Annotated in this window: 114 protein-coding genes and 3 pseudogenes (1 of these 117 only partly in view); 63 read left to right on the top strand and 54 right to left on the bottom strand. The window is 73.6% G+C overall.

The window, feature by feature from the left end:
• The 5 genes from KPL57_RS56485 to KPL57_RS56465 all read left to right on the top strand — a co-directional run.
• Window positions 1–403: the end of a fumarylacetoacetate hydrolase family protein gene (locus KPL57_RS56485; RefSeq protein WP_075310862.1), read on the top strand. The gene continues 464 nt to the left of window position 1, outside the view; the window shows 403 of its 867 coding nt (coding positions 465–867); the start codon falls outside the window, past its left edge; its stop codon occupies window positions 401–403.
• Window positions 404–807: 404 nt separating this feature from the next.
• Window positions 808–2,319 carry an MmgE/PrpD family protein gene (locus KPL57_RS56480; RefSeq protein ID WP_226358410.1) on the top strand — a complete coding sequence of 504 codons (1,512 nt, stop codon included), beginning with the start codon at window positions 808–810 and terminating at the stop codon, window positions 2,317–2,319.
• Window positions 2,320–2,427: 108 nt separating this feature from the next.
• Window positions 2,428–3,228: a methylisocitrate lyase gene (gene prpB / locus KPL57_RS56475; protein ID WP_308253159.1), complete on the top strand. Its 801-nt coding sequence runs from the start codon at window positions 2,428–2,430 to the stop codon at window positions 3,226–3,228.
• Window positions 3,225–4,352 (top strand): bifunctional 2-methylcitrate synthase/citrate synthase, encoded by a 1,128-nt coding sequence (locus tag KPL57_RS56470; RefSeq protein WP_226358409.1) that lies wholly within the window; start codon window positions 3,225–3,227, stop codon window positions 4,350–4,352. The genes prpB and KPL57_RS56470 overlap by 4 nt, the downstream gene beginning before the upstream one ends.
• Before the next feature lie 97 nt (window positions 4,353–4,449).
• Window positions 4,450–5,256 (top strand): enoyl-CoA hydratase/isomerase family protein, encoded by an 807-nt coding sequence (locus KPL57_RS56465; protein ID WP_226358408.1) that lies wholly within the window; start codon window positions 4,450–4,452, stop codon window positions 5,254–5,256.
• 44 nt (window positions 5,257–5,300) lie between these two features.
• Here the strand turns inward: KPL57_RS56465 and KPL57_RS56460 are convergent, their stop codons facing one another.
• Entirely contained in the window at window positions 5,301–6,749 is a 1,449-nt protein-coding gene (locus tag KPL57_RS56460; RefSeq protein WP_226358407.1) for a short-chain fatty acyl-CoA regulator family protein, read from the bottom strand.
• Between the two features lie 208 nt (window positions 6,750–6,957).
• Between KPL57_RS56460 and aceA the strand changes: the two genes are divergently transcribed.
• The 4 genes from aceA (at window position 6,958) to KPL57_RS56440 (ending at window position 11,175) form a co-directional block, all read left to right on the top strand.
• Window positions 6,958–8,262, top strand: a complete 1,305-nt coding sequence (gene aceA, locus KPL57_RS56455; protein ID WP_226358406.1) for an isocitrate lyase — start codon at window positions 6,958–6,960, stop codon at window positions 8,260–8,262.
• Window positions 8,263–8,341: 79 nt separating this feature from the next.
• Window positions 8,342–9,223, top strand: coding sequence for a 3-hydroxybutyryl-CoA dehydrogenase (locus tag KPL57_RS56450; RefSeq protein ID WP_226358405.1), 882 nt, complete (start codon window positions 8,342–8,344; stop codon window positions 9,221–9,223).
• Window positions 9,223–10,008: an isocitrate lyase/phosphoenolpyruvate mutase family protein gene (locus tag KPL57_RS56445; protein ID WP_226358404.1), complete on the top strand. Its 786-nt coding sequence runs from the start codon at window positions 9,223–9,225 to the stop codon at window positions 10,006–10,008. The genes KPL57_RS56450 and KPL57_RS56445 overlap by 1 nt, the downstream gene beginning before the upstream one ends.
• 33 nt (window positions 10,009–10,041) lie before the next feature.
• On the top strand, window positions 10,042–11,175 hold the full coding sequence (locus KPL57_RS56440; RefSeq protein ID WP_226358403.1) for a bifunctional 2-methylcitrate synthase/citrate synthase: 1,134 nt from the start codon (window positions 10,042–10,044) through the stop codon (window positions 11,173–11,175).
• 90 nt (window positions 11,176–11,265) lie between these two features.
• Here the strand turns inward: KPL57_RS56440 and KPL57_RS56435 are convergent, their stop codons facing one another.
• From KPL57_RS56435 to KPL57_RS71070, 7 genes are all read right to left on the bottom strand, one after another.
• Window positions 11,266–11,571, bottom strand: a complete 306-nt coding sequence (locus KPL57_RS56435; protein WP_020621521.1) for a helix-turn-helix transcriptional regulator — start codon at window positions 11,569–11,571, stop codon at window positions 11,266–11,268.
• 11 nt (window positions 11,572–11,582) lie between these two features.
• Complete coding sequence (locus KPL57_RS56430) at window positions 11,583–12,812, bottom strand: GTP-binding protein (RefSeq protein ID WP_226358402.1); 1,230 nt, start codon at window positions 12,810–12,812, stop codon at window positions 11,583–11,585.
• Between the two features lie 97 nt (window positions 12,813–12,909).
• Complete coding sequence (gene nthB, locus KPL57_RS56425) at window positions 12,910–13,545, bottom strand: nitrile hydratase subunit beta (RefSeq protein WP_020621519.1); 636 nt, start codon at window positions 13,543–13,545, stop codon at window positions 12,910–12,912.
• An 18-nt stretch (window positions 13,546–13,563) separates the two neighbouring features.
• Window positions 13,564–14,202 carry a nitrile hydratase subunit alpha gene (gene nthA / locus KPL57_RS56420; RefSeq protein ID WP_020621518.1) on the bottom strand — a complete coding sequence of 213 codons (639 nt, stop codon included), beginning with the start codon at window positions 14,200–14,202 and terminating at the stop codon, window positions 13,564–13,566.
• 85 nt (window positions 14,203–14,287) lie between these two features.
• Window positions 14,288–15,859 (bottom strand): amidase, encoded by a 1,572-nt coding sequence (locus tag KPL57_RS56415; RefSeq protein ID WP_226358401.1) that lies wholly within the window; start codon window positions 15,857–15,859, stop codon window positions 14,288–14,290.
• 108 nt (window positions 15,860–15,967) lie between these two features.
• Window positions 15,968–17,971: a molybdopterin-dependent oxidoreductase gene (locus KPL57_RS56410; protein WP_226358400.1), complete on the bottom strand. Its 2,004-nt coding sequence runs from the start codon at window positions 17,969–17,971 to the stop codon at window positions 15,968–15,970.
• A gap of 151 nt (window positions 17,972–18,122) precedes the next feature.
• On the bottom strand, window positions 18,123–18,281 hold the full coding sequence (locus KPL57_RS71070) for a hypothetical protein (RefSeq protein WP_020622828.1): 159 nt from the start codon (window positions 18,279–18,281) through the stop codon (window positions 18,123–18,125).
• A gap of 139 nt (window positions 18,282–18,420) precedes the next feature.
• Between KPL57_RS71070 and whiA the strand changes: the two genes are divergently transcribed.
• The gene (gene whiA, locus KPL57_RS56400; protein WP_226358399.1) at window positions 18,421–19,326 is read left to right on the top strand and encodes a DNA-binding protein WhiA; all 906 of its coding nucleotides are present in this window, start codon (window positions 18,421–18,423) and stop codon (window positions 19,324–19,326) included.
• A gap of 57 nt (window positions 19,327–19,383) precedes the next feature.
• Here the strand turns inward: whiA and KPL57_RS56395 are convergent, their stop codons facing one another.
• Genes KPL57_RS56395 through KPL57_RS56385 form a run of 3 tightly spaced genes read right to left on the bottom strand, consistent with a single transcriptional unit; the run spans window position 19,384 to window position 21,586 of the window.
• Window positions 19,384–20,397 carry a phosphotransferase family protein gene (locus KPL57_RS56395; RefSeq protein WP_226358398.1) on the bottom strand — a complete coding sequence of 338 codons (1,014 nt, stop codon included), beginning with the start codon at window positions 20,395–20,397 and terminating at the stop codon, window positions 19,384–19,386.
• Window positions 20,394–21,281, bottom strand: coding sequence for an acyl-CoA dehydrogenase family protein (locus KPL57_RS56390; protein WP_226358440.1), 888 nt, complete (start codon window positions 21,279–21,281; stop codon window positions 20,394–20,396). Before KPL57_RS56390 ends, KPL57_RS56395 begins: the two co-directional genes overlap by 4 nt.
• Window positions 21,194–21,586 (bottom strand): acyl-CoA dehydrogenase family protein, encoded by a 393-nt coding sequence (locus KPL57_RS56385; RefSeq protein ID WP_226358397.1) that lies wholly within the window; start codon window positions 21,584–21,586, stop codon window positions 21,194–21,196. Before KPL57_RS56385 ends, KPL57_RS56390 begins: the two co-directional genes overlap by 88 nt.
• A gap of 106 nt (window positions 21,587–21,692) precedes the next feature.
• On the opposite strand from KPL57_RS56385, the gene KPL57_RS56380 reads away from it, so the two are divergent.
• Complete coding sequence (locus KPL57_RS56380) at window positions 21,693–22,277, top strand: TetR/AcrR family transcriptional regulator (protein ID WP_226358396.1); 585 nt, start codon at window positions 21,693–21,695, stop codon at window positions 22,275–22,277.
• Here KPL57_RS56380 and KPL57_RS56375 read toward each other — a convergent pair.
• Together KPL57_RS56375 and KPL57_RS56370 are read right to left on the bottom strand one after the other, a co-directional pair.
• A complete protein-coding gene (locus KPL57_RS56375; protein ID WP_226358395.1) occupies window positions 22,264–23,511 on the bottom strand; it encodes an enoyl-CoA hydratase-related protein in 1,248 nt (415 codons plus the stop codon). The genes KPL57_RS56380 and KPL57_RS56375 overlap by 14 nt on opposite strands.
• 14 nt (window positions 23,512–23,525) lie before the next feature.
• Window positions 23,526–24,179 (bottom strand): annotated as a pseudogene (locus KPL57_RS56370) (enoyl-CoA hydratase-related protein); the annotation flags it as partial.
• A gap of 242 nt (window positions 24,180–24,421) precedes the next feature.
• Between KPL57_RS56370 and KPL57_RS56365 the strand changes: the two are divergent.
• From KPL57_RS56365 to KPL57_RS56355, 3 genes are read left to right on the top strand one after another with little or no spacing between them, the layout of a single operon-like run.
• Window positions 24,422–25,663 carry an NAD(P)/FAD-dependent oxidoreductase gene (locus tag KPL57_RS56365; protein ID WP_226358393.1) on the top strand — a complete coding sequence of 414 codons (1,242 nt, stop codon included), beginning with the start codon at window positions 24,422–24,424 and terminating at the stop codon, window positions 25,661–25,663.
• Window positions 25,664–25,687: 24 nt separating this feature from the next.
• Complete coding sequence (locus KPL57_RS56360) at window positions 25,688–26,839, top strand: acetyl-CoA C-acetyltransferase (protein ID WP_020623741.1); 1,152 nt, start codon at window positions 25,688–25,690, stop codon at window positions 26,837–26,839.
• Window positions 26,839–28,005, top strand: coding sequence for a thiolase family protein (locus tag KPL57_RS56355; protein ID WP_226358392.1), 1,167 nt, complete (start codon window positions 26,839–26,841; stop codon window positions 28,003–28,005). Before KPL57_RS56360 ends, KPL57_RS56355 begins: the two co-directional genes overlap by 1 nt.
• Window positions 28,006–28,029: 24 nt before the next feature.
• On the opposite strand, the gene KPL57_RS56350 is transcribed toward KPL57_RS56355, so the two are convergent.
• Entirely contained in the window at window positions 28,030–28,827 is a 798-nt protein-coding gene (locus KPL57_RS56350) for an enoyl-CoA hydratase/isomerase family protein (protein ID WP_226358391.1), read from the bottom strand.
• A gap of 48 nt (window positions 28,828–28,875) precedes the next feature.
• Between KPL57_RS56350 and KPL57_RS56345 the strand changes: the two genes are divergently transcribed.
• Window positions 28,876–29,913, top strand: coding sequence for an MBL fold metallo-hydrolase (locus KPL57_RS56345; RefSeq protein WP_226358390.1), 1,038 nt, complete (start codon window positions 28,876–28,878; stop codon window positions 29,911–29,913).
• Between the two features lie 113 nt (window positions 29,914–30,026).
• Here KPL57_RS56345 and KPL57_RS56340 read toward each other — a convergent pair whose 3' ends face one another.
• Window positions 30,027–31,346, bottom strand: a complete 1,320-nt coding sequence (locus tag KPL57_RS56340) for an NAD(P)/FAD-dependent oxidoreductase (protein ID WP_226358389.1) — start codon at window positions 31,344–31,346, stop codon at window positions 30,027–30,029.
• Window positions 31,347–31,402: 56 nt separating this feature from the next.
• On the bottom strand, window positions 31,403–32,050 hold the full coding sequence (locus tag KPL57_RS56335) for a TetR/AcrR family transcriptional regulator (protein WP_075310931.1): 648 nt from the start codon (window positions 32,048–32,050) through the stop codon (window positions 31,403–31,405).
• A gap of 54 nt (window positions 32,051–32,104) precedes the next feature.
• Here KPL57_RS56335 and KPL57_RS56330 point away from each other — a divergent pair, with 54 nt between their 5' ends.
• Window positions 32,105–33,262: a CaiB/BaiF CoA-transferase family protein gene (locus tag KPL57_RS56330; RefSeq protein WP_226358388.1), complete on the top strand. Its 1,158-nt coding sequence runs from the start codon at window positions 32,105–32,107 to the stop codon at window positions 33,260–33,262.
• Between the two features lie 83 nt (window positions 33,263–33,345).
• Window positions 33,346–35,037 carry a class I adenylate-forming enzyme family protein gene (locus KPL57_RS56325; protein WP_226358387.1) on the top strand — a complete coding sequence of 564 codons (1,692 nt, stop codon included), beginning with the start codon at window positions 33,346–33,348 and terminating at the stop codon, window positions 35,035–35,037.
• A 54-nt stretch (window positions 35,038–35,091) separates the two neighbouring features.
• Here KPL57_RS56325 and KPL57_RS56320 read toward each other — a convergent pair whose 3' ends face one another.
• Window positions 35,092–35,751, bottom strand: coding sequence for a class I adenylate-forming enzyme family protein (locus tag KPL57_RS56320; protein WP_226358386.1), 660 nt, complete (start codon window positions 35,749–35,751; stop codon window positions 35,092–35,094).
• On the opposite strand from KPL57_RS56320, the pseudogene KPL57_RS56315 reads away from it, so the two are divergent.
• Window positions 35,696–36,605: pseudogene (locus KPL57_RS56315) on the top strand (IS5 family transposase); the annotation flags it as partial. The gene KPL57_RS56320 and the pseudogene KPL57_RS56315 overlap by 56 nt on opposite strands.
• On the opposite strand, the gene KPL57_RS56310 reads toward KPL57_RS56315, so the two are convergent.
• The 4 genes from KPL57_RS56310 to KPL57_RS56295 all read right to left on the bottom strand — a co-directional run bounded on the left by KPL57_RS56310 (window position 36,578) and on the right by KPL57_RS56295 (window position 40,405).
• Window positions 36,578–37,642: a long-chain fatty acid--CoA ligase gene (locus KPL57_RS56310; protein ID WP_226358385.1), complete on the bottom strand. Its 1,065-nt coding sequence runs from the start codon at window positions 37,640–37,642 to the stop codon at window positions 36,578–36,580. The pseudogene KPL57_RS56315 and the gene KPL57_RS56310 overlap by 28 nt on opposite strands.
• 59 nt (window positions 37,643–37,701) lie before the next feature.
• Entirely contained in the window at window positions 37,702–38,358 is a 657-nt protein-coding gene (locus tag KPL57_RS56305; RefSeq protein ID WP_020622786.1) for a TetR/AcrR family transcriptional regulator, read from the bottom strand.
• 4 nt (window positions 38,359–38,362) lie between these two features.
• Window positions 38,363–39,529, bottom strand: a complete 1,167-nt coding sequence (locus KPL57_RS56300) for an acyl-CoA dehydrogenase family protein (RefSeq protein ID WP_226358384.1) — start codon at window positions 39,527–39,529, stop codon at window positions 38,363–38,365.
• Between the two features lie 78 nt (window positions 39,530–39,607).
• Window positions 39,608–40,405, bottom strand: a complete 798-nt coding sequence (locus KPL57_RS56295; RefSeq protein ID WP_226358383.1) for an SDR family NAD(P)-dependent oxidoreductase — start codon at window positions 40,403–40,405, stop codon at window positions 39,608–39,610.
• A 151-nt stretch (window positions 40,406–40,556) separates the two neighbouring features.
• Here KPL57_RS56295 and KPL57_RS56290 point away from each other — a divergent pair, with 151 nt between their 5' ends.
• The 12 genes from KPL57_RS56290 to KPL57_RS56235 all read left to right on the top strand — a co-directional run bounded on the left by KPL57_RS56290 (window position 40,557) and on the right by KPL57_RS56235 (window position 49,256).
• Window positions 40,557–41,810: a cytochrome P450 gene (locus tag KPL57_RS56290; protein ID WP_226358382.1), complete on the top strand. Its 1,254-nt coding sequence runs from the start codon at window positions 40,557–40,559 to the stop codon at window positions 41,808–41,810.
• Window positions 41,807–42,016, top strand: a complete 210-nt coding sequence (locus KPL57_RS56285; RefSeq protein WP_308187841.1) for a ferredoxin — start codon at window positions 41,807–41,809, stop codon at window positions 42,014–42,016. The genes KPL57_RS56290 and KPL57_RS56285 overlap by 4 nt, the downstream gene beginning before the upstream one ends.
• Before the next feature lie 3 nt (window positions 42,017–42,019).
• The gene (locus KPL57_RS56280; RefSeq protein ID WP_226358381.1) at window positions 42,020–42,475 is read left to right on the top strand and encodes a MaoC family dehydratase; all 456 of its coding nucleotides are present in this window, start codon (window positions 42,020–42,022) and stop codon (window positions 42,473–42,475) included.
• A 28-nt stretch (window positions 42,476–42,503) separates the two neighbouring features.
• On the top strand, window positions 42,504–43,772 hold the full coding sequence (locus tag KPL57_RS56275) for a Rieske 2Fe-2S domain-containing protein (RefSeq protein WP_226358380.1): 1,269 nt from the start codon (window positions 42,504–42,506) through the stop codon (window positions 43,770–43,772).
• A 13-nt stretch (window positions 43,773–43,785) separates the two neighbouring features.
• On the top strand, window positions 43,786–44,286 hold the full coding sequence (locus tag KPL57_RS56270) for an aromatic-ring-hydroxylating dioxygenase subunit beta (RefSeq protein WP_226358379.1): 501 nt from the start codon (window positions 43,786–43,788) through the stop codon (window positions 44,284–44,286).
• Window positions 44,286–44,504, top strand: a complete 219-nt coding sequence (locus KPL57_RS56265; RefSeq protein ID WP_226358378.1) for a hypothetical protein — start codon at window positions 44,286–44,288, stop codon at window positions 44,502–44,504. The genes KPL57_RS56270 and KPL57_RS56265 overlap by 1 nt, the downstream gene beginning before the upstream one ends.
• A complete protein-coding gene (locus KPL57_RS56260) occupies window positions 44,501–44,824 on the top strand; it encodes a hypothetical protein (RefSeq protein WP_226358377.1) in 324 nt (107 codons plus the stop codon). Before KPL57_RS56265 ends, KPL57_RS56260 begins: the two co-directional genes overlap by 4 nt.
• Window positions 44,758–45,315: an enoyl-CoA hydratase/isomerase family protein gene (locus KPL57_RS56255; RefSeq protein WP_226358438.1), complete on the top strand. Its 558-nt coding sequence runs from the start codon at window positions 44,758–44,760 to the stop codon at window positions 45,313–45,315. Before KPL57_RS56260 ends, KPL57_RS56255 begins: the two co-directional genes overlap by 67 nt.
• On the top strand, window positions 45,312–46,112 hold the full coding sequence (locus KPL57_RS56250) for an enoyl-CoA hydratase/isomerase family protein (protein WP_060710854.1): 801 nt from the start codon (window positions 45,312–45,314) through the stop codon (window positions 46,110–46,112). Before KPL57_RS56255 ends, KPL57_RS56250 begins: the two co-directional genes overlap by 4 nt.
• A 110-nt stretch (window positions 46,113–46,222) precedes the next feature.
• Window positions 46,223–47,014, top strand: a complete 792-nt coding sequence (locus KPL57_RS56245) for an SDR family NAD(P)-dependent oxidoreductase (RefSeq protein ID WP_374203939.1) — start codon at window positions 46,223–46,225, stop codon at window positions 47,012–47,014.
• A gap of 8 nt (window positions 47,015–47,022) precedes the next feature.
• Window positions 47,023–48,435: an aldehyde dehydrogenase family protein gene (locus KPL57_RS56240; protein ID WP_226358376.1), complete on the top strand. Its 1,413-nt coding sequence runs from the start codon at window positions 47,023–47,025 to the stop codon at window positions 48,433–48,435.
• Between the two features lie 20 nt (window positions 48,436–48,455).
• Window positions 48,456–49,256, top strand: a complete 801-nt coding sequence (locus KPL57_RS56235; protein ID WP_226358375.1) for an alpha/beta fold hydrolase — start codon at window positions 48,456–48,458, stop codon at window positions 49,254–49,256.
• A 66-nt stretch (window positions 49,257–49,322) separates the two neighbouring features.
• Here KPL57_RS56235 and KPL57_RS56230 read toward each other — a convergent pair whose 3' ends face one another.
• Complete coding sequence (locus tag KPL57_RS56230; RefSeq protein WP_075310953.1) at window positions 49,323–50,114, bottom strand: coniferyl-alcohol dehydrogenase; 792 nt, start codon at window positions 50,112–50,114, stop codon at window positions 49,323–49,325.
• Window positions 50,115–50,215: 101 nt separating this feature from the next.
• Here KPL57_RS56230 and KPL57_RS56225 point away from each other — a divergent pair.
• A pseudogene (locus tag KPL57_RS56225) lies at window positions 50,216–51,189 on the top strand (NAD(P)H-dependent flavin oxidoreductase).
• A 56-nt stretch (window positions 51,190–51,245) separates the two neighbouring features.
• Here KPL57_RS56225 and KPL57_RS56220 read toward each other — a convergent pair.
• The 6 genes from KPL57_RS56220 to KPL57_RS56195 all read right to left on the bottom strand — a co-directional run bounded on the left by KPL57_RS56220 (window position 51,246) and on the right by KPL57_RS56195 (window position 56,565).
• On the bottom strand, window positions 51,246–51,728 hold the full coding sequence (locus KPL57_RS56220) for a nuclear transport factor 2 family protein (protein WP_226358374.1): 483 nt from the start codon (window positions 51,726–51,728) through the stop codon (window positions 51,246–51,248).
• Between the two features lie 37 nt (window positions 51,729–51,765).
• Window positions 51,766–52,563: an enoyl-CoA hydratase/isomerase family protein gene (locus KPL57_RS56215; protein ID WP_226358373.1), complete on the bottom strand. Its 798-nt coding sequence runs from the start codon at window positions 52,561–52,563 to the stop codon at window positions 51,766–51,768.
• Between the two features lie 30 nt (window positions 52,564–52,593).
• Window positions 52,594–53,538 carry an SDR family NAD(P)-dependent oxidoreductase gene (locus KPL57_RS56210; RefSeq protein WP_226358372.1) on the bottom strand — a complete coding sequence of 315 codons (945 nt, stop codon included), beginning with the start codon at window positions 53,536–53,538 and terminating at the stop codon, window positions 52,594–52,596.
• A complete protein-coding gene (locus KPL57_RS56205; RefSeq protein WP_226358371.1) occupies window positions 53,508–55,184 on the bottom strand; it encodes a class I adenylate-forming enzyme family protein in 1,677 nt (558 codons plus the stop codon). The genes KPL57_RS56210 and KPL57_RS56205 overlap by 31 nt, the downstream gene beginning before the upstream one ends.
• A gap of 83 nt (window positions 55,185–55,267) precedes the next feature.
• Window positions 55,268–56,029 (bottom strand): enoyl-CoA hydratase/isomerase family protein, encoded by a 762-nt coding sequence (locus KPL57_RS56200; RefSeq protein WP_226358370.1) that lies wholly within the window; start codon window positions 56,027–56,029, stop codon window positions 55,268–55,270.
• Between the two features lie 41 nt (window positions 56,030–56,070).
• Window positions 56,071–56,565 carry a nuclear transport factor 2 family protein gene (locus KPL57_RS56195; protein WP_020628020.1) on the bottom strand — a complete coding sequence of 165 codons (495 nt, stop codon included), beginning with the start codon at window positions 56,563–56,565 and terminating at the stop codon, window positions 56,071–56,073.
• Between the two features lie 59 nt (window positions 56,566–56,624).
• Here KPL57_RS56195 and KPL57_RS56190 point away from each other — a divergent pair, with 59 nt between their 5' ends.
• On the top strand, window positions 56,625–57,524 hold the full coding sequence (locus tag KPL57_RS56190) for a PaaI family thioesterase (protein WP_226358369.1): 900 nt from the start codon (window positions 56,625–56,627) through the stop codon (window positions 57,522–57,524).
• On the opposite strand, the gene KPL57_RS56185 is transcribed toward KPL57_RS56190, so the two are convergent.
• Entirely contained in the window at window positions 57,484–58,032 is a 549-nt protein-coding gene (locus tag KPL57_RS56185; protein WP_226358368.1) for a TetR/AcrR family transcriptional regulator, read from the bottom strand. The two genes, KPL57_RS56190 and KPL57_RS56185, sit on opposite strands and share 41 nt — an antisense overlap.
• Window positions 58,033–58,218: 186 nt before the next feature.
• Between KPL57_RS56185 and KPL57_RS56180 the strand changes: the two genes are divergently transcribed.
• A complete protein-coding gene (locus KPL57_RS56180; protein ID WP_226358367.1) occupies window positions 58,219–58,632 on the top strand; it encodes an SCP2 sterol-binding domain-containing protein in 414 nt (137 codons plus the stop codon).
• 5 nt (window positions 58,633–58,637) lie between these two features.
• Window positions 58,638–59,912 carry a cytochrome P450 gene (locus tag KPL57_RS56175; RefSeq protein WP_226358366.1) on the top strand — a complete coding sequence of 425 codons (1,275 nt, stop codon included), beginning with the start codon at window positions 58,638–58,640 and terminating at the stop codon, window positions 59,910–59,912.
• Window positions 59,913–59,929: 17 nt separating this feature from the next.
• Here the strand turns inward: KPL57_RS56175 and KPL57_RS56170 are convergent, their stop codons facing one another.
• Window positions 59,930–61,114: a TetR/AcrR family transcriptional regulator gene (locus KPL57_RS56170; protein ID WP_226358365.1), complete on the bottom strand. Its 1,185-nt coding sequence runs from the start codon at window positions 61,112–61,114 to the stop codon at window positions 59,930–59,932.
• Between the two features lie 136 nt (window positions 61,115–61,250).
• Here KPL57_RS56170 and KPL57_RS56165 point away from each other — a divergent pair, with 136 nt between their 5' ends.
• The gene (locus KPL57_RS56165; RefSeq protein WP_226358364.1) at window positions 61,251–62,783 is read left to right on the top strand and encodes an acyl-CoA synthetase; all 1,533 of its coding nucleotides are present in this window, start codon (window positions 61,251–61,253) and stop codon (window positions 62,781–62,783) included.
• 52 nt (window positions 62,784–62,835) lie between these two features.
• On the opposite strand, the gene KPL57_RS56160 is transcribed toward KPL57_RS56165, so the two are convergent.
• From KPL57_RS56160 to KPL57_RS56150, 3 genes are all read right to left on the bottom strand, one after another.
• Window positions 62,836–63,477 carry a TetR/AcrR family transcriptional regulator gene (locus KPL57_RS56160; protein ID WP_226358363.1) on the bottom strand — a complete coding sequence of 214 codons (642 nt, stop codon included), beginning with the start codon at window positions 63,475–63,477 and terminating at the stop codon, window positions 62,836–62,838.
• A 92-nt stretch (window positions 63,478–63,569) separates the two neighbouring features.
• Complete coding sequence (locus KPL57_RS56155) at window positions 63,570–64,730, bottom strand: acyl-CoA dehydrogenase family protein (protein WP_075310969.1); 1,161 nt, start codon at window positions 64,728–64,730, stop codon at window positions 63,570–63,572.
• Between the two features lie 28 nt (window positions 64,731–64,758).
• A complete protein-coding gene (locus KPL57_RS56150) occupies window positions 64,759–65,496 on the bottom strand; it encodes a hypothetical protein (RefSeq protein ID WP_226358362.1) in 738 nt (245 codons plus the stop codon).
• A gap of 144 nt (window positions 65,497–65,640) precedes the next feature.
• On the opposite strand from KPL57_RS56150, the gene KPL57_RS56145 reads away from it, so the two are divergent.
• From KPL57_RS56145 to KPL57_RS56075, 15 genes are all read left to right on the top strand, one after another.
• Complete coding sequence (locus KPL57_RS56145) at window positions 65,641–66,249, top strand: cytochrome c oxidase subunit 3 (RefSeq protein ID WP_226358361.1); 609 nt, start codon at window positions 65,641–65,643, stop codon at window positions 66,247–66,249.
• 3 nt (window positions 66,250–66,252) lie between these two features.
• Entirely contained in the window at window positions 66,253–66,534 is a 282-nt protein-coding gene (locus KPL57_RS56140; protein WP_226358360.1) for a cytochrome C oxidase subunit IV family protein, read from the top strand.
• 484 nt (window positions 66,535–67,018) lie between these two features.
• On the top strand, window positions 67,019–67,801 hold the full coding sequence (locus KPL57_RS56135; RefSeq protein WP_198932213.1) for an ABC transporter permease: 783 nt from the start codon (window positions 67,019–67,021) through the stop codon (window positions 67,799–67,801).
• A 10-nt stretch (window positions 67,802–67,811) separates the two neighbouring features.
• Window positions 67,812–68,654, top strand: a complete 843-nt coding sequence (locus KPL57_RS56130; RefSeq protein WP_020628033.1) for an ABC transporter permease — start codon at window positions 67,812–67,814, stop codon at window positions 68,652–68,654.
• Between the two features lie 11 nt (window positions 68,655–68,665).
• Window positions 68,666–69,907, top strand: coding sequence for an MCE family protein (locus tag KPL57_RS56125; RefSeq protein WP_226358359.1), 1,242 nt, complete (start codon window positions 68,666–68,668; stop codon window positions 69,905–69,907).
• The gene (locus KPL57_RS56120) at window positions 69,904–70,923 is read left to right on the top strand and encodes an MCE family protein (protein ID WP_226358358.1); all 1,020 of its coding nucleotides are present in this window, start codon (window positions 69,904–69,906) and stop codon (window positions 70,921–70,923) included. Before KPL57_RS56125 ends, KPL57_RS56120 begins: the two co-directional genes overlap by 4 nt.
• A gap of 18 nt (window positions 70,924–70,941) precedes the next feature.
• Entirely contained in the window at window positions 70,942–71,979 is a 1,038-nt protein-coding gene (locus KPL57_RS56115) for an MCE family protein (RefSeq protein WP_308253163.1), read from the top strand.
• On the top strand, window positions 71,976–73,142 hold the full coding sequence (locus tag KPL57_RS56110) for an MCE family protein (RefSeq protein ID WP_226358356.1): 1,167 nt from the start codon (window positions 71,976–71,978) through the stop codon (window positions 73,140–73,142). Before KPL57_RS56115 ends, KPL57_RS56110 begins: the two co-directional genes overlap by 4 nt.
• Window positions 73,139–74,386: an MCE family protein gene (locus KPL57_RS56105; RefSeq protein ID WP_226358355.1), complete on the top strand. Its 1,248-nt coding sequence runs from the start codon at window positions 73,139–73,141 to the stop codon at window positions 74,384–74,386. The genes KPL57_RS56110 and KPL57_RS56105 overlap by 4 nt, the downstream gene beginning before the upstream one ends.
• The gene (locus KPL57_RS56100; RefSeq protein WP_226358354.1) at window positions 74,383–75,903 is read left to right on the top strand and encodes an MCE family protein; all 1,521 of its coding nucleotides are present in this window, start codon (window positions 74,383–74,385) and stop codon (window positions 75,901–75,903) included. The genes KPL57_RS56105 and KPL57_RS56100 overlap by 4 nt, the downstream gene beginning before the upstream one ends.
• The gene (locus KPL57_RS56095) at window positions 75,900–76,454 is read left to right on the top strand and encodes a hypothetical protein (RefSeq protein ID WP_226358353.1); all 555 of its coding nucleotides are present in this window, start codon (window positions 75,900–75,902) and stop codon (window positions 76,452–76,454) included. Before KPL57_RS56100 ends, KPL57_RS56095 begins: the two co-directional genes overlap by 4 nt.
• On the top strand, window positions 76,451–77,038 hold the full coding sequence (locus KPL57_RS56090; protein ID WP_226358352.1) for a hypothetical protein: 588 nt from the start codon (window positions 76,451–76,453) through the stop codon (window positions 77,036–77,038). Before KPL57_RS56095 ends, KPL57_RS56090 begins: the two co-directional genes overlap by 4 nt.
• Window positions 77,035–77,598, top strand: coding sequence for a hypothetical protein (locus tag KPL57_RS56085; RefSeq protein WP_226358351.1), 564 nt, complete (start codon window positions 77,035–77,037; stop codon window positions 77,596–77,598). The genes KPL57_RS56090 and KPL57_RS56085 overlap by 4 nt, the downstream gene beginning before the upstream one ends.
• Window positions 77,595–78,086 (top strand): hypothetical protein, encoded by a 492-nt coding sequence (locus KPL57_RS56080; protein WP_226358350.1) that lies wholly within the window; start codon window positions 77,595–77,597, stop codon window positions 78,084–78,086. Before KPL57_RS56085 ends, KPL57_RS56080 begins: the two co-directional genes overlap by 4 nt.
• Window positions 78,087–78,116: 30 nt before the next feature.
• Complete coding sequence (locus KPL57_RS56075) at window positions 78,117–79,196, top strand: ABC transporter ATP-binding protein (protein ID WP_226358349.1); 1,080 nt, start codon at window positions 78,117–78,119, stop codon at window positions 79,194–79,196.
• 72 nt (window positions 79,197–79,268) lie between these two features.
• Here KPL57_RS56075 and KPL57_RS68355 read toward each other — a convergent pair whose 3' ends face one another.
• The 4 genes from KPL57_RS68355 to KPL57_RS56060 are packed head-to-tail and all read right to left on the bottom strand — an operon-like array spanning window position 79,269 to window position 82,153.
• Window positions 79,269–79,655: an ABC transporter ATP-binding protein gene (locus tag KPL57_RS68355; protein ID WP_308253162.1), complete on the bottom strand. Its 387-nt coding sequence runs from the start codon at window positions 79,653–79,655 to the stop codon at window positions 79,269–79,271.
• Window positions 79,547–80,038, bottom strand: coding sequence for an ABC transporter ATP-binding protein (locus KPL57_RS71065; RefSeq protein WP_308253158.1), 492 nt, complete (start codon window positions 80,036–80,038; stop codon window positions 79,547–79,549). The genes KPL57_RS68355 and KPL57_RS71065 overlap by 109 nt, the downstream gene beginning before the upstream one ends.
• On the bottom strand, window positions 80,028–81,176 hold the full coding sequence (locus tag KPL57_RS56065; RefSeq protein WP_226358348.1) for an iron ABC transporter permease: 1,149 nt from the start codon (window positions 81,174–81,176) through the stop codon (window positions 80,028–80,030). The genes KPL57_RS71065 and KPL57_RS56065 overlap by 11 nt, the downstream gene beginning before the upstream one ends.
• A complete protein-coding gene (locus KPL57_RS56060; RefSeq protein ID WP_226358347.1) occupies window positions 81,173–82,153 on the bottom strand; it encodes an ABC transporter substrate-binding protein in 981 nt (326 codons plus the stop codon). Before KPL57_RS56060 ends, KPL57_RS56065 begins: the two co-directional genes overlap by 4 nt.
• Window positions 82,154–82,198: 45 nt before the next feature.
• On the opposite strand from KPL57_RS56060, the gene KPL57_RS56055 reads away from it, so the two are divergent.
• Complete coding sequence (locus KPL57_RS56055) at window positions 82,199–83,182, top strand: LLM class flavin-dependent oxidoreductase (protein WP_226358346.1); 984 nt, start codon at window positions 82,199–82,201, stop codon at window positions 83,180–83,182.
• Here the strand turns inward: KPL57_RS56055 and eutC are convergent.
• From eutC to KPL57_RS56035, 4 genes are all read right to left on the bottom strand, one after another.
• Window positions 83,151–83,870 carry an ethanolamine ammonia-lyase subunit EutC gene (eutC, locus tag KPL57_RS56050; RefSeq protein ID WP_226358345.1) on the bottom strand — a complete coding sequence of 240 codons (720 nt, stop codon included), beginning with the start codon at window positions 83,868–83,870 and terminating at the stop codon, window positions 83,151–83,153. The genes KPL57_RS56055 and eutC overlap by 32 nt on opposite strands.
• Window positions 83,867–85,243 (bottom strand): ethanolamine ammonia-lyase subunit EutB, encoded by a 1,377-nt coding sequence (locus KPL57_RS56045; RefSeq protein ID WP_226358344.1) that lies wholly within the window; start codon window positions 85,241–85,243, stop codon window positions 83,867–83,869. The genes eutC and KPL57_RS56045 overlap by 4 nt, the downstream gene beginning before the upstream one ends.
• Window positions 85,240–86,634, bottom strand: coding sequence for an ethanolamine permease (gene eat, locus KPL57_RS56040; RefSeq protein ID WP_226358343.1), 1,395 nt, complete (start codon window positions 86,632–86,634; stop codon window positions 85,240–85,242). The genes KPL57_RS56045 and eat overlap by 4 nt, the downstream gene beginning before the upstream one ends.
• A 186-nt stretch (window positions 86,635–86,820) precedes the next feature.
• Complete coding sequence (locus KPL57_RS56035; protein WP_226358342.1) at window positions 86,821–87,399, bottom strand: TetR/AcrR family transcriptional regulator; 579 nt, start codon at window positions 87,397–87,399, stop codon at window positions 86,821–86,823.
• A 78-nt stretch (window positions 87,400–87,477) separates the two neighbouring features.
• On the opposite strand from KPL57_RS56035, the gene KPL57_RS56030 reads away from it, so the two are divergent.
• Window positions 87,478–89,037, top strand: a complete 1,560-nt coding sequence (locus KPL57_RS56030; protein ID WP_226358341.1) for an MFS transporter — start codon at window positions 87,478–87,480, stop codon at window positions 89,035–89,037.
• Between the two features lie 13 nt (window positions 89,038–89,050).
• On the opposite strand, the gene KPL57_RS56025 is transcribed toward KPL57_RS56030, so the two are convergent.
• From KPL57_RS56025 to KPL57_RS56015, 3 genes are read right to left on the bottom strand one after another with little or no spacing between them, the layout of a single operon-like run.
• On the bottom strand, window positions 89,051–90,730 hold the full coding sequence (locus KPL57_RS56025; protein ID WP_226358340.1) for an HlyD family efflux transporter periplasmic adaptor subunit: 1,680 nt from the start codon (window positions 90,728–90,730) through the stop codon (window positions 89,051–89,053).
• Between the two features lie 20 nt (window positions 90,731–90,750).
• Window positions 90,751–91,971: an ABC transporter permease gene (locus tag KPL57_RS56020; RefSeq protein WP_226358339.1), complete on the bottom strand. Its 1,221-nt coding sequence runs from the start codon at window positions 91,969–91,971 to the stop codon at window positions 90,751–90,753.
• On the bottom strand, window positions 91,968–92,663 hold the full coding sequence (locus tag KPL57_RS56015; protein ID WP_043276963.1) for an ABC transporter ATP-binding protein: 696 nt from the start codon (window positions 92,661–92,663) through the stop codon (window positions 91,968–91,970). Before KPL57_RS56015 ends, KPL57_RS56020 begins: the two co-directional genes overlap by 4 nt.
• 364 nt (window positions 92,664–93,027) lie before the next feature.
• Here KPL57_RS56015 and KPL57_RS56010 point away from each other — a divergent pair, with 364 nt between their 5' ends.
• Window positions 93,028–94,251 (top strand): ISAs1 family transposase, encoded by a 1,224-nt coding sequence (locus KPL57_RS56010; protein ID WP_226351754.1) that lies wholly within the window; start codon window positions 93,028–93,030, stop codon window positions 94,249–94,251.
• Window positions 94,252–94,315: 64 nt separating this feature from the next.
• Window positions 94,316–94,771, top strand: coding sequence for a MarR family winged helix-turn-helix transcriptional regulator (locus KPL57_RS56005; protein ID WP_075311011.1), 456 nt, complete (start codon window positions 94,316–94,318; stop codon window positions 94,769–94,771).
• On the opposite strand, the gene KPL57_RS56000 is transcribed toward KPL57_RS56005, so the two are convergent.
• Window positions 94,723–95,976: an FAD-dependent monooxygenase gene (locus KPL57_RS56000; RefSeq protein ID WP_226358338.1), complete on the bottom strand. Its 1,254-nt coding sequence runs from the start codon at window positions 95,974–95,976 to the stop codon at window positions 94,723–94,725. The two genes, KPL57_RS56005 and KPL57_RS56000, sit on opposite strands and share 49 nt — an antisense overlap.
• Window positions 95,977–96,101: 125 nt before the next feature.
• Between KPL57_RS56000 and KPL57_RS55995 the strand changes: the two genes are divergently transcribed.
• The 4 genes from KPL57_RS55995 (at window position 96,102) to KPL57_RS55980 (ending at window position 100,463) form a co-directional block, all read left to right on the top strand.
• The gene (locus tag KPL57_RS55995; protein ID WP_226358337.1) at window positions 96,102–96,683 is read left to right on the top strand and encodes a TetR/AcrR family transcriptional regulator; all 582 of its coding nucleotides are present in this window, start codon (window positions 96,102–96,104) and stop codon (window positions 96,681–96,683) included.
• Window positions 96,684–96,763: 80 nt separating this feature from the next.
• On the top strand, window positions 96,764–97,345 hold the full coding sequence (locus KPL57_RS55990) for a 2Fe-2S iron-sulfur cluster-binding protein (RefSeq protein ID WP_226358336.1): 582 nt from the start codon (window positions 96,764–96,766) through the stop codon (window positions 97,343–97,345).
• Window positions 97,342–98,358, top strand: coding sequence for a xanthine dehydrogenase family protein subunit M (locus KPL57_RS55985; RefSeq protein ID WP_226358335.1), 1,017 nt, complete (start codon window positions 97,342–97,344; stop codon window positions 98,356–98,358). The genes KPL57_RS55990 and KPL57_RS55985 overlap by 4 nt, the downstream gene beginning before the upstream one ends.
• Window positions 98,355–100,463, top strand: a complete 2,109-nt coding sequence (locus KPL57_RS55980) for a xanthine dehydrogenase family protein molybdopterin-binding subunit (protein WP_226358334.1) — start codon at window positions 98,355–98,357, stop codon at window positions 100,461–100,463. Before KPL57_RS55985 ends, KPL57_RS55980 begins: the two co-directional genes overlap by 4 nt.
• Here the strand turns inward: KPL57_RS55980 and KPL57_RS55975 are convergent.
• Window positions 100,435–101,121, bottom strand: a complete 687-nt coding sequence (locus KPL57_RS55975; RefSeq protein ID WP_226358333.1) for a type 1 glutamine amidotransferase — start codon at window positions 101,119–101,121, stop codon at window positions 100,435–100,437. The two genes, KPL57_RS55980 and KPL57_RS55975, sit on opposite strands and share 29 nt — an antisense overlap.
• A gap of 252 nt (window positions 101,122–101,373) precedes the next feature.
• On the opposite strand from KPL57_RS55975, the gene KPL57_RS55970 reads away from it, so the two are divergent.
• From KPL57_RS55970 to KPL57_RS55960, 3 genes are all read left to right on the top strand, one after another.
• Window positions 101,374–102,231, top strand: coding sequence for an aromatic acid exporter family protein (locus KPL57_RS55970; RefSeq protein WP_226358332.1), 858 nt, complete (start codon window positions 101,374–101,376; stop codon window positions 102,229–102,231).
• Window positions 102,183–102,452: a hypothetical protein gene (locus KPL57_RS55965; RefSeq protein ID WP_226358331.1), complete on the top strand. Its 270-nt coding sequence runs from the start codon at window positions 102,183–102,185 to the stop codon at window positions 102,450–102,452. The genes KPL57_RS55970 and KPL57_RS55965 overlap by 49 nt, the downstream gene beginning before the upstream one ends.
• A gap of 133 nt (window positions 102,453–102,585) precedes the next feature.
• Window positions 102,586–103,386 carry a GAF and ANTAR domain-containing protein gene (locus KPL57_RS55960; RefSeq protein WP_226358330.1) on the top strand — a complete coding sequence of 267 codons (801 nt, stop codon included), beginning with the start codon at window positions 102,586–102,588 and terminating at the stop codon, window positions 103,384–103,386.
• On the opposite strand, the gene KPL57_RS55955 is transcribed toward KPL57_RS55960, so the two are convergent.
• The 3 genes from KPL57_RS55955 to KPL57_RS55945 form a co-directional block, all read right to left on the bottom strand.
• Window positions 103,343–105,535, bottom strand: coding sequence for a cation-translocating P-type ATPase (locus KPL57_RS55955; protein ID WP_226358436.1), 2,193 nt, complete (start codon window positions 105,533–105,535; stop codon window positions 103,343–103,345). The two genes, KPL57_RS55960 and KPL57_RS55955, sit on opposite strands and share 44 nt — an antisense overlap.
• A gap of 232 nt (window positions 105,536–105,767) precedes the next feature.
• Window positions 105,768–105,971, bottom strand: a complete 204-nt coding sequence (locus KPL57_RS55950) for a heavy-metal-associated domain-containing protein (protein WP_020623949.1) — start codon at window positions 105,969–105,971, stop codon at window positions 105,768–105,770.
• Window positions 105,972–106,024: 53 nt separating this feature from the next.
• On the bottom strand, window positions 106,025–106,306 hold the full coding sequence (locus KPL57_RS55945) for a metal-sensitive transcriptional regulator (RefSeq protein WP_043278418.1): 282 nt from the start codon (window positions 106,304–106,306) through the stop codon (window positions 106,025–106,027).
• A gap of 75 nt (window positions 106,307–106,381) precedes the next feature.
• Between KPL57_RS55945 and KPL57_RS55940 the strand changes: the two genes are divergently transcribed.
• Both KPL57_RS55940 and KPL57_RS55935 read left to right on the top strand, forming a co-directional pair.
• A complete protein-coding gene (locus KPL57_RS55940; protein ID WP_226358329.1) occupies window positions 106,382–106,951 on the top strand; it encodes a hypothetical protein in 570 nt (189 codons plus the stop codon).
• Window positions 106,952–107,014: 63 nt separating this feature from the next.
• A complete protein-coding gene (locus KPL57_RS55935; protein ID WP_226358328.1) occupies window positions 107,015–107,572 on the top strand; it encodes a DUF305 domain-containing protein in 558 nt (185 codons plus the stop codon).
• Between the two features lie 79 nt (window positions 107,573–107,651).
• Here the strand turns inward: KPL57_RS55935 and KPL57_RS55930 are convergent, their stop codons facing one another.
• From KPL57_RS55930 to KPL57_RS55910, 5 genes are all read right to left on the bottom strand, one after another.
• On the bottom strand, window positions 107,652–108,536 hold the full coding sequence (locus tag KPL57_RS55930; protein WP_226358327.1) for a hypothetical protein: 885 nt from the start codon (window positions 108,534–108,536) through the stop codon (window positions 107,652–107,654).
• Between the two features lie 221 nt (window positions 108,537–108,757).
• Window positions 108,758–109,963: an alpha-amylase family glycosyl hydrolase gene (locus tag KPL57_RS55925; protein WP_226358326.1), complete on the bottom strand. Its 1,206-nt coding sequence runs from the start codon at window positions 109,961–109,963 to the stop codon at window positions 108,758–108,760.
• Between the two features lie 10 nt (window positions 109,964–109,973).
• Window positions 109,974–111,152 carry a CaiB/BaiF CoA-transferase family protein gene (locus KPL57_RS55920; protein ID WP_226358325.1) on the bottom strand — a complete coding sequence of 393 codons (1,179 nt, stop codon included), beginning with the start codon at window positions 111,150–111,152 and terminating at the stop codon, window positions 109,974–109,976.
• Window positions 111,153–111,248: 96 nt separating this feature from the next.
• Entirely contained in the window at window positions 111,249–111,863 is a 615-nt protein-coding gene (locus KPL57_RS55915) for a phosphoribosylanthranilate isomerase (protein ID WP_226358324.1), read from the bottom strand.
• Window positions 111,864–111,927: 64 nt separating this feature from the next.
• On the bottom strand, window positions 111,928–112,131 hold a 204-nt coding region (locus KPL57_RS55910), incomplete at its 5' end, for a 2Fe-2S iron-sulfur cluster binding domain-containing protein (RefSeq protein WP_226358323.1).

Genomic DNA, 112,131 nt, shown 5'->3' with positions numbered 1-112,131 from the left:
GGTGGCCGGCTACTCCTGCTACGACGATCTCAGCGTCCGCGACTGGCAGCGCCACACCAGCCAGTTCCTTCCCGGCAAGAACTTCCGGGCCACCGGTGGCTTCGGCCCCTGGCTGGTCACGGCGGACGAGATCGACGACATCTCCGCCGCCACGTTGCGGACCCGGGTCAACGGCGAGCTGCGCCAGGAGGCCTCGATCAGCCAGCTGATCTTCGGCATTCCGGAGCTGATCGCCTATATCACCACGTTCACCGTGCTGGCTCCCGGGGACGTCATCGTCACCGGCACGCCGGGCGGCGTCGGCCTGTTCCGGGACCCGCCGGTCTTCCTGACCGACGGGGACCTCGTCGAGGTCGAGATCACCGGGATCGGCCGGCTCGTGAACCCGGTGGTGGCGGGCTGAGTCCCGGACGGCCACGGCAGGTGCGCTGACCGGCATCGCGGTCGGGGTGGAACCCCGACCGCGAATCGGTGGTTCGCACCATTCACAAGAACGGGCCGGATCTGCGCACGAATTTGCATCCATCGCAGTCTGGAGTTGCTCTCGGTCCGTGCGCGAGTATCGGAACCGTCGCCAGGCGCGGCCGGTCGGGACTCCGGCCCGACCCGCTCGGGCCAGCGGATCAGGGCGGTCTCGCGTGCTCGTCACCGTTGTGACGGCATGTGCATCGAACACGGGGAACCGCAGTTCTCCCCACCGGTGCCAGTGCGACGAATAGTCGAGGCAGGGATGCGTGGCCGGAGAGTCGGCCGCGGATTCCGTCGCCATGCCTCGACGTCGTGCCTGTTCATGATGGAGGAGAACGTATGACCGTCGAGCACAAGGTGCGCGTGTACCGCAGCGAGGAGAACCTCGCCCGCGCCGACCAGCTGGCCTGGAAGATCGCCGAGGTGGCCGCCGACCAGGTACCACCGCCGGCCGAGGTGGCCGACATGGTCGTGAACCGGGTGGTCGACAACGCGGGTGTGGCGACGGCGTCGGTGAACCGTCGTCCGGTCGTGGCCGCACGGGCGCAGGCGCTGCGCCACGCGGCCCCGCAGGACCGGGCCGGGGCGGTCGTGTTCGGCACCCGTGAGCGGGTGTCGCCGGAGTGGGCGGCGTGGGCCAACGGTGTCGCGGTGCGGGAGCTGGACTTCCACGACACGTTCCTGGCGGCGGACTACTCCCATCCCGGCGACAACATCCCGCCGCTGCTCGCGGTCGCCCAGCACACGGGTGCGGACGGCGCCGCGCTGACCCGGGCGATCGCGGTCGCCTACGAGGTCCAGGTCGCGCTGGTCACCGGGATCTGCCTGCACCAGCACAAGATCGACCACGTCGCGCACCTCGGTCCGTCGGTCGCCGCCGGGATCGGTGCCCTGCTGGACCTGCCGGCCGAGGTCACCTACCAGGCCGTGCAGCAGGCCCTGCACACGACGACCGCGACCCGGCAGTCGCGCAAGGGCGAGATCTCGTCGTGGAAGGCGTTCGCCCCCGCGTTCGCGGGGAAGGTCGCGATCGAGGCCGCCGACCGCGCGATGCTCGGCGAGGGCGCGCCGTCGCCGATCTACGAGGGTGAGGACGGTGTCATCGCCTGGCTGCTCGACGGCCCGGACGCCGCGTACACCGTTCCGCTGCCGGAGCGCGGGGAGGCACCCCGCGCGATCCTGCAGACCTACACCAAGGAGCACTCCGCGGAGTACCAGAGCCAGGCGCTGATCGACCTCGCGCGCCGGCTCGGCCCCCGGATCCGGGAGGCGGGCGGCGCGGAGCGGGTGCGCAGCATCGTCATCCACACCAGCCACCACACCCACTACGTGATCGGGTCCGGGTCCGGGGACCCGCAGAAGTACGACCCGACGGCGTCGCGGGAGACCCTGGACCACTCGATCCCCTACATCGTCGCCGTCGCGCTGCTCGACGGCGGCTTCCACCACGAGCGCTCCTACCCGCCGCACCGCGCGGCCGACGCGGAGCTCGTCCAGCTGTGGCACGCGATCTCCACCGTCGAGGACCCGGAGTGGACGCGCCGCTACCACTCCCACGACCCCGCGGAGAAGGCGTTCGGTGGTCGGGTCGAGGTCACCTTCACCGACGGCACGGCCCTGGTCGACGAGATCGCCGTCGCCGACGCGCACCCGTTCGGCGCCCGCCCGTTCGGTCGTGACGAGTACGTCGGCAAGTTCCGCGACCTGGCGCGCGACGTCGTCGACCGCGTCGAACAGGACCGGTTCCTCGACCACGCCCTGCGTCTGCCCGAGCTGAGCGCCGCCGAGCTGGGCGAGCTGACGATCGTCCCGGCGTCGCTCGCGACCGCACCGGGTCGCGGGGTGTTCTGATGCTCGGCGCGACCAGCACCCCCCACGCGCGCAGGGTGGCGTTCCGCGAGGCGCTGGCGAGCGGCCGGCTGCTGCCAGTTCCCCGGCGCGTTCGACGCGCTGTCGGCGATGCTGATCGCCGAGCAGGGATTCGACGGCGTGTACGTCTCCGGTGCCGTCCTCTCCGCGGAGCTGGGGCTGCCCGACGTCGGGCTCACGACCTCCACCGAGGTCGCGGCCCGCGCCGCGACGATCGCCCGGCAGACCGACCTGCCCGTCCTGGTCGATGCCGACACCGGGTGGGGCGGTCCGGCGAACGTGGCCCGCACGGTCCAGACCTTCGAGGACGCCGGGCTGGCCGGGTGCCACCTGGAGGACCAGGTCGACCCGAAGCGCTGCGGGCACCTGGCAGGCAAGGCGCTGGTGCCGACCGAGGACATGTGCACCCGCGTGCGGGCGGCGGTGCGCGGGCGCCGCGACGACGCGTTCGTGCTGTGCGCCCGGACCGACGCCCGCGCCGTCGACGGGCTGGACGCCGCGATCGACCGCGCCCGCGCCTACGTGGCCGCCGGTGCCGACATGATCTTCGCGGAGGCGCTGACCGGGGAGGACGAGTACGCCGCGTTCCGCGACGCCCTCGACGTCCCGCTGCTGGCGAACATGACCGAGTTCGGGAAGAGCCCCCTGCTGACCGCGGACACCCTCGAGAAGCTCGGCGTCAACGTCGTCATCTACCCGGTGACCCTGCTCCGGCTCGCCATGGGTGCCGCGGAGGCCGGGCTCGCCGAGATCCGCCGCACCGGCACCCAGGCCGGAGTGGTCGACCGGATGCAGAACCGCGCCCGGCTCTACGAACTCCTGCACTACGACGAGTACGGCGCCTTCGACGCCGGGCTCGCCGGCTATCTCGACGAGGAGGACCCCTCATGACCGTGGCCGACGCACCCCCGCAGATCCACAAGGGGCTGGCCGGAGTGGTCGCCGACACCACGGCCATCTCCAAGGTCGACGCCGACACCAACTCCCTGCTGTACCGCGGCTACCCGGTGCAGGACCTGTGCGCGCACTCCGGCTTCCTCCAGGTCGCGCACCTGCTCTGGCACGGCGAGCTGCCCGCCGCCGACGCCCTGGCCCGGCTGGAGGCACAGGAACGCGCGCTCCGCCCGATCGACCGCAGCCTGCAGGCTCTGCTGCTCGGCACGCCCACCACCTGCCACCCGATGGACACCCTGCGCACCGCCGTGAGCTGGCTCGGCTCCGAGGACGCCCAGGAGGACGACCCGGCCGCCGACACGCAGAAGTCGCTGCGGCTGCTCGCCGCGCTGCCGACCGTCGTGGCGATCGACCAGCGCCGCCGACGGGGGCTCGACCCGATCGCGCCCGACCCGGACCTGGGCTACGCGGCGAACTTCTTCCACATGACCTTCGGCGCGGTGCCCGAGCCCGAGGTGGTGCGTGCGTTCGAGGTCTCGATGATCCTCTACGCCGAGCACAGCTTCAACGCCTCGACCTTCACCGCCCGGGTCGTGACCTCGACCCTGTCGGACCTCTACAGCGCCGTCGTCGCGGGGATCGGCGCGTTGAAGGGGCCGCTGCACGGCGGGGCCAACGAGGCCGTCATGCACATGCTCGCCGAGATCGACGGGCCCGACGCCGCCGATGCGTGGCTCGCCGACGCGCTCGCGCACAAGAAGAAGATCATGGGATTCGGGCACCGCGTCTACAAGCGCGGCGACTCCCGGGTCCCGACCCTGCAGGCCGCGCTCGAACGGATCGTGGAGCTGCGCGGGGCCCACGAGCTGCTGGCCACCCACACCGCGCTGGCCGAGGCGATGCACCGGGCGAAGGGGCTGCACCCCAACCTCGACTACCCGGCGGGCCCGCTCTACCACCTCATGGGCTTCGACATCCCGATGTTCACCCCGCTGTTCGTGATGGCGCGGATCACCGGTTGGACGGCCCACATCGCCGAGCAGCTCGCGGCGAACTCCCTCATCCGGCCGCTCGCGGCCTACGAGGGCTCGGCCCGCCGTGAGGTCCCGGCCGGACGCTGACCGTTCCGGCCTCGCCCACCGGCCGACCGCCGGTTCTCCCGCGGGCGGCCCGCCCGTCGATCACGGGCGGGCCGCCCGCCCACATCCGGAGGTATCCATGACCGCGACCGTGGTGGCGAGCTCCGGCAGGCCGTCCGGCACCGCCGGCGTCCGGCTGAGCCGCGACGGGCAGCACGTCGCCGTCCTCACGCTGGACGCCCCGCCCGCCAACGCGCTGTCCCGCCCCGTGCGTGCGGCACTGCGCCACGCCCTCGACGAGGTGGACCGTGACACCCGGTTCCGCGCCGCCGTCCTCACCGGCGTCGGACACTTCAGCGCCGGTGGCCATCTCGTCGAGGAGCAGCACGCCCGCGACGACGGCGACGCCGCGGCCTTCCTGACCGAGATCGTCGAGCTCACCGACCGGGTCGAGGAGCTCCGCGTCCCGGTGGTCGCCGCGGTCGCCGGAGGCGCCGTCGGCGCCGGGCTCGAACTCGCCCTGGCCTGCGACCTGCGGGTCGCCGCCGAGGACGGCTTCTTCGTGGCTGCCGGGGTCAACGTCGGCCTGATCATGAGCGCCTGGCGGCTGCCGCGGCTGCTCGGGCTCGGCCCGGCCAAGGACATGCTGCTCACCGGTGACCGGTGTGACGCGGCTACGGCCCTGCGGACCGGCCTGGCGAGCGCCGTCGTGCCGACCGACGCGGTGGTCGATGCCGCCCTGGAACGGGCGCACCGGATCGTGGGGCGGTCGCCGCTGTCGGTCGAGGCGACGAAGGCCGCCGCCAACCGGGCACATCAGCTCGACGCGGCCGGCGGTCGGGCCGTGCAGGCGGAACGGTTCGCCGACCTGGTCCGCACCCGCGACCACGTCGAGGCAGTGCGCAGCATCCTCGATCGGACCCGGCCGGCCTACGGCCGGCACTGACAGCTCGTGCTCCGGCTCCCGGTCGATGGGGCCCGCCGGGCCCCTCAGCCGCCCGGAGCGACCGGGTAGGGGACGAAGGTGCTGCGGTCCTCCAGGATCAGTGTCGTGTGGGCAAGGCGTGGGAACGCCCGCTGCGGGCACTGCGCCCGGCTGCACACCCGGCAGCCGGCGCCGATCGGTGTCGCGGCCGAAGGGGTGTCGAGGTTGAGCCCGTCGGAGTAGACCAACCGGTGTGCATGGCGGATCTCGCAGCCGAGTGCGATCGCGAACGTCTTGCCCGGTCGTCCCCATCGGCGCTGGGAGCCGGTGACCGTGCGCGCGACCCACAGGTAGCGGGCGTCGTCGGGCATGGCCGCGATCTGTACGTCGATCTCGCCGGGGGAGGCGAAGGCGCGGTAGACGTTCCACAGTGGACAGGTCCCGCCGCCGCGGGAGAAGTGGAACCCGGTCGCGGACTGGCGCTTGGACATGTTCCCGGCCCGGTCGACGCGGACGAAGGAGAACGGCACCCCCGGCTCGGACGGGCGCTGCAGTGTCGAGAGCCGGTGCGCGATCGTCTCGAACCCGAGTCCGAAGTGGTCGGACAGGCGCTCGATGTCGTAGCGGAACCGCTCGGCGGTGGCCCGGAACTCGCCGTAGGGCAGCGTCAGCGCCGCCGCGAAGTACCGGGCCAGGCCGATCCGGGTCAGGGTGTGGGTGTCGTCGTCCGCCGGGTCCTCGGCCGCCAAGCGCTCGATCACCGCGTCGTGTTCCAGCAGCGCGAGCTGGGTCGCCATCCGGAACGCCTGCTGGCCGGCGCGCAGTGCGGGGGACAGCCGCAGCACCCGTTCGACCCGATCGTAGCGGTGCATCTCGCCGGAGCCGGTCGTGTCGTCCTCCAGCCCGGCGATGCTGACGCCGTGCACCGTCCGCAGGCGCTCGGCGAGGGCGCGGCGCACCTCGCCCCGGCGCAGCCCGATCTCCGACGCCAGCGCCTCGGCCGCGTCGTCGAGCTCGGCCACGTGGTTGCGACGGCGGTAGAAGTAGTCGCGGACCTGCTCGTGCGGCGACGCCGACCGGATCCGGTCGGTGCCGTCGTTGCCGACCGGACGGCCGTCCCGGGTGTGGTCCGACGCGGCGGCCAGGTGCTCGTCCGCCCGGCGCCACCGCCGGTACAGCTCCAGCACCGCGTCCGCGGCCGCGGGCAGCTCGCCGGCGAGCCGCTCGATCTGTCCCGGCGGGACCGGTCCGGCCGCCGACGTGGTCTCGGCGAACACCTCGTGCAGCTCGGCGACCAGCCGCTCGGGTCGTCGGGCCGCGAAGAACGCCGCGTCGACACCGAACACCTCGGTGATCCGCAGCAGCACCGGCACGGTCAGGGGGCGGGAGCCGTGCTCGATCTGGTTCAGGTAGCTGGGCGAGATCTCCAGGGCCCTGGCCAGCTCCGCCTGGGTCATCGAGCGGGTCTCGCGCAGCGCGCGTAGCCGGGTGCCCGGGATGCCGGAGGTCGCCATGGCGGGACTGTAGCCGAGACCACCATTCGCAAGATTCGCAGAATCCGGCCGGAAGATGCGCAGGAGTTGGCAGGCGGCCACCGTCGCCTCACCTCTGTTGCAGCTCCGATGCTGGTCGCACCCCGTTCGAGAGATCGCCACGGCCCCCGGCCACCGCCGGGAGACCGTGAGCGCGGACACGGACGCGAACTTCGCAAAGGAGCAGGACATGACCGGGACGAACCGGCAGCAGCGGGTCGACGAGCTGAAGCAGGAATGGGCGACCGACCCGCGCTGGGCAGGGATCACCCGCGGTCACAGCGCGGAGGAGGTCGTGGCGCTGTCGGGCAGCGTGCGCGAGGAGCACACGCTGGCCCGCCTCGGCGCCGAGCGGCTGTGGTCGCTGCTGCACGAGCGCGACTACGTGCACGCCCTCGGGGCGCTGACCGGCAACCAGGCCGTGCAGAGCGTGCGCGCCGGGCTGGAGGCCATCTACCTGTCCGGCTGGCAGGTCGCCGCGGACGCCAACCTCGCGGGCCAGACCTACCCCGACCAGAGCCTCTATCCGGCCAACTCGGTGCCGGCGGTGGTCCGCCGCATCAACAACGCGCTGCTGCGTGCCGACGAGATCAGCACCCTGGAGGGCCGCTCGGCCGCCGAGGGCGGCGACGACCCGCACTGGCTGGTCCCGATCGTCGCCGACGCCGAGGCCGGCTTCGGCGGCCCGCTCAACGCGTTCGAGCTGATGAAGGCCATGATCGCCGCGGGCGCGGCCGGTGTGCACTGGGAGGACCAGCTCGCCTCGGAGAAGAAGTGCGGCCACCTCGGCGGCAAGGTGCTGGTCCCGACCTCCCAGCACGTCCGCACCCTCAACGCGGCGCGGCTCGCGGCCGACATCTCCGGCGTCCCGTCGGTGATCGTCGCCCGGACCGACGCCCAGGCCGCGAACCTGATCACCTCCGACGTCGACGAGCGGGACCGCCCGTATCTCACCGGTGAGCGCACCGCGGAGGGCTTCCACCGGGTCACCGGCGGCATCGAGCCCTGCATCACCCGCGGTCTCGCCTACGCGCCGTACTCCGACCTGCTGTGGATGGAGACCTCGGTGCCGGACCTGGAGCTGGCCCGCAAGTACGCCGAGGCGATCAAGGGCGAGTTCCCCGACCAGATGCTGGCCTACAACTGCTCGCCGTCGTTCAACTGGCGCAAGCACCTCGACGACGACACGATCGCCCGCTTCCAGCGCGAGCTCGGTGCGATGGGCTACGCCTTCCAGTTCATCACCCTCGCCGGCTTCCACGCGCTCAACCACTCCATGTTCGACCTGGCCAAGGGCTACGCGGCGAACGGCATGACCGCCTACGTCGCCCTGCAGGAGCGCGAGTTCGCCGCCGAGGCCGACGGCTACACCGCCATCAAGCACCAGCGCGAGGTCGGCACCGGCTGGTTCGACGCCGTCTCCACCGCGGTCAACCCGGAGTCGTCCACCACTGCGCTCGCCGGGTCGACCGAGGCCGAGCAGTTCCACGGCTGAGCGAGTTCCCGCGGTGGGTGGCCGGGTGCGTCCGCGCATCCGGCCACCCGTGCCGCACCCCGTCGTAGGAGGAGAACAGGTGAGCGGGATCGAGCGGGTCGGCGTCGTCGGCGCCGGACAGATGGGCGCGGGCATCGCCGAGGTGTGTGCGCGGGCGGGGAACGACGTCCACGTCGTCGAACAGCACCACGCAGCGCTGGACCGGGGCCGGGAACGCATCCTGGCCTCGATGGACCGGGCGGTGGACCGCGGGCGGCTCTCCGTGCCCGACCGGGACGCGGCAGCGAGCCGGCTGACGTTCTCGACCGACCTCGGCGACCTCGCCGACCGCCAGCTCGTCGTCGAGGCGGTCGTCGAGAACGAGATCGTCAAGTCCGACTTGGTCGCGGGCCTGGACAAGGTGCTCGCCGACCCGGGCGCGGTCATCGCCTCCAACACCAGCTCGATCCCGATCATGAAGCTGGCGCACGGCACCGGGCGGCCGGGACAGGTCGTGGGGCTGCACTTCTTCAACCCCGTGCCGGTGCTGCCCCTGGTCGAGGTCGTCGGTTCGCTCACGACCTCGGCGCAGACCCTCGCCCGGGTCGAGGAATGGGTGACCGGGGCGCTGGGCAAGCAGACGATCCGAGCCGCCGACCGGGCCGGGTTCGTCGTCAACGCGCTGCTGGTGCCCTACCTGCTCGGCGCCGTCCGCATGGTGGAGACCGGTCGGGCCACACCGGCCGACGTCGACGCCGGGATGAGGCTCGGGTGCGCCCACCCGATGGGGCCGCTGGAGCTCGCCGACCTGATCGGGCTCGACACCGTCGCCGCGATCGCCGAGACGATGTACGCCGAGGAGCACGAACCGCTCTACGCACCGCCGCCGCTGCTGCGGCGGATGGTCCAGGCGGGCCTGCTGGGACGCAAGACCGGCCGCGGTTTCCACTCCTACCCGGCCACGACGGCAGGGGCGCGCTGATGCTGCAGACCGACGTCCCACCCACCCGCCGACGCGTCGTGCTCCGGGCAGCGCTCGACCGGCCCCGTGCGGGCCGCCGCCCGCTGCGCTTCCACACCGTCACCACCGCCGCGTCCGCGCGCCAGATCGCGGCCATGGGGCTCGACGGCGTGCACGTGGCGGCGGCCGACACGGGCGGGCAGGACGCCGCGGAGCTGGTTGCACGGATCGTCCGGGCCACCCCGCTGCCGGTCCTGGTCGACCTCGGCCCGACCCGCGACGCCGACACGGTGGCGCACATCGCGGCGGCGGGCGCGTCCGGCGTGCTCCTCGACGACACCTCGCCCGACGACGGGGCGGCCGGGGACGTCGAGACCCGTGTCCGCACCGCTGTCCGCGCCCGTCACGACCCCGCCCTGCTGATCGGGGTCCGCACGACCACCGACCGGGCCCGCGGCCTGGTCGACACCATCGACCGGGCCCGCGCCCGTCTCGCCGCGGGCGCGGATCTCGTCGTCGTCGAGGCGCCTGCGTCGCGGGCCACCTACCCGGTCCTGCGCGAGGCCCTCACCGCGCCGCTGTTCGTGACCGCCACCCCGGTCACCGGCGGCGACCCGACCTCCGTCCTGCTGCCCACCGTCACGCAGCTCGCCGCCTTCGGCATGGACGCCGTGATCCACCCCGTCACCGGGCCGCGGTCCCCGGCAGCCACCGACCGTGGCAGCCGGATCCCGCGCGACACAGGAACACCACGAGGTCTCGCCGACGCGCTCCTGGCCGGAGCACGTCGCGACGCCGTCCGGTAGCGGGCCACCGGCCCGCCGCAGAAGGAGACACCCATGACCGACGACCAACGCGACACCCCCGTCCGACGTGGCCTGGTGGGAGTCGTCGCCGACACGACGTCGATCTCCGACGTCGACCCCTGTCACAACGTCCTGCTCTACCGGGGCTACCCGGCGCCGGCGCTCGCCGAGCGGCACGGCTTCCTCGACGTCGCGCACCTGCTCTGGACCGGGGAGCTCCCGGACCCGGCCGAGCTCGCGGCGCTGGAGCGGCGCGAGCGGTCCCTGCGCCGGCTGGACCCCGCGTGCGAGGCGATGCTGCTGTCCCTGCCGACCGACTGCCATCCGATGGACGTGCTCCGCACCGCGGTGAGCTGGATCGGCGCCCACGACCCGGCGACCACCGACCACTCGGCCGAGGCCAGCGCGGAGAAGGCGGTGCAGCTGCTCGCGGTGCTGCCCACGATCGTGGCGCTCGACCAGCGGCGCCGCCGCGGGCAGCGTCCGATCGCGCCGCGGGAGGACCTCGGGCACGCCGAGAACGTGTTCCACATGACCTTCGGTGAGATCCCCGAACCCGAGGTGATGCGGGCCTTCGAGGTCGCGATGATCCTCTACGCCGAGCACAGCTTCAGTGCGTCCACGTTCGCCGCGCGCACCGTCACCTCGACCCGCTCGGACCTCTACAGCGCCGTCGTCGCCGCCCTCGGGGCGCTGAAGGGCGAGCTGCACGGCGGTGCGAACGAGGCCGTGATGAACCAGTTCGACGAGATCGGCGACCCCGACCTGGTCGACGAGTGGCTGGAGGCCCGGTTCGCCGCCGGCAAGAAGGTCATGGGGTTCGGTCACCGGGTCTACAAGCGTGGCGACTCCCGGGTCCCCGCCCTGCACTCCCGGATGCGACAGGTCGCCGACCTGCGAGGCGGCCGTGCACTGATGGCGCACTACGAGGTGCTCGCCGGCGCGATGCTGCGGGAGAAGGGGTTGCGGCCCAACCTCGACTACGCCGCGGGCCCGCTGTTCCACCTCATGGGTTTCGACACCCCGATGTTCACCGCGCTCTTCGCGATGTCGCGGATCAGCGGCTGGACCGCGCACGTGATCGAACAGGCTTCCCACGACGTCCTGATCCGCCCCGTCGCGCGTTACGACGGAAAGGCGCGCCGGGAGGTGAGTGCCGTTCGATGACATCCTGAATCCGCGTCGGAGAACCGGACGGGTCCGATGCCCCGTCTGGTTCTCGGCATGTCCGGAACCGGTGGACCTCCCTGCCCGCGGTCATCGACCATCGGGTGTCCGGAAGATCGTCTGCAACGTCGTCAGCACGTGTCTCGCCGGCCCGTTCTGGTCGACGGAGTAGAAGCGGTGCCGGCCGGACCGCCGCTCGTGGACGAGTCCTGCCGTGCGCAGGATGCGCAGGTGGGTGGAGACCGTGTTGCGCGCGACGGTGGTGGTGCGCAGCGCGATCTCGCCGGCGGTGCACTCCTCGCCGTCGGCGATCAGGATCAGGATGCTGCGCCGGGTGGGGTCGGCGAGTGCCTCGAATGCGGACCCCACGAGCCCGTCCTCCCTGACCACGGTCATCTCCGCCTCCGTCAGAGTCCGGCGGGGAGCCGGCCACCTACCGCGGCGGAGGCGACGTCGATCTGTCCGGTGCCGAGCGGGTCGGGGAGCGCGTCCCAGCCGTCGGGCCCGAGCCCGATCTCGGCGTCGGTGAGCAGGCACGCGTCCAGGTCGGCGAACAGGCGGTCGCGGTCGATTCCCTGCCCGATGAACACCAGCTCCTGCCTGCAGTCGCCGACGGCGTCGTCCCAGTTGTCGGTGATCGCGTCGCGTCGGTAGTCCTGCGGCCAGATCTCCTGCGGGAGGAAGCGCCACCAGTGCCCGATGTAGCCGTGCCGGATGAGGTGTCCGGCCTGGGAGATGCTGCCGATCTCGGTGATCCTGGCGGCGTTCCAGAAGTAGCCCTTCGCCCGCAGGAGCCGGCCGTTGGTCCAGTCACGGGTGAGGAAGTGGTGCAGGCGCTCCGGGTGGAACGGTGCCCGCGCCCGGTACAGGCACGAGGCGACGCCGTACTCCTCGGTCTCCGGGATGTGCTCGCCGTTGATCTCCTGGAGCCAGCCGGATGCCGTGGCGGCGCGTGCGAGGGAGAACAGGCCGGTGTCCAGGATGCGGTCGAGCGGTGCCCGTCCCTCGGACACGGGGAGGATCTCGGCGACGGCGTTGAGCCGGCGCAGGATCTCCGTGAGCTCGGCGACCTGGGTGTCGTGCATCAGGTCGGTCTTGCTGATGAGGATGACATCGGCGAACTCGACCTGGTCGACCAGCAGGTCGGAGAGGTCACGGCGGTCGTCGGGAGCATCGGCGTCCACCGGGCGCCCTGCCCGGAAGTCCCGGAGGAAGTTCACGCCGTCGACGACGGTGACCATGGTGTCGAGCCGCGCGATGTCGTCGAGCGCCCCACCTGCGGGGTCGACGAAGGTGAAGGTCTCGGCCACCGGGAGGGGCTCGGAGATGCCGGAGGACTCGATGAGCAGGTAGTCGAACCGGTCCTCGCGGGCGAGGCGGGTGATCTCGCCGAGCAGGTCGTCGCGCAGGGTGCAGCAGATGCAGCCGTTGGTCATCTCGACCAGGCGTTCCTCGGAGCGGCTGAGCTCGACCTCGCGGGCGATCTCCGAGCCGTCGATGTTGATCTCGCTCATGTCGTTGACGATGACCGCGACCCGGCGGCCGTCGCGGTTGTTCAGCACGTGGTTGAGCAGCGTGGTCTTGCCTGCTCCGAGGAAGCCCGACAGGACGGTGACGGGGAGGCGGGTGTCGGTCATCGTCGTTCCTCTCGTCGCCGGCGGAGGCGACCGTGGTGGGAGGTCGGGCGGACCGGGCGGGCCCGTCGGAACGGGCCCGCCCGGACGGTGCGGTGGGTCAGGCGGCGCGCTCGAGGTAGCCCTCGAACAGGTCGACGACGACGGCACCGGCATCGGTGTCGTCGCCGAACAGCTCGGCGGCGTCGAACTCGACGTGGTAGCTCGGCTCCGAGCCGCCGTCGCTGCGGCCGTGTCCCGCGGCGTCGGGGAAGGGCCAGGTCATCCCGGTGCGATGCTGCACCGTGCCGACCTTGCCCCGGCAGAACGCGGGGTAGCGGACGTGCCCGGCGAAGTGGTCGTCGGTGACCCGGACCTTGTCGCCGACCTCGAACGTCTCGCGGTTCTCCCTCGCGGGACGCCCGGGGGAGGTGGCGGGGAGGGCCAGCGGGAAGGGCCCGCCGGCCGCGGCCTCCAGCTCGTCGTGGGTGAGCACGCCCTTCTCGACCATGAGCGTCGCGGCGCCGATGATGTAGCGCTCGTAGTACGGGGTGCTCAGGTAGTGCACCGGCTCGAGCCGTTCGACCGCGTGGCGCACCTCGTCGAGGGTGAAGTTGCCGTTGGTCACGCCGAGGAACAGCAGGCTGTAGCCCAGGTGCTCCCAGTCGTACTTGAAGGTGTCACCGATCGGGCCGTTGGCGGTGTGCGGGACCGGGCCGAAGCCCTGCCGGCCCGCGAGGTCGTGGACGCCGTCCATGGGGTGTGCTCCGTTCGCTCAGGTGTTGGGGTGCTCGACGACGACGTCGGCCGAGGGCAGGGCGACGCCGATGAGACAGTCCTTGGTGACGATGGACGCGAGTCGTTCGGCGTCCCAGCCCTCGGTCCCCGCCGGGCGCATGGGGAGAACCATGTAGCGGGTCTCGGCGGTGGTGTCGTAGACCTTGATCTCGACGTCCTCGGGGATCGTGGTCCCCAGCTCCGCCAGGACCTTGCGGGGCTCACGCACCACACGGGCGCGGTACTCGAAGCCCTTGTACCAGGTGGGCGGCAGACCCAGGATCGGCCAGGCGGTGCAGGAGCACAGCGAACAGACGATGACGTTCTTGACCGTCGGGGTGTCGGCGAGCGCTCGGATGTACTCGCCCTGGGCGCCGAGGTAGCCGTACTGGGCGACGGCCGCGGTCCCGTCGGAGAGCAGCAGCTCGCGGAACTCCGGGTCGGTCCAGGCCCGTGCGACGAGCTCGGCCCCGCGCCGCGGGCTGTACTCCTCCTCGAAGGTCGTCTTCCATCCTTCGTTGAAGCCGGTGGGGATGAGCCCCTTGGCGTCCAGGGCGTTCTTCAGTGCCCAGGCGCGGTCCTCGACGGGGGCCTGCTCGGGCAGGCCGGTGCGGTTCTGGTGGGCGGCGAGCGTCACCTGTGCTCCTTCGGGATGGTGGTGGTGCGTTCGGTTCGTGTGTGGCAGGTGCTGCGAGACCTGCGCGCGAGTGGCGGGGGCGGCGTCACCCCCGGACGCCGGAGACGAGCGGCGACGCTGCTCCGACCGAGCCGGCGAGGGCCGGTGGGGCGGGGAAGCCGCCGACGGCCTGCTCGAAGGTGTGCGCGACCCGAAGGACGGTCGCGTCGTCGAAACGCCGGCCGACGATCATCAGACCGACCGGGAGCCCGTCGACCAGCCCGGCCGGCACCGAGACGGCGGGGTGACCGGACACGTCGAACGGGGCACAGTTGCCGACCATCCCCAACGCGGTCGGCAGGTAGGTGTCCAACCCGGCATCGAGCCCGATCAGCTCCGGCGCGGTGTAGGGCAGGGTCGGCATGACCAGCACGTCACAACCACTCAACGCCTGGTCGTAGGCCGCACGCAGCTCGAACGCGAGGTTGCGGGCCATGCCGTAGTAGACGCCGCCGCCGTGGCCGAAGGTGTAGCCGCCCGAGAGCCCGACCAGCTTGACCGTCTTGGACAACTCCGCCCCCCGGGCGAGGCGCTGACGGTGGTAGTGCGCGATCAGCTCCGGATCGTAGAGACCCGGATAGTTCATGCCGTAGGCGTTACCGTCGACCATCTGGTAGGCCGCACCCTCGGTCGCGATGACGTTCCACACCGCCATCCCGTCCAGATGCCACGGGATCGACACCTCCTCCGCCACCAACCCGGCCCCGGCCAGAGCGCCGACCGCGGCACGCACGGCCTCGTCGACGGCCGGGTCGCTCTCCGGGCGACCGAAACCCTCGACCACGATCCCGACCCGCAGGCCGGCGGCCGACTGCTCCAGTGCGGCGAGGTAGTCGACCGGGTCCAGGACAGTGGGCTGACGGGCATCGAACCCGTCGACACCCGCCAGGACCGTCAGCATCAGCGCGGCGTCGGACACCGTGCGGGTGATCGGCCCGAGGTGATCGATCGTGGCCTCGATCGGGAACGCCCCGGTGTAGGGGACCAGCCCGTGAGTGGGCTTGTGCCCCACCGTCCCGCAGAACGCACTCGGGATCCGGATCGAACCACCCTGATCCCCACCCACGGCCAGATCCACCGCACCCGAGGCCACCAGTGCCGCGCTCCCACTCGACGAACCACCGGCATTACGGCCGGTGTCCCACGGATTGCGCACCGGCCACGGCCGCGAGGTGAAACTCGCACCCGAGAAACACAGGTCCTCACACACCGACTTCCCGGTGATCGTCGCCCCCGCCGCCAGCAGCCGGGTCGCCACCGTCGCATCCCGCGACGGGACGAAACCCTCGACCGTCGCCGACCCATTGGTCATCGGCACCCCGGCCAGACAGATGTTGTCCTTCAGCGCCACCGTGCGCCCAGCCAACAGACCCTCAGCAGCACCCGGCACCGACGTCGTCACATACCAGCCGCCGAGAGGGTTGTCCGCAGGCTCGGACCAGGCCCGCTCCGGCGTCTGCGGTGCCGAGGCCCGGTAGAGCTCCTCGACCCGGTCGGAGGCGGCCAGCGTCGCCGTGACCGCCGGGCCGAACTCCGCCAGCTCGGCGTCCGACAGGCCGAACGCGTAATGCTCGTTCAACGCTGCCAACCGGGCGGCGTCGGGAGGTGGTAGCGCCACGGGCACTCCTTCGATCCAGGTATCAAGGAGGCTGGCCCGTACACACTCTCATGTCAACAGATTCTGACGCGTTGACATGATCGTAACGACGCCGAGTACGAGCCGGCGTCAGTCGTGGCGGGGCCGTTGCCAGGCCAGCAACCGTGCGGTGGTGGTCTGCCGCACCGCGTCGTGCTGGTTGAGCGTCCGCTGCTCGACGACGACCCACGCCTGGTCCGGCCGCGACCGGGACCGGCGGATCTCCCGGAGCACGATCTCCACCCGCAGGACGTCCCCGGCCCGGGCCGCGCTGGGCCAGGCCACGTCGGCGCCCCCGCCGACGATGCCCGTCGCGATGGGCGGACCGCTGGTGACCACGAGCCGCATGGTGACCGCCGCGGTGTGCCAGCCGCTGGCCACGAGACCGTCGAAGAACGTTCCCGCGGCCGCGTCGGCGTCGGTGTGGAAGGGCTGCGGGTCGAAGTCGCGGGCGAAGGCGACGATCTCCTCGGCGGTCAGCTCGTGGGTGCCGGTGGTGAAGGTGGCGCCCTCGACGAGGTCGTCGAGCCAGAGGCCGTCGCGGGTCGGGTTCGGTGTGGTCATGGTGAGCCTCCGCTCGGTCGTCGGACGGGGATGTTCGGGGTCAGGTCGCCGGTGTCGACGCCGGGCGGTCGGCCGCTGTGTCCCGCCGCCGCTCGACGACCGTGAGGGCCGTGGCGAAGACCGCCGCGACCAGGGCGGAGGCCACCAGCCGAACACCTTCACCCGGCCGTCGCGCATCGCCCGGATGCTGTCGACGGTGTCGAAGCCGTGCTCGCGGGGCGGGTCGAACGCGAACTCGCGCTCCAGGGCGTCGAGGAAGGAGTCCGGGACGCGCTCCCAGATGCCCATGGTGCGGTCGCCCTGGACGTTGGAGTGGCCGCGGACCGGGAACAGCCCGGAACCGGGGCGGCCGATGTTGCCCTGGGCCAGCGCGACGTTGACGACCTCCTTGATCGTCGCGACGCCGTTGCGGTGCTGGGTCAGCCCCATCGCCCAGCAGAAGACCGTCTTGCGCGAGTCCCGCAGCAAGGCCGCGGCCCGGGTGATCTCGGCCCAGGACAGGCCGGTGGACCGGGTGACTGCGTCGCGGTCGATCCCGGAGACGTGCTCGCGCCAGGCATCGAACCCGGTGGTGTACCGGTCGAGGAACTCGTGGTCCAGGGCGTCCCACTCGACCAGCAGCGAACCGATGGCCTGGAACAGCGCCAGGTCGCCGTTGACCCGGACCGGCAGGTGCAGGTCGGAGATGTCGGTGCCGCGTCCGAGGACGCCCTTCGGGGTCTGCGGGTTCTTGAACCGCATCAGCCCGGCCTCGCGCAGCGGGTTGATCGTGAGGATGGTGGCGCCGTTGCGCTTGGCGTGCTCGAGCTGGGTCAGCATCCGCGGGTGGTTGGTGCCCGGGTTCTGCCCGGCGATGACGATCACGTCCGCCTCGAGCAGGTCGGGCAGCGTGACGCTGGCCTTGCCGATGCCGATCGACTCCTGCAGCGCGATGGAGGTCGACTCGTGGCACATGTTCGAGCAGTCGGGCAGGTTGTTCGTCCCGAACGCCCTGGCGAAGAGCTGGTAGACGAACGCGGCCTCGTTGGACGCCCGGCCGGAGGTGTAGAAGGTCGCCTCACCGGGGTCGTCCAGGGCGTTCAGCTCGTCGCCGATCAGCCGGAACGCCTCGTCCCAGCCGAGGGGCTCGTAGTGGGTGCCGTCCGGGCGCCGGACCATCGGGTGGGTGATGCGGCCCTGTCGGCCCAGCCAGAGCTCGGAGTGGGCGTCCAGGTCGGCGACGCTGTGCCGGGCGAAGAACTCCGGGGTCGCGCGGCGGGTGGTGGCCTCCTCGGCCACGGCCTTCGCGCCGTTCTCGCAGAACTCGGCGACCGAGCGGTGCCCGGGGTCGGGATCCGGCCAGGCGCAGCTCATGCAGTCGAAGCCCTCGGCCTGGTTCAGCTTCAGCAGCGTGCGGGCGGTCCGGGCCGGCCCCATGTGCTCCAGCGACCGCTTCATCGACACCGCGACGGCGGTCGCCCCGACGGCGTGGTCCTCGGGGGAGCCGACGTCGAGATCGGCCTCGGAGTACTCCTCGTCGTGCCTGCTCACCGGTCCACCTCCGTGCTCGACGGCTGCCGGGCGGCGCCGTGCCGGCGTCGTGCCCGCTCCGGAGCGCTACCCGGCGGGAGCGATCCCAATCCCCCGCGGACCCGATCGGACCCTGCCGGCATCCCGTGCCCTGGTCGTGCGGCGGAGTTCATCACACAGGGTGGTCGACCGACCACCGGTCGTCCCGGATGCCGCGCCGGGCGTACCGGGTCGCCCGGTCGCCGTGGCGGGCGGGCGCGTCCGCCTCGTCCCCGGCGACCGGTCGTTGTCCGGGTGTGGCGTCGTCGATCGGGAGCCCGGCGTGCGCCACCGGTCGGTCCGAGGCGTGTCGCCCCCGCCAGGGCGGTCCGTCCCGGGCCGGCCGACCCCCGGTCCGGACGCCGTCCGCCGGCTCCGGGGCCCGAGCCGGCACCGGCGGAGCACGCCGGTCGGATCCGAAGGAGCTGCAGGTGGACACCCCCGACGTCCGGTACGAGCTGTTCCGGCACCGCCCCGCGCGAGCCGACATCGGTCGTGCGGAGGTGGCGACGACACTCCGGTTCGCCTGCGCCGGGACGCTCGGCCAGACCGTCGGGGCGGCATCGGTCCCGGTGCTGGAGGTCCCCACCGGGTGCGCACGCTCCGCCGAGCGCCTGGCCCGGCAGATCACCGACCTGTTCGAGATCCCCGTCGTCCGGCCGTCGTCCGAGTCGCTCCGCATCGTCGCGCGCGTCCCGGAGCTGGCCCGCCGCACCCGGCTGTGCGACGGCACCGGCCGCTGGGTGCGCGGGCTGCCGCCGTCGGTCGTCGCGGGCGACGACGCGGTCCTGGCCGGGGCCTGGCGCGCCGCGTTCCTGGCCGCCGGGGCACTCGGCGGCCGGGGCCGGGCCGGGCTGGAGCTGACCTGCCCGTCCCCGGAGACGGCGATGGCGCTCACCGGCGCGGCCCGCCGCCTCGGCGTCGCCGCGCTGACCCGCCCCGGCACCCACGGCGACCGGGTGGTCGTCCGCGACCACGCCGACGTGCGGGCGGTGCTCGGCCTGATCGGCGCGCCGCGCGCGGCGCAGGCGTGGACCCCCGACCTCCGACGCGGGACCGGCGAGGCGCCGGTGAGCGGCGCGCTGCACGACGCCAACCGGGAGCGCGCCTCCCAGGCCGCGGCGACGACGACCCGGCGTGTCCAGGCACTGCTGGCGGACCCGCCTGCCGGGGTGCCCGACCGTCTGCTGGCCACCGGCCTGCTGCGGGCCCGGAACCCGGAGCTGTCGTTGCAGGAGCTGGGCCGTCTCGCCAACCCGCCGATGACCAAGGACGCGATCGCCGGACGGCTCCGTCGGCTGCTCGAGTACGCCGACCGCGCGCACCCCGGCGGCTGAGGGCGGACCCGCTGACGGCCGCGCGCCGGGTCGCGGTGCCCGGCACGCCCCGGCCGGTCAGGCGTGGACGGCGACCACCCCGGCCGCGGCCAGCGGTGCGGTCGCCTCGCCGACCGTCGCGAACCCCTCCCCGCGGGTGTCCCCGCGCAGGTGCCGGGCGTGGATGCCCTCGGCGATGACCGCGGCCTTGAGGTAGGCCAGCCCCCGGTGGAACGCCCAGTGGCGCACCGTCCGCCCGGACGCGACGGTGTAGCGCTCCACCAGCTCCGCGGTCGACGGCATGCGGGAGCTGGTCGAGGCCGCGGACCCGGCCAGCACCGGTGCGAACGTCGGGTCGCCGTAGACGGTGTGCAGCGCCAGGTCCGCCAGGGGGTCGCCGAGCGTGGCCATCTCCCAGTCGACGAGCGCGCGGATCGTGGCCGGGTGCCCGGCGTCGAGGATGGCGTTGTCGATGCGGAAGTCCCCGTGCACGACGGCGTGGTCGCTCTCGGCCGGGCAGGTGTCGTCGAGCAGGCGGTACAGGGTGTCGACGTCGGGGATCTCGCGGGTGGCGACGCGCTGCCACTGGCCGTACCAGCGCTCGACCTGGCGGCGCAGGTACCCGGCGGGGCGGCCCAGCTCGGCGAGCGGACCGGCGGTGACGTCCACGGCGTGCAGTGCGGCGAGGGTGTCGACCAGGGAGAACGCCACCGCGTGCACGGTGGGGTCGTCGAGGGCGGCGAGGTCGTCCTCGCTGCGCACGACGACCCCGTCGACGAACCCGGTGAGCGCGAACGGCACCCCGAGCACGCTGTCGTCGGCCAGCGCGACGGCCGGGGCGACCGGTACGCCGGTGCCCGCCAGGGCGGCGGTGACCCGGAACTCGCGGCCCATGTCGTGTGCCGACGGGGTCAGCGTGCCCAGCGGGGGTCGCCGCAGGATCCACACGTGGGTGCCGTCGGTGACCCGGTAGGTGAGGTTCGAGCGGCCGCCGGAGACCAGCTCGGCGGTGACCCCGCCGCGGTACCCGTCGACGTTCGCCGTCAGGAAGGTGTCGAGGGCGGCCAGGTCCAGGCCGTCGGGACCGCTCATCGGGCCTGTTCCCTGCGGTAACGGCCCACGGTGCGCTTGGCGATCGACCAGCGGTGGGTCTCCGACGGGCCGTCGTAGATCCGGAACGGGCGCACCTCGCGCAGGAAGCGGCCCAGCAGCACGTCGCCGGACACCCCGCGTCCGCCGTTGAGCTGCAGTGACCGGTCCACGACGCGCCAGACGGCCTCGGCGGTGAAGGTCTTGGCGATCGACACCTGGCTGCCCGCCGGGTTGCCGCGGTCGAGCTCCCAGCAGGCCTGCAGGATCAGCCCGCGCGAGGCGGCGATGTCGATCTCGTTGTCGGCGATCATGGCCTGGGCCATGCCGAGGTCGGCCAGCCGGGACCCGAACACCTCGCGCTCCGAGGCCCACGCCACCGCGATGTCCTGCGCGCGCCGGGCGATCCCCAGCCAGCGCATGCAGTGGGTGAGCCGCGCCGGGCCGAGCCGCACCTGGGCGTAGCGGTAGCCCTGGTCGACCTCGCCGAGCACCGCGTCGTCCGGGACGCGGCAGTCGGAGAACTCGACCTCCAGGTGTCCGCCGAACAGCGACTCGTCGAGCGTCGGGATGTGCCGGCCGACCTTCATCCCGGGGTTGTCGGCGTCGACCAGGAACATCGTCGCGCCGCCGCGGTCACCGGGCTCGCCGGTGGTGCGGGCCATGACGATGGCGAACGCGGCGCCGTCCGCGCCGGTGGTGAACCACTTGCGGCCGTCGATGCGCCAGCCGCCGTCGGCCCGGGTGGCCGTGGTGGACAGGGCGTCGGGGTCCGAGCCCGCGCCGGGGGCGTGCTCGGTCATCGCGAAGCAGGACCGGACGTCGCCGGCGGCCAGCGGGGCGAGGTAGCGCTCCTTCTGCTCCTCGCTCGCGATCCGCTCCAGCATGTGCACGTTGCCCTCGTCGGGGCGGCGATGTTGAGCGCGATCGGTCCGAGCAGCGAGTACCCGGCCTCCTCGAACACCGCGGCGCGGGCGCGCATGTCCAGGCCGTGCCCGCCGAGCTCCGGCGACGCGTGCGGGGCGAACACCCCCGCGGCGCGGGCGGCGTCCTGTAGCTGTACCCGGGCCTCCTCGGAGGGCAGGACACCGCCGTGGGTCTCCTCGACCGGGATCACCACCTCCCGGATGAAGCGTGCGGTGCGCTCCGCGAGGTCGCGGACGTCCGCGTCCTGGGCGAGGTCGACGGCCATGTCTCCTCCATCGGCTAATGAGTGTTAGCCACCTTCTAGCAGGTTCGAGGCAGGTGAGTACAGCGCAGGGAGCCTCATGTCACAGGTCGGCTATAGACTGCTAGCCGTGCGGGGCGACGAGATCCGGTCGGCGGCGCTGGCGGAGTTCGCCCGTCGCGGCTACGAGGCGACGCCGATGGCCGACATCGGCGCGGCGGTCGGCATCCGCGGCCCGAGTCTCTACAAGCACGTCCGCTCCAAGCAGGAGCTGCTCGCCTCGGTCATCGACGCGACCATGCGCGCCCTGCTGGCCGAGCACGACGCCGCGGTCGCCGGGGTCGCCGACCCGGCCGAGCGGCTGCGCCGCGCGGTCGAGGCCCACGTGCGGTTCCACGCCCGCAACCGCCTGGAGGCCTTCGTCGGCAACCGGGAGCTGCGCAGCCTGACCGAGCCGCACCGGTCCGAGGTGCTCGGGCTGCGTGCCGACTACGAGCAGCGCTTCCGCCGCCTGATCACCGACGGGGTCGAGGCCGGCGTGTTCTCGGTGGCCTCGCCGCAGCTGGCCTCGTACGCGATCCTGGACCAGGGGATGGGCGTCGCGGTGTGGTTCCGCGACGACGCGGGCCCGGCCGAGAACGAGGTCGCCTGGCAGCTCGCGGAGTTCGCGCTGCGCCTCGTCGGAGCCGGGCCCGGGCCGGTCAGGAGCCCGTGAAACGGGGGCGCCTGCGCTCGGCGAGGGCCCGCGTCCCCTCGACCAGGTCGTGGCTGCGCCCGGCCTCGACCACCGAGCGCTGCTCGTCGGCGAGATGGGTGTGCAGGTCGGACTCGCTGCTGCGGCGCAGCAGCCGGCGCACCGCGCCGAACGCCTGTGTCGGGCCGTCCGCGATCGTCGTCGCGTACTCCCGCGCCACCGCGTCGACCTCGGCGGCGGGCACCACCCGGGTCACCAGGCCCCACTCCAGGGCCTCGGTCGCGGTGAGCCGGCGCCCGGTCAGGAACAGCTCCTGGGCGCGGCGCAGCCCGACCAGCCGCGGCAGGGTCCAGGAGAGTCCGCCGTCGGCGGTGAGCCCGATGCCGCCGTAGGCGGTGGTGAACACGGCGTCCTCGGCGGCGACGACGACGTCCGCGGCGCACACCAGTGCCAGGCCCATCCCGGCGGCGGCGCCGTGTACCGCCGCGACCACCGGGGCGTCCATCGTGGACAGGCGTTCGACGGTGGGGTGGAACAGGTCGGTGACCTCGCGCAGGACCCGGGGGAGTTCCTCGGGGGCGCAGCCGGTGAACAGCTCGACGTCGCCGCCGACGCAGAACACCCGGTCCCCGCCGGTGAGCACCACGGCCCGCACCGCGGGGTCGGCGGCAACGGCGTCCACGGCCCGGGCGAACTCGGCTCCCAGTGTCCGGTCGACCGCGTTGTGCCGGTCCGGACGGTTCAGTCGCAGGGTGCCGACGCCGTCGGCGACCCGCACGTCGAGGGTGGTGTACGGCGGCGCGGCGGCGGCCCAGCGGGCGGTGTCGGTGAGCTGTTCGAGCCGGGTCAGTCGGCCGCCGGCGACGGTGACGACGTGGGTGAACGCCGCCTCCAGCTCGGCGCCGCCGCGCCGCCCGCGCCCCGGTAGTGCCCGGAGCCCAGGAGCCAGCAGCCGGCCGGCGGCGTCGGCGAGCGCGTCGATCCGGTCGGGCTCGGCGCGGGCGGCGAAGTGTCGTCCGATGCCGCCCCGGCCGTCGCGCCGCATCGCCTCGGCGCCGCGGTGCTCGCCGCCCACGCCGCCCGGCATCCCCGCGGCGAGCACGCCGACGAAGTCGGGATCGAGGATCGCGTCCAGGGTGTCCCGGTCGCCGTCGGCGAGCTCGGTGTAGAGGCGCCGGACCACGGCCTCGGCGTCGGTCCCGGTCCCGGTGCCGCTGTCGGTGCCGGCCCCGGTGGTGATGGTGGTGGTGTCCACGGTGTGCTCCTGGGTCATCGGCCGTCGAACTTCGGGGCGCGGCGCGCGGTGAACGCGATGACGCCCTCGCGGACGTCGGCCCGCCCCGCGCCGGCCGTCATCAGCCGGTACTCGGCGAGCAGGCCGTCGGCGTGGGTGCGGTCGTCGCCGTCGCGCAGCAGCTGCTTGATCCCGCCGTAGGCCCAGGTCGGGCCGTCGGCGAACTCCTCGGCGATGGTCCGGGCGACGGCCTCGACCTCGTCGCCGGGCACGACCTGCGACACCAGCCCCCACTCCAGCGCCTGCTCGGCGCCGACCGGCGTGGAGCGCAGCATGAGCTGCTGGGCGCGGCGCATCCCGACCAGTCGCGGCAGGTACCAGGTGCTGCCGCCGTCGCCGGTCATGCCGAGCTTGGTGAACCCCGTGGCGAGCTTCACGTCGTCGGCGGCGACGACCACGTCGGCACCCCACACCAGCCCCAGCCCGCCGCCGCCGACGCCGCCGCGCACGGCCGCGACGACCGGGACCGGCAGCGCGGAGAGCCTGCGCAGCGTCGAGCCGTGCCACGTGTCGATCATCGAGTCCAGCTGGGCGGGCAGGTCGTCCACCCGGCTGCGAAAGAACCCCAGGTCGCCGCCGACGCAGAAGGCCGGACCGGCGGCGGTGAGCAGCACGCTGCGCACGGCCTCGCGGCCTCGCGCGACGGCGTCGACGCCGCGCGCGGCGCGGACGTCGCGGTCGCCTCACCTCGCGGGGTCGATCGCGTTGCCCCGGTCCCGGGTCAGCCTGATCTCGGCGAGTCCTCCGGTGACCCGGTGGATGGCCCTGTCCTCGTGCATCGCGTCCTCCCGAACGGCGGCCCCGGCGTTGACGTCGAATCTGGCATAAGTTTATTCTCGATTCAAATCTGGTCGACGAAAGGGTGCCTGCGATGTCACCGAGTCCCGGTCCCCGCCTCGTGGTCGTCGGGGCGTCCCTGGCCGGTCTGCGGGCCGCCGAGGCCGCCCGCGACGCCGGGCACACCGGCCCGGTGACCCTCGTCGGTGCCGAGGCGCACCTGCCCTACGACCGGCCCCCGCTGTCGAAGGCGTTCCTGGACGACCCCGAGGCGCCGGACGTGCGGTTCCGGACCGAGGAGCACCTGCATGACGAGCTCGGCGTGGACCTCGTCCTCGGCGAGCCGGCGACCGGCCTGGACGCCGACGCCCGCGAGGTCGTCGTCGGCGACCGCCGGATCGGCTACGACGCACTCGTCGTCGCCACCGGGGCCCGCGCCCGCACGCTGCCCGGGGACCTGGCCGGGGTGCACACGCTGCGCACCCTCGACGACGCGCGGGCCGTGCGCGCCGCGCTGGACGCGGGCGCCCACACCGTGGTCGTCGGGGCCGGGTTCATCGGGTCCGAGGTCGCGTCCGGTGCCCGCAAGCGCGGCCTGCCCGCCACCATCGTCGAGGCGCTGCCGGTCCCGCTGGTCCGCGCGGTCGGCGAGCAGATGGGCGCGGCGCTGTCACGGCTGCACGAGACCAACGGCACCGACCTGCGCTGCGGCGTCGGCGTCGACGGGCTGGAGGGCGGCGGCCGGGTCACCGGTGTCCGGCTCGCCGACGGCACCGTGCTGCCCGCCGACCTCGTGGTCGCCGGGATCGGCGCCACCCCCGACACCGGCTGGCTGGAGGGCTCCGGGGTCGGCCTGGACAACGGGATCCTCGCCGACGAGACCCTGCGGACCGACCTGCCGGGGGTGTACGCCGCCGGCGACGTCGTGAACTGGGTCAACCCGCTGTTCTCCGAGCTGCCGACCGGCGGCCGCATGCGGATCGAGCACTGGACCAGCGCCGCGGAGCAGGGCGCCCGCGCCGCCCGCAACGCCCTCGACCCGGACGCGGCCCGGCCCTACGAGACCGTGCCCTACTTCTGGTCGGACTGGTACGGCAGCCGCATCCAGTTCGTCGGCGTCCCGCGCGCGGACGAGATCCGGGTCGTCTCCGGCTCCCCGGAGGACGGCCGGTTCGTGGCGCTCTACCGGACCGGCGACCGGCTGACCGGCGCGCTGACGCTCGAGCGCCGCGCCGACGTCATGAAGTACCGCGTCCGCATCGGACGCCGCACGAGCTGGACGGACGCACTCGCGTTCGCCGAGGAACGCAACGCCGCGGCCGTCGCCGCGCGCTGAGACGCGACGCAGGAAGAGGAACTCATGGGCGAGGCCTACATCGTCGACGCCGTCCGGGCCCCGGTCGGCCGCCGCAAGGGCGGACTGGCCGCCGTGCACCCCGCTGACCTCGGGGCGCACCCGATCCGGGCCCTGGTGGAGCGCACCGGGGTCGACCCGGCGGCGATCGACGACGTCGTCTACGGCTGCATCGACGCCATCGGCGCCCAGGCCGGGGACATCGCGCGCACCGCGGCGCTGGTCGCCGGGCTGCCGGAGTCGGTGCCGGGCACGACCGTGGACCGCCAGTGCGGCTCCAGCCAGCAGGCAGTGTCCTTCGCCGCGCAGGCGGTCATGGCGGGCACCCAGGACCTGGTGATCGCCGGCGGCGTGCAGATCATGTCGCAGTACCCGATCCTGTGCTCGTTCTCCGTCGGCGAGCCGTTCGGCGCGACCGACCCGTGGACCGGCAGCGTCGGCTGGGAGAAGCGCTACGGCACCCAGGAGATCAGCCAGTTCCGCAGCGCGGAGATGATCGCCGAGAAGTGGAACCTGTCCCGCGAGGACATGGAGGTCTTCGCGCTGGAGAGCCACCACCGCGCGCTGCGCGCCATCTCCGAGGGCCGCTTCGAGCGGGAGATCGTGCCGTTCGGCGAGGTCGGCACGGACGAGGGCCCGCGCGCGGACACCTCGCTGGAGAAGCTCGCCGGCCTCAAGACCCTCACCGAGGGCGGTCGGCTGACCGCCGGCGTGTCCAGCCAGGTCTCCGACGGCACCGCGGCACTGCTCATCGCGTCGGAGTCGGCGGTGCGCGACCACGGGCTGACCCCGCGGGCGCGGATCCACCACGTGTCGGTGCGCGGTGCCGACCCGGTCTGGATGCTCACCGCGCCGATCCCGGCGACCGAGTACGCGCTGCAGAAGACCGGCCTGACCATCGGCGACATCGACACCGTCGAGATCAACGAGGCGTTCGCCTCGGTCGTGCAGGCCTGGCTGGCCGAGACCGGCGCCGACCCGGAGAAGGTCAACCCCAACGGCGGCGCCATCGCGCTCGGCCACCCGCTCGGCGCCACCGGCGCCCGGCTGATGACGACCATGCTGCACGAGCTGGAGCGCACCGGCGGCCGCTACGGCCTGCAGACCATGTGCGAGGGCGGCGGCCAGGCCAACGTCACGATCATCGAGCGGCTCTGATGCGCACCGCCGTCGTCGTCGAGGCGATCCGCACCCCGGTCGGGAGGGGCAAGCCCGGCGGTGGGCTGTCGGGTGTGCACCCGGCCGACCTGCTCGCCGGTCAGCTCGCCGCGCTCGTCGAGCGGGCCGGGATCGACCCGGCGCTGGTCGAGGACGTGATCGTCGGCTGCGCCCAGCAGGTGGGGGAGCAGGCTGGCAACATCGGGCGCAACGCGGTGCTCGGCGCCGGGTTCCCCGAGTCCGTGCCCAGCACGACGCTCAACCGGCAGTGCGGGTCGAGCCAGCAGGCCGCGGCGTTCGCCGCCCAGGCCGTGCTGGCCGGCGTGCACGACGTGGTGATCGCCGCGGGCGTCGAGTCGATGAGCGCGGTGCCGATCGGCAGCGCCCGCGCCGGGATGGGGGAGCGGGCGTCCGCCCGGTACCCCGACGGTCTGGTCAACCAGGGCATCTCCGCCGAGCTGGTGGCGCAGCGCTGGAAGCTCGAGCGCGACGAGCTCGACGCCTACTCCGCCGAGTCGCACCGCCGCGCCGCGCGGACCTGGGCCGACGGCGGGTTCGACGCCGAGGTCGTCGCGGTGCCGGAGGCGGCCGGGCTGACCACCGACGAGACCGTCCGCGGCACCACCACCGCCGAGGGGCTGGCCGGGCTGCGACCGTCGTTCCGCACCGACGAGATGTCGGCGCGGTTCCCCGAGATCGACTGGCGGATCACGCCGGGCAACTCCTCCCCGCTGACCGACGGCGCGTCCGCCGTGCTGGTCATGAGCGAGGAGCGGGCGACGGCGCTCGGGCTGCGTCCGCGGGCCCGGTTCCACGCGTTCTCCGTCGTCGGCGACGACCCGCTGATGATGCTGACCGGCCCCATCCCGGCCACCCACGCGGTGCTGGCCCGCGCCGGTCTGTCCCTCGACGAGATCGACGCCTACGAGGTCAACGAGGCGTTCGCCCCGGTCCCGCTGGCCTGGGCACGCGAGTTCGGCGCGGACCCGGCCCGGCTCAACCCGCGGGGCGGGGCGATCGCGCTCGGGCACGCGCTCGGCTCCTCGGGCACCCGGCTCCTGGTGACGATGCTGCACCACCTGGAGGCCACCGGCGGCCGCTACGGGCTGCAGACGATGTGCGAGGCCGGAGGGATGGCCAACGCCACCGTCATCGAACGGCTGTGAGCTGCGGCGGGCCGTGTCCGGGGATCAGCACCCCCGGAACACGGCCTGCCGCTTCTGCGCGAACGCGGACTTCCCCTCGGCGTAGTCGTGGGTGGTGGCGTGCCGCTGCTGCAGGGTCGCCTCCAGCTCCAGCTGGTCGGCCAGGCGCCGCTGGGCGGCCGCCCCGAGGGCCTGTTTGGTGCTGGCCAGCGCGACGGTCGGCGCCTGGGCGAGGCGCCGGGCGAGTGCCTCGGCCTCGGCGTGCAGGCGCTCGCCGGGGTGCACCGCGTTCACCAGTCCCCAGCGGTGTGCGGTCTCGGCGGGCAGCCGGTCGCCGAGCATGCAGAGCTCCGCGGCGCGGGCGAGCCCGACCCGCTCGGCCAGGAACGCCGTGGTCCCGCCGTCGGGCATCACCCCGATCCGGACGAAGGCGAGCAGCAGGTAGGCGTCCTCGGCGGCCAGCAGCAGGTCGCAGGACAGGGCGAGGGACACCCCGAGTCCGGCGCAGGCGCCCTGCACCGCCCCGACGAACGGCTTCGGTGCCGCCCGCACCGCCAGCACGATGGGGTTGTAGATCTCGCGCAGCCGGGTCGACAGGTCCGGATCGCCCTCGGGGGTCGTCTCGCGCGGGTTCTTCACGTCGGCACCGGCGCAGAACGCCCGGTCGGCCCCGGTGACGAGCACCGCGCGGACCGCGTCGTCGGCCGACGCCCGACGCACGGCGTCGAGCAGCTCGGTGCCCATGGCGGGGGTCCAGGCGTTCAGGGCGTCCGGGCGGTGCAGCTCGATCCGGGCCAGTCCGTCGCCGGTCTCGTACCGCAGGTCCTCGTAGCGCGGGGTCACGTCCGCGAAACTACATTGAATCAGGATTAGAAAGAAGGAGGGGTCGATGTGACCGTGGAGCTCGCCGAGCAGGTGCAGGACTGGACCGAACCGGGGGCGCACCCCGTGCTGCCGGGGGTGCACCGGATCCCGCTGCCGTTGCCGCTGGACGGGCTGCGGGCGGTCAACGTCTACGTGCTCGACGGGCCGGACGGGCCGACCCTGGTCGACTCCGGCTGGGTCGACGCCGACGGCGACGCGCTGGAGGTCGGCCTGCGCGCCCTGGGGTACGCCCCGGCCGACGTCGCCCAGGTCGTGGTCACCCACGCCCACCACGACCACTACACCCAGGCCCTCGCGCTGCGCTCCGCCCACGGCACCCGGGTCGTGCTCGGCCGCGGGGAGGAGCCCTCGGTGGCGGCGCAGAGCGACCGCGCGGCCCACCCCGCGCCGCAGCCGGCCATGGTGGCCGCGGCGGGTGCGGCCGACCTGGCCCGGGACCTGGCCCGGCACGTCGCCGAGGTCGAGCGCGTCGACCTGGCGCCGTGGAGCATGCCCGACGCCTGGCTCGACGACGGCGACCTGGTCGCCGCCGGCGAGGGCGAGCTGGAGGTGCGGGCGACCCCGGGGCACACCCGCGGGCACGTCGTGCTGCGCGACACCGCGCGCGGCGCGCTGTTCTCCGGGGACCACGTGCTGCCGCACATCACGCCGTCGATCGGCTACGAACGCGCCCCCGAGCCGATGCCGCTGCGCAGCTACCTGGACTCGCTGCGGCTGGTCCGCGACCTGCCCGACTCCCTTCTGCTGCCGGCCCACGGGCCGGTCACCCGCAGCGTGCACACCCGTGTCGACGAGCTGCTGGCCCACCACGAGCAGCGGCTGGCCGCCGCCGCGGCGCGAGTCGGGGCCGGGGACACGACGGCCTGGGCGGTCGCGTCCGCCCTGCCGTGGACCCGGCGGGAGCGGCACCTGTCGCAGCTGGAGACCGAGCACGCCGCGCTCGCGGTGCTGGAGATCGCCGCCCACCTCGACGTGCTGGTCGACGCGGGCGTGCTCGTCGCACACGATGGCGAGGACGGGCTGCGCCGCTACGCCCCGTCCTGAGCGCCCCGTCCCGGCTGCCCCGTCCCGAACGTGCTGTCCTGAACGCACTGCGCGCCGCCACCCGGGGAGCAGGTGGCGGCGCGCCGGTGGGGGAGTGGCCGGGAGCGGCGGGGTCAGACCGCCGCGGTCAGCGGGTACTCCGCGAGGATCTTCTCGGTGACGAGCTTGGCGGTCTCGGCGCAGGCGGTGGTGCCGCCGTTGGCGTACTCCTTGACCCCGTCGCCGACGTTCCACAGGTTCGCGATCGGGGTGTCGTGGCCCAGGTCGTAGCCCGCGACCGCGCGCTGCGGGGGCCACCCGTCGCGCATGACCGCGACCGACAGGGTGCGCGCCCGGTCGAAGCCGGGGATCTGCTCGCGCAGGTCCGTGCGCAGCAGCTCGACCTCGGCGTCGGCGTCGAAGTCGCCGACCGAGGGCTTGGGCACCGAGGCCGCGACGTAGAGGTTCCAGCCCTCCGGCGCCATCTCCGGGCAGGTGTCGGTGAAGTTGGCGACGTAGCAGAGCCGCTCGGACGTGGAGAACAGCAGCATGCCGGGCACGTCGACCAGGCGCTCGCGGCTGGCGAAGTTGAGCGCGATCATCGAGCACGGCCGGTCCTTGACCGCGACCTGCTCGCGGTAGTCCGCGGGGAGGTTCTCCGCGCCGACCAGGCCCACGGTCGCGGCGGGCCCGGTGTCGCTCACGGCCACCCGGCAGGTGACCTCGACGCGCTCGCCGTCGCGCACGATGGTGGCACCGGTGACCCGGCCGTCGGCGAGGTGCAGCCGCTCGACCTCCGACGACAGCCACACCTGGCCGCCGTTGCCGATCACCGAGTTCGCCAGCGACTGCCAGACCCCGATCGTGCCGGCCGGGCAGAACCCGAACTTCTTGAACGCCGACTTGCGGGTGAAGTAGGTCAGGAACACCCGCGCGGGCAGCTCCTCGGACCCGACGGCGAACACCGAGGCGCACATGTTGCGGAACACGCCCTGCACGGCCGCGTTCTTCGAGTACCTGCCGACCCACTCCGCGGTGGACAGCTCGCTGCCGGGCAGCGCGTCGTCGTTCGTGCGGGCGGCGCCGATGCCCGAGAGCAGCTTCGCGCCCTGCCGGGTGAGCTGGGACAGCAGCATGCCCCAGCCGCCGCGGGTGACGTCGAGGTTCTTGCCGCCCACCCGGTAGAGCACCGGGACCTCCGGGGTGCGGATGTCGAACTCGGCGCCGACCTCGGCGAAGGTCTCCTCGGTGATGCCACCGACCTCGATGACGATCGCGCCGTCGTTGACGAGGAACCCGTCGATCTCGGTGGTGGACGCCCGCCCACCCACCTTGTCGAGCCGCTCCACGACGAGGGTGCGGTAGCCGGCATGGGCCAGCCGGGCGGCGGCGAACAGGCCACCGGCGCCGGCGCCCACCACGAGCGCGTCGAACGCGGTGTCGGACGTCTGCACGGGTCATCTCCTTCGATCGACTCTTTAATCGAGAGTAAATTAATCCGAAGCACGGGTCAACGGTCCGGCGAGAGCCCCTCGCGCACGATGGTCTGCGCGGTCGCCACGGTCCCGGCGAGGTCGCCGCGCTCGGGGCGCCACCACTCCGGGGCCCAGTTCAGCGCCCCCATCACCAGCATCCGGGCCGCCTGCGCGTCCAGGTCCGGATCCACCTCGCCGGCCTCGCGCGCGGAGTCCACCAGGCCCCGCCACAGCGCGCCGTAGCGGCGCTGGTCGCGGAGTTGGACGTCGCGGATGCCCGGCGGGAGCTGGGCGGCGTGCCGGATCGCGGCCGAGGCGTACTCCGAGTCCCGCAGCACGATCTCCAGGTGCGCGCGCACGGCGGTGGTGATGCGGTCCATCGGCGAGCTGTCCGGCGGCAGTGCGTCGAGCTCGCCGTGCACGTGCGCCATCACCCGGCGCAGTCCGACCTGCACCACCTCGGCGATGAGCTCGTCCCGCGAGGCGAAGTGGTAGTAGATCGCCGGGGCCTGCAGGCCGGCGATGGTGGCGATGTCGAGCAGCCGGGTCCCGGCGTAGCCGTTGCGGTTGAGCACCACCGCCGCCGCGTCCAGGATCCGCTCCCGGGTGGGCGCCGGGCGCGGGGCGGGGAGCTCCGCGGCGTCGCCCACCGTGGCTGGGTCCCGCTCCGGCGCGTCGGTCACGGTCGTCAGGCTACTGTTTAATCGTAGTAAGAAAAAGTATCGGGAGGGTGCGGCATGGGTGGGACGCAGCGGGGGCCGCTGGCCGGGCGGACGGTCGTGGAGCTGGCCGGGATCGGGCCGGGACCGTTCGCCGGCATGGAGCTGGCCGACCTCGGGGCCGACGTGATCCGGGTCGACCGGCCGTCGGCCGGGCCACTGCCGACCGCGCCGCCGGCCGCCGACGTGCTGGGGCGCGGCAAGCGTTCGGTGGTGCTCGACCTCAAGCGGCCCGAGGCGGTCGAGGCGGTGCTCGCCCTCGCCGCCGGTGCGGACGTGCTGATCGAGGGCAACCGGCCCGGGGTCGCCGAACGTCTGGGGGTCGGACCGGAGGCGGTGTGGGAGCGCAACCCGCGGCTGGTCTACGGGCGGATGACCGGCTGGGGGCAGGACGGGCCGCTGGCGCACACCGCCGGGCACGACGTCGGCTACATCGCCCTGACCGGGGCGCTGGGTGCCATCGGCCCGGCCGACGGACCCCCGCAGATCCCGCTCAACCTGCTCGGCGACTTCGGCGGCGGGGCGACCTACCTCGTGATCGGTGTGCTCGCGGCGCTGCTGGAGGCCGAACGCACCGGGCGCGGGCAGGTCGTCGACGCGGCGATCGTCGACGGCACCTCGCACCTGCTCGCCGTGATCCACACCCTGCTCGGCTCCGGCCGCTGGGAGGACCGGCGCGGGGTCAACCTGCTCGACGGCGGCACGCCGTTCTACGCCGTCTACGCCACCTCCGACGGTGGTCACATGGCGGTCGGTGCGCTCGAACCGCAGTTCTACGCCGAGCTGCTGCGCCTGCTGGAGATCCCGTGCGAGGTCGCGGACCCGCGGGACCAGCACGACCGCAGCCGCTGGCCGGCCCTGCGCGCCACGCTCGCCGGACGGTTCGCCACCCGGACCCGCGCGGAGTGGACGGCGGTGTTCGACGGCACCGACGCCTGCGTCGCGCCGGTCCTGGGCCTGCGCGAGGCGGCGGCCCACCCGCACCTCGCGGCCCGGGGGAGCGTGGTCGAGGTCGACGGGGTGCTGCAGCCCGGACCCGCGCCGCGCCTGTCCGGGCATCCCGTCGCCGCGCCCGGCCCCGCGCCGGTGCGGGGCGGTCACACCCGCGAGGTGCTCGCCGCCGCCGGGCTGGACGTCGACGCCCTGCTCGCCTCGGGGGCGGCCCGGCAGGCCTGACCCGGTGCGCCGGACGGTCCATTGTCCGCCGCGGCCGACTTCTCTAATCTACGACAGATTAAACACTGACGTGGAGGTCGACGATGCCCGCCCCGATCACGGACCGCCGAGCGGCCCTGGAGGCCCGCCACCCGGTCTGGCGCCCCCGGACCCTCGACGGTTTCCTGGACGACTGCGCCGCCGAGTTCGGCGACCGCCCGCTGGTCGTCACCGACGACCGCACACTGACCTACGCCGAGGCCGTCGCCTGGTCCGACCGGCTCGCGGGCGGCCTGGCCGCGCTCGGCGTGCGGCCCGGGGACCGGGTCGGCCTGCTCATGGCCAACCACCTGGAGTTCGTGCCGCTGAAGTTCGCGGTCGCGCGGGCCGGGGCGGTGGCGATCCCGTTCAACTTCCTCTACCGGCGCGACGAGCTGGCCTACGTGCTGCGTCAGTCGCGGTGCACGGTGCTCGTCACCATGACCGGCTACGGCGACCTGGACCACCTGGCCCTGCTCGACGACGTCGCGCCCGGCTGGGAGCAGGGCCCCACCGCGGAGCTGCCGGACCTGCGCGCGGTCGTCGCGCTGCCCACCGTGCACCCGGCGCGGCCCGGGGTCACGACCGTCGATGAGCTGGGCGCGCTCGGATCCCCGGTCGCGGCCGGCACGACAGGCACCACACCCGGCGATCTGGGCGACATCCTCTACACCTCGGGCACCACCGGCGCGCCCAAGGGCGTCATGGTCACCCACGACGGGGTGCTGCGGACGGGGTACGCCTCCGCGCTGACCCGCGCGTTCGAGGACGGGCGGCGGATCCTGTTCTCACTGCCCTGCTACCACATGTTCGGCTACGTGGAGGGCCTGGTCGCGGCCATGTTCGTCGGCGGGGCGATCGTGCCGCGCCTGGCGTTCTCCGCGGCCGACTACGTCGAGGGCATCGAGCGGCACCGGGCCACCGAGATCCTCTGCGTGCCCACGATGACCGTCGCCCTGCTCGAGTCCCCCGCCCGGGCCGGGCGCGACCTGTCCTCGGTGTTCGCGCTGCTCTCCGGCGCCGCGCCCGCGCCGGTGTGGCTGTGGGAGAAGGTGCGGGCCGAGCTGGGCATCGCCGAGGTCACCACCGGCTACGGGATGACCGAGTGCGGCGGCGCGATGACGATGACGCTGCCCGAGGACCCGCTGGAGCGGCACGCGACGACGGTCGGCCGGGTCAAGCGGGCCGGCGTCGCCGGGCTGCCCGATCGCGACGGCGACCTGTGCGCGTACACGACCTGCGACCCGCTCACCGGTGAGGAGCTGCCCGCCGGGGCGGAGGGCGAGCTCGTCTCGTCCGGACCCACCCACATGCTCGGGTTCTGGGACAAGCCCGAGGAGACCGCGGCCGCGCTGCGCGGCGGCCGGGTGTTCTCCGGTGACCTGGGCCGGGTCCGCGACGACGGCTACCTGGAGATCACCGGCCGCAGCAAGGAGCTCTACAAGAGCGGCGGCGAGCTGGTGATGCCGAAGGAGATCGAGGAGCTGCTGACCCGTGAGCCGGGGATCAGCCAGGCCTTCGCCGTCGGCGTCCCGGACGACCGCTGGGGCGAGGTCGGCTGCGTCTGGATCGTCCCGGAGCCGGGCGCGACCGTCGACCCGGACGCGGTGCTCGCCCTGTGCCGGGAGAAGCTCGCGCGGTTCAAGGTGCCCCGGCACGTCCTGGTGACCACCGCCGGGGAGCTCCCGACCACGCCCACCGGCAAGATCCAGAAGTTCCGGCTCGCCCGGCGCGCCGCCGAGGTGCTGGGCGGATGAGTGCCGGGTCCCGGGCGCACCGCCCGGGACCCGGCCGCTCGTCCGGTGCGGGGCTCAGCCGCCCAGCTCGTCGCGGAGCAGGAACTTCTGCACCTTGCCCGACGGGGTCATCGGCAGCTCGTCGACCAGGAACCAGCGCACCGGCACCTTGTACGGGGTGAGCCGGGCGAGGCAGTGTGCGGCCAGCTCGTCGGTGAACCCGGCCGCCTGCGGCTCGTGGGTCACCACGGCCGCGGCGACGATCTCGCCCCAGGTCGGGTCGGGCAGTCCGAGGACCGCCGACGCCGCGACCGCCGGGTGCTCGGCGAGCGCGACCTCGATCTCGGCCGGGGCGATGTTCTCCCCACCGCGGATGATGAGCTCCTTGAGCCGGCCGGTCAGCGTGATCATCCCGCGCTCGTCCATCGACCCGAGGTCGCCGGTGTGCACCCAGCCCTCGTCGTCGACGGTCGCGGCCGTGGCCTCCGGGTCGTCGTAGTAGCAGAGCATCTGGTTGTAGCCGCGGGCGCAGACCTCGCCGACGACGCCGAGGCCGACCACCTCGCCGGTCGCCGGGTCGACGATCCGGGCCCCGGTGTGCGGCAGCGGACGGCCGACGGAGCGGACGAGGTCGTCCTCGCCGTCCGACCGCCGGGTCAGGCTCAGAGCGTGTTTGGAAATGGTGGGTGTGTCGGGATGGTCGACACGGCTGGGGTGCTCCATCGTGGTCGGCATGCAGGAACGACCGCGCCGGTACCCCTCGGACACCAGTGATGCCCAGTGGGTGGTGATCGAGCCGTTGTTACCGCCGCTCGCGCGGCGGGGGCGGCCTGTTGCTCATGCTCGTCGGGACGTGCTGGACGCGATCTTGTATGTCGTGCGGACCGGGTGTGCCTGGCGGGCGTTGCCGGTGGACTTCCCGCCCTGGCAGACCGTCTACTGGTACTTCAACCAGTGGGAACAGCAGAAGGTCACCGAGAAGATCCTCCCGGTCGTGCGGGGGCAGTTACGTATCGCCGAGGGCCGTGATCCGGAGCCGAGTGCGGGGATCATCGATTCCCAGTCGGTCAAGGGCGCCGACACCGTCGGCCAGGACTCCCGCGGCTACGACGCCGGGAAGAAGACAGGCGGACGGAAACGGTTCATCGTGACCGACACCCTCGGTCTGCTGCTGACCACGATGGTGTGCTCGGCCTCGGTACAGGACCGCGACGGCGCCAAGCCGATCCTGCTCAACCTCTACCTGCGCACCAGGGTGCGGTTCGTCTACGCCGACGCCGGCTTCGCCGGGCGACTGCTCGACTGGGCCGCCACGATCCTGCAGACAACGATCGAGATCATCCGCAAGCCACCCGAGCAGCGCGGATTCACCGTCCTCCCACGAAGGTGGGTGGTCGAACGGACCCTGGCCTGGCTCACCGCACACCGACGCCTGGCCCGAGACTACGAACGCCACCCCACCACATCCGAAGCCATGATCCGCTGGGCCGCGATCAACACCATCACCCGCCGCATCGCCCGTGGATACCCCGCCACCCGCCAGCAGAAACACACGACACCCTCAACCCACTAGAATTTCCAAACACGCTCTCAGCACGGGGGAGAGCTCGGTCTGGCCGTACAGGTTGTGCACGAACGCCCCGAACGTCTCCCGGACCCCGGTGATCAGCGTCCCGGGCGCGGTCGCGGCACCGACCAGGACGGTGTCCAGCGGCGGCGCGGCCTCGTCGCGGCCGCGGGCCTCGTGCAGCACCGCCCCGAGCACCGTCGGCACGCTCATCAGGACCGAGGCGCCCTCCGCGCGGATCGCGACGAGCACCGCGGCGGGGGTGAACTTCTCGATCAGCACCATCGTGCCGCCGAGCACCGCCGGGCCGAGGGTGGAGATCACACAGCCCGCGGTGTGGAAGGTCGGCAGCGGGGCGACCGCGACGGCCCCCTCGCGGGCCTGCGCGGTGTGCATGGTCAGCCGCGCGTTGTTCAGCAGCGAGCGGTGCGCCAGCAGCACCCCCTTGGGGCGGCCGGTCGTGCCGGAGGTGAACTGCATCATGGCCGGGGCGTCCGGGCTGCTGCGGTCCGCGGCGTCGGGGGACCCGCCGTCGAGCGGGGCCCCGTGCAGCCGGTCGGTGTCGGACAGGCTGACGACGTGGGCGAGTCCCGGCACTCGGGGGGCGACCTCGGCGACGACGCCGGTCAGGTCGTGGTCGCGCACCCGGTCGGCGTGCAGCAGCACGGTGGAACGGGACAGGGTGAGGGCGTACTCGAGCTCCCCGGGGCGCAGGGCCGGGTTGAGCGCCACCAGCACGACGCCGGCCAGACCCGCCGCGTACTGCACGATCGTCCACTCGGCGATGTTCGGCGCCCAGATCGCGACGTGGCCGCCGGGTCCGGCGAGCTCGTGCAGGGTGCCGGCGGCGCGGCTCGCCTCGTCGAGCAGCTCGGCGTAGGTCCACCGGCCCGGTGTCCCGTCGTGCCGGGTCGCGACCAGGGCGACGGTGTCCGGGCGGGCGGCGGCCTGCTCGCGCAGCAGTCCGCCGACGGTGCTCTCGAGCAACCCGGGGCCGGGGCCCTCCAGCCATTCGGCGCGCCGGAGCACGGTGGGCTGCGGGCTGACGGACGTGCTCATACGGCCTCCGACGATGCAGGTCACGAGATGAACCGAATCTAGATAAGAAACTGCGGACGTCAACCGCCGGTCGGAGCCGTCAGGCCCCGCCGGACGATGGTCTGCGCCGTTCGGACCAGCGACCGCAGGGAGCCACGCCCGGGGCTCCACCACTCGCACGCCCAGTTGAGCGCCCCCAGTACGAGCATCCGTGCCGCGCGGGGGTCGAGCTCGGGCCGCAGCTCACCCGAGACCCGGGCGGCCTCGACGAGCTCGCGCCAGAAGTCCACGTAGCGCTGCTGCTCCGCGAGCTGGCGGTCCCGCACCTGCGGGGGCAGCTGCGCGGTGGTGCGCACCGCCGCGACGGTGTAGTCGGAGATCCGCAGCACGGCCTGCAGGTGGGCCTCGACGGCGCAGCAGATCCGGTCCATCGCGCTCGCCGTGGCGGGCAGCTCCTGCACCCGGGCCCGCACGTGCTCCAGGTTGCGCACCATCCCCGCGACGACGACCTGCTCGACCAGGTCCTCGCGGGAGTCGACGTAGTAGTAGATCGCCGGAGGCCGGACCCCGGCCAGCCGCGCGACGTCGGACAGCCGGGTCCCCGCGTACCCGCGGGTCGCCAGCAGCGACGCCGTCGCGTCCAGGATGCGGCGCCGGGTCCGCGCCGCCTTCTCCCCCGAACCCCGCGCGCCCTCGGCGCGGGACCCGGGGGAGCGGGCGCTCTCGGCACGGGTCATCGGATCAGTAGGACGCCGGCAGGCCCAGGCTGCGCTGGGCGACGAAGTTGAGCACCATCTCCCGGCTGACCGGTGCGGTCTTGAGCATCCGGGCCACGAACCACAGGTCGGCCAGGCCGTACTCCAGGGACATGCCGTTCCCGCCGTGGGCCTGCATCGCCTGGTCCAGGGTGCGCAGCGAGGAGTCGGCGGCGGCGAACTTGGCGATGTTCGACGCCTCGGCCGCGTCGACGCCGGCGTCGTAGAGCTCGGCGGCGCGGTAGGCCATCAGCCGCGAGAGCTGGGTCCCGATGTAGGCCTCGGCCAGCGGGTGCGCGACGCCCTGGTGCGACCCGATCGGCACGCCCCACACCTGCCGGCCGCGGGCGTAGCCGCACGCCTTCTCCAGGGCGTAGCGGGCGATGCCGTTGGAGATGCAGGCCGCGGTGATCCGCTCCGGGTTGAGCCCGGCGAACACCTGGCGCAGGCCGTTGCCCTCCTCGCCGATCAGCGCTTCGTGGCCCACCCGGACGTCGTCGAAGAACACGGTGAACTGGTGCTCGGGCTGCTGCAGTGCGGCCGGGATCGTCTGCCAGGTCAGCCCCTCGGTGTCGGTCGGCACCACGAACAGCGACAGTGGGTGGCGGCCGTTCGGTCCCGCCTCGGGCGCGCGGGTCACCACGAGGACCGCGTCGGCCTCGTCGATGCCCGAGGTCCAGTACTTCTGGCCGCGGAGCCGCCAGCCGTCGCCGTCGGGGTGGGCGGTGGTGGTGATCTCGTGGCTGTTGGACCCGGCGTCGGGCTCGGTGATGGCGAAGGCCATCTTCAGCGAGCCGTCGGCGATGCCGGGCAGCCAGCGCGACTTGAGCTCGTGCGAGCCGTGCGTGTCGATGATGGTGCCGCAGATCGCGGGGGAGATGACCATCATCAGCAGCGGGACGCCCTGGGTCGAGGACTCCTCGACGACGACGGCCAGGTCGGCCATGGTGCCGCCGCCCCCGCCGTAGGCCTCGGACAGGTGCACGCCCAGGAAGCCGGCCGCGCCGAGCTCCTTCCAGAGCTCGGTCGGCTCCTCGTGGGCGGCGGCCTTGCGCATGAAGTAGTCGTGGCCGTAGCGGCCGACCAGGGTCGCGACCGCGTCGCGCAGCGCCGCGCGCTCCTCGGTGTCGGCGACGATCAGCGAGCTGGGCATCGTGTCTCCTCGTGACCCGGAGTATTTTCTAATCGAGAATAGGTAAAGTGGGTCGGTGTCGTCAACGTGGGCCCCACGTCACGGCATGGACGACCCGCCGCCGACGGCGACCACCTGCCCGGTGACCTGGAACGCGGCCGTCTCCGAGGCCAGCCAGGCGACCGCGTTCCCGACGTCGGTCGGCGTCGTGCGCCGGCGCAGCGCCTGGGTCGCCACGATGGCGTCGACGGCCTCGGGGGCGAACAGCGAGTCCGCGCCGCCCGCCCACGCCGAGCTCGGGCCGACCTGCTCGTCCTCCGGTGGCAGGACCAGGCCCGGCGCGACGACGTTGCTGCGGATCCCGAACCGGCCGTTCTCCCGGGCCACGGTGCGGGCGAGCGAGATCAGCGCCGCCTTGGTGCCGCCGTAGATGCCCTGGCGGACCGCCCCGTAGGCGGCGTCGCTGGACAGGAACACGACCGCGCCCCGCCCGGCCTCGCGCATCGGTCCCAGGACGGCCTGGGTGCAGTCGATCGCGGCGAACAGGTTCACCTCGACGGTGCGCCGCCACAGGTCGCGGTCGGTCTGCTCGGCGAACCAGCCGGGCCTGCTCCAGCCCGCGTTGTTGACCAGCACGTCCACCCCGCCCCAGGCGTCCAGGGCGGCGGCGGTCACCGCGGCGCCCGCGCCCTCGGCGGTCAGGTCGGTGGCCAGGGCGAGCGCCTCCGGCGCGCCGAGCCCGGGCAGCTCCCCGGCGACGCGCCCGGCCTGCTCGCCGTCGATGTCGACGACCAGCACCCTGGCGCCCTCGCGGGCCAGGACCCGGGCGATGCCGCGCCCGATGTTGGCCCCGGCCCCGGTGACGACCACCCGTGCGTCGCGCAGTCCCAGATCCATCGCCGCTCCTCCTCGTCCCACCCGGTCTTTCGACGCGGGATTAAACACCCGACCGCCTCCGACGTCGCCGTCTTGACACCGGGTCGGCGCTCGTGGTGTCCTTCCCGCTAGATTAATCGAGGTTAGAATCGATACCGTCCCTGGGGGAGCAATGGTGCAGACCCGGCCCGACTACGACCCGGTGTCGGTGGGATCGCTGGAGTTCTGGTCGCTCACGCCGGAGGGCCGCGAGGAACGCCTGCGTGTGCTGCGCGACGAGCGGCCGGTCAGCTGGCAGCGCCCGGCCGAGGGCTCGATGCTGCCCCAGGAGGACGACGCCGGGTTCTGGGCGATCACCCGGCACGCCGACATCGCGGCCGTCAGCAAGGACCCGGAGACCTTCTGCTCCGGTCAGGGCGTGATGATCGAGGACGTGCCGTCCGACATCCTGGAGGCGGCCAGCTCGTTCCTCGCGACCGACGCCCCCCGGCACACCCAGCTGCGCCGTCTGGTCAGCGCGGCGTTCACCCCGCGCCGGGTGAAGCAGATCGAGGCACAGATCGCCGACCAGGCCCGCCGCATCGTCGACGATCTGATCGCCACCGGGGACTGCGACTTCGTGGACCAGGTCTCGCGGCGGCTGCCGATGTGGACGATCTACGAGATGTGCGGCCTGCCCGTCGAGCGCCGCGAGGACGCCGCGCACGCCGCCGACGGCATGGTGTCGTGGGCCGACGCCGACGTGCGCGCCGGGCTGGAGCCCGCGGACCTGCTCAACCAGTCGCTGGTCACCCTCATCACGATCGGCCTGGAGCTGGCCGACGACCGCCGGGAGAACCCCCGCGACGACCTCATGACCTCGCTGGTGCAGGCCGAGGTCGACGGCGAGCGGCTGTCGGAGGAGGAGATCGCGGCGTTCTTCGTCCTGCTGTCGGTCGCCGGCAACGACACCACCCGCAACACCATCAGCCGCACGATGGAGGCGCTCACCCGCTTCCCGGACCAGCGCAAGATCCTGCAGGCCGACCCCGACGGCACGCTGAACACCGCCGTCGACGAGTTCGTCCGGTGGGCCAGCCCGGTGATGACCTTCCGCCGGGTCGCCACCCGGGACGTCGAGCTGCACGGCCAACGGATCCGGGCCGGCGACTGGGTCGTGATGTTCTACGCCTCGGGCAACCGCGACGAGCGGGTCTTCACCGAGCCCTACACCTTCGACGTCACCCGTTCCCCGAACCCGCACGTCGGCTTCGGCGGCGGGGGACCGCACTTCTGCATGGGCAACATGCTCGCCCGCACCCAGCTGCGCTCGCTGTTCGGGGAGCTGCTGCGTCGGGTGCCCGACCTGCGTACCGGTGAGCCCGTCCAGCTCGTCGGCAACTTCGTGGACGGCGTCAAGTCGATGCCGTGCACGCTCAACCCGTGAAGGAGGTACCACTCGTGCGCGTGGTGGTCGACTACGACAAGTGCACCGGGCTGGGGCTCTGCGAGTCCCTGGCCCCCGACTTCTTCGAGGTCGCCGACGACGGTTCGCTGAACCTGCTCCAGGAGCAGGCCGAGGACTCGCAGCGGGGTGAGCTGGAGGAGGCCTGCCGGGCCTGCCCCACCGAGGCCCTGCGGATCGAGGGCTGAGCGGTGACGAAGGTCTTCGCGGGCGTCGACGCCCTGGCCGCCGCCGAGGGCGAGTCGTTCGGCCCGACCGACTGGGTCGAGATCGACCAGCGTCAGGTCGACCTGTTCGCCGAGGCGACCGGCGACCACCAGTGGATCCACACCGACCCCGAGCGTGCGGCGTCCGGCCCGTTCGGCCGGACCATCGCACACGGGTTCCTGACCCTGTCGCTGCTGCCCCGGCTGCTGAACGAGCTCTACCGCGTCGACGACGTGCGGATGGGGATCAACTACGGCCTGAACAAGGTCCGTTTCCCCTCGCCGGTCCCGGTGGGCTCGAAGGTCCGGCTCGCCGCCGAGATCGCCTCGGTGCGCCGCGGCGAGGGCTTCGTGGAGGTCACCACCCGCTCGACGATCGAGGTCGAGGGCTCGCCGAAGCCCGCCTGCGTGATCGAGAGCGTCGGTCGGCTCTACCCCTGATCCGCCAGACACGAGAGGAACGACCGTGATGCCGAGCGCCCCCACCGGTGCCGCGCGCGCCCCGCGCCCACCGGCGGCGCCGTACGACGAGCTGATCCGGCCCCGGCAGGTGCACGGGTCGCTCTACACCTCGCCGGAGATCTTCGCCGACGAGCTGGAGCGCATCTGGTACCGCACCTGGGTCTACGTCGGCCACGTCAGCGAGATCGCCGAGCCGAACGACTACGTCCGCAAGTCCATCGGACCGCAGGACGTCATCATGACCCGCACCGCCGACGGCGAGGTGCACCTGCTGCTCAACCGGTGCGCGCACCGCGGCAACCTGGTCTGTGAGGCGCGGTCGGGCAACTCCAGCTCGTTCCGCTGCCCGTACCACGGCTGGACCTACCGCAACGACGGCCGGATGCTCGGCTACCCGTTCCCGCAGGGGTACGGCGGCCGCGGGAAGCTGGACCTCGGCCTCGGCCGGGTCCCGCGGGTCGGGGTCTACCGGGGGTTCGTCTTCGGCAGCTTCGCCCCCGACGGCCCCACCCTCGACGAGCACCTCGGCGAGGCCAGGGGCGAGATCGACCGGCTCGTCCGGCTGTCCCCGGACGGGGAGGTCGAGCTGTCCGCCGGCTTCCTGCAGCACCGCGCGAAGGCGAACTGGAAGCTCCTCGCGGAGAACGAGACCGACGGCTACCACCCGCAGTTCGTGCACGCCTCGATCTTCAGCGTCGCGGAGAGCGGGATCGGGGCGCTCTACGGCGAGAAGTCGACCGCGGTGACCCGCGACCTCGGTGGCGGGCACAGCGAGAACGACCTGCGCCCGGAGTTCCGCCGGCTCGGCGTCCCGCTGGGCTGGTTCGGCACGACCGAGGAGAAGGTGCCGCGCTACGCGGCCCGGATGCGGGAGACCTACGGGTCCGACGCCCACGACATCCTGGTCGAGGGCGGACCCCACGTCATGATCTTCCCGAACCTGTTCATCGCCGAGATCCAGCTGTTCACCATCCAGCCGCTGGCCGCGGACCTCACCGTCCAGCACGTCACCGCGGTGCAGCTCAAGGGCGCGCCGGAGATGAACAAGCGGATGCTGCAGCAGTGCATCGGGTCGGTCGGGCCGGCCGGGATGCTGCTCGCCGACGACACCGAGATGTACGAGCGCAACCAGGCAGGCGTCGCCGAGCTGCGCCCGGAGTGGCTCGACATCCGGCGCGGCGCGGAGCGCGAGTACACCGACGAGCGTGGCCTCACCGTCGGCGGGCCACCGACGAGACCGGTATGCGCGGGTTCTGGACGCACTACCGGCGGTTGATGACGGAGGGCCGATGACCACCACCGAGCCGGCCACCGGGCTCGACCTGCGCACCGTCGAGCAGTTCCTCTACCGCGAGGCGCGCTACGCCGACGAGCACCGCTATGAGGACTGGGAGGCGCTCTGGACCCCGGACGCCCTCTACTGGGTGCCCGCGAACGACGACGACGCCGACCGCACGACCCAGATGTCGATCATCCACGACAACCGCAACCGGATCGCCACCCGGATCCGCCAGTACCGCACCGGGCGCCGGCACTCCCAGGTGCCTGCGTCGCGGCTGCGTCGGGTCGTGTCCAACGTGGAGATCCTCGGTACCGTGCCCGAGACCGGGGACACCGAGGTCGGCGCCAACTTCGTGCTCGTCGAGTCCCGCGAGCGCGGCACCCAGCTGTGGGCCGGGCGCTACACCTACCGGCTGCGCGTGGTCGACGGGGAGCTCGCGATGTCCTACAAGAAGGTCGCGCTGGTGGACAACGCCCGCGCGATCGCGACGCTGGCGTTCCTGGTCTGATGAAGATCCGTCCCGATATCGTCGGCAACGAGTTCGCCGAGGTCGCCGTCCGCATCGACGACGAGGCGAACAGCCGGCGGCTGCGCATCGAGGACCTGCGCACCGGCCGGGTCCGCTACCTCGACGCGCTGGAGCTGGAGACGCTGGTGTGGCTGCCCGAGGGACACCTGCACAAGCTCCTCGACCCGTCGGCCGACCGGTGGCGGGAGGACGCGTGAGCCCCGACCTCGGCACCGACCCCGGCACCGGCCCGGACACCGCACCGGTCCTGTCCCGGATCGAGGAGCGCGCCGACGGGCGCGTCGCCCACCTGACGCTGAACCGGCCGCGGGCCCGCAACGCGATCACCGTCGCGCTGGCCGGCGCCCTGCACGCGGCGCTGGTGGCGGCCGCGGCCGAGGCCGACGTCGTCGTGGTGCGGGGGCGGGCGGGCACTTCTGCGCGGGCGGGGACTTCCACGAGGTCTCCCGGCTGCGCGAGGACGGCCCGGAGGCGCTGCGACCGCTGTTCGAGACCTTCGTCGGTGCGTGCCAGCTGATCGCGGACCTGCCGGTCCCGGTCGTCGCCGCGGTGGAGGGCTACGCGATGGCCGGCGGCTTCGAGCTGGTCCAGTCCGTCGACATCGCGCTCGTCCGCGAGGACGCAGTGCTCGCCGACAACCACGCCAACTTCGGCATGATCCCCGGCGGTGGCGGGTCGCAGCGGCTGCCCCGCATCGTGGGGACCCCACGCGCGCTCGGGCACATCCTGCTCGGCGACCGGCTCTCGGGCCGTGACGCCGTCGACTGGGGGATCGCCTACGCCTGCGCCCCGGCCGACGGGTTCGAGGCCCTCGTCGAGAACACCGTCGCCAACCTGCTCGGCAAGGACCCCGGCGCGCTGGCCCGGATCAAGCAGCTCGTACGCGGCGGGCTGGACGGCCCGCTGAGCGACGGCCTGTCCGCCGAGACCGCCGCCACCCTCGCCCACCTGGACGGGGAACGGGCCGGTGCGGGCATCGGCCGCTTCACCGGAAGGACACGCACGTGACCGTCACCGACCAGCTGGTCCTGTTCGACCTCGACGAGGACGGCGTCGGCCGGCTGCGACTCAACCGCCCCGAGGCCGCCAACGGCATGAACGTGCCGTTCCTGCGCGCGCTCTACGACGCCGTCATGACCGCCACCGGGCAGGCCGGCCTGCGGGTGCTCCTGCTGACCGGCGAGGGCCCGCACTTCTGCGCCGGCGGTGACGTGAAGACCTTCGCCGCCAAGGGCGAGGCGCTCCCGGACTACCTGCGCGAGGCCACCGCCTGGCTGCAGAACGTCGCGCAGGCCCTGCTGGCGCTGCCCGTCCCGGTCGTCACGGCGGTGCACGGGTTCGCCGCGGGCGGCGGGGGACTGGGCCTGGTGTGCGCCTCCGACATCGTGCTCGCCGGGGAGTCGGCGAAGTTCATGTCGGGCGCCGCGCGGGTCGCCATGGCACCCGACGCGGGCTCGTCGGTGACGCTGCCCCAGCTCGTCGGGCTGCGCAAGGCGATGGAGATCCTGCTGCTCAACCCCACGCTGACCGCCGCCGAGGCCGTCGAGATCGGGCTGATCACCCGGGTGGTCGCCGACGACGCGCTGCACGACGAGGCGCTCGCCGTCGCCCGCACCCTGGCCGCCGGCGCGCCGCGTGCGCTCGGTGCCGTCAAGCGGCTGGTCTGGTCCGGGCTCGGCGCCCGGGTCGAGGCCCAGCTGCCGGAGGAGGCCCGCACGGTCTCCGAGCTGTCCGGCACCGCGGACGCCCGCGAGGGGCTCGCCGCCGTGCTCGAACGGCGCCGGCCCCGGTTCACCGGCCGCTGACGCGGCCGTCCACCCCCACTACGAAGGAGTTCGGCAGGCATGGCAGGAGTCGAGGACGCGTCGTCGCGATCACCGGGGCGGGCAACGGCCTGGGCCGCGAGTACGCGCTGGTGCTGGCGCGGGCGGGCGCGAAGGTCGTCGTCAACGACCTCGGTGGGTCGCGGGACGGCAGCGGCAGCGGATCGAGCGCCGCGGCCGCCGTCGTCGCCGAGATCCGGGCCGAGGGTGGCGAGGCCACGGCGAACCACGACAGCGTGGCCACGTCCGAGGGCGGCGCCGCGGTCGTCACGACCGCGCTGGAGGCATACGGCCGCATCGACGGCGTCGTGGCGAACGCCGGCATCCTGCGGGACAGGTCGTTCCACTCGATGACCGACGACGACTGGGACGCCGTGCAGCGCGTGCACCTCTACGGCGCCTACCACGTGATCCACGCGGCCTGGCCGCACCTGCGCGAGCAGGGCCACGGCCGGGTCGTCGTCGCCACCTCGACGTCGGGGATCTACGGCAACTTCGGGCAGGCCAACTACGGCGCCGCCAAGGGCGGGCTGATCGGGCTCATCAACACCCTGGCCATCGAGGGCCGCAAGCGCGGCATCACCGCGAACGCGATCGCGCCGATGGCGGCGACCCGGATGACCTCCGACATCGCGCCGCCGGAGGTGCTCGCGAAGCTCGACCCGGCGCACGTCGCCCCGGTCGTCGGCTACCTGCTGACCGACGAGTGCACCGAGACCGGCAGCGTCCTGGTCGTCGGTGGCGGCGAGGTGCACCGCGTCGCGCAGTTCCGCAGCAAGGGCGTGACCTTCGCGGAGGTCCCGACCATCGACCAGGTCGGTGACCGGTTCGCCGAGATCGTCGACCTCGACGGTGCCGTCGTCGGCACGAACCCGGTCGGGTGAGGCGGCCGTTGACCGTCACCGACAGCACGTCCCCCGAGGCCACGGACGCCACGGAGGCCTCGGACGCCGCGGCCACCGTCGCCCGCCTGCGCCGGACCTTCGACTCCGGCCGGACCCGGCCGCTCGCCTGGCGGCGCCGCCAGCTGCACGGCATCGAGCGCCTGGTCGCCGAGCGCGAGTCGGACATCGCCGCCGCGCTCGCGCAGGACCTGGGCCGCCCCGCGCCCTACGCCTGGCTCGGCGACATCGCCTCCACCGCGGCCGAGGCCGCCTACGCCCGCAAGCACCTCAAGCGCTGGATGCGCCGGCGACGCACGTCGCTGCCGCTGTCCATGCTGCCCGGCCGCGGCTTCTACCAGTACGAGCCGCTGGGCACGGTGCTGGTCATCGGGCCGTGGAACTACCCGGTCTACCTGACGCTCGGCCCGCTGGTGGCCGCGGTCGCGGCCGGCAACACCGCGGTGGTCAAGCCGTCCGAGCACGCCCCGGCCACCTCCGCGCTGATGGCCCGGCTGATCCCGGAGTACCTGGACCCGGACGCGGTCGCCGTGCTGGAGGGCGACGCCGCGGTCACCCAGGCCCTGCTCGCCCAAGGCCTGGACCTGGCGTTCTTCACCGGCGGTCCGGGGATCGGCAAGAAGGTGATGGCCGCCGCGGCCGAGCATCTGACGCCGGTGGTGCTGGAGCTGGGCGGCAAGAGCCCGGTGATCGTGACCGCCGATGCCGACATCGACGTAGCGGCCCGCCGGATCGCCTGGGTGAAGCTGCTGAACTCCGGCCAGACCTGCATCGCACCGGACTACGTGCTGGTCGAGGAGTCGGTGCGGGACCGCCTGGTGGCGGGGATCGTCGCGACCGTGCGGGAGTTCCGCGCCGGGGAGCCCGCCACCCAGCCGATCGTCGACGACCGGCAGTTCGCCCGGATCGCGGGCCTGCTCGACGACCACGGCGGGACCGTCGCGCTCGGCGGTGGCACCGACGCGGCCTCGCACGCGATCGAGCCGACCGTGCTGGTCGACCCGTCGCCGGACTCGGCGGTGATGGCCGACGAGATCTTCGGCCCGATCCTGCCGGTGCTCACCGTGCGCTCCGTCGACGAGGCGCTGCGCTTCGTCAACGACCGCCCGAAGCCGCTGGGCCTGTACCTGTTCACCGGGTCCAAGGCGGTCAAGGAGCGGGTGCTCACCGGGACGAGCTCGGGCGGCGTGGTGGTCAACCACCTGGCCATGCACTGCCTCGTCCCGCAGCTGCCCTTCGGCGGTGTGGGCAACAGCGGGATGGGCGCCTACCACGGGGAGTGGGGCTTCCACGCGTTCAGCCACCGCAAGGCGGTGCTGGACAAGCCGGCCAAGCCGGACCCGTCGCTGATGTACCCGCCCTACACCGACCGGAAGATGGCCCTGCTGCGGAGGTTCTTCTGACCCGGATCCCCGTCGAGCCCGTGCACGTCGGCGGGGCCGGCACGCCGATGGTCCTGCTGCACGGCGCGACGTCGTCGTGGCGGGCCTGGCGGCCGGTCCTGCCGGCGCTGGAGCGCCGCCACCACGTCGTCGCGCCCACGCTGGCGGGGCACCACGGCGGACCGGTGCTGTCGGTGGCCCCCGAGAAGGTGGTGCCCGCGATCGTCGACGCCGTCGAGGTCGCGCTGGACGAGGCCGGCATCGACCGGGCCCACCTGGTGGGCAACTCGCTCGGCGGGTGGGTCGCGCTGGAGCTGGCCCGCCGCGGCCGGTCGCGGTCGGTCGTCGCGCTGTCCCCGGCAGGGGCGTGGGCGACACCGGCGGACCTCGACCGGCTGCTGCGGCTGTTCCGCGTCGGCGGGCGGATCGGGCGGCTGCCGGGCACGGGTGCGGTGCTGCGGCCGCGTGCGGTGCGCCGCCTGCTGCTGCGGGCGGTCTCCGAGCACCCGGAGGTGCTGTCGCAGGCCGACGTCGGGGAGCTGGTCGAGGACCTGGCGGGCTGCGCGGTGCTGGCCGACCTGCTCGCCGGGGCCCCGGACTCGGGTGGGCTCGCCCCGTTCACGCCGGAGGGCCCGGTGATGATCGCCTGGGGGGAACGGGACCGGATCCTGCCCTTCCCGCGCTACGGCCGTCCGATGGTCGAGGCCGTCCGCGGCGCGCAGCTGGTCCGGGTGCCGGGGGTGGGACACGTGCCGATGGCCGACGCCCCGGCCCTGGTCTCGTCGCTGATCACCCGGTTCACGGCGCGGGTCGACCGCGACGCGGTCCCCGCCGGGCCCTGACGACACCGGACGACCGCCACCGGCCGGTGGGCACCGCCTCCGAGGCGCCCACCGGCCGGCCCGGGCTCAGATCTCGGGGGCCGGGACCAGCCCGGCGGCGACGGCGCCGGTGATGCCGCCGTCGGCGGTGATCGTCGAGCCGTTGAGCCAGCGCGAGCCGCGCGAGGCCAGGAACACCACGGCGGGTGCGATGTCGTCGACGGTCGCGTGCCGCCCGAGGAACGCCTTGACCCCGTCGAGGGTGTCCTTGCCCATGCTCTCCTCGAAGTCGGCGAGGATCGGGGTCTCCACCGGGCCCGGGAGCACGGCGTTGATCCGCAGCTCGTTCATCTCCCGTACCGCGCCGCCCATGGCCAGGCAGTAGACGGTCGCGGCCTCCTTGGAGAAGTTGTAGGCGTTGCCCTGCTGCGGGTGCTCGGCGAACCAGGCCGCGCCCTCGTCCATCGACTCGGTGGCGAGCACCTCGCGCAGGGTCTCCAGGCGGGCCGGCCAGCCGAACCCGGCCGTCGAGGAGACCACGACGATCGAGCCGCCCGGGTTCATCCGCTCGAACACGGCCTCGGTCAGGTGCCGCATGCCGAGGAAGTTGACCCGGAAGACCAGGTCGGCGGGCGCGGTGCCGGGGATGCCCGCGACGTTGGCGAGGACGTCGAAGGTGCCCTCGATCTGCGCCAGCGCCGAGTCGATGCTCGCGGCGTCGGCGAGGTCGACCTCGACGTGCTGCTCCACCTCCGCGGAGGGCTTGTTGCGGTCGAGGCTGACGACGGAGGCGCCGCCCTCGACCAGCTGGCGCGTGACAGCGTCACCGATGCCCGACGCGGTGCCCGTGACCAGGCAGCGCAGTCCCTGAACGTCCATGTGATCCCTCCGGTGTCGCCTGTGACGCCTTATGTTTCTAACCTAGATTAACTACCTACGGGGGGCAACGGGCCCCGGGTGGCGAGTCGAAGGAGACGTCGATGCGGACACGGTTCACCGAACTCGTCGGGGTGCGTCACCCCGTCGTGCAGGGAGGCATGCAGTGGGTGGGCCGGGCGCCGCTCGTCGCCGCCGTCGCCGAGGCGGGTGGGCTCGGGTTCCTGACCGCGCTGACCCAGCCGACCCCGGAGGACCTGCGTGCGGAGATCCGGCGCTGCCGGGAGCTGACCGACGCCCCGTTCGGCGTCAACCTGACGATCCTGCCGACGATCGACGCCCCGCCCTACGCCGCGTACCGGCAAGTGATCATCGAGGAGGGCGTCCCGGTCGTGGAGACCGCCGGGGCGAACCCGGTGGACCACCTCGGGCCGCTGCACGACGCGGGGATCGTCGTCGTCCACAAGTGCACCTCGGTCCGGCACGCGGTGAAGGCGCAGGACCTGGGGGTGGACGCGCTGTCCATCGACGGCTTCGAGTGTGCCGGCCACCCCGGCGAGGACGACGTCCCCGGGCTGGTCCGCTGCCCGCCGCGGCCGACGTCCTGGAGATCCCGTTCATCGCCTCGGGCGGCATCTCCGACGCCCGCGGTCTGGTCGCGGCGCTGGCGCTCGGCGCGGACGGGGTCAACATGGGCACCCGCTTCCTGTGTACGCAGGAGTCGGGGGTGCACGACGCGGTGAAGGCCCGCATCGTCGAGGCCGGCGAGCGCGACACCACCCTCATCTTCCGCGAGCTGCGCAACACCGCTCGGGTCGCGGCCAACGCGGTCTCCCGGGAGGTGGTGGAGAAGCTCGCCGCCGGTGCCCGGTTCGAGGACATCCGCCACCTCGTCGCGGGCAGCCGCGGGGCGACGGTCTACGAGACCGGAGACCTCGACGCCGGCATCTGGTCGGTCGGGATGGTGCAGGGGATCATCCGCGACGTCCCGACCTGCGCGGAGCTGATCGAGCGCATCGTCACCGAGGCCGAGCAGATCATCGCGGGCCGGCTGGCGGGGCTCGTCACGGCCGGCTGAGGTCCGGCCGGGACCCTCGTCGCCGGCCGGCCCCGTCGTCCGCCTGACCGTGTGCCTCAGCCGGTCGGCGAGGTGATGCGGGCGCCGACCTGGTACAGCACCGTCGCGAGGTCCCAGTAGTCGTCGTGACCGGTGAGCAGGCCGTCGTCGTCGTAGGTGCAGACGGCGACGCCCGGCACCGAGAACCGGGCACCGGCCACGTCGACGAGCTCGCCGGTGCGCAGCTTCAGCGGGCCGCGGACGGTGCCCGACCACACCCAGCGCGAGGTGAGCCCGCCGCCGGCCGCCCACGTCTCGCCGAACTCGATGTGCGAGTCGGGGGCGAAGGAGAGCATGAACCGGTGGAAGCGGCCGACCTCCCCGCGGCCGCGGTAGGTGCCGTCGAGCGCGATGTCGCGGTACACGCCGTCCGGGGCGAAGAACTCCAGCAGCGCGTCGGGGTCGTTGCTCCAGGCGATCCCGTAGGCCAGGGCGAACCCGGGGTCGCTGGGGTGCGGTGTCGTGCGGGACGGGGTGGGGGAGGTCGGCGAGGACGTCATCTCGGCTCCGGGGCTCGGTCTCGGCTGGTGCTCGGTCTCAGCTGCGGCGGGACAGTCGCTCGGTGGCCCTGCTGGCCCCGGACCGCAGCCGGTCCAGGCCCTCGGCGATGCGGCGGGTGAACAGCCCGCGCTGCAGCAGGTCGTGGGTGACGCGCAGCTCGTAGGCGGTCGCCGCGACGTGGTCCATGTGCCCGGCGCGCAGCGCGACCTCCTTGAGGACCGTGGTCAGCTCGGCACCGTTCTCGGCGATCTGCTTCGCCAGCGTCAGCGCCGAGGAGCGCAGCGTCCCGACCGGGACGACCTCGTCGACGAGCCCGCAGCGCAGGGCCTCGTGGGCGTCGATCGGGTCGCCGGTGAAGAACATCCGGCGGGCCCGCTGGGTGTTCGTCTTGCGCAGGATCGCGTGGTAGAAGCCGTTCATCGCGTACTTGACCTGGGTCGAGCCGAACGCGGCGTTCTCCGAGGCGATCGTGATGTCGCACATGTTGGCCAGGTCCATGCCGTAGCCGGGGGCGACGCCGGCGACGGCGGCCACGGTCGGCTTGCGGTAGTCGTAGATCGCGACCATGAGCCTGTAGGCGAGGTCGGTGAACCGGGTGCGGGCGTCCCCGCTGGTGTCCTGCAGCACGTCCAGCGCCCAGCCGGCGCAGAAGATGTCCTCGTCGCCGATCATCAGGACGCAGGCGACCTCGTCGTCCTCGGCCCACTCGGCGAGCGCCGCCACGATCTCCTCGTGCAGCTCCCAGCCCAGCGCGTTGCGCTTCTCGGGGTGGTTCAGCTGCAGGATGCCGACGCCGTCCTCGACGGAGGTCAGCAGGTAGCGGTACTCGGTCACGGGGGTTCCTCTCGGGGTGGGGGTGTGGGATCAGTGGCAGGACTCGGAGCCGGCGCGCAGCGCGGTCGTCCCGCGGAACGGGTCGCACGCGGCGGCGAGCGAGTCCGCGGTCGTGGTCGGACGGTCGGACGGGCGGCCCACCAGGTCGGTGATCCCGCCCCAGTGCGCGGCGACGTCGGCGACGGCCGGTGGCGGCCCGTCGGGGCGGGTGAAGCGCACCCCCTCGGAGCGCTCCCAGCGCAGCACCGAGGCCCAGCCGCCGCCGGTCTCGACGACCTCGCCGGTCAGCGGGCAGGAGGGCAGGGCGAGCGCGACGACGACCGGGGCCACGTCGGCCGCCCGCAGTGCCTGCGCCGGTCGGTCGCGGAACACCTCGGCGGTCATGGAGGTCAGCGCCATCGGCGCGACGGCGTTGACCCGGATCCCGTGCCGCGAGCCCTCCGCGGCCAGGGTGCGGGCGAGCCCGACCACGCCGGCCTTCGCCGCCGCGTAGGCGGCCTGGCCGGGGTTGCCGTGCAGCCCCGCGCCGGAAGTGGTGAGCACGATGGCGCCGCCGCGCTCGCGCAGGTGCGGCCAGGCCGCCGAGCAGGCGGTCCAGCTGCCGCGCAGGTGCACGTCGACGACCTCGTCGAAGTCGTCGTCGGTCAGCCGGGACACCCCGCGGTCGCGCAGCCCGCCCGCGTTGACCACGAGCACGTCGAGCCGGCCGAGCGCCGCGACGCAGTCCCCGACCAGGGCACGGCCGTCGCGCGCGTCCCCGACGACCGGGTGCGCGCGCCCGCCCGCGTCCCGGATCCGGTCGGCGACGGCACCCGCGGCCCGCGCTGTGCGCGCGTGCACGGCGACCGTCGCCCCGGCCACGGCCAGTGCGGTCGCGTACTCCGCGCCCAGCCCGCGTCCGGCGCCGGTGACCAGTGCGACGGTCCCGGCCTCGAACACCGCGGTCACGCCCGGGCCGGCCGGTGGGCGTGCCACAGCTCGAGGTCGGTGAGCCCGGCGAGCGCGTGCTTCTGGATCTTCCCGCTGGCGGTGGCCGGGATCTCGGCGACGACGTGCCACTCGACGGGCGTCTTCGCGCGGGCGAGCTTCTGGGCGGCCAGGTGCTCCAGCAACGGGCCGACGCCGGCGGCGCGGGCGTCGTCGTCGAGGACCACCCAGGCACCGACGGCCTCCCCGAGGCGCTCGTCGGGCACCGCGGTGACCGCGACCCGCCGCACACCCGGGGCGGAGGCGACCGCGAGCTCGATGTCCATCGTGGAGAACTTCTCGCCGCCGCGGTTGACGATGTCCTTGGTGCGGCCGGCGATCTGGACCCAGCCCTCGTCGTCGACGCGGCCGACGTCGCCGGGGAGGAACCAGCCGTCGGCGTCGATCTGCTCGGCTGTGACGACCGGGTCGGTGTAGCGGTCGAGCAGCTGCGGCCCGCGGATCCGCAGCCGGCCCACGGTGCCGGGCGGGACGAGCGCGCCGTCGTCGTCGACGACGGTCATCTCCATGCCGCGCAGCAGCCTGCCGTCCCAGGCGCGACGGCGCTCCAGGGAGTCCGAGGCCGCCGCGATCGCGAGCACCCCGGCGGTCTCGGTCATGCCGTAGGCGCGCACCACCCGCACACCCACCTCCGCGGCACGATCGACGACCTCGGGCGCGATGGCCGCCCCGGCACAGGCGTAGGTGTCGAGGCGGTGGCCCTCCGGACGGTCCCGGTAGCGCTCGACGAGGTCGGTCACGAACACCGTGGCCCCCATCATGAGGGTGACCCGCTCGGTCTCGATCAGCTCGACGGCGTCGTCGGGCCGCCAGCCCGCCATCACCACCGAGCGCCCGCCCAGGAACGCGGGGAACACGACGGCGGCGACGAACCCGCCCAGGTGCGACAGCGGTGTCGCGGCCAGGGTGACGGTGTCCTCCCCGGCGCCGAGCGCGTCGCGGAAGTTGACCAGGTGCGCGACGACCGCCCGGTGCGACAGCAGCGCGCCCTTCGGCGCGGCGGTCGTCCCGGAGGTGTAGAGCAGCAGCGCGGGCTCGGCGGGGTCGGCGGACGCCGGCAGCGCGCTGTCGTCCGCGGCCTCCGGCCCCGGGACGGCGGTCCAGCCGGGGCGCTCGCCCCCGACGAGGTAGCGCACCGCCGGGGTGACACCGGCCTCGTCGACCAGCGCGTCGAGCTCGGCGGACGGGTCGCGGTCGCCGAGGGCGTCGACCGTGCAGACCGCCGCGGGCCGGCAGTCCGCGACGATCTGACGCATCTCGTGCTCCCGGTAGATCGGGATCACCGGGACGTCCACCGCGCCCGCCCGGAACGCCGCGACCTGCACGGCCAGCGCCTCCAGCCGGTTCGGCAGCTGGACCAGGACCCGGTCGCCGGGGCGGACCCCGCGGCGCACCAGGTCCTGGGCCACCGCCCGGGTCCAGCGCTCGAAGGCGCCGTAGGTGACCCGGGTGCCCTCGAAGGAGAACAGCTCGCACTCGGGGTGGCGGGCCGCGGCCTCCGGCACGAGATCGGCCAGTGACGTCGGCGTCCACAGGCCCGACGCGCGGTAGCCGGCGTACCGGTACGCGCGCGCCGGGTCGGTCCCCCCGGCGGTCACGGACGGTGCGGTCACGGACGGGGCGGCAGTCGTCATCGACGTGCTCCTCGGACTCGATCGGGCCACGGCGGCCCACCCTATCTAGTGAACCGTCACTATCCACTGCGCCGAACGGACGCTCAGCGCGTGCGGATCCGGCTGAACGCCTCGTTGATCCGCTCCAGCACGTCGGGGTGGCGGATGACCTCGCGGTAGGCGGAGGTCTCGAAGGACAGCGCGCTGATCGGGTCCATCGCCGGGGAGCGCAGCGCCAGCTCCTTGTTGATCTTCGCCGACTTCGTGGTGGTCTCCGCGATCGACCGACCCAGCGCGGTCGCGGCCTCGACGACACCGCCGGTCGGCACGAGCCGGTCGAGCAGGCCGATGCGCAGCGCCTCCGCGGCGTCGATCCGGTCGCCGGAGAAGGTCAGGAGCTTGGCCTGGCTGAGTCCCACGATCTTCCACAGCGGCGAGAAGTACGGGGTGAGCCCGAACTTGATCTGCGGGAACCCGAACACGGCGTTCTCCGCGCCGATCCGGATGTCGCAGAACACCGCGATGTCGCAGCCGCCGCCCAGGGTCGGTCCGGCGCACGCGGCGATGGTGGGCTTGCCGTAGTCGAGCAGGGCGCCGTAGACCCGCAGGCACATGTCCGAGTACACCTCGCGGGAGTCCTCGGTGAACGCCGACTGCAGGTCGAGGTCGAGGCCCGCGGAGAACGCCTCCTCGCCACCGGTGAGCACGACCGCGGCGACCTCGTCGTCGCTCCGCCAGGCGTCGAGCTGGTCGCCGAGCGCTTCGAACAGCTCCAGGCTGAGCGCGTTGCGGCGGTGCATCCGGTTGAAGGTGATCGTGCCGACGCCGTCTGCGACGGTGGTGCGGACGGCCTCGTCATCGGCCATGGTGACTCCTCGGTCTGGGGTGGTGCGGGGGGACGGGCGGGTCAGCCGGCGTTCGCCGGGCTGCGGTGCAGCAGCGACAGCAGGTAGGCGCCGCCGATCCGGCCCTCGCGGGCGGGCAGCACGCCGAGCTGGCGCATCATCTCGGTGATCTCGTACTGCGCCAGGTAGGACGACAGCAGTCCGTCGGCGAACTCCAGGAAGATGTCGCAGCCGTAGGTGCTGAAGGTGGCGTCGGGGGCGAGCTTCGCCGGGCCGTGGCCGTACTGGCGGAACAGGCACAGCGCGCGGCCGTCGCCGGGGGAGGTGAAGGTCTGCACGTCGTCGAACGCGACGTCGGGCATGACCTCCCAGATCCGCTCCACGTAGGTGCGCACGCCCTCGCGGCCCTCGATCACCCCGGTCCAGAAGACCGTGTCCTCCCATCGGACGTCGGGGTGCAGCAGCGCGAGCACCTGCTCGGTGTCGTGGGAGTTCCAGGCCGCCAGCCACCGCGTGCTGAAGTCGCGCAGGAACGTCTCGGTCAGGGGCGCGGGCACGGCGGCTCCTCCTCGATGACGGCCCGCTCCGGCGCGGACCTCGCCGCCGTAGCCTAGCCATGATTAACTTAGAGAGCAACGAGGGAGAGGTCACGATGACCGGCGAGCAGTCCTGCAGTCTCGACACGGCGGGCACGCCCGAGCAGCGCCTCGGCGTGCTCGGGTGCACCGTCGTGCCTGGTGAGAGGCGGTGCTCCGCGCTCACCGGGGGCTGGTCGGACGGCGCGGGGCGGACGTGGACGGGGCCGCTGGCGGTGCTGGCGGACCATGTCCTGGGCGAGGTCGCCAACCGGCCGCAGGCGCCGGGGTTCCAGCCGGTGACCACGGCACTGTCGCTCGACGTGCTCGTCCCGCCGCCGTGGCCGGGGGACCGGCTGCACGCCCGGGCCGCGCGCACCGCGGGCGAGGTGCTCCGCGACCACGTCACCGCCTCCGTGCGCGACCCGGACGGCCGGCTCGTCGCGGTGGCGTCGGCCTGGACCGCGGACGTCCCCGCACCCGGCACGACCCCGCTCGCCGCGGGGCCCGCGGTCGGCGCCCGGCCGGAGCAGGGCGGGATCGGCGAGCTGCTCACCGACCTCACCGAGGTGGGGTCCGGCCCGGACGAGGCGGTGCTGGAGCTCGACGCGACGGGGTGGACCAACCAGAACGGCACCGTTCACGGCGGGGTCTGGGCCTGCGCGGCGGAGCTGGCCGCGACCCGCCTGACCGGATCGGCCCCGCACGCGGTGAACCGCCTGCAGCTCGCGTTCCTGCGGCCCGGCCGGGGCCGGGTGCGCCTGACGGCCACGGCCCTGCACCGGGGCCGGACCTCCGGGCTGGTGGAGGTCAGGGGACGCGACGCGACGGGCCGGGTCTGCGTGCACGCGATGGTCGGCTCGCGTGCCGACCACGCCGCTCCCGGGGCGGTCGCGACGCTCAGTCCGGCCGGCCGGAATGCGCCTCCACCAGCGCGATGAAGCGGGCGAGCACCCGGTCCAGACCCTCGACGTCCACGGGGCGGTGCCGTAGCTGGGCGCCGACCACCGCGGACAGGCACAGCTCGGCGAGCTCGTCGGCGGCGTCGGGTGCACCCGCGGCGGCGACCGCCCGCCGGGTCACCTCGAGCCGTCGTGCGTCGACCGCGCGCTGTGCCTCCGCGACGGCCGGGTCGGTCGTGGCCCACACCCGGATCGCCGCCTCCGCGTCGTGCGGGACGGTGCGCGAGAGCCGGCGCAGCAGCTCCAGCCGCTCGTGCGGGTCGTGGGGCCCGGCCGCCTCACGGGCGATCGCCTCGGTCGACCCGCGCCAGTGCTCCAGGAACCGCTCGACGAAGTCGGGCCAGTTGCGGAACCAGTTGTAGAACGACCCGCTGGAGACGCCGAGCCCGCGGTGCAGGGCGGTCATCGTCAGCTCGTGGGCCCCCGATCCGGACAGGATCGCGATCGCGGCCGCGTAGTAGTCCTCGCGTCCGACGTACTGCGGCACGGTCGGTCCCTCCGGGTCGGGTCGGGGCTGGTCGGGGCCGGTCGGATCGGTGCCGGGACGGCACCACCGCATCATCGCAGCCGTCGACATCTTCCTGCATAGAGGCCTCTATGTTAACTTGCGCTAGGCCGTGGTCGGGTCGGGAACCCGGCCGTCGATCGGCACCGACATGTCAAAGGAGACGTCATGGGTGGTTTCCGTTCCGCGGACGAGGTCCACGAGTTCCTCGGCGGGATCTTCGCCGAGGCGATGGAGGACGAGACGATCGGGCCGAAGCTCGCCGCGACCGGCATGAGCCTGCGCATGGACTACACCGACCCCGACACCACGGTGCGGGTCGACTTCGCGACCAAGCAGATCACCACCGGGGCCGAGGCCGCCGCGGCGGACTCCGACGCGACCCTGTCGATGGCCGCCGACACCGCCAACCAGTACTGGCAGGGCAAGGTCAGCCTGCCGCTGGCGATGGCCCGCGGGAAGATCACGGTCGGTGGTTCGGCGGCGCAGCTGCTCAAGCTCTCGCCGATCGCGAAGGCCCTCTACCCGCGCTACACCGCGATGCTGGCCGACCGCGGTCGTTCCGACCTCGTCGTGAGCTGATCGCGATGACCGGATCCCTCACCGCATCGCGCCCGTTCTCCGCGCTCGACGTCTCCTCCCGGGAGTTCTGGCGCCTGGACCCCGTCGAGCGGGAGAAGACCTTCGGCCGGCTGCGCGCCGAGGAGCCGGTGTCCTGGCAGCGCCCCCTGTACAGCCCGCTGATGGACGGTGACGACGGCTCGCCCGGCTACTGGGCCGTCGTGCGTGCCGAGGACATCGCCACCGTCAGCCGTCGCGCCGAGATCTTCTCCTCCTCCGCGGGCGGGGTCCTCGCCGAGGACTTCCCGGAGGAGGTGCTGGAGATGGCCTCCTCCATCCTGACCATGGACGACCCGCGGCACCGCGACGTCCGCAAGCTGGTCAGCTCGGTGTTCACGCCGAAGCGGGTGAAGCTGATCGAGCAGCAGATCGCCCGGCAGGCCCGGGAGATCGTCGGCGCGATCCGCGACCGCGGTGAGGCCGAGTTCGTCTCCTCGGTGTCCGCCCGGCTCCCGATGTGGACGATCTCGGAGATGATCGGGATCCCGCCCGAGCGTCGCGAGGAGGTCGCCGACGCGGCCGAGTCGATGGTCGCCTGGGGCGACGACGGGGACGGCGTCGGCGGCGACGCGGCGGCCAAGATGCTCAACGCCATCGTCGTCCTGCACGGCGCCTGCCAGGACGTGATCGACGCGCGTCGCGAGCAGCCGGAGAACGACCTGATCTCCGCGCTGGCCGCCGCCGAGGTCGACGGGGAGCGGCTCACCGACGACGAGATCCGGTCGTTCTTCGTGCTGCTCTGCGTGGCCGGGAACGACACGACCAAGCAGACCACCACCCACACGCTGCGCGCGCTGACCGACCATCCGGAGCAGCGCGAGTGGCTGTTCGCCGACTACGAGGCCCGCATCGGCACCGCCGTGGAGGAGTTCGTCCGGTGGGCGAGCCCGGTCATGAGCTTCCGGCGGACCGCGCTGGAGCGGTTCGAGCTGAACGGCGTCGTGATCGAGCCCGGCGACAAGGTCACGATGTTCTACAGCTCCGGCAACCGCGACGAGGCGGTCCTCGATCGGCCCGACGAGTTCGACCTGTCCCGCACGCCGAACCCGCACGTCGCCTTCGGGGGCGGGGGGCCGCACTTCTGCCTCGGTTCGCACCTGGCGAAGATGCAGCTGCGGTGGATCTTCCACGAGCTGTACACCCAGCTGCCCGACATCCGGGCGGTCGGTGAGCCGGAGCGCCTGGTCAGCACGTTCATCAACGGCGTGCGTCGGCAGCGGTGCGCGTTCACCCCCGCCTGACCGGCACGCGGGGCCGGTCAGGCGCCGGAGCGGAGCACGGCCAGCGCGGCCGCCGTGACCTCCGCCCGCTCCGCCGGCCGGTCCCGCGTGGAGGTGAGCCGGGTCAGGTCGCTGATCAGCGACAGCGCGGCCCGCACGCGCAGCCGCGCGGTCGGCTCGTCGAGGTCGAGGAAGTACGCGAGCAGCGACCGCGTCCAGTCGCGCAGCTCGGTCCGGATGGCGTCCGCGGTCCGGCGCCGCGCGTCGTCGGTGAGGTGGTTGAACTCGCTGACGTAGACCCCGAGCAACGCCCGGTTGGCCAGGCAGAAGCCGACGTAGCGGTCGATCAGCCCTGGCAGGTCGACCGACCCCGGCCGGGCCCGACGCGCGGCCTGCTCGGCCCGCAGCCGTTCCGAGCCGAGGTCGAACGCCGCGGTGAGGATGTCGGCCTTGCTGGCGAAGTGGTGCAGCAGGCTGGGCCCTGCCATGCCGACGGCCGCGCCGATCTCGTCCAGGCTCACCCCGACGTAGCCGCGCTCGTGGAACAGCGCGACCGCGCGGTCCACGATCTCCCGCGGCCGCGACGACGGCCCGTCCTCCGACGCGACCGGGCCGTCCGGTCCGGCCGCGGGTCCGGCCGGTGGGTCGGACCGCAGGCAGGCCAGCGCCGCCGCGGCCAGGACGGTGCGGACCCGCTCGTCGTCCAGGCCGATGTGGGTGACCGACGGGGTGGCCAGCACGCCGAGCGCGCCGGTCACGAGCACCCCCGCCGCGCGCTCGGTGAGCTCGGGACGCTCGCGCCGCAGCCGGCGCGACAGCAGCTCGAGCCGCCCGCGCAGCCGTTCGCGGATCTCCTCGCGGGCCTGCGGGGAGAGGAAGCGGACCTCCCGTTGCAGCAGCGTCCACAGGTCGGGACGGTCCAGTGCGACGCGGGTCAGCGCAGTGACCAGCTCCTCCAGCGGGCTGTCGAGGTGCCGGTCCAGGGCCGCGGCGACCTCGTCGAGCCCGGCCGCGATCCCGGCGGCGAGCAGGGCCTGCTTGTTGGGGAAGTGCCGGTAGACCGCAGGCCCGGTCAACCCCACGTCGGCGGCGACGTCGCCGAGGGAGACCTGGTGGTAGCCGACCAGGTGGAACCGTGCCGCGGCGGTGCGTGCCAGCTGGTCGCGCCGCTCGGCGGCCCTCATCCGTCGCCGCGGTCCCGGCTGCGACTGCGGTGCGGCCACGTCCCACTCCTTCTCCGGTCGGGTCGACTGTAGAAGACCCGCGGCCGCCCGACCGTTGCCGGTGGGGAGCTTTCCGCCCTATTTTATCGACATTAAATTCCGTCGTCGCCGACGACCACACCGACGTGGAGGACCCGTGACCCACCCCGGCGCCCATGCCGCCCAGCACCCGGACAAGATCGCCGCGCTCCTCGCGGAGACGGGGGAGCAGGTGACCTACGCCGAGCTGGAGGAGCGCTCGGTCCGGCTCGCGAACGTGCTGCGCGAGGCCGGCCTGCGTCGCGGTGACGTCGTCGCGCTCCTGAGCGAGAACAACCTGCGTGTCTTCGAGGTCTACTGGGCCGCGATGCGCTCCGGGCTCTACATCACCGCGATCAACCACAACCTCGTCGCCGAGGAGGTCGGCTACATCGTCGAGGACTCCGGGGCGTCGGCGCTCATCGTCTCCGCGGGCAAGGCCGACGTCGCGAAGGCGGTGCTCGCCACCGGTGTCTCGCCCGGCCTGGGGCTGTCCTACGACGTCGTCGTGGACGGCTTCTCCTCCTACGAGGACGCCCTGGCCGCCGCCTCCGACGTCGCGCCCGACGACCAGCCGCACGGCGCCCCGATGCTCTACTCCTCGGGCGCGACCGGCCGGCCGAAGGGGGTGCGGCCGCCGCTGCCGCCCGTCCAGTTCACCGAGCTGGGCGATCCGCTGGTCGGACTGATCAGCAAGGCCTTCGGCGTCGGCCCGGAGACGGTCTACCTCACCCCGGCCCCGATCTACCACGCCGCGCCGCTGCGCTGGTGCGGCGCCGTGCAGGCGCACGGCGGCACCGTGGTCATGATGCGCCGCTTCGACGCCGTCGGGGCACTGGAGGCGATCGGCACCCACCGGGTGACCCACGCCCAGTTCGTGCCGACGATGTTCGTCCGGATGCTGCAGCTCCCGCAGGAGCAGCGCGACGCGGCCGACATCTCGTCGCTGGGGGTCGCGGTGCACGCCGCCGCCCCGTGCCCGGTCGAGGTCAAGCAGGCGATGATCGACTGGTGGGGCCCGATCCTGGTCGAGTACTACGGCGCGACCGAGGGCAACGGTCTCACCATGACCGACAGCGCCACCTGGCAGACCAAGCCCGGCACCGTCGGCCGCCCGATCCTGGGCGTGCTGCACATCTGCGACGACGATGGCACCGAGCTGCCGGTCGGGGAGACCGGCGCGGTCTACATCGAGCGCGACATCGTGCCGTTCGAGTACCACAACGACCCGGAGAAGACCCGGGCCGCGCAGCACCCCGAGCACGAGACGTGGACGACGCTGGGCGACATCGGCCACCTCGACGAGGACGGCTTCCTGTACCTCACCGACCGCAAGTCCTTCATGATCATCTCCGGCGGGGTCAACATCTACCCGCAGGAGACCGAGAACGTCCTGGCGCTGCACCCCGCCGTGCACGACGTCGCCGTCATCGGCCTGCCGGACCCGGAGATGGGGGAGCGGGTCACCGCGTTCGTCCAGCCGCGGGCCGGCGTCGCGACCGGGCCCGAGCTGGGGCAGGAGATCATCGACTTCGTGAAGTCGCGCATCGCGGGCTACAAGGCTCCGCGCGAGGTCCGCTTCGTCGACGATCTGCCCCGCACCGAGACCGGCAAGCTGGTCAAGGGCGAGCTGAAGAAGCGCTACGCCTGACCGCGCGCCCCCCGGTGCCGTGGCGTCCCGCGTCGTGGCACCGGGAGGGAGGTCACGGCCGCAGCGCGTGCAGCACCATCGACTGGGCGACCGTGATCGTCCGGTCGATGTCGCCCCGCTGCGGGTCCCACCACTCGACCGCCCAGTTCAGCGAGCCTATGACGAGCATGCGGCCGATGGACGGTTCCACGTCGTGCCGCAGCTGCCCGGCGGAGCGCAGGTCCTCGACCAGTCCGCGCCAGATGTCGTGGAACTCCCCGATGTGCACGCGGGCACGGGCCGACAGGTGCTCGGGCAGCTGGTTGGCGTTGCGGACGACCGCCCTGGCGTAGTCGGACAGCTGCAGCTCGTGCCGGAGCTGCGCCTCGACCGCCGCGGCGATCCGCTCGGCGGGTGGGGTGTCCGGCGGCAGTGCCTCGAGGACCTGGGACAGGTGGTCGCGCAGCGAGATCGCGCCCGTCGCGACGACGTCCTCGATCAGGTCCTCACGGGACGGGTAGTAGTAGTAGATCGCCGGCGCCTGGATCTGCGCGGCCTTCGCGATGTCGGACAGCCGGGTCCCCGCGAAGCCCTTCTCGCTCAGGACCCGCGCCGCGGCGTCCAGCAGGCGGGCACGGGTGCGGGCCGACTTGGTGTCGGTCGCGTCGGTGTCGTCGGTGGCGGCTGGGGCCACCGCGTTCGTCCTGCGGGCCACCGGACCAGGATAGGCGGACCGGGGGTCACCAGCCGGACACCTGCCCGGCCGTGTCGCCGGCACGCGGGCGTCCGCGTGCCGGCGACCCCTGCTCAGGAGCGGTACCGGGAGGCGATGTCCCGCCCGATGATCTCCTTCATGATCTCGGTCGTGCCGCCGTAGATCGTCTGGATGCGACCGTCGGCGTAGGCCCGCGCGACCGGGTACTCGAGCATGAATCCGTAGCCGCCGTGCAGCTGGACGCAGCGGTCGGTGATGCGCTTCTGCAGCTCGGTCAGGTACCACTTGCCCTTCGCCGCCTCGACCGGGGTCAGCTCGCCCCGGTTGAACGCGAGCACGGCGCGGTCCACCCACGCCTCGGCGACCTCGAGCTCGGTCTCCATCTCGGCGAGGACGAACCGCGAGTTCTGGAAGTCGCCGATGGCCGTGCCGAAGGCGTGGCGCTCGAAGCAGTAGCGCGCGGTGTGCTCGTAGACCGCGCGCGCGGCGGTGACGGCCGAGGCGATCAGGCCCAGCCGCTCGTGCGGCAGGTGGCTCATCAGGTGCATGAGGCCGTGGCCCTCGGTGCCGATGAGGTTGTCCGCGGGCAGGCGCACGGCGTCGAAGAACAGCTCGCCGGTGTCCTGGCCGTGCAGGCCGACCTTCTCCAGCCGGCGCCCGCGCCGGAAACCGAGCATGTCCCGCTCGACGACGAACAGGCTGAACCCGCGCGAGCCCGCCTCGGGGTCGGTGCGGGCGGCGACGATCACGAGGTCCGCCGACAGCGCGCTGGAGATGAAGGTCTTCGAGCCGTCGAGCACCCAGTCGTCGCCGTCGCGGCGGGCCGAGGTGCGGATGCCCTGCAGGTCGCTCCCGGTCCCCGGCTCGGTCATTGCGAGCGCGCCGAGCAGCTCGCCGCGGCTGAACGGCTCCAGCCAGCGCTTCTTCTGCTCGTCGGTGGTGAGGTCGAGCAGGTAGGACAGCACCAGGTCGTCCTGCAGGCCCAGCGTCATGCCGAACGAGGTCGCGCCGACCCGGGCGACCTCCTCGTTCACCACCATCCGGTAGCGGTAGTCGGTCTCACCGGCGCCGCCGAACTCCTCGGGCACGGCGAGCGCGTAGACGCCGGCCTCGGCCGCGGTGCGGAACACCGCCGGGTCGATCCCGCCCGCGCGCTCCCAGTCCAGGTAGTGCGGCTCGACCTCGCGGGCGAGGAACTCGCGCACGGTGGCACGGTACTGCTCGTGGTCGTCGGTGTAGAGCTCGCGTCGCATCGTCTCTCCTCGATCCGGTCGGGGCGCCTCAGGACGGGGCGGTGGTGCTCGGTGTGGTGGCGCGCGGTGGGGTGGCGCTCGGTGCGGGCGTGGTCGACCTGCGCCCGGCCACCAGCGGCGGGAACATCACCACGAACCAGCCCACGAACACCGCGACCGGGACCCAGAAGCTGAACATGCCGTTCCAGGCGAGCGGGCCGGAGTGGAACAGCGGGATGAAGGTGGCCGGGACCAGCAGCAGTGCCACCCAGATGTTCACGTAGGCCACCCAGCGCGGGTAGGGCAGCCGCCCCGAACGGTCCCGCAGGATGATCGCGGCGATCAGCAGGTACTGGACCGTGAACGGCGCGACCGGCATGAACGTCATCGTGAACCCGACGTCGTGCAGCAGCTGGGAGTAGCCGCTGTCGCCGTTCTCGAGCCGGTAGGGCACCAGCGAGAGCAGCACGAAGTTCAGCGAGAAGAACACCGTGCCGAGCACACCGATGCAGGCCTGCCCGAGGTTCAGCGCGAGGTCGCCGCTGCGCCGCAGCGCCACGAAGACCGCGAGCGACGCGGGGGCGTAGAGCACCCCGCCCCAGACGCAGATCACCATCGACAGCTGCTTGAGTGTGGTGTCGGTGCCCCAGAACCGCAGCAGCTCCTCGCCGGCCAGCGACGGCGGTGGCGGCGGGAAGAACCCGGCGCTCAGCCAGCCGACGAGCACCAGCAGGATCGAGAGTGGTCCGGCCCAGCCGAGGATCCGTAGACCGCGGTCGTCGTCCATGACGATCCGGCCCCCTTCCGTGGGATGGCCCGGACCGCCGTCCGGGCATAATCTAATGTAGGTTAACCGGAAGAGACCACGCGCGCCCCCTGCTGTCAACGGCCGTGGTCCGACCCGGTCCGGACCGGCCACGAAGGAGTGGGCATGACCGAGACCAGCGCGTCGCCGTCCCCGGCGACGGCGCCGATCGCGGACCGAGGGTGGCACGTGCCCGGCGAGCCGGGACTGTGGGTCCTGGTACTGGGCGACATGACCGTGTTCGCCGTCTTCTTCGCCACCTACCTCGTGGTCCGCGGGGGCGACCCGGCCGGGTTCGACGCGGCCCAGGCCCGGCTGGACCAGGTGCCGGGCGTGGTGAACACACTGGTGCTGCTGCTCAGCTCGCTGCTCGTGGTGCGGGCGGTGCAGGCGGTGCGGACGGGTGTCGCCCACCGGGCCACGGTGCTGCTGGGCGGGGCGATCGCCTGCGGGGTCACCTTCTCGGTGATCAAGGCGTTCGAGTGGGGCGCGAAGTTCGGCGCGGGGATCACCCCGAACACCCACGAGTTCTTCATGTACTTCTTCGTGCTGACCGGGCTGCACTGGCTGCACGTGCTGGCCGGGCTGGTGGCGCTGGTGCTGATGACCGCGGCCTGCCGGCGCCCGGACCGGCTCCCCGGCCGGCTGCCGCTGATCGAGGGCGCCGCGTGCTTCTGGCACATGGTCGACCTGCTCTGGATCGTGCTGTTCCCGCTGCTCTACCTGGTGAGGTGACCCGTGTCGTCGATCGTGTCGAGCGCGCCGGCCTGGCGGGACCGGGTCGCCGTGGTGTGGCTGGTGCTGGTGGCCGTCACGACGGTGTCCTGGATCCTCGGGACCGGCCCGGCCTCGGGCACCGTGGCCTCGGTCGTGGTGCTGGTCCTGGCGTTGTTCAAGGTGCGCCTGGTCGGTCTGTACTTCATGGAGCTGCGTGACGCCCCGGTCGTGCTGCGGCTGCTGTTCGAGCTCTACTGCGTCGCCGCGTGCGCGGTGCTCGCGGGCATCGTCGCCCTGACCTGAGGGCGAGTTCGTCGCCTCCTGCGCCGGGTTCCGGATCCACCTCAAGTAAATCGTTGCTAGGCAGAAGGGCTCGTCGACGCGGCGGATGCTCCCGTCGTCGGTGACCGCGCCGCGCGGGAGCGGCTCCGTCCCGGTCCGGCGCCGCTGCCACGTCTTGGCGCCGGCCGGGCCCGGCCCGCAGCCGGGTGCCGGCCGGCAAGTCGGCCCGTTCCCGCACGTCAGACGCGGAATCGGGCCGGATGCGACCGCTCGTCGTCGGAGTGACGCCGCTCACCGTCGAGCGTGCCGCGTTCTCCCGCGTCACTCGGTCGGGTGGGGCGACGGACGGAGCGGAAAAAGACCTCCGCCCCCGTAACCTCCGTTTCTGATCCTCGTTTAGAAAATGGATGCTAGGCAGGACCGATGACGGAGGCCACTCGATGAAGAGTCCACTCACCGCGGTCCCGGTCGTCACGGCCGGGAGCACCGAGGCCGGTGTCGACCGGTGAGCGGCTCCCGGGTGCCGACCCTCGACGGGGCGGTGCGCACCGTCGGCAGCTTCACCGCTTTCGTCCTGGACGTGGCGCGGACCGTCGTGAAGCGTCCGTTCCCGTTCGGCGAGTTCCTCGCCCAGACCCGCTTCATCACCTCGGTCTCGCTCGCGCCCGCGATCATGGTGACGATCCCGTTCGTCGGCGTCGTGATCCTGCTGATCAACCAGCTGCTCGCCGAGATCGGCGCGCTGGACGTCGCGGGCGCCGTGACCGGCCTCGCCGTGCTGCGCCAGATCGGCCCCATCGCCGCGGTGCTGGTCACCGCGGGCGCGGGTGCGACGGCCATCGCCGCCGACCTCGGCGCCCGCAAGATCCGCGACGAGATCGACGCGATGAAGGTCATGGGCATCGACCCGCTGCACCGCCTGGTGCTGCCCCGGGTGCTCGCCTCCGCGCTGGTCGCGGTCTGCCTCAGCGCGATCATCACCGTCGTCGGTGAGGTCGTCGCCTACCTCGTGTCGGTCGGCCTGCAGGGCGCCTCGGCCGGCCAGTTCCTCGCGACGCTGACCCTGCTCACCGACGAGGGCGACTTCGCCGTGAGCTCGTTCAAGGCGGTCCTGTTCGGGACCCTCGCCGGGCTCGTCGCCGCCTACCGCGGCCTCAACGCCGAGGGCGGGTCGAAGGGCGTCGGACAGGCGGTCACCGAGACCGTCGTCATCTCCTTCGTCCTGCTCTTCATCATCAACGCCCTGCTCACCGCCATCGACATCCAGCTCAAGCTGGCACGGATCTGAGGACGACGTCGTGGACACATCCGAGCACTCCGCCCTCGGGCGGATGGTCGAGCGACCCCGGTCGGGGCTGCGGGCCGTCGGGGTACAGGTCGACTTCTACGTCAAGGCCTACGCCGGCATCCCGATCGTGCTGCGCCGCTACCTCGGTGAGGTGCTGCGTCAGCTCACCAGCATCAGCTTCGGCACCGGCGCGCTGGTCCTGATCGGCGGCAGCGTCGTGGTCGTCGCGATCCTGACCGCCAGCGCGGGCGCCGTCGTCGGCCTCCAGGGCTACGAGGCCCTCAACGCGGTCGGCACCGACGCCCTCACCGGCTTCCTGGCGAGCTACATCAACATCCGGCTCGCCGCCCCGCTGATCGGCGGGGTCGCGCTGGTGTCGACGATCGGGGCGGCGTTCACCGCCGAGATCGGCGCCCAGCGCATCAGCGAGGAGATCGACGCCATCGAGGTCATGGCGGTGCCCTCGGTGCCGTTCCTGGTCACCACCCGGATCCTGGCCGGGACGATCGCCATCATCCCGCTGTACGCACTGGCCCTGATCGCCTGCTTCGCGACGACGCAGCTCATCGTCGTGCTCGGCTACGGGCAGTCGGTCGGCACCTACAACCACTACTTCGCGACCTTCCTGATCCCGACCGACGTGCTCACCTCGATGCTGCAGGTCACCCTGATCGCCTTCGTCGTGATGTCCATCCACGCCTTCTACGGCTTCACCGCGAGCGGCGGTCCGGCCGGCGTCGGCGCCGCGGTCGGTCGCGCCGTGCGCCTGTCGCTGATCGCCGTGATGGTCACCGCCCTGGTCACCGCCGTCCTGCTCTACGCGGACCCCGAGACCCTCCACCTGTCGCGATGAGCGGGGGACCCGTGCGACACGAGATGACCGGGCTCGCCGCCGTCGGCGTGCTGCTGCTCGGTGCGGTGCTCGTCGTGGCGAGCTACCTGCACGTGTTCGACCCCGGCGTGTCCGCCACCGTGCAGACCGACCGGGCCGGGCTGCTCATGCTCCCCGACGCCGACGTGTCGATGCGCGACGTGCGCGTCGGCCGGGTGTCGGACGTACGGCCGGACGGCAACGGCGGTGCGCTGGTGCAGGTGGCCCTGGACCCCGCGACGATCGACATGATCCCGGCGAACGTCACCGCCCGGATCATCTCGCCGACGGTGTTCGGGCCGAAGTTCGTCGACCTCGTCCCGCCACCCGCCCCGGAGCCCCGCACGATCGAGGCCGGCGCCGTCGTCCCGGCGTCGTCGGTGCAGACCGAAGCGAACATCGTCTTCGACAACCTGAACCGGCTGCTCACCACCGTGGACCCGGCGAAGGTCAACACGGCGCTGGGCGCGCTGTCGACCTCCCTCAACGGCCGGGGTGACGAGCTCGGCGCCAGCCTGGTGCGGTTCAACGACTACCTGGAGCGCATCAACCCGAGCCTGCCGGCGCTGCAGCGCGACCTGCGGGCCGCGGCGCCGGTGCTCGACACCTACGCCGACGCCAGCCCCGACCTGCTCGCGCTGCTGCGCAACGCGACCACGACCGCGGGCACCGTCGTCGACGAGCAGGCCGGCATCGACGCGACGCTGGCGTCGCTGTCGATGTTCTCCACCGACGTGTCCGGGGTGCTGGAGGCCAACACCGACAGCCTCGACCGCACGCTGAAGACCCTGCGCCCGACCACCGCGGTGCTCGAGCGCTACGCCCCGGTGCTGCCCTGCACCGCGGCCAGCCTGAACCACCTGCGGGCCCTGCTGGAGCCCAGCTTCGGCGGCGCCCAGCCGGGCCTGCGCTCGCTCACCACGTTCCAGCCCGGTGAGGACGGCTACACCTCGCAGAACGCGCCGAAGCTCGGCGTCGACCAGCCGAACTGCGGGCCGGGCATCCCGCGCCCCGGCGAGATCCCCCGGCACACCTACTTCGACGACGGCTCGCCGCGCCTGGACACCCGCGACGCCGGCATCGAGGTCCGCGACCCGCTGGCCACGCTGGTCGGCGGCGTCGATCTCGGACCGACGATCGCCGAGCGTCTCGGTCAGGCGCCGTCCGCGCCGCAGCAGTCCGGTCAGGCCGTCGGGGCGCCCGCCCCCGCGCCGGGAGAGGAGGGCGGCCGATGAGGCACCGCGCCGAGTTCCTGCGGGTCCTGGTGTTCGTCGTCGTGGCCGCGGTCTGCGCGGCGACGGTCGTCGTCGCCTACGGCTCGGTCCGCTTCGGCGAGTCGGCCCGCTACGCCGCGGAGTTCGCCGACGCGTCGGGGCTCAAGGAGAAGGATGACGTGCGCGTCGCCGGCATCACCGTCGGCCGCGTCGAGTCCGTCGAGGTCGGGGCCGACAACCTGGCCCGGATCTCGTTCAGCATGCGCTCCGACGTGCCGGTGCAGACCGGCTCCGAGGGCATCGTCCGGTACAAGAACCTGCTCGGCCAGCGCTACCTGGAGATCGTGCGCGGCCCGCAGCCGACCGGCGTCCTCGCCGACGGCGGGACGCTCCCGGTCACCCAGACCCATCCCGCGCTCGACCTCGACGAGCTCTACAACGGCTTCACCCCGCTGTTCCAGGGCCTGGAGCCGGCCCAGGTCAACCAGCTCGCCGAGTCGCTCATCACCGTCCTGCAGGGCCAGGGGGGCTCGATCGACGCCTTGCTGGGCCAGATCGGCAGCCTCACCGGTGCGCTGGCCGACCGCGACCAGGTCATCGGTCAGGTCGTCACCAACCTCAACGGGGTCCTCGGCACCGTCGACCAGCGCCGTGACCGCCTCTCCGACACCGTGGTCCAGCTCCAGCAGCTGATCAGCGGACTGTCGCAGGACCGGACCTCGATCGGGCAGTCGCTGGAGCGGGCGAGCAACCTCGCCGGGGACGTCGAGGGCCTGCTCCGCGAGGCCCGTCCGGACGTCGCCGGGGTGGTGCACGAGGTCGACCGGCTCTCCCGGGTGGTCAACTCCGACGGCGAGCGCCTCAACTACCTGTTCTCCCAGATCCCCGGCTACTACCAGATCCTCGGTCGCGCCGGCATCTACCAGCAGGGCTTCCAGTTCTACCTCTGCGGCGTGCAGGTCCGGCTCGACCCCGGAGTCGGCCCGCCGATCATGACCGACACCATCGCGAGCCAGGAGGCTCGATGCCAGTTCTGAAACCGCCGCTTCCAGGAGCTGAACCTCCTGAAGGTCGGAGCAGTCGCCGTGGTGGTCGCGCTGCTCGCGACCGTGACGGCACTGAACTCCGGCCACCTGTCCCGCCAGCTGACGTCCGGGTCCTACTCGGCGCTGTTCAGCGAGGCCGCCGGTCTGAAGTCCGGCGACGAGGTCCGACTCGCGGGCGTCGTCGTCGGCAAGGTCGACGACGTCGAGCTGGTCGGCCGTGCCGTCCGGGCCGACTTCACCGTGTTCGACGGCAGCACCCTCGGTGACGCCACCGGTGCGTCGATCAAGACCGCGACCGTGCTCGGCGCCAAGTTCCTGGAGGTCCGCCCGGCCGGCACCGGCCGGCTGGCCGAGGGCTCGGTGATCCCGCTGGACCGGACGTCGTCGCCGTACGACGTCCAGGAGCTGCTGGACACCGTCACCCGCAAGACGGCCGACCTCGACGTGAACCGGGTCGCGGAGTCGCTCACCACGGTGGCCGACACCTTCGCCGACACACCCCCCGAGCTCCGCTCGGCGATGGAGGGGCTCGGTCGACTGTCGCAGACGATCTCCTCCCGCGACGCCGAGCTGCGCCGGCTGCTCGACCACACCGCGTCGGTGTCGGCGGTCCTCGCCGAGCGCAGCGGCAACATCACCACGCTCGTGACCGACGGGAACATGCTGCTGGAGGAGCTGCGCGCCCGGCGCGAGGTGATCCGGTCGCTGCTGCTGAACATCACCGGCGTGCTGCACCAGCTCGACGGGCTGGTGCACGACAACGAGCGCCAGCTCGGACCTGCGCTGGCCGAGCTGGAGAAGGTGCTCGACCTGCTGCGTCGCAACGACCGCAACCTCGCGGCCGCGATCACCGGTCTCGACACCTACGCGGGCAGCCTCGGTGAAGCCATCTCCAGCGGTCCCTGGTTCTTCGCGCTGGTGCCCAACCTGCCCCCCACCAACCTGGCGCGCCAGACCCTTCCGTCGGTGCTCGACCAGGCCTCCCCGGTGTCCCCGGCCCTGCCCGGTGGCACCCCGGCCGCCCCGGAAGGCGGTGGCGACCGATGACGGTCCTCTCCCGCTCCCGTGTGCTGGTCGTCGTGCTGGTGCTCGTCGTCGCGGCCGCCGCGACGTGGGCGCTGGTCGGCTCCGGCACCCGCACCGTCACGGCGTACTTCGACCAGACCGTGAACCTCTACCCGCGCGACGAGGTCCGCGTGCTGGGGGTCAAGGTCGGTTCGATCGAGTCGGTCGAGCCCGGCCCGGACTCGGTGAAGGTCGTCATGAGCTACGACGACGACGTGACACTCCCCGCCGACGCGACCGCCGCGATCATCTCGCCCACCCTGGTCGGTGTCCGCTACGTGCAGGTCGGCCCGCCCTACGAGAGCGGTCCCGAGCTCGCCGACGGGGCCGAGATCCCGCGTGAGTGCACCGTCTCCCCGGTCGAGTTCGACCGGGTCAAGACCGAGGTCGCCGGCCTCGCGCAGGCGCTCGCCCCGAAGTCCGCCGAGACCGAGGGCGCCCTCAACCGGCTCCTCGACACGACCTCGGCGAACCTGCAGGGGCAGGGCCCGCTGATCCGCGACACGATCCGCAAGTTGTCCGAGGCGTCGAGCACGCTGTCCGACAGCCGCGGCGACCTGTTCGCGACGGTGCGCAACCTGCAGACCTTCGTCACCGCGCTGAAGGACGCCGACGCCCAGGTCGCGCGGTTCCAGAGCCAGCTCGCCGACACCTCGGGGATCCTCGCCGACAACCGGGAGGCGCTGGCCCAGGTGCTGCAGGGGCTCGAACGCACGGCGCCGCTGGTGCAGCGGTTCGTCTCCGACCACCGGGACGCCTTCACCACCGACCTGCGCAAACTCGACGACGTCGTCGCGAACATCTCGCAGAACCGGCAGGCGCTCGGCGACCTGCTGCAGAAGGCGCCGTTCGCGGTGTCGAACTTCGCGAACTTCATCGACGAGAAGACCGGAGCGGTGACCGCGAACGTCGCGGTGACCAACCTGCGCAGCCCGGCCGCCGTGGTGTGTGACAGCGCCGCCGCCGTCGCCCCGGCCGGTGCCGACGACCCGGCCGCCGCCTACGCCTGCCGCGCGGGCCTCGGCCCCCTGCTGGACCTGGCGCGGATCGACGCGCCGCCGGTCGCGGTCAACCCGATCCAGTACGGCGATCCCTCGGCGCCCGTGCTGCCCACGCCCCCGCTCCCGATCGGAGGGAACCGATGACCGGCCGGACGCCGCGTACCGCCCGGCTGAGCGTGGTCCTGCTCGTCGCCGCCCTGGGGGCGGCGGGCTGCGGGATCTCCAGCATCGGCGAACTCCCGGTGCCGCTGCGCCCCGGGACCGGCGACGGTTCCTACCAGGTCCAGGTGGAGCTGGCCCAGGTCGCGAACCTGGTGCCCAACGCCGAGGTGATGGTCGCCGACGTGCCGGTCGGCTCCGTCGTCCGGACCGAGGTCGACGACTGGAAGGCCCGGTTGACCGTGAGCCTGGACCGCGACGTGCGGCTCCCGGCGAACGCGACGGCCCGGGTCGCCCAGAAGTCCCTGCTCGGCGCGGAGTACCTGGAGCTCGCCCCGCCCGCGAACGCGGCTCCGGAGGGGAGCCTCGCCGACGGGGCGGTCATCCCGCTGGCGAACACCGGCCGCTACCCGGAGACCGAGGAGCTGCTCGGCGCGCTGTCGGTGGTGCTGAACGGCAGCGGGCTGCAGCAGGTCCGGACGATCACCACGGAGCTGAACAAGGTCTTCGACGGCCGCCAGCAGGACCTGCGCGGCCTGGTCGGGAACCTGGAGCGGTTCGTCGGTGGGCTCGACGCGCAGCGCGATGACATCGTCCGCGCGCTGGAGTCGCTCGACCGGCTCAGCGCCACGCTGAACGCGGACAACCAGACCATCGCCTCGGCGCTGGACACCCTGCCGGGCGCGCTGAAGGTGCTCAACGACGACCGTGCCCAGCTGGTGCGCACGCTCGAGGACGTCCAGCGGCTCGACCGTGCCACCGGGTCCCTGGTCGACCGCTCCCAGGAGGACCTCCTGGCGAACCTGCGCCAGGTGCGCCCCGCCGTGCAGCGCCTCGCCGACGCGGGCAGCGACCTGACCCGCGGCGTGGAGCTGCTGGCGACCTACCCGTTCCCGGCCTCGACGGCGTTCCCCGGGATCTTCCGGGGTGACTACGGCAACCTGTTCCTGGTACTGGACCTCACACCGGAGACCCTGCGCCACAACCTCGTCGACGGGTTCCAGCTCCCCGCGCCGGGCAGCCCCGGCGTGCTGGCGGTGCCGCCGCTGGGTGCTCCGCCCGCGCTGACCGCACCGCTGGAGCCGTTCGGGGAGGCCCTGCAGCAGCCGCTGGGGGCACTGCCCCTGCCGGGCGCGGCACCGGCACCGGCACCGGCCGGCGACGGGACCGAGGACGGCCAGGGCGGCCAGGGCGGGCTCCTCGGCGGACTGTTCGGAGGTGGCCGATGAGGCTCTCGTCGCTACGCATCAACGCCACCACGGGCCGCAAGCTCGTCGCGTTCGCGGTGATCGCCGCGATCGCCGTCGGGTGGGGGGCGGTGACCTACCTGAACGTGCCCCGCATGCTCGGGATCGGGCGCAACGCCGTCACCCTGGAGCTCCCGGCCGGCGCCGGTCTCTACACCAACGGCGTGGTGACCCTGCGCGGCGTCACCATCGGCCAGGTCGACGAGGTCCGGCTCACCCCGACCGGGGTCGAGGCCGACATCCAGGTGCTCGACGACCACCCGATCCCGGTCGACTCCGCGGTGGAGGTCCGCAGCGTCTCCGCGGTCGGTGAGCAGTACGTCAACTTCGAGCCGCGCACGACCGCCGGCCCCTTCATCGAGGACGGCGCGGTCGTCCCCGCCGACCGGGTGGTGCTGCCGACGACGACCGGTGAACTGCTGGAGAAGGCCAACGCACTCGCCGCGTCGGTGCCGGGGCAGAAGTTCAACGCCACCGTCGACGACCTCGGGAAGGCGTTCGCCGGCAGTGGCGACGACCTGCAGCGGCTGATCGACTCGCTCGACCTGCTCACCACCGAGGCCCAGGCCAACCTGGACCCGACGGTCCGGCTGATCGAGGACGCCGCGCCGGTGCTGGACACCCAGAACGCCACCTCCGGTGACATCCGGACCTACCTGGCGAACCTGGCGTCGTTCACCGGCCGGCTCGCGGAGGCCGACGGCTCGCTCCGGTCGACCCTCGGCGTGTTCCCGCCGGCCCTCGACGAGGTCGCGAGCTTCGTGAAGCAGGTCGGGGACCCGCTCCCGCAGCTGCTCGGGAACCTGACCTCGGTCGGTGAGGTGACCCGGGTCTACGTCCCGCACCTGCAGCAGACGCTGACGATCCTGCCGTCGATGCTGCAGGCGTCGATCGGGACGCTGAGCAGCTCGCCGGTCCCGGGCACGATCAAGATCAACCTGCAGACGCAGGTCAACGATCCCGCGCCGTGCACCGAGGGCTTCGTCGTCGACCGGCGTCCGCCGAACGACAGCTCGCCGGCCCGGCCGCCGAGCGACGTGCGCTGCAAGGACGCCGACCCGCTCAAGGCGGCCCGCGGCGGCAAGGCCTACGCCTGCCCGCCCGGAGCCCCGGTCCCCGGCGGTCGGGGTCCGGACGCCCGGTCCTGCGGCCTGAACTTCCAGAGCCCCGAGGAGGCCGAGGCCGCGCGCCGGGCAGCGATCGACACCCAGATGGAGGTCGCCGGTACACAGACCACGAGCACCGCGGACAACCTGCTGCGCTCGGACAGGCTGCCCAGCGGCGGGCCGAACACCGACCCGGAGGAGAACCAGCCCTACGCCCCGGGGGAGCAGGGCTACCTGCCCTCCGACGCCGTCGCGCTGGACGGGATCTTCCTGCCGCCGGGCAGCACCACCCCGATCGTCGACGGGAACCAGGTCCCGTCGTCGAACACCGGGTGGCAGGGCATCGTGCTGGACCCGCTCGGCGCCACCGCTCCGGCCGGAGCGGGCGGATGAGCGCCCCGGCCGAGGACGCCGCGGTCGACACGGTCGGCGTGGTCGAGGAGGACTCGACTGCGTCCCGGCGGCGACGCCTGCCCGCGGGAGCGCTGCTGCCGGCCGGACTGGGCGTGGTCGTGGCGCTGCTGGCGGTGCTGGTCACCGTGCTGGCCGTCCGGCTGGCACCGGCGGCGGGGGACGACGAGCCGGCCCTGGTGGCCGCCCGCCAGACGGTGACCGATCTGCTCACCATCGACCCGGCGACCGCGCAGGACACCCTCGCGCGACTCACCGCCGGATCGACGGGGGAGTTCGCGAGCCAGCTCGCGGGCCGGTCCGCCGGCTTCGTCGGCGCGATCCGGGACGCCGAGGTCACCTCGACCGGATCGGTCGTCGCGGCCGGTGTCGCCGAGCACGGGCCGGGGCGGGCGGTGGTGCTCGTGTCCGCGAACTCGACGGTGCGCAACACCCAGGTCCCCCAGGGTGAACCCCGCCAGTACCGGATGCGACTGACCGTGCAGGAGGAGGACGGACGATGGCTGGTCTCCCGACTGGAGTTCGTGCCGTGAGGCCGGTCGGCGACGACGGCGGGTCCCACCGGATCGACGACCGGACCGGCGTGGGCACCGGGGACACCGAGGACCGGGGCACGACCGGCGGCGCCGCCCGCCCGGCTCGGTCCCGGCGGCGCATGCTGGTCATCGGGTTGACCGCCGTGGCGGCGGTGCTGGCCGTCGTCGCGGGGGTGCTCGGGGCGATGCTCGCCTCGGGCGGCGCCGAGGAGCGGACCCGGGCCGACGTGCTGGCCGCGACCACGACGCAGCTGCAGACCCTGCTGTCCTACGACGGCACCAAGCTCGACGCGGCCGCCAGGGTCGTCGACGAGGCGACGACCGGTAGCTTCCACGACGACTACGAGCGGCTCTTCGACGAGTCGGTCCGCCCGAACGCGGAGCGGCTGAAGGCACGCACGCTGGCCCGCGTGGTCGGGGCCGCGTGGATCGGTTCCGAGGGCGGCGACGCGAAGGTGCTCGCCTTCGTCAACCAGAGCACGACGACCGACCAGGGGGAGCGGGTGGACACCGTGGCGGCGACCGTGACGATGCGCGAGGTCGACGGCCGATGGCTGATCGCCGGTCTGGACCAGGCGTGACGGCGGGCGAGCGGACGGACCGCGCCGAGGCGGCCACCGGGTCCGCTGCGGGACCCGACACCACGGCGTCCGACACGGGGCGGCGGGGCCTCCTGCTCCCGGCGGCAGCGGTCCTGCTGCTCCTGCTGGCCCTCACCGGTGCGGTCCTCGTCGGACTGGGCTGGGTGTCCACCAGCCGCGCCGAGGCCGACCGGCGGGAGATCACCGACGTGTCGACCCGCGTCGTGAACGACTTCATCAGCATCGGCGGCGACAACGCCCGCCAGCGCAGCGAGGACCTGCTCGCCGTCGCCGCGGAGCCGTTCCGCACCGAGCTCGGCCGCTTCTCCGAGGTGTTCGGGAAGATCCTGGTGGAGGGGAAGGTGTCGACCGAGGGACGCATCGACGCCGTCGGGATCGAGCGGGCCGACGACGACACCGCCGTCGTGTTGGTCAGCGCGAGCACCACCGTCCGCAACTCCGAGATCCCCGACGGCGCGAAGCGGGACTTCCGGATGCTGCTGACGCTCGCCCACCAGGAGGGCTCGTGGAAGGTCTCGACCGTGGAGGTCGCACCGTGAGGGTCCCGCTCCCCGGCCGGCGCGCCGTGACGACGACGGCAGGCGTGCTCGCCGTGGTCGTCGCCGTGGCGGCCGTCGTGGTCCACCTGGTCGTCGTCCGCCCGGCCCAGCAGATCGAGCAGGCCAGGACCGACGGGCTCGCCGCCGCCCGGACCCTCACCGAGCAGGTCCTCAGCTACCGGCCCGCGTCCCGGGACGCCGACCTCGCACGGGCCCGCGGGCTCGTCACCGGAGACTTCGGCCGCCAGTTCGGCACCGTCCTCGACTCGGTCGTGGGCCCGGCGCTGGACCGCGGGGTCGGTACCCGCACGACGGTGACCCGGGCCGGTGTCGTCGACGCCCGGCCCGACCGGGTCACCACCCTGCTCTACCTGACCCAGGACGCCAGCCGCGGCGCCGACGACAAGCGGACCACCGTCGGCCGTGCCGAGGTGATCGTCGAGTTCGTCGACGGGCGCTGGCTGGTGTCGGACCTGCGAAACTTCTAGTACGCGAACTGCGAGTCGAGAGGCCACGAGATGACGGGCGTCGAGGTGAAGGTCGAGGGACTGACGAAGTCCTTCGGTCCGGCCAACATCTGGTCGGACGTGACACTGACCCTGCCCGCGGGCGAGGTGTCGGTGCTGCTGGGCCCGTCGGGTACCGGCAAGTCGGTGTTCCTGAAGTCGCTGATCGGGCTGCTCAAGCCCGAGCGGGGATCGATCGTCATCGAGGGTGTGGATCTGTGCAAGTGCTCGGAGTCCGAGCTGTACGAGATCCGGAAGCTGTTCGGGGTGCTGTTCCAGGACGGTGCGTTGTTCGGGTCGATGAACTTGTTCGACAACATCGCGTTCCCGTTGCGGGAGCACACGCGCAAGTCGGAGTCGGCGATCCGGGACATCGTCATGGAGAAGATCGACATGGTCGGTCTGGTGGGTGCGGAGGGGAAGCTGCCGGGGGAGATCTCGGGTGGTATGCGCAAGCGTGCGGGGTTGGCGCGGGCGTTGGTGCTGGATCCGAAGATCATTTTGTTCGATGAGCCGGACTCGGGTCTGGATCCGGTGCGGACGGCGTACCTGAACCAGTTGATCATCGATTTGAACGCGATGACGGATTCGACGTTCCTGATCGTGACCCATGACATCAACTCGGCGCAGACGGTGCCGGACAACATCGGTCTGCTGTATCGCAAGCATCTGGCGATGTTCGGTCCGCGGGAGGTGTTGTTGACCTCGGACGAGCCGGTGGTGGCGCAGTTCCTGAACGGGCGTCGTGAGGGTCCGATCGGGATGTCGGAGGAGAAGGACGCCGCGCAGGCTGCCCGGGAGATGGAGGAGGCGGGTGAGCTGGAGGGTCGTCCGCCGATGAAGCCGCAGTTGGTGGCCTCGACGGGGATGCCGGACCGGAAGGCGGTGCACCGTCGCCGGGAGCGGGTCATGGACATGCTGCACGAGCTGCCGCAGTCGGCGCAGGAGGCGATCCGGGAGCAGTACGCCGATGCCGACGCCACCGCGCAGCTCGCCGGGCCGTCGCGGGACGGCAGCACCCGGCAGGAGGCGCGGGCGGGAGCGGGCGGCGACGACTGGCCCACCGACGTGCAGCCGCGGGTACGGGGCTGAGGCGGGTCGTTCCCGGCCCGACGTCGTGGCGCCCGCGCCGGGTGGGACCCACCCGACGCGGGCGGACCGCGCTCAGGGGGACAGCACGATCAGCGGACAGTCGGCCGACGGGTGCGCCAGCACCGTCGCGGTGACGCCGTAGACCGCGGCGATCCGCTCCGGGGTCAGCACCTGCGCGGGCGTCCCCGTGGCCACGGCCCGACCGGCGTCGAGCAGGCACAGCCGGTCGCAGTAGCGCGCGGCCAGGTTCAGGTCGTGCAGGGCCACCAGCGCGGGCAGGCCCAGCTCGCGCACCAGTGTCAGCAGTTCCAGCTGGTGGCGGACGTCGAGGTGGTTGGTCGGCTCGTCCATCACCAGCAGCGCCGGGCGCCCGACCAGTGCCCGCGCGACCAGTGCGCGCTGCCGCTCGCCGCCGGACAACGTGGCGAAGCGTCGTCCGGCGAGGCGGGTGAGCTCCAGCAGCTCCAGGGCGGCGGCGACCAGGGCGTCGTCGACCGGTCGTCGGCGGCGAGCGGGCGCTTGTGCGGCGAGCGCCCCATCGTGACGACCTCGCGCACGGTCAGCGGGAAGTCCGAGGGCATGTCCTGCAGGACCACGCCGACCCGCTGGGCCACCCACCGCGCCGGGACCCGCCGCACGTCGGTCCCCTCGACCAGGACCGTCCCCGACGACGGCACCCCGACCCGGTAGACGGTGCGCAGCAGCGAGGACTTGCCGCTGCCGTTCGGGCCGAGCAGCCCGACCACCTCGCCCGGGCCGACGGTCAGCGAGACCCCGGCGACCAGCGTGGCCGTCCCGGCGACGACGTGCACGTCGTCGATCTCCAGGGGGTCACCGCGCACCCTCCCGGCGCCCGTCGCGGCGCAGCAGCCACACGAAGAACGGGCCGCCGACCAGCGCCGTGACGATGCCGCCCGGCAGCTCCTCGGGGATGACGACGGTCCGCGCGACCAGGTCGGCCAGCACCGTGAACAGTGCGCCGACCAGAACCGCGACCGGCAGTCCCCGCCGGTGGCCGGACCCGACGAGGAACCGGACGACGTGCGGCAGCATCAGCCCCACGAAGCCGATCACCCCGCTCACCGCGACCGTCACCCCGACCAGCACGGCGACGACGACGAACATCGCCTGCCGGAACCGGTGCACGTCCAGCCCGAGGGCGCCCGCGCTCTCGTCGCCGGCCAGCAGCAGGTCCAGGTCACGCGCCCGCGACACGAGCACCACGACCCCGGCGCCGAGGACGACCGCCGGCACCACCAGCACGTCCCAGCGGGCGGCGCCGAACCCGCCGAGGGTCCAGAACAGCACCTGCGACGCCAGCGTGGGACTGGGCGCGGTCAGCACCAGCAGGCTGGTCAGCGCCGAGAGCACCGACCCGACCGCGACACCGCCGAGGATCAGCCGCAGGACGGTGATCCGCCCGCCGGAGCGGGCGATGACCAGCACCACGGCGAGGGTCAGCAGCGCACCGGCGAACGCGGCCACGTTCAGCGTGAGCGCGCCCGCGCCGAGCAGCCCGAACCGCATCACGACCACCGCGCCCGTCGCCGCCCCCGCGGAGACGCCGATGACGCCCGGCCCGGCCAGCGGGTTGCGCACCACGGCCTGCAGCACCATCCCGGCCACCGTCAGCGCCGCGCCGACCAGCCCGGCGAGCAGCACCCGGGGCAACCGGGTGTCGGCGATGATCAGGTCGTCGGCCCGCGACCAGTCCGGGTCGGGCACCCAGGCGGTGCCGCCGACCCGGTGGGCGAGGATCCGCCAGGTCACCGACCAGGGCACGTGCACCGAGCCCGTGGTGAGCGCGAGGCCGGCGGCGAGCACCAGCAGCACCGCCAGGACGGCGACCGCCGTCGCCGTCGGCACCCGGCCGCGCCCGCCGTCGCGGCCCGCGCCACGACCGGCGCCGCGGGCCGGCGCGGGATCGGGGAGCGGCCCGTCCGGGCGCAGCACCGCGAGGAGCCGCGCGCGCCCGGTCACCGGAACCGGTCGGGGTGCAGCTCGCGGGCCAGCCGCTCGACGGCGTCGACCGAGCGCGGCCCGGGCTGGGCCTCCGACAGCGGGACCGTCGGGAACGGACCGGCCAGCGCGGGCAGTCCGGCGAGTGCCGGCGTCGCGCGCAGCGTCGCGATCTTCGACTCGACGCTCGGGTCGAGGTAGTCGTAGATGAGGACGACGGCGGGGGCGTGGCGGACGACCTGCTCCCAGGACACCTCGCCCCAGCGCTGGTCGAGGTCGGCGAACACGTTGCGCCCCCCGGCACGCTCGATCATGTCGGTGAGCAGCGCCCGGCCGCCCGCGGTGCGGTGCGCGTCGGTGCCGCTGTTGTAGACGAACACCGGCACCGGATCGACGGTCCCGAGCTGCGCCGCGACGGCGTCGAGCCGGGCCCGCATGCCCTCGACGCTGCGCTCGGCCCGCTCCGGCACCCCGAAGATCGCGCCGATCCGGGTCGTCTCGCCGAACAGGTCCTCGAAGCCCGAACGCCCCTCCCGGCACGACTCGGGGTTGAGGTGGCTGTCGATGCCCAGCTCGGCGAGCCGCGCACGGGTGTGTCCGCTGGACTCGGAGAATCCGTCGGGGTAGCCGGAGTAGACGAAGTCGGGCTCGGCGGCGAGCAGCTGCTCCAGCGACGGCTGGCCCGGCGCGAGCACCGGCACCGTCGCGTACGCCGCGGCGTAGCGCTCGCCAATCGGCCGGTTCCTCAGGTACGCCGTCCCGACCATCGACCGCTCCACCCCGAGCTCCAGCAGCAGCTCGGTGGCGTTCGAGGTCAGGGTGACCGCCCGGGTGGGCGGCGCGGTGTAGGTCGTGGTCACGCCGCAGTTGTCGTCGACGACCGGGAACCCCGCGGCCGGCGCCCCACCGGCCGGGGCGTCGGTGACGGCGGCGCCGCACCCGGCGAGCAGCAGCAGGGACAGGGCGGCGCCGACGACGCGCAGACGGGGTGGGAGCACCGACCCAATGTATGAAAACCTCGTCAGATGTCCATAGTGTCCGGTGTGAGATGGGGCGTGCTCACCCACGCGGCCGGCCCGCGCGACGCGGCGTCCGAGCTGGCCGACACCGTCGGCCTCGCGGTGCTCGCCGAGGAGCTGGGGTTCGCGTCGTTCTGGCTGGCCCAGCACCATCTCGGCGCCCAGCAGGGGCACGCGTCCTCACCGCTGGTGGTCCTGGCCGCGGTCGCCGCAGCCACCTCGCGGATCCGGCTGGGCACCGCCGTCGTCGTGGCGTCGCTGGAGCACCCGCTGCGCCTCGCCGAGGACGCGGCCACCGTCGACGTGCTCAGCGGTGGCCGGCTCGAGCTGGGACTGGGCGCCGGGTCCGACCCGGGCGTCGCCGAGGCGTTCGGCGTCGACCCTGCGCAGCGGCACGCCCGCCTGGGCGCCGCCCTGGACGCGCTCACCGGCACCGGCCCGGCCGTCACCCCGCGAGCACCGGGTCTGCGGGAGCGGCTGTGGCTGGCGACGTCGTCCCCCGAGGGCGTCGACACCGCCGCGCGCCACGGCCTGGGGCTGCTGTCGGGGCGTCGCTCCGGCCCGGCCGGCCCCGACGACCGACGCTCCGCCGGGCTGCTGGCCCGATTCCGGGCCGCCGGGGGTGCCCGGGTCGGGCTGTCCCGGCCGGTGCTTCCCGGCTCCTCGCGCGCGGCCGTGCACGCGCTGCTCGCGCCGCACGTCGCCCGGCGCGGACACGATCCGGCGGCCTGGTTCGCCGCCGGGAACGTCCACGCCGGCACCGGCCCCGAGGTGCGCGCCGCACTGGCGGCGGATCCCTGCCTGCCGTACGCCACCGACCTGCTCTGCCACGTCCAGCCCGCCCGGCTGACCCTGGCCGAGCTACGTCCGGTCCTGCGCGGGCTGGCGGAGCTGGCCGGCGCACCGCCGGTCGCGGCCGGACCGGGGACGACCGGGGCCACCCCGGCCGGCCGCGGGGGCGCCCGCTGCGGGCCGCTCAGCCCGGCGGCAGCGCCGGATCGGCCTTGAGCGCGACCCCGGACAGCTTCAGCCGCCGCGCCTCGCTCATCAGCAGCGCCAGGGTGGTCGCCGCGGCGGCGTAGCCGGTGCCGTGCGGCGGGCGGACGTTGGAGATGCAGTTGCGCTCGGAGTCGCGGCGCCCGCGGTGGGCGTCGTAGGTGAAGTACAGCCCCAGCGAGTCCACCGAGCTCATCCCCGGCCGCTCCCCGACGAGCACGACGACGTGCCGGGCGCCGAGGGCGGAAGCGATCTCGTCGCCGAGCGCGACCCGGGCCTGGGTGGCGATCACGACCGGGGCCACCCGCCAGCCGTCGAGCCGTTCCAGGATCTCGGCGAGCATCCCCGGGGCGTGCTCGGCGCCCGCGCGGGGCGAGAGCCCGTCGGCGACGACGAGCGCCACGTCGTGGTCGCCGCGGGGCAGCTCGGTGCCCGCGGCGAGGCGGCGGCCCAGGTCGGGCCGGGTCAGGTACTCGGTGCGGTCGGCGGGCGCGCCCGCGGCGTGCAGCGTGGACACCCCCAGCCCGGTGATCCGCTCGGCGAGCGCGTCGACGTCGAGCGGGGTGTGCACGGCGTCGCGGGCGGCGGCGTGCGCGGCGCGCAGCTCCAGCAGCCGCGCGGTCGGCAGGGCGTCCCCGGCGCGGCCGAGCGCCACCCGGGCCCGGGTGGAGGCGCGCAGCACGTCGAGCGGGTCGCTCACCGGACACCCGCGGTCAGGGTCCGGACGGCGCCCGCGGGCAGGTCCCGCAGCCGCCCGTCGCCGTCGAGCATGTCCATCGTGGTCAGCCACGCCTCGAACTCCGGCGCGGGACGCAGCCCGAGCACCTGGCGGGCGTAGAGCGCGTCGTGGAAGGACAGCGACTGGTAGTGCAGCATCACGTCGTCGCCGCCGGGCACGCAGATGACGAACGAGCAGCCCGCCGCGCCGAGCAGGGTGAGCAGCGCGTCGGTGTCGTCGGCGTCGGCCTCGGCGTGGTTGGTGTAGCAGACGTCGACACCCATCGGGACGCCGAGCAGCTTCCCGCACATGTGGTCCTCCAGCCCGGCGCGGGTGATCTGCTTGCCGTCGAGCAGGTACTCCGGCCCGATGAACCCGACGACGGTGTTGACCAGCAGCGGGTCGAACGCCCGCGCCACGGCGTAGGCGCGGACCTCCAGCGTCTGCTGGTCGACGCCGTGGTGGGCGTCGGCGGACAGCGCGGACCCCTGGCCGGTCTCGAAGTACATGCACTGCGTGCCGACGGTGCCGCGGTCCAGCGACAGCGCGGCGGAGTGCGCCTCCCGCAGCATCGCCAGGGTCACCCCGAACCCGGTGTTCGCGGCCTCGGTCCCGGCGATCGACTGGAACACCAGGTCGACCGGGGCGCCGCGTTCCATGATCTCGATCGAGGTCGTGACGTGGGCGAGCACGCAGGACTGGGTGGGGATGTCGTAGCGGGTGCGGACCTCGTCGATCAGGTGCAGCAGGTCGGTGGTGCGCTGCGGCGAGTCCGTCGCCGGGTTGATGCCGATGACGGCGTCGCCGCAGCCGAGCAGCAGCCCGTCGACGATCGAGGCGGTCACCCCGGCGGGGTCGTCGGTGGGGTGGTTGGGCTGCAGCCGGGTCGCCATCGTGCCGGGCAGCCCGACCGTCGAGCGGAACGCGGTGACGACCGGGGTGCGCCGCCCGACGGCGATCAGGTCCTGCAGCCGCATGAGCTTGGAGGTCGCCGCGACCATCTCCGGGGTCAGCCCGGGGGCGAGCGCGGTGGTGTCGGTGGCCGGGTCGAGCAGGTGCTCGCGGAACTCGCCGACGGTCATCGACGCGACCGGGGCGAACGCCTCGGCGTCGTGCGAGTCGACGATCAGGCGGGTCACCTCGTCGTCCTCGTAGGGGACGACCTGCTCGTCGAGGAAGGTGGCGAGCGGCAGGTCGGCCAGCACCGTCTGGGCGGCGACCCGTTCCTGTTCCGAGCGGGCCGCGACCCCGGCGAGCACGTCCCCGGACCGTTGTGGCGTGGCCGCGGCCAGCAGTGCGCGCAGGTCGGCGAACTCGTGGGTGTGGCCCCCGAGCGTGGTCCGGCGGACCGTCACGTGAGCTCCTCCTCCGCGCGGGCCAGCGCGGCGAACTCCTCGTCGGGTGCCGCGGCGACCAGGTGGTGTCGTGAGTAGAGCGCGAAGTACAGCATGAACAGGGCGAAGGCGCCGAGGGTCGCGCCGGCGGCGACCGGGTCGACCAGGAAGGTCGCGACGACCGCCAGCACCGCGACGACCAGGGCGAACCCGGTCGTCGCGACCCCGCCCGGGGTGCGGTAGGGGCGGGGCATCTCCGGTGCGGTCCGGCGCAGCACGATGTGGCTGACCATCATCAGCACGTACGACAGTGCCGCCCCGAACACCGCCATGTTGAGCAGCACCGCGCCCTGCCCGGTCAGCGACAGTAGGAACCCGATCACGCCGGGCACGACGAGCGCGAGCGTGGGGGCCTTGCGACCGTTGGTCACCGACAGGGCCCGGGGCAGGTACCCGGCCCGCGACAGCGCGAAGGTCTGCCGGGAGTAGGCGTAGATGATCGAGAAGAAGCTGGCGACGAGCCCGGCGAGACCGACGTAGTTGACGACGACGCCCGCCGTGGACCCGCCGAGCGCCTCCACCAGCGGGTTGCCCGACTCCGAGAGCGCCTGCGCGCCGAGCGCCCCGGTCGCCAGCACCAGCACCAGCGCGCCGGTGACGAGCAGGACGAGCATCGCCGCGACGATCCCGCGGGGGACGTTGCGCTCCGGGTCGCGGGCCTCCTCCGCCGCGAGCGGGACGCCCTCCAGGGCGAGGAAGAACCAGATCGCGAACGGCACCGCCGACCAGATCCCCAGCCAGCCGAACGGCAGGAACGCCGAGGCGCCGGCGGCGTCGGTCGGCGGGATGTCGACGAGGTTGCCCGCGTCGAACAGCGGCACCGCGGCGGCGGCGAAGATCAGCAGTCCGACCACGGCGATCGCGGTGATCACGAACATGACCTTGAGCGCCTCGCCCACGCCGGCGATGTGGATGCCGATGAACAGCACGTACGCGGCCAGGTAGACCCACCAGCCGTCGGTGATGCCGAACAGGCCGAGCGACTCGACGTAGGCGCCGATGAAGGTGGCGATGGCGGCCGGGGCGATCGCGTACTCGATGAGGATCGCGGTGCCGGTCGCGAACCCGCCCCACGGGCCGAGCGCGCGCCGGGCGAAGGTGTAGCCGCCGCCCGCCGCCGGCAGCGCCGAGGACAGCTCGGCCATCCCCAGCACCATCGCGAAGTACATGGCGGCGATGACGACGCCGGCGATCAGCAGCCCGCCGAACCCGCCCTCGGCGAGACCGAAGTTCCATCCCGAGTAGTCGCCGGAGATGACGTAGCTGACGCCGAGACCGGCGAGCAGGACCCAGCCCGCCGCCCCGGTGCGCAGCCGTCGTCGCTCCAGGTAGTCCGACGGATCGTTCGCCATGGCGTCCTCCCGGGGCGCGTCGTCACCGACGGGGCCCGTCGGGTGTGGACAAGCTAGGGAGTCCGGCCCGGTCGCGGACAGGGCCGCGCGGGGTAAACGGTGTGAGGAATGTGTGTCGCCACAGGGGCGGTAGGACACACGATCGTCACAGTCGACGGGTACGGGACGGCCGACCGCGCCGCGGGGTCAGCGCTCGGCCGGCGGCGTGCGCAGCGCCGCGTCCACCATGTCCAGCAGGTCGGCCTCCAGCCGCTCCCGCACCGCCGGTTCCAGGTCCGCCGCCCACAGCGGTCGTCCGCCGATCCCGTCGGCGGCGGCGAGGACCAGCGTGCGCGTCGCCTCCGGCACCCCGTCCCCGGCGAGCGCGGCCTGCCAGCGCTCGTCGTCCACCCGGGCCAGGTCGAGGACCTCGGGCACCGCGAGGAGCTGGGCGATCAGGGTGAACCGTTCCAGGGCCTCGCCCTCGTCGACCGGTGCCAGGCTGGCCCGCACGTAGGCGCGCACCAGCCGTCCGGGGGTGCCCTCGGGTTGGTCGAGGTGGGCGTGCACGGCGTCCCAGAACGTGTCGAGCTCCACCTGCGCCAGGGCGACGAGCAGCGCGGTCTTGCTGGGGAAGTGGTAGACGAGTCCGCCCTTGGAGATCCCGGCCTCCCGCGCGACGAGGTCGAGCGTCGCCCCGATGCCGTGCGTGCGGATGGCGGACGCGGCGGCGTCGAGCACCAGCTTGCGTGTGTCCTCCGGGGACCGTCCGGTCGTGCGACCCATGCGTCCATCCTCCCGTCCGGTGCCGACGAGACGGACACCACGTCGAAACTAAACCGACCAGTCGGTACAGTTTTGCTCATGTACGCCGACACCACCACCCAGGGGCTCACGCCCCGCCGCCGCTGGGCGGCCCTCGCGGTGCTGTCGATCGCCGTCCTGGTCCTCGCGGTCGACAACACCGTCCTCTACCTCGCCGTGCCCTCGCTGACCGCGGACCTGTCGCCGACGGCGACCGAGATCCTGTGGATCGGCGACGTCTACTCCCTGGCCCTGGCCGGGCTGCTCGTCGTCATGGGGTCGCTGGCCGACCGGGTCGGCCGCAAGCGGCTGCTGCTGGTCGGCGCCGCCGCGTTCGGGGCGGCGTCGCTGTTCGCGGCGCTGTCCACCACCCCCGCGATGCTCATCGTGGCCCGGCTGCTGCTCGGCGTCGCCGGCGCGACGCTGATGCCCTCGACGCTGTCGCTGATCCGGACCGTGTTCACCGACCCGGCCGAGCGGGCCCGGGCCGTCGCGGCCTGGGCGGCCGCGGCCAGCGGCGGTGCCGCGGTCGGCCCGCTGGTCGGCGGCGCGCTGCTGGAGCACTTCTCCTGGGGCTCGGTGTTCCTGATCAACGTCCCGATCATGGTCGTGCTGATCGTGGCCGGGGTGTGGCTGCTGCCCGAGTCGCGCGACCCCGCACCGGGGCCGTTCGACCTGGTCTCGGCGCTGCTGTCGATGGCCGCGATCGTGCCGGTCGTGTGGGCGGTCAAGCACACCGTCACGGCCGGGATCGACGTCGCCGGCGTCGCCGCGCTGGCGACCGGGCTCGCGTTGGGCGCGCTGTTCGTCCGTCGCCAGCGGCGTCTGACCGTCCCGCTGATCGACGTGTCGCTGTTCGCCCGCCCGGCCTTCGCCGGCTCGGTGTTCGCCGGGTTCATGGCCGTGTTCGCCCTCATCGGGACGCTGTTCTTCTTCTCCCAGTACCTGCAGCTCGTGCGCGGGTTCTCACCGCTGCAGGCCGGTCTCGGGGAGCTGCCGACCACGCTGTCGGCGGTCGCCGTCGTCGCCGTCGTGGGGCGGTTCTCCCGCGCGCTGGGGCTCGGCCGGGCGATCGCGGTGAGCCTCGGGCTGGTCACCGGGGGGCTGGTGGCCGTCGCGGTCGCCGAGGGCTTCACCAGCTACCTGTGGCTGGCGCTGGCCCTGGTCCCGCTGGGGCTCGGCGTCGGCCTGACCCAGACGCTGACCACCGACGCGGTCGTGTCGTCGGTGCCGCCGCGCAAGGCGGGAGCGGCGTCGGCCATCTCCGAGACGGCGCTGGAGCTGGGGGTCGCGATGGGCGTCGCCGTCCTCGGGTCGGTGGTGTCGCTGATCTACCGCGACCGCCTCACGCTGCCCGCCGGGCTGGACCCGGCCGCACGGGCCGCGGTGACCGACTCGCTCGCCGCGGGAACGAACGCCCTCGACCCGGCCTCGCCGGTGCTCGACGGTGCCCGCGCCTCGTTCACCGTCGCCATGCAGACGACCTCGCTGATCGCCGCGGCGGTCACCCTGGCCGCGGCGATCGTCGCCTGGCGGACCATCCCGGCGACGGCCGGGACGGTCCCGGAGGACGCGCCGTCGCGTCCGGTCGCCCACCGGGGCGGAGCGCGCCGGGGGTGACGGGCGGAGCGGGTCAGTTCCCGCCCGCGCCGCCCCCGCCGGGGCCGCCTCCGCCGGGGCCGCCCGGGGTCGCCGCGACGGTGGCCTGCGGCAGCAGGACCTGCTGGCCGTCGTCCAGGCCGGAGCGGACCTCGGTGAACTGGTCACCGACCAGGCCGGGGACGAACTGCCGGGTCACCGGGGCGCCGTCGTCGCCGGGCACGTCGACGACCGAGCGCCCGCCCTCCTGCCGGACGGCGGTGTTGGGCACCCGCAGCACCCCGTTGCGGGCCTCGGTGCGCACGTCGGCCTGCGCGGTCTGGCCGTCGCGCAGCTGGGGGTCGGTGCGGTTCAGCACGACGGTCGCGTAGTAGCTCACGACGCCGGAGAGCTGCGTCGCGGTCGGGGCGACGGCCACCACGGTCGCGGGCAGGCTCACCCCGGGCAGTGCGTCGACGGTGACGTCGACCGTCTGGTTCGGCGCGACCCGGGCCGCGTCGCTCTCCTCGAACGGGACGACCAGCTGGTAGGTCTGCAGGTCGTTGAGGGTGATGAACGGGGCCCCGCCGGCCGCGGACGCGCCGCCCCCGGTGGCCCCCGCGGCGCCCGATGCCGCCGACGCCGACCCGACGGCCTGCGGGATCCGGGCGTCGGAGCCGGGGGCGAGCGCGGTCGTGGAGCTCGCGGCGGGCACGACGTCGCCGACCGCGCCGTTGATCGCGGACACGGTGCCGGCGACCGGGGCGCGCAGCAGCGTGTCGTCCAGGCCGCGCTGGGCGTCGGCGAGGGTGTTGCGGGCGTCGGCGACCACGGCGTCCTGCACCGCGACGTCGGCCGGCGCGTCGTTGTTCGCCCCGGTGAGCTGGGATCGGGCGTCGGCGACCGCGCTCTCGGCGTTCGCGATCGAGACCCGGCCGGAGGCGGCCCCGGTGTCGCGGGTGCCCTCGGCCTGCGCCAGCGCCGTCTGGGAGGCGATGACCTGGCCCTTCGCCGTCGTCACGGCCTGCTCGTCGGCGGCGACGGCGGTGCAGGCCGGGTCGGTCGTGGCCGCGCCGAGTCCGGACCCGCCCGACGTGCCGGACCCGCCGGACAGGCCGCCGAGCAGGCCGCCGCCGGAGGACGCGGAGTCGGGCTCCGGGGTGGCCGGGGCCGGGGTGGCGGTCGCGGTGCTGCCACCGGAGCGCTTGCAGGCCCGCCGGTCGGTCTCCAGCTTCTCCTGCGCCGCGGCGAGCTGCTTGCGGTCGAAGGCCAGCTGGACCTTCGCCCGCTCGACGGCGGTGTCGTTCGCGGCGTTCTGCGCACCGACCTGGTCGCGGGTCGCGGCGAGCACCGACTCGGCCGAGCCCAGCGAGGTCTGTGCGGCCTCGACGGTGTTCGCGCCGGTCAGCTTGCCCAGCGACGCCTGCTGCTGGTCCAGGGCGGCCTGCGCGGCGACGACCTTCGACCGGGCCTCGGCGTCGTCCAGCCTGGCCAGCGGCTGCCCCGCCGCGACGGTCTCGCCGACCTCGACCAGCAGCTCGGTGATCCGGCCGCCCTCGGTGAACCCGAGGTTCTGCTGGGTGATCGACACCAGCGAGCCCGACGCCGACACCCCGGTGGAGACCACACCCCGGTCGACGACGGCCGTCGGCGGCGGTTGCTCCCCGCCGCTGCAGGCCGTGAGGCCGACGAGTCCGGCGAGCAGCAGGCTGCCCGCGAGCCGCAGTCGGGTCATGAAGTGCTCCTCAGCTGCTGTCACTGGTGCCGCAGTGCGTCGATGGGCCGCATCCGTGCGGCCCGGTTGGCGGGGAAACCGCCGGCGAGCAGCCCGATCAGCAGGCTGACCCCGAAGGCGAGCACCACCGATCCGGCCGACACCGTCGGGGCGGGGAAGTCGGGCACGAGGCGGGGCAGGACGATCCCGGCCAGCGCGGACACGCCGACGCCGAGCAGGATCCCGATGACCCCGCCGATGCCGGTCAGGACCATCGCCTCGATGAGGAACTGCTGCAGGATCGCGCGGCGGCGTGCGCCGATGGCCTTGCGGATGCCGATCTCGCGGGTCCGCTCGGTCACCGTGACCAGCATGATGTTGGCGACGCCGATGCTCCCGACCAGCAGCGAGATGCCCGCGACCGCCGCGACGAAGATCGTCACGAAGCTCAGGACCTGTGAGGACTGGTCGAGCAGGCTCTGCAGCGCGGTGACGGTGTAGTCGCGGTCCTGCGGGTCGTCGATGCGGTGCCGTTCGTCGAGGATCGTGGTGACCTGCTCGACCGCCTGCGGCACCGCGTCGGTGGACACCGCCCGCACGGTGATCTGGTCGACGTCGTCGCCGCCGCCGGTCAGGTAGGCCCGCGCGGCACCCAGCGGCATGACCGCGACGTCGTCCTGCTGCCCGTTGGCCGCGAGCACGCCGATCACCCGGAACGAGGTGCGACCGATCCGCACCTCCGAGCCGAGCGCCTCGCCGGCGCGGCCGCCGAACAACGTGGCCACCGGGTTGGGGCCGAGCACCACGACCTTCGCCCGGGTCGTGGCCTGCCGGTCGTCGAAGAACGACCCGACGACGAGCTCCCGGTTGGCGATGTCGAGATAGTCGGCGTCGGCGCCGGTCACGCCGCTGCGGACGCTCCCGCCGCCGGCCAGCTGCAGCTGCGCCGAGCCGGTCACCGACGGGCTGACCGAGGCGACCGCCGGGGCGGAGGCCCGGTCGCGCAGGGCGCGGACGTCGGCGTCGGTGAGGTCGCGCGGGGTGCCGGTGCCGCTGATGCCGCCGCGGTCCGGGGTGATCTGGATCTGGTTGGCGAGCGGCCCGAACGCGTCGGCGACGAAGCGCTGCAGCCCGTTGCCGAACGCGACCAGCACGATCACCGCGGCGACCCCGATGATGATCCCGAGCATCGTCAGCAGCGACCGCAGCGGCCCGGCCCGCAGGCCCCGTACCGCGATCCGCGCGGACTCCCAGATCGTCATCGGCGCTCGTCACTCACGATCCGGCCGTCGCGCAGGGTCACGACCCTCTTGGCGAACTCGGCGACCTCGGGTTCGTGGGTGATCAGCACGACCGTGCGGCCGGACTCGTTGAGCTCCACGAACAGGTTCATCACGTCGGTGGTCGAGGTGGTGTCGAGGTTCCCGGTCGGCTCGTCGGCCAGGATCATCGACGGGTCGGTGACCAGTGCGCGGGCCACCGCGACGCGCTGCTGCTGGCCGCCGGAGAGCTCGTTGGGCCGGTGGTCGCCGCGGTCGGCGAGCCCGACCCGCTCCAGCGCGCGCCGCGCCCGGCCCCGGCGGTCGCGCCCGCCGGCGTAGACCAGCGGCAGCTCCACGTTGGCCAGCGCGGTGGTGCGCGGCAGCAGGTTGAACGACTGGAAGACGAAGCCGATCTTCTGCAGCCGGATGTCGGCGAGCCGGTTGTCCGACATCCGGCCGACGTCGATGCCGTCGAGCCGGTAGCTGCCGGAGCTCGGCACGTCGAGGCAGCCGAGGATGTTCATCATCGTGGACTTGCCCGAGCCGGAGGGGCCCATGATCGCGACGAGGTCGCCGTCGTCGACGCGCAGGTCCACGGAGTCGAGTGCGCGCAGCTCGAGGGCTCCGGTCCGGTAGACCTTGGAGACCCCCTCGAGTTCGATCACGATTCCGGAGATTACGCACGCCGGCATTCCGGGAATTCGTCGGGTCGACTCCGGGAATGGTGGGCAAAAATGCGTCGCCACTCGATCGAGTGAATCACATCACAGGGCCGTCACCTGCGGTTGGTTGATCAGTTTACGCGGAATCGTCGCCATTCCAGGGAGGCGACAGGGTGATCGCCCCCGACGGGGGCGCGATGAATTCGTGACCATCTCGTGACCGATCCCGCCGCGAATGCGGCCGGCCCTGTCCCAGGGCCCCGGCAAAGTCGTGATGGGTGGGTCCTGAGCTGCGGTGATGTGGGGGGTGGGGGTGGGTGCGGACACAGGCTTGGCGTGATCATGAGGGTGTCGAATCCTTGCTCACGTCAGGAAGCCTGTGTCCGCAGTGTCAGTGTCTCCGATCGTTGCTGCTCTGGAAGGCCTGGAGGTCGGTCCTGACGCGGGGAGAGCCGCGCCGGTCGGTGAGGCGGCGGGGTTGTCGCTGGTGGAGGCCCTGTCGCGAGTGCCGGACCCGCGGAAACCACGCGGTGTCCGCCACGGTGTCCTCGCGGTGTTGCTACTGGGGGCGTGCGCGGTGTTGGCGGGGGCCCGGTCGTTCACCGCGATCGCCGAGTACGCCCATGACGTCGGCCGCGCCGTGCTGGACGTGCTCGGGGTGGGCGCGGTCGCTCCGCACGAGTCGACCATCCGCCGGGTCCTGCAGCGGGTCGACGCCTCGGCGCTGGAGGCGGCGTTGCAGTCCTGGGTGTTGCCCCAGCTCAGCGCCCAGCCGGCGGCGGAGGGCACACCCCGGCGAGAACAGCGTCGCGTGCTGGCCTTGGACGGCAAGACCCTGCGCGGCGCCCGCGTCCGTGCCGCCGACGGCAGGGTCTGGCTCCCGCATCTGGTGTCGGTGCTCGACCAGACCAGCGGTGGCGTGCTCGGCCAGGTTCAGGTCGCAGAGAAGGGCAGCGAGATCACCGCGTTCACCGCGCTGCTCGACCCCCTCGACCTCGACGATGTACTGGTCACCGCGGACGCTCTGCACACCCAGCGAGCCCACGCCGACTACCTACACCGCCGCGGCGGGCACTACCTGATGACGATCAAAGCGAACCAGCCCACGCTGCTGGCACGGGTACGGGCGCTGCCCTGGACCCAGATCGGCGTCGCTGATCGTCAACGCGGGCGTGGGCACGGCCGCGTCGAGACCCGCACGATCAGCGTGGTCAGCCTGCACCCCTGTCCCGACCTGGGCGCAGAGTTCTTCCCCCACGCATCCCAGGCGATCAAGCTGGTGCGCCGGCGTCGCCCACTGCGGCCTGGCGGGAAGTGGAGAACCGAGACCGCCTACGCGATCACCAGCCTGACCAGCACCGACGCCGATCCAGGACTGCTCGCCCGCTGGATCCGTGGGCACTGGTCGATCGAGAATCGCCTGCACTGGGTCCGTGATGTCTGCTTCGACGAAGACCGCGCCACCGCCCACACCGGTCACGCCCCGCAGGTCATGTCGGCGTTGCGGAACCTCGCGATCACCGCGCTACGCCTGCACGGCGTCAGCAACATCGCCGCAGCACTCCGCCACCACGCCCGCGACCCCCATCGACCACTGACCACCTACAAGATCATCTAGCGACTTTGCCGGGGCCCTGGGCCCTGTCCGGCTACGGTGCCGTGGACCGAAGCCGGGAGGCCGCATGAGCGAGAGCCGACACCTGCTGGAGGGGCTCGCCGGCCCGACCGTCGCGCTGGAGGCGGTGACCCGGGCGACCCACGAGTTCACCGGGAGACAGGCCCGGCGGGCGGGGCTGCACCCGACCGACCTGTGGGCGCTGCGGCTGCTCGACGTGCACGGCTCGCTCGGGCCGACCGAGCTGGCCCGGCGGCTCGACCTGCGGCCGGCCTCGACCACCGCGCTGATCGACCGGCTCGAGGCGGCAGGTCACCTGGAGCGGGTGCCCGACCCGCACGACCGCCGCCGCGTCACCGTGCGCTCGCGGGAGGAGTCCTTCCGTGCGCGGCTCGCGCAGTGGGAGCCGGCCGTCCGGGCCCTCGACGACGTCGCTCGCCGCCTCTCCGACGACGAGGGCGCGGTCGTCGAGCGCTACCTGCGCGAGGTCGTCGCGACGCTCGACGAGCTCGGCGCCGGGTAGTCCGGGAGGCCGAACGTGTCGACCGCGCCGGTCGGCGTGGCCCCGAGCATTCCGGTGACCCGTTTCCCGGCCGGGCTCGCGACGGCCCGGAACGCGGTGCGCAGCGTCCGGATCCCGGCCCGGGTCCGCGGGTTGGCCAGCCTCAGCGGCGGGAGCTTCTGCGCCCGATCGGTCGCGGGCCGCAGCAGCTCCTCGTAGCGGCGCAGTGCGCCTGCGGTGTCGCCGGGGCGGGAGGCCAGCTCCCCGGCCAGCACGTAGGCGCCGATCAGTGCCAGGCTCGTGCCCCCGCCGCCCAGTGGCGACGGGCAGTGCGCGGCGTCGCCGAGCAGCACCACCCGTCCCGAGCTCCAGCGCGGGGCCATGACCTGACCGACGGCGTCGAAGTACATCGGGGCCCCGTCCGGCCCGTCGCCGAGCTCGCGCAGGATCCGCGGGGCGACCCAGCCCGCGTCGGCGAAGGTCCGGCGGAGGACGGTGCGGACGTCGGCGTCGCCGAGGGTCTCCAGGCCGCGCACCCCGGACAGGAAGGTCAGCATGGCGCGGGTGGTGCCCAGGTTGTCCGGGCGCAGGTGCACCCCGCGCGAGCCGGTCCCGTGGAACCAGTTCCACCAGGCGTCGTCGTCGGTGGTGCGGGGGATCGTCAGGTAGGCGCCGTACATACCGGTCTCGCGGACCGTGACGTCGTCGAAGACCAGGTCGCGGGTGCGCGACCGCAGCCCCTCGGCGACCACGACGAGGTCGGCGGTGACGGTGGTGCCGTCGTCGAGGGTGACCCGGGCCGGGCCGTCGGCGGTGCCCCGGTCCTCGACGCCGGTGATCCGGGTGCCGAACCGGAACGTCGTGGACGCCGGCGCGGCCTCGATCAGCACCCGGGCCAGCTCCCCGCGCAGGATCTCCAGCTCGGCGGTCGGCCCGTCGGTCGGCCCGGTCGGGTCCATCGGGATCTCCGCGACGGCCCGCCCGTCGTCGCCGATCACGCGGAAGCCGACCTCCCGGGTGCCCGCGGCTCGCACCGCGTCCTCCAGTCCCATCCGGCGCAGGATCTCGCGTGCGGCGCCGCGGACGTCGACGTTGTGCCCCTCGTCGCGCCGTCGCGGCGTGCGCTCCAGGACGGTGGTGCGCCAGCCGTACGCGGTCAGGCGCAGGGCGAGCGCGGAGCCGGCGATGCCGGCGCCGGAGATGAGTGCGTGCCGGGAGGAGGTCATGGTAGTTAGATGACCGAACTACCCGGTCGGCTAAACCTGCGCGACGACCTCGTCTCCCGAGATGGAGCAGAACGCTGTGCCGGATACGATGCGGAACAGCGTTCCGGGCGGCAGGGGAGTCTGTGGTGGGTGTGCAGCGGGAACCGGTGCGGTCCGACGCCCGGCGCAGTCGCGCCGCCCTGCTCGAGGCCGCCGCGGCCGAGTTCGTGACCTCGGGCGTCGATGCGCCGGTCCGGGCGATCGCCGCCCGCGCGGGGGTCGGTGTGGGGACGGTCTACCGGCACTTCCCGACCCGGCCCGACCTGGTGGTCGCCGTCTATCGGCACCAGGTCGAGAGCTGTGTCGCGGCCGCCCGGACCTGCCTGGACGCCGGCCCGACGCCGTTCGACGCGCTCGTGGCGTGGGTCGGGGAGTTCGTCGACCTGGTCGTCACCAAGCACGGGCTGGTCGCGATGCTCGTCCACGACGACGGCCGTTCCGCCGCCCTGCACGAGCTGTTCGTGGAGCGGCTGCTGCCGGCGGCGGAGGAGATCGTCCGGGCGGCTCGGGATGCCGGGCAGCTGCCGTCCGACGTCACCACCTACGAGGTGCTGCGCGGGATCGGCAACCTGTGCTTCGGTGCCGACGCCGACCCTGCCGACGCCGGCCCTGCCTACGACCCCCGGCGCGCCGTCGGCTTCTTCCTCGCCGGTCTTCGGGTTGCCTAACCGGAACATCGTTCCTCTATAGTAGCGGAGGAGGCTCCGTTTCGGCGTCTCCACTCCGTCTCCCGAGGGAGCGCACCATCGTGGACTCCACGATCTCCCTCACCGTCGACGGCCGTCGCCACGAGCTGACGGTCGACACCCGCACCACGGTCCTCGACGCGCTGCGTGACCGGCTCGGCGTGACCAGCGCCAAGAAGGGCTGCGACCACGGCCAGTGCGGTGCGTGCACCGTCCTGATGGCCGGGCCCGGCGAGCAGGGGCCGGGCCGCCGCGTGCTGTCCTGCCTCTCGCTCGCCGTCGCCCACGACGACGCCGCGGTCACCACCGCCGACGGCCTCGGCGACGGCCTCGGTGACGGCCTCGGTGACGGCACGGACCTGCACCCGCTCGCCGAGGCCTTCGTGACCCACGACGCCTACCAGTGCGGCTACTGCACCCCCGGCCAGATCTGCTCGGCCGTCGGGATGCTGGACGAGGCCCGCGCCGGGCACCCCAGCGCGGTCACCTCCGACCTGTCCGCCGACGGGCCAGCCGTGCTGGACCGTGCCGAGATCGCCGAGCGCCTGTCCGGGAACCTGTGCCGCTGCGCGGCCTACTCCGGCATCGTCAGCGCCGTCAGCGCCGTCAGCGCCGTGGGCACCGGAGCGGGGGCGTCGCGGTGAAGCCGTTCGCCTACACCCGCCCCGGCGACGCCGCGGCCGCCGTCGCGACCGTCGCCGCCGACCCGTCCGCCGTCTACCTGGCCGGGGGCACCAACCTCGTCGACCACCTCAAGCTGGGCGTGGCCGGCCCGGGCACGCTCGTCGACGTCACCGGGCTGCTGTCCACCGCGATCACCCCGACCGCCGACGGCGGCCTCTCCATCGGCGCGGGCGCCCGCAACACCGACGTCGCCGTGGACCCGCGGGTCCGGCGCGACTACCCGGCGCTGTCCGCGGCGCTGCTCGCCGGGGCCTCGGGGCAGCTGCGCAACATGGCGACGACCGGCGGGAACCTGCTGCAGCGCACCCGCTGCTCCTACTTCGCCGACCTCACCGCGCCCTGCACGAAGCGCGACCCGGGGCAGGGCTGCTCCGCGCAGCAGGGCTGGGCCCGCCACCACGCGATCCTCGGCGCGCCCGAGGGCGGCTGCATCGCGACCCACCCGTCGGACATGGCGGTCGCCCTGGCCGCGTTCGACGCCAGGGTGCACGTCCTCGGCCCGGACGGGGAGCGCACCGTCGCCGCGACCGAGCTGCACCGGCTGCCCGGCGACGACCCGTCCCGCGACACCGTGCTGGAGCACGGGGAGCTGATCACCTCGGTCGAGCTGCCCGCACTGCCGGTCGCCGCGCGCTCGGCCTACCGCAAGGTCCGCGACCGCGCCTCCTACGCGTTCGCGCTGGTGTCGGTGGCCGCGGCCCTCGACGTCGCCGACGACGGCACCGTCCGCGACGTGCGGATCGCCCTCGGCGGGGTCGCGCACCGGCCGTGGCGGGCGCACCGCGCCGAGCAGGCGCTGCTCGGCGGGCCCGCCACCGACGAGGCGTTCCGGGCCGCCGCGGCGGCCGAGACCGCCGACGCCCGTGCGGTGGACACCGCCGTCGGCGGCAACGCCTTCAAGATCCCGCTGGTGGCCGGCACGGTCACCGCCACCCTGCGCGGCCTCGCCGCGCACCGGACGGAGGCCGCATGACCAGCACCGTCACCCCCGGCACCGCGGGCACCGCGCACACCCGGATCGAGGGCCCCGCCAAGGTCACCGGCAACGCCGTCTACGCCTACGAGCAGGACACCGTCGCGCCGCTGCACCTGTGCGGTGTCGGCGCGACGATCGCCCGTGGCCGGGTCCGCGCGGTCGACACCGCCGCCGCGGCCGCGGTCCCCGGGGTGGTCGCCGTGCTCACCGCGGACACCGCGCCGCGGCTCGACGACGGCGCGAGCACCGAGCAGGCCGTCCTGCAGACCCGCGCCGTGCACCACCGCGGCCAGTACGTCGCCGCGGTGCTCGCCGAGACCGCCGAGGCGGCCCGGGAGGCCGCCGGCGCCGTCGTCGTCACCTACGACGCCGAGGACGCCGTCACCGCGTTCGACCCCGACTCGTCGCAGGCCTACACCCCCGAGGTGGTGGTCGCGTTCCCGCCGGACACCCGCACCGGCGACCCGGAGACGGCGTTCGCGCAGGCCCCGGTACGGATCGACGCCACCTACCGCACACCGATCGAGTACCACCACCCGATGGAGCCGCACTCGACCGTGGCCCGCTGGGACGGCAGGCACCTCACCCTGTTCGAGGCCTCGCAGTCGGTCTGGGACGCCCGGCGCCAGGTCGCGGCGTTGTTCGGGATCGGCGACGACGACGTCACCGTCGTCTCGCCGCACGTCGGCGGCGGGTTCGGGACCAAGGGCGCGCTGCACGCGGGCTCGGTGCTGGCCGTGCTCGCGGCGCGGGCCGTCCCCGGCCGGTCGGTGAAGCTGTCGCTCACCCGGCGCGAGATGACCGACACCACCGGCTACCGGCCGGCGACCGTGCAGCGGGTCCGGCTCGGCGCGGGGACCGACGGTCGGTTGCACGCGCTGGCCCACGACGTCGTCGAGGGCGGGGCACGGATGGCCGAGTACGGCGAGCCGACCGCGGTGATGAGCCGGCACCTGTACGCGGCGCCGCACCGGGCGACCTCGCACCGGGTGGTGCCGTTGGACCTGTCGACGCCGACGTACATGCGCGCTCCCGGCGAGGCACCCGGCAGCTTCGGTGCGGAGTCCGCGGTCGACGAGCTCGCCGTCGCGCTCGGGATCGACCCGGTCGAGCTGCGGATCCGCAACGAGCCCGACGTCGACCCCGACACCGGCAGGCCCTTCTCCAGCCGGAACCTCGTGGCCTGCCTGCGGCGGGGCGCCGACCGGTTCGGCTGGGCGGACCGCGACCCGCGGCCGCGCACCCGGCTCGTCGACGGCTGGTGGCACGGCACCGGTGTCGCCGCGGCGTTCTTCCCGACGTTCGCGATGCCCGGCTCCGCCGCTGCGATCCGGTACTCAGCCGACGGGGACCCCGGTACCGGAGCGCCGGGCCGCTACCGGGTGGACATCGCCGCGTCCGACATCGGCCAGGGCGCCCGCACGGTGCTCACTCAGATCGCGGCCGAGGCGCTCGGGGTGCCGCCCGCGCAGGTGGACCTGAACCTGGGCGACACCGGCCTGCCGCACGCGACCATGGCCGGGGGCTCCGCAGGCACCGCGTCCTGGGCGACGGCGATCGTCGAGGCCGCCGACCGGTTCCGCGACAAGTGGGGCACCGACCCCGAGGACGGGGCGGAGGCCGACGGCGTCGCCGGGCACAACCCGGCGATGGCCGAGTACGCGATGGGCGCGCACGGAGCGCACTTCGTCGAGGTCGCGGTGCACGCCGACACCGGCGAGATCCGGGTGCCGCGGATGCTGGGGGTGTTCGCCGCGGGACGCATCCTCAACCCGCTGACCGCCCGCTCGCAGTTCCTCGGCGGGATGGTGTGGGGGCTGTCGATGGCGCTGCACGAGGAGGGCGTCGTCGACCCGGCCCGCGGGCACGTCGTCAACCACGACCTCGCCGGCTACCACGTGGCGGCGAACGCCGATGTCGGCGACATCGACGCCGAGTGGGTCGACGAGCACGACCCGCTCGTCAACCCGGTGGGTGCCAAGGGCATCGGCGAGATCGGGATCGTCGGGGTGGCCGCGGCCGTCGCGAACGCCGCCCACCACGCCACCGGCGTGCGGGTCCGGTCGCTGCCGATCACGCTGGAGCACTTCCTGGCGGTCTGAGCGCGAGGGCCAGGACCCGCTGCGCCCGTTCGGCGAGTCGCTGCGGGTCCTGCGCCGCCGTCGCCGCCCGGAGCGCGTCGGCGTCGAGACCGTCGGGCACACCGAGGGTGAACCAGCGCTCCAGCAGGTCCACGGTCATCTCGGGGTGGAACTGCACGCCCACGCTGCGGCCGGCCAGGAACGCCTCGTGTCCGGCCCCGCTGGTCGCGAGCAGCTCCGCCCCGGGCGGCGCGACGAGCTGCTCGGCGTTCCAGCAGAACCACGGTCCGGCCGGGAGGCGGCCGTCGACCGGGTCGACCGGGTGCCATCCGATCCTGGCGGCCGGCAGCGTCGTCCGGCCGCCGCCGAGGGCCTCGGCGAGGAGCTGGGCACCGAAGCAGACCGCGAGGACGGGCACGCCGGCGTCGTGCGCGGCACGCAGGAAGTCGACCTCGCGGGCCGCCCACCCGGCGATCCGCTCCCGCGGCCACGGCGCGCCGAGGGTGACCACCAGGTCGGCCCCGGTGGGGTCGGGGAACCGGGTGTCGACGTCCGGGGTGTCGTACCGGGCCGCTCGCACGACCGTCGTCCACTCCGGACGGACGCCGTGTCGTTCCAGGGCCGGGCCGAGCAGACCGAGCCCGGCGACGTGGTCGTGGCCGATCACGATGGCGCGCACCGGCCCACCCTGCCACCGGCCGGGTTTGTGCCGCACGGCCGCGGGTAGTCCTCGTCCGGCCCGCGCCCGTGTGCGCACGGCGCCACCCCGGACTCCACCGCGTTCCCTGCGGCCGACGGGTGGTCAGGGCCCCTCGCGGTCGAACAGCCGGCCCCGCTTCCCACACCACCTGCACGACCGACGGAGCCGTCGTTGATCCCGCACCACCCGAACTCCCCGGCCTCTCTGTTCACCGAGGGATTGCGCCACCGCATGCGACTGGCCTGGCGGGCCGGCGCCGCGGCCGGCGCGGCCTGGTACCTCGCCACCCTCGTCCCCGGTGTGCTCGGCCAGTACCCCTACTACGCGCCGCTCGGAGCCCTGCTCGTCTGCTACCCGACCGTCTTCGACTCGCTGCGCCAGAGCCTGTACGCGGTGCTCGCCTCCGGCATCGGTGTCGGTCTCGGCGCCACCGCACTGCACCTGGGCGGGGCCCGGTGGTGGGCGGTGGCCGTCGCCGTCCTGGCCGGGATCGCGGCGGGCGCGGTGCCCGTGCTGGCCGCGGCGCGGGACCTGATCCCCACGGCGGCGCTGTTCACCATCCTCATCGGGGCCGCCGACCCGTCCGGGTTCATGGCCGGCTACCTCGGCCAGACCCTGCTCGGTGTGCTGGTCGGGATCGCGGTCACCCTGGCCCTGCCACCCCCGCCGCAGAACGCCCGCGCGCACCGTGTCGTGACGCGGCTGCGCGACGGCATCGCCGACCACCTGCAGGAGATGGCGGAGGTCCTGGCCGAACGGTGGCCGCCCGAGCGCGAGGAGTGGACACGCCACCGCCACGACTTCGAGCCGCTGATCGACGCGACGCGGGAGGCGGTCCGCTCCGCCGACGCGGGCCGGCGCGCCAACCTGCGGGCACGCGCCTACCGGGCCCGCGGACAGCAGCTCTACGAGGCCGCGCAGACCCTGGAACAGCTCGCGGTGCTCGTCCGCGACATCAGCACGGTCCTGGCCCAGACGGCGTGGGCCGAGCGCACCGTCCTCGTCCTCGACCCGGAGCTGCGCACCCGGTCGCGGAGGCGATGGCGGACCTGGCCACCGCGATCCGGTCGGCGGAGCTGGCACACCTGACCCGCGGACCCGCCCGCTCCGGGCTCGACGGGCACCGCCGCCACCTGGCCGCCGCCCGCGAGGCGCTGGACCGCGTCACCGACCGGCTCGACTCCCAGCGCGCGGGCTGGGAGGACAGCCTCGCCGCGTCGGGGATCGTGCTGCACCTGCGGCGGTGCCTGGACCACCTGCACGCCGGCCCGGCCGACCGCAGCCCGGATCTGCATCCGGCCGGCCGATGACGTGTGGGCGGCCGCCGACCGGGTACGCCAGGACCATGCCGGCACTCGTACCCGGGGCGTACGCCGGCCCAGGTCCTGTCGGTTGAGATCCTGCAGCCGGCGGGGCCGCCCCCCGGACACCGAGGAGCGGCAGATGACGGCACGGCGGTCGCCCTGGACCGACGAGCTGTCACAGCGGCCCTCCGGGGAGTTCCGTGCCGACGCCGACGCCGCCCGCGCCCCCGAGGAGCTGGCCGGCGTCATGGCCGGGCTGTCCCGGCACTTCTACCGTGCCCAGGACGCCACCGACGCCTGCGAGCGTGTGATCGAGGCCTGCACCGGCCTCGTGGAGGGCTGCACCCACGCGACGCTCACCCTCACCACGGGTGGCCGGATCGTCACCCCGGCGAGCACCGGCCCGTCCGCGCAGATCCTCGACGACCTGCAGCGTGAGCTGGGGGAGGGTCCGTGCCTGCAGGCGATCCGCGCCGACCGCAACGTCGTGTCGGCGGATCTGGAGCACGACCCGCGCTGGCCCCGCTTCGGCCCGGCCGCCGCGCGCCGGGGGACCGGCTCGGTGGTGGCGTCGCGGCTGTTCACCGACGACCGCACCACCGGCGCCCTGAACGTCTTCGGCGCCGCTGGCGCGTTCGACACCGCCGCGCAGGACCGGATCGCGGTGCTGGCCGCGCACGCCGCCGTCGCCATCGACGCCGCACGCACGCGGGAGAACCTGCACGAGGCCGTCCGGAGCAGGCAGGTGATCGGCGAGGCGATCGGCATCCTGCGGGAGCGCTACGGGATCACCTCGGAGCAGGCCTTCGACCGGCTCACCCGTGCCTCGCAGCACCTCAACATCAAGCTCCGCTCGATCGCCGAGCACCTGGCCCGCGACCCCGCGGCCGGCGGGGTCACACCGCCAGCGGACGGAACCGGCGCAGCCGCAGACTGTTGAGCACCACGCACACCGAGCTGAACGCCATCGCCGCACCCGCGATCATCGGGTTGAGCAGCCCGAACGCGGCCAGCGGGATCGCGGCCGTGTTGTAGGCGAACGCCCAGAACAGGTTGCCCCGGATCGTGCCCAGCGTGCGCCGGGACAGCCGGACGGCGTCGGCCGCGGCCCGCAGGTCGCCCCGGACCAGGGTGATGTCCGACGCCTCGATCGCCACGTCGGTGCCGGTGCCCATGGCCAGGCCCAGGTCGGCCCGGGCCAGCGCGGCCGCGTCGTTCACCCCGTCGCCGACCATCGCGACGACCCGGCCCTGCTCCTGCAGCCGCGTCACCACGGCGAGCTTGTCCGCTGGCAGCACGTCGGCGACGACGGTCTCCGGGCCGGGCTCGATGCCGACCTCACGGGCGACGGTCTCGGCGACGGCCCGGTTGTCCCCGGTGAGCAGCACCGGGCGCAGCCCGAGCCTGCGGAACTCCGCGATCGCCTCCGCCGGCGTCGGCTTCACGGTGTCGGCGACGACGAGCACGGCGCGGGCGGCCCCGTCCCAGGCGACGGCGACCGTCGTGCGGCCCCGCGCGGCCTCGTCCGCGGCGACCGCGGCGAGGTCGTCGGACAGCGGGACCGACCACTGCTCGAGCAGCCGCGGGCGGCCGACGAGCACGGCGTGACCGTCGACGACGCCCTGCACGCCGAGACCCTCGTGGTTGGTGAAGTCGGTGACGGCGGGCAGGTCACCGACCCGCTCGGTGGCGGCCCCGGCGATCGCGGCGGCCACCGGGTGCTCCGAGGCGCGCTCCAGCGCACCGGCGAGGCGCAGCACGGTCGCCTCGTCGGTGTCGTCGGCGGTGTGCACACCGGTCAGCGCCATGGTGCCGGTGGTGACGGTGCCGGTCTTGTCGAGCACGACGGTGTCGACCCGGCGCGTCGACTCCAGGATCTCCGGGCCCTTGATCAGGATGCCGGTCTGGGCGCCGCGGCCGGTGCCGACGAGCAGCGCGGTCGGTGTGGCCAGCCCGAGCGCGCACGGGCAGGCGATGATCAGCACGGCGACGGCCGCGGTGAACGCGGTCGAGGCCGGGGCGCCGGTGAGGATCCAGGCCAGCAGCGTCGCGGCGGCGATCACGGCGACGACCGGCACGAACACCGCGGAGATCCGGTCGGCGAGGCGCTGCACCTCGGCCTTGCCGTTCTGCGCCTCCTCGACCAGCCGCGCCATCTGCGCGAGCGCGGTGTCCGAACCGACCCGGGTGGCCCGCACGACGAGCCGCCCGCCGGAGTTCACGCACCCGCCGACGACGGTGTCACCGGCCCGGACCTCGACCGGCACCGACTCGCCGGTGAGCATCGAGACGTCGACCGCCGACCGGCCGTCGACGACCTCGCCGTCGGTGGCGACCTTCTCCCCGGGGCGTACGACGAACTCCTCGCCCACCGTGAGCTCGTCGACGGAGACGCGCACCTCGGCGCCGTCGCGGAGCACCGTCACGTCCTTCGCGCCCATCTGCAGCAGCGCGCGCAGCGCGGCGCCGGCCCGGCGGCGGGAGCGGAGCTCGACGTAGCGACCGGCCAGCACGAAGGTGACGACCGCGGCGACGACCTCCAGGTAGATGTTCCCGCTGCCGTCGGTGCGCGAGATCGTCAGCTCGAAGGGGTGCACCATGCCGGGCATCCCGGCGGTGCCGAGGAACAGCGCGTAGAGCGACCAGGCGAGCGCGGCCGTCGTCCCCATCGAGACGAGGGTGTCCATCGTGGCGGCGCCGTGACGCAGGTTCGTCCAGGCGGCCCGGTGGAACGGCGCCCCGGCCCAGCCCCACGCCGGCAGGGTGAGCAGCAGCGAGACCCACTGCCAGCCGACGAACTGCCACGCGGGCGTCATCGCGAGGACGACGACCGGCACCGACAGCACGACGGCGCCGATCAGCCGGTTCCGCAGGTCACGCAGGTCGCGCTCGGGGTCCGGGTCGGGCTCGGCGCTCGGCGGGGTGGCGGTGTAGCCGGCCGCCTCGACGGTCCCGAGCAGGGTGTCGAGCCCGACGCCGCCGGGGGCACTGATCCGCGCCTTCTCGGTGGCGTAGTTGACGGTGGCGGTGACGCCGTCGAGCTTGTTGAGCTTGCGCTCGATGCGGTTCGCGCAGGACGCGCAGGTCATGCCGCCGACGGCGAGCTCGATCTCGGTGACGGTGCCGGCTGTGCTGCCCGGGCCGGCTGTGCTGTCTGCGCTGGCTGGGCCGCTCTCGGCGACGGTCCCGGTCGCGGCTGCGCGGGGCAGGGCGGTGACGGGTCCGTGGGCCGGGGACGTGTCGCTCATGGTCGGTCCTCCGGGGCGACCCGGCGCGGGTGGCGGTCGCGACCCGCGCCGGGTGGGTGGTCGGGTGGGGTGCTCAGACGAGCTGGTAGCCCGCCTCGCGCACGGCGTCGCGGACGGCCTCGGTGGAGACCTCGTCGTCGCTGGTGACGGTGACGGCGCCGGTCGGCAGGTCGACGGCCACGTCGGTGACGCCGGCGATCTCGCTGATCTCCTCGGTGACCGAGGCGACGCAGTGCTGGCAGGTCATGCCGGTGACGGTGTAGCTGGCGGTGCTCATCGTGCGCTCTCCTGTGCGGGGTTCGGCGCCATCGGGGTCCGGCGCCATCGGGGTCAGGATCGGACCAGCCGGGCGATCGCCGCGCTGGCCTCCTGGATCTTCTCCTCGGCGACGGGGCCGCCCTCGGCGGCGGCGTCGGCGACGCAGTGCTTCAGGTGCTCGTCGAGCAGGCCCAGCGCGACGGCCTCCAGGGCCTTGTTGACCGCGGCGACCTGGGTCAGCACGTCGATGCAGTACTTGTCCGACTCGATCATCTTCGTGATGCCGCGGACCTGGCCCTCGATCCGGCGCATCCGCTTGACGTGCGCGTCCTTGGTGTCGGCGTAGCCGGGCATCGCGTCCTCCTCGGGGTCCACCACGACCATACCCCTAGGGGGTAGTGGTATCCACCCCGCCGGTACGGTCGGGGTGTGACGGACCGGACCCGGCTGCTCGTGCTCGTGCTGCCGGTGCTGCTCGGGCTGCTGGGGATGCACGCGCTCGCGGCGCCGTCCGCGCACTCCGGTGTCCACGACCGTCCCGCGGTCGCCGCGCACCTCGCCCCGCACCCTGCCTCGCACTCCGCACTGCACTCGGCACTGCACTCGGCACTGCACTCGGCACTGCACTCGGCACTGCACTCGGCACTGCACTCGGCACTGCACTCGGCACTGCACTCGGCACTGCACTCGGCACTGCACGATGGACCGGCCCGTGCCGCCGCGGTACCGGCGCACCCCGTCCCGGACGGCGCGTCGGCGGGGGGCATGCGTCCCGGTCCCCACGGGTCGTCGCACAACGGGGCCGCGCACCTGCTGCACCTGTGCCTGGCCGTGCTCGTGGCCGGGGTCGTCCTGGCCGCGGCCGTGCTGCTGTCCGGGTGGACGCCGCTGCCGTCGTCGCGGGGGCCGGTCGGCCCGGGGCGCCCGCGGACCGGACCGACCGGCCGCCCGCCCCCGGTCCCACGGCGGCTCGCGCTGCTCTGCGTGTCGCGGACGTGACCGGCCTCCGGCGCGGGAGAGCGCCGGAGCCGCCGAGCACCCACGACACGGGAGTACCGACACATGACACGCACGAACGTGGCGCTCGCCGCCACGGCACTGACCGCTGCCCTCGTCCTGACCGGCTGTGCCGGCGGAGCCGCGTCCGCACCGCCGGCCGCGTCGTCGAGCAGCGCCGACGTCACCTTCGCCCAGGGCATGATCCCGCACCACGAGCAGGCGATCGCGATGGCACGGCTCGCCGACGGCCGCGCCGGGGCCCGCGTGGGCGCCCTCGCCGACCGGATCGAGGCCGCCCAGGGCCCGGAGATCGGGCAGCTCCAGGGGTTCCTGGCCGACTGGGGCGCCGCGCCCGCCGCGGACCCCCACGCCGGTCACGGTGACATGGCCGGGATGACCGGGATGATGTCCGACGAGCAGATGGCCGGGCTGGAACGCGCGTCCGGCGCCGCGTTCGACCGGTCGTTCCTCGAGATGATGATCGCCCACCACGAGGGTGCGGTGACCATGGCCCGCGCCGAGCTCGACGCCGGGGTGGACCCGCGGGCACGGCAGCTGGCGCAGCGGATCGTCGACACGCAGCAGGCGGAGATCGCCGAGATGCGGGCGCTGCTGGGCTGAGCGGAGATCGTCACGACTGAGGGATCCGGTGCCGGGAACGGCACCGGACCGCTCGGTCGTGACGATCATCGTCGCGGCGTCAGCTGAACGAGATGTGCACGTGGTCCATGTGGTTCGCCGTCGCCCCACCCCGGTCCTCCTGGGCCGTCCAGCCGCTGCCGGTGTCGATGCGCTGCCGCCAGATGATGTAGGAGATCCCGAGCTCGTCCCGGTTCTGCTGGGCGTAGGCGGCGAGCCGGTCGCCCGTCGCCCGGTCGACCATGAAGTCCAGGGCCTTGCCGCTCGGGTGGTCGGAGGCGTTCCCGCGGCTGCCGATGCCCAGCACGGAGTCGACGCCGAACAGGCAGCGCAGCTTCTCCCCGGCCCTCGCCACGTTCGTGGCGACGCCCTCCATGCCCGCGGTGCCCAGGGCACACGTGGTGGAGCCGGTCGGGCCGCCGGCCGAGGGTGCGCCGGTCCCGGCGGAGGAGCGCGCGGAGTCGGCGGCGCGGGCGGCCGCCTCCCGTGCCTCGCGGGCGGCGGCCCGGGCGCGCTCGCGCGCCTCGTCGCGGGCGGTCACCGCGGAGCCGACCGCACCGTTCGCGGCGCCGACGATCGCGTCGACGTCGACCGGGGGCGGCGGCTCGGCCAGCGACCGCGCCGTCCCGGAGTGTGCCGACGGCGCCGCGGTGGCCGCGTCGGTCGGCGACGCGTCCGCGGCCGGGGAGCTGAACGCCTGCAGCGCGAGGTCGTCGACCCGGGGGAGCCCGCCGCCGGTCGCGGCGTGCGCGGCGACGAGTCCGCCGCCCGCGAGCGCGGAGGTGAGGACCTGCAGGGTGCGGGCCCGGCCCGCGCGGCGGTGCCTCCCGCCCCGCTCCGGGCCGACGTCACGGGTGACGACGGTCGTCGACGGCAACGGTCGGCTCGGGTCGGTCCGGCTCGGGGAGCGCCGGGCCGCCACGGAGCCGGGGATGTTCCTCGGCACGCAGGGCGTCCTTCCTCGTCGGAGACGGCTGCGCCCGGATGCCTGGGGAGCGGGGCGCGCGGGTCCTGCTGGGGATCAAGACCGTGACCGTTCCGTGATCGACCGTACGGATCGGGTTGCCGCCGCGGGGTCGGTCCGCGACCACCGGCCGTCGCGGTGCTGCGAGTGGCGGGCGGCTCCGCCGGAAGGATCAACGGTGATCCACCGGTTGCCGAGGCGGGTCAGGCGTCCTGGACGTCCCAGGTGCCCGCGGCGTAGTCGAGGGTGACCCGCAGCGCTCCGCCGTCCCCGTGGCTGCCGTCGCCGTGACTGACGTAGACGAGCCGGTCGTCGGTGGCCTCGGCCACCTCGGTCCGCGCGTCGTACAGCCAGGGATGGCGCCGGCGCAGCCCGATCAGCTCCTGGTGCACCGCGAGGACGTGCGGGTCGGCGCCGTCGGGGAAGGACCCGTCGGCGGGGAACTCGGGGCGGACCGCGTCGTCGCCGCCTGCCCGCTCCTCCTTGACCCCGGTGAGGCCGAGCTCGTCGCCGGCGTAGACCGAGGGGGTGCCGCCGACGGTGCACAGCACGGCCACGGCCAGCTCGATGTGGCGGCGGTCGTGCAGCTGCGACGCGAGCCGGGTGACGTCGTGGTTGCCGAGGAAGGTGTTCGGCACCGCGGCGGCGACGAACCGGTCGTGGCGCTGCAGCGCCCACGCCAGCTCGTGCGGGTTGCCGTCGTTGAGGCTCGACCAGACCGCCTTCCACAGCTCGTACTGGGTGAGCGCGTCGATCGTGGTGGCGGCGGTGACCGCGTCGTGCTCGCCGTGGATGACCTCGCCGAGGAACCAGGCGCCCGGGTGGCGTGCGCGGACGCGGGGGAGGACGTCGGCCCAGAAGTCGTCGGGGACGGTGTACGCGGCGTCGAGCCGCCACCCGTCGGCGCCGCGGTCGAGCCAGTGGCAGAGCACGTCCACGACGTGGTCGCGCACCGCGGGGTTGTCGTGGTCGAGGGTGTGCAGGCCGGGGTGGCCCTCGAAGACGGCGATCTCCCCGTCGTCGGTGTGCCGGAACCAGGCGTCGTCCGGCCCGCCGGGGTCGGCGCGGGCGGCGAGCAGCCTGGGGTGTTCGGGCCCGACGTGGTTGAAGACGCCGTCGAGCAGGATCCGCAGGCCGCGCCCCTTCGCCTCGGCGACAAGCGCGTCGAAGTCGGCGCCCGAGCCCAGGCGCGGGTCGATCCGCAGGTGATCGGTGGTGTCGTAGCCGTGGGTGGCCGAGGCGAACACCGGGCCGAGCAGCAGTCCGTTCGCCCCCAGCGCGACCGCGTGGTCGAGCCAGCCGATGATCCGCCGCAGCGAGTGGTCCGCCCCGTCGCCGCGGTCGGGGTGGGCCCCGGTGAACCCCAGCGGGTACACGTGCCACCAGATCGCGTGCCGTACCCAGTCCATCCGCGCGACCCTAGTCGTCGAACGGGTCCTCGGCCCGGTGCCCGTCGAGCCAGGCGAGGACGGCCTCGGTGTGCTCGCCGACGGCCGGGCCCGGGTCCATCCGTGCCCGCCGCCCGGCGACGGTGATCGGCGGCTGCAGCGCCCGCAGCGGCCCGACCGGGCTGTCGACCTCGGTCCACCGGTCCCGCGCGGCGAGCTGCGGGTGCTCCAGCACCTCGCCGACCTCCCGCTGCCGGGCGTGCGCGATCCGCGCCGCGACCAGCCGCGCGACGAGCTCGTCGCCGGTCAGGCCGGTCAGCACGGTGTCGATCTCGGCGTGCAGGGCGGGGCGGTTCTCCACCCGGGCCCGGCCACTGGAGAACCGCGGGTCGGTCGCGACCTCCGGGCGGCGCAGCACGACCTCGCAGAACGTCACCCACTCGCGTTCGTTCTGGATCGACAGGACGACGTCGGTGCCGTCCCCGGCGGAGAACGTGCCGTACGGGGCGATCGCGGCGTGGCTGGTGCCGGTCCTCCGTGGGGCGGTGCCGCCGTAGCCGGCGTAGTAGAGCGGGTAGCCCATCCACTCCACCAGCGAGTCGAACAGGCTGACCTCCAGGTCGGTGCCCAGCCCGGTGCGTTCCCGCTCGTAGAGCGCGGACAGGATGCCGGAGAACGCGTACATGCCGGCGCCGATGTCGGCGGCCGGGATGCCGCTCTTGGCGGGGGCGTCCTCGGTGCCGGTGATCGAGACGAGCCCGGCCTCGGACTGGATGAGCAGGTCGTAGGCCTTCGCGTCGCGGTACGGGCCGGAGCTGCCGTAGCCGGAGATCGAGCAGGTCACCAGCCGGGGGTACCGCTCGCGCAGGGCGGCGGCGCCGAGCCCGAGCCGCTCGGCGGCACCCGGGGCGAAGTTCTGCACGAACACGTCGGCCCGCTCCAGCAGCCGCAGCATCGTGGCGCGTCCGTCGTCGGACTTCAGGTCGAGGGTGACCGACTCCTTGGACCGGTTGAGCCACACGAAGTGGCTGGACATGCCGTGGACGGTCTCGTCGTAGTCGCGGGCGAAGTCGCCGGAGCCCTCGCGTTCGATCTTGATGACGCGGGCGCCGAGGTCGGCGAGGTGCCGGGTCGCCAGCGGCGCGGCGACGGCCTGCTCGCAGGAGACGACGAGCAGGCCCTCCAGGGGGAGCTGTGCGTCCGTGGCCATGACGGCTCCTCGGCGTCGAGACTATGCCTGGTCCCCCGGATCATGCACGACCCCGACCGACGACGCCCCGCCCGGCCGTCGTGGGCCCGGCCGGGGTCAGCCGGCGTCGCGGACGGCGGCGACGAAGTCGCGGATGCGCCCGTGGTCCTTCACCCCGCGGGCGGACTCGACGCCGCTGGAGACGTCGACGCCCCAGGGCCGCACCCGGCGCACCGCCTCGCCGACCGTGCCGGGGTCCAGACCGCCCGCGAGCAGCCAGCGCCCGTCCGGCTTCGGGTCGAGTGCCTCGGCGTCCCAGCGCTCGCCGGACCCGGCGACGGGGGAGTCGAGCAGCAGGACCTCCTCGCCGTGCAGACCGACGGTGAGGTCCGGGTCGTCCGCCAGCGAGGTGGCCCGCCACAGGGTGACCGGGTGCCGCCCGGGGCGACGGCGAAGTCCCCGGCGGTGTAGCGGCCGTGCAGCTGCAGCACGTCGGCGCCGGGCGTCGGCGGTCACCGCGGCGGCCTCGCCCGCGGGCAGGTCGGCGACCACGACCACCGACCGCACCCCGTCCGGCACCCGCGCGACGAGTGCGGCCAGCCCGGCCGGGTCGACGTGGCGGGGGCTCGGCGGGTACACGACGAACCGACCGCGTCCGGCGGCCCGCGCGCCGGCGGCCACGGCCGCGTCGACGTCGGCCGGGTGGGACAACCCGCACACCTTCACGAACACGGGGTCGACCCTACGTGGCGCGGCCGCGCCGCCCGGCGCGCCGGGAAGGAGGCCGGCAGATCGGCTACAGGTCCAGCACGAGCCGCGGGGACCGCGAGCGGGACACGCAGACCATCATCACCTCGCCCGCGGCGCGCTCGTCGTCGGAGAGCAGCGAGTCGCGATGGTCGGGCTCGCCGCCCAGCACCCCGGTCTCGCAGGTGCCGCAGGTCCCCTCCCGGCACGAGGACAGCATCGTGATCCCGGCGCCTCGAGCGCGTCGAGGATC

This window comes from Pseudonocardia sp. ICBG601, assembly GCF_020496245.1.
This window is presented reverse-complemented; position numbering and strand designations above follow the sequence as displayed.

Bases quoted from the DNA above. Each gene is read 5' to 3' on its own strand.
- KPL57_RS55935 (WP_226358328.1), top strand. From the start codon at position 107,015: ATGACACGCACGAACGTGGCGCTCGCCGCCACGGCACTGACCGCTGCC.
- KPL57_RS56190 (WP_226358369.1), top strand. From the start codon at position 56,625: ATGATTAACTTAGAGAGCAACGAGGGAGAGGTCACGATGACCGGCGAG.
- KPL57_RS56150 (WP_226358362.1), bottom strand. From the start codon at position 65,496: ATGGACGACGACCGCGGTCTACGGATCCTCGGCTGGGCCGGACCACTC.
- KPL57_RS56220 (WP_226358374.1), bottom strand. From the start codon at position 51,728: ATGACGTCCTCGCCGACCTCCCCCACCCCGTCCCGCACGACACCGCAC.
- KPL57_RS56275 (WP_226358380.1), top strand. From the start codon at position 42,504: ATGCCGAGCGCCCCCACCGGTGCCGCGCGCGCCCCGCGCCCACCGGCG.
- KPL57_RS56230 (WP_075310953.1), bottom strand. From the start codon at position 50,114: ATGGACGTTCAGGGACTGCGCTGCCTGGTCACGGGCACCGCGTCGGGC.
- KPL57_RS56145 (WP_226358361.1), top strand. From the start codon at position 65,641: ATGACCGAGACCAGCGCGTCGCCGTCCCCGGCGACGGCGCCGATCGCG.
- KPL57_RS55960 (WP_226358330.1), top strand. From the start codon at position 102,586: ATGACGGCACGGCGGTCGCCCTGGACCGACGAGCTGTCACAGCGGCCC.
- KPL57_RS56200 (WP_226358370.1), bottom strand. From the start codon at position 56,029: ATGGCCGATGACGAGGCCGTCCGCACCACCGTCGCAGACGGCGTCGGC.
- KPL57_RS56175 (WP_226358366.1), top strand. From the start codon at position 58,638: ATGACCGGATCCCTCACCGCATCGCGCCCGTTCTCCGCGCTCGACGTC.
- KPL57_RS56325 (WP_226358387.1), top strand. From the start codon at position 33,346: ATGCCCGCCCCGATCACGGACCGCCGAGCGGCCCTGGAGGCCCGCCAC.
- KPL57_RS56035 (WP_226358342.1), bottom strand. From the start codon at position 87,399: ATGGGTCGCACGACCGGACGGTCCCCGGAGGACACACGCAAGCTGGTG.
- KPL57_RS55950 (WP_020623949.1), bottom strand. From the start codon at position 105,971: ATGAGCACCGCCAGCTACACCGTCACCGGCATGACCTGCCAGCACTGC.
- KPL57_RS55925 (WP_226358326.1), bottom strand. From the start codon at position 109,963: ATGGACTGGGTACGGCACGCGATCTGGTGGCACGTGTACCCGCTGGGG.
- KPL57_RS56100 (WP_226358354.1), top strand. From the start codon at position 74,383: ATGAGGCTCTCGTCGCTACGCATCAACGCCACCACGGGCCGCAAGCTC.
- KPL57_RS56385 (WP_226358397.1), bottom strand. From the start codon at position 21,586: ATGGCCGTCGACCTCGCCCAGGACGCGGACGTCCGCGACCTCGCGGAG.
- KPL57_RS56470 (WP_226358409.1), top strand. From the start codon at position 3,225: ATGACCGTGGCCGACGCACCCCCGCAGATCCACAAGGGGCTGGCCGGA.
- eat (WP_226358343.1), bottom strand. From the start codon at position 86,634: ATGGCGAACGATCCGTCGGACTACCTGGAGCGACGACGGCTGCGCACC.
- aceA (WP_226358406.1), top strand. From the start codon at position 6,958: ATGACCGGGACGAACCGGCAGCAGCGGGTCGACGAGCTGAAGCAGGAA.
- KPL57_RS55920 (WP_226358325.1), bottom strand. From the start codon at position 111,152: ATGGCCACGGACGCACAGCTCCCCCTGGAGGGCCTGCTCGTCGTCTCC.
- KPL57_RS56480 (WP_226358410.1), top strand. From the start codon at position 808: ATGACCGTCGAGCACAAGGTGCGCGTGTACCGCAGCGAGGAGAACCTC.
- KPL57_RS56435 (WP_020621521.1), bottom strand. From the start codon at position 11,571: ATGACCGTGGTCAGGGAGGACGGGCTCGTGGGGTCCGCATTCGAGGCA.
- KPL57_RS56460 (WP_226358407.1), bottom strand. From the start codon at position 6,749: ATGGCGACCTCCGGCATCCCGGGCACCCGGCTACGCGCGCTGCGCGAG.
- KPL57_RS56430 (WP_226358402.1), bottom strand. From the start codon at position 12,812: ATGACCGACACCCGCCTCCCCGTCACCGTCCTGTCGGGCTTCCTCGGA.
- KPL57_RS56205 (WP_226358371.1), bottom strand. From the start codon at position 55,184: ATGACGACTGCCGCCCCGTCCGTGACCGCACCGTCCGTGACCGCCGGG.
- KPL57_RS56075 (WP_226358349.1), top strand. From the start codon at position 78,117: ATGACGGGCGTCGAGGTGAAGGTCGAGGGACTGACGAAGTCCTTCGGT.
- KPL57_RS56305 (WP_020622786.1), bottom strand. From the start codon at position 38,358: ATGACCCGTGCCGAGAGCGCCCGCTCCCCCGGGTCCCGCGCCGAGGGC.
- KPL57_RS56295 (WP_226358383.1), bottom strand. From the start codon at position 40,405: ATGGATCTGGGACTGCGCGACGCACGGGTGGTCGTCACCGGGGCCGGG.
- KPL57_RS56005 (WP_075311011.1), top strand. From the start codon at position 94,316: ATGAGCGAGAGCCGACACCTGCTGGAGGGGCTCGCCGGCCCGACCGTC.
- nthB (WP_020621519.1), bottom strand. From the start codon at position 13,545: ATGGACGGCGTCCACGACCTCGCGGGCCGGCAGGGCTTCGGCCCGGTC.
- KPL57_RS56015 (WP_043276963.1), bottom strand. From the start codon at position 92,663: ATGCCGGCGTGCGTAATCTCCGGAATCGTGATCGAACTCGAGGGGGTC.
- KPL57_RS56095 (WP_226358353.1), top strand. From the start codon at position 75,900: ATGAGCGCCCCGGCCGAGGACGCCGCGGTCGACACGGTCGGCGTGGTC.
- KPL57_RS56445 (WP_226358404.1), top strand. From the start codon at position 9,223: ATGCTGCAGACCGACGTCCCACCCACCCGCCGACGCGTCGTGCTCCGG.
- KPL57_RS55965 (WP_226358331.1), top strand. From the start codon at position 102,183: ATGGCGGACCTGGCCACCGCGATCCGGTCGGCGGAGCTGGCACACCTG.
- KPL57_RS56365 (WP_226358393.1), top strand. From the start codon at position 24,422: ATGTCACCGAGTCCCGGTCCCCGCCTCGTGGTCGTCGGGGCGTCCCTG.
- KPL57_RS56290 (WP_226358382.1), top strand. From the start codon at position 40,557: ATGGTGCAGACCCGGCCCGACTACGACCCGGTGTCGGTGGGATCGCTG.
- KPL57_RS55970 (WP_226358332.1), top strand. From the start codon at position 101,374: ATGCGACTGGCCTGGCGGGCCGGCGCCGCGGCCGGCGCGGCCTGGTAC.
- KPL57_RS56465 (WP_226358408.1), top strand. From the start codon at position 4,450: ATGACCGCGACCGTGGTGGCGAGCTCCGGCAGGCCGTCCGGCACCGCC.
- KPL57_RS56320 (WP_226358386.1), bottom strand. From the start codon at position 35,751: ATGCCGACCACGATGGAGCACCCCAGCCGTGTCGACCATCCCGACACA.
- KPL57_RS56395 (WP_226358398.1), bottom strand. From the start codon at position 20,397: ATGAGCGGTCCCGACGGCCTGGACCTGGCCGCCCTCGACACCTTCCTG.
- KPL57_RS56300 (WP_226358384.1), bottom strand. From the start codon at position 39,529: ATGCCCAGCTCGCTGATCGTCGCCGACACCGAGGAGCGCGCGGCGCTG.
- KPL57_RS56270 (WP_226358379.1), top strand. From the start codon at position 43,786: ATGACCACCACCGAGCCGGCCACCGGGCTCGACCTGCGCACCGTCGAG.
- KPL57_RS56360 (WP_020623741.1), top strand. From the start codon at position 25,688: ATGGGCGAGGCCTACATCGTCGACGCCGTCCGGGCCCCGGTCGGCCGC.
- KPL57_RS56120 (WP_226358358.1), top strand. From the start codon at position 69,904: ATGAGGCACCGCGCCGAGTTCCTGCGGGTCCTGGTGTTCGTCGTCGTG.
- KPL57_RS56310 (WP_226358385.1), bottom strand. From the start codon at position 37,642: ATGAGCACGTCCGTCAGCCCGCAGCCCACCGTGCTCCGGCGCGCCGAA.
- KPL57_RS56155 (WP_075310969.1), bottom strand. From the start codon at position 64,730: ATGCGACGCGAGCTCTACACCGACGACCACGAGCAGTACCGTGCCACC.
- KPL57_RS56265 (WP_226358378.1), top strand. From the start codon at position 44,286: ATGAAGATCCGTCCCGATATCGTCGGCAACGAGTTCGCCGAGGTCGCC.
- KPL57_RS56105 (WP_226358355.1), top strand. From the start codon at position 73,139: ATGACCGGCCGGACGCCGCGTACCGCCCGGCTGAGCGTGGTCCTGCTC.
- KPL57_RS55945 (WP_043278418.1), bottom strand. From the start codon at position 106,306: ATGCCCGGCTACGCCGACACCAAGGACGCGCACGTCAAGCGGATGCGC.
- KPL57_RS56030 (WP_226358341.1), top strand. From the start codon at position 87,478: ATGTACGCCGACACCACCACCCAGGGGCTCACGCCCCGCCGCCGCTGG.
- KPL57_RS55955 (WP_226358436.1), bottom strand. From the start codon at position 105,535: ATGACCTGCGCGTCCTGCGCGAACCGCATCGAGCGCAAGCTCAACAAG.
- KPL57_RS56440 (WP_226358403.1), top strand. From the start codon at position 10,042: ATGACCGACGACCAACGCGACACCCCCGTCCGACGTGGCCTGGTGGGA.
- KPL57_RS56020 (WP_226358339.1), bottom strand. From the start codon at position 91,971: ATGACGATCTGGGAGTCCGCGCGGATCGCGGTACGGGGCCTGCGGGCC.
- KPL57_RS56025 (WP_226358340.1), bottom strand. From the start codon at position 90,730: ATGACCCGACTGCGGCTCGCGGGCAGCCTGCTGCTCGCCGGACTCGTC.
- KPL57_RS56000 (WP_226358338.1), bottom strand. From the start codon at position 95,976: ATGACCTCCTCCCGGCACGCACTCATCTCCGGCGCCGGCATCGCCGGC.
- prpB (WP_308253159.1), top strand. From the start codon at position 2,428: ATGCTGATCGCCGAGCAGGGATTCGACGGCGTGTACGTCTCCGGTGCC.
- KPL57_RS56390 (WP_226358440.1), bottom strand. From the start codon at position 21,281: ATGCTGGAGCGGATCGCGAGCGAGGAGCAGAAGGAGCGCTACCTCGCC.
- KPL57_RS56110 (WP_226358356.1), top strand. From the start codon at position 71,976: ATGACGGTCCTCTCCCGCTCCCGTGTGCTGGTCGTCGTGCTGGTGCTC.
- KPL57_RS56355 (WP_226358392.1), top strand. From the start codon at position 26,839: ATGCGCACCGCCGTCGTCGTCGAGGCGATCCGCACCCCGGTCGGGAGG.
- KPL57_RS55980 (WP_226358334.1), top strand. From the start codon at position 98,355: ATGACCAGCACCGTCACCCCCGGCACCGCGGGCACCGCGCACACCCGG.
- KPL57_RS56330 (WP_226358388.1), top strand. From the start codon at position 32,105: ATGGGTGGGACGCAGCGGGGGCCGCTGGCCGGGCGGACGGTCGTGGAG.
- KPL57_RS56180 (WP_226358367.1), top strand. From the start codon at position 58,219: ATGGGTGGTTTCCGTTCCGCGGACGAGGTCCACGAGTTCCTCGGCGGG.